The sequence below is a fragment of the Apibacter sp. B3706 genome (assembly GCF_011082725.1).
Taxonomy (GTDB): Bacteria; Bacteroidota; Bacteroidia; order Flavobacteriales; family Weeksellaceae; genus Apibacter.
In genome coordinates, this window is record NZ_CP049715.1 from 1,499,456 (window position 1) to 1,614,798 (window position 115,343).

92 protein-coding genes, 3 tRNA genes and 3 rRNA genes (2 of these 98 running past the window's edge) are annotated in these 115,343 nt (G+C 30.8%); 42 read left to right on the plus strand and 56 right to left on the minus strand.

From position 1 onward, the window contains the following. Positions 1–516 carry the final stretch of a hydroxymethylglutaryl-CoA synthase family protein gene (locus G8C41_RS06680; protein ID WP_166006836.1) on the plus strand. The gene continues 855 nt to the left of window position 1, outside the view, so only the last 516 of its 1,371 coding nucleotides appear in the window; the start codon falls outside the window, past its left edge; it ends in the stop codon at positions 514–516. 73 nt (positions 517–589) lie between these two features. Here the strand turns inward: G8C41_RS06680 and G8C41_RS06685 are convergent, their stop codons facing one another. From G8C41_RS06685 to G8C41_RS06760, 16 genes are all read right to left on the minus strand, one after another. Further along, complete coding sequence (locus G8C41_RS06685) at positions 590–1,720, minus strand: DegT/DnrJ/EryC1/StrS family aminotransferase (protein ID WP_160568307.1); 1,131 nt, start codon at positions 1,718–1,720, stop codon at positions 590–592. Positions 1,721–1,838: 118 nt separating this feature from the next. Then, the gene (locus tag G8C41_RS06690; protein WP_166006838.1) at positions 1,839–2,609 is read right to left on the minus strand and encodes an FKBP-type peptidyl-prolyl cis-trans isomerase; all 771 of its coding nucleotides are present in this window, start codon (positions 2,607–2,609) and stop codon (positions 1,839–1,841) included. Positions 2,610–2,637: 28 nt separating this feature from the next. Further along, positions 2,638–3,375: an FKBP-type peptidyl-prolyl cis-trans isomerase gene (locus G8C41_RS06695; RefSeq protein WP_166006840.1), complete on the minus strand. Its 738-nt coding sequence runs from the start codon at positions 3,373–3,375 to the stop codon at positions 2,638–2,640. Between the two features lie 224 nt (positions 3,376–3,599). Beyond that, on the minus strand, positions 3,600–4,118 hold the full coding sequence (locus G8C41_RS06700) for a hypothetical protein (protein WP_166006842.1): 519 nt from the start codon (positions 4,116–4,118) through the stop codon (positions 3,600–3,602). 104 nt (positions 4,119–4,222) lie between these two features. Then, entirely contained in the window at positions 4,223–5,314 is a 1,092-nt protein-coding gene (gene dnaX / locus G8C41_RS06705; protein ID WP_166006843.1) for a DNA polymerase III subunit gamma/tau, read from the minus strand. A 42-nt stretch (positions 5,315–5,356) separates the two neighbouring features. Beyond that, positions 5,357–5,779, minus strand: a complete 423-nt coding sequence (locus tag G8C41_RS06710) for a Fur family transcriptional regulator (RefSeq protein ID WP_166006845.1) — start codon at positions 5,777–5,779, stop codon at positions 5,357–5,359. A gap of 1 nt (position 5,780) precedes the next feature. Next, complete coding sequence (argS, locus tag G8C41_RS06715; protein ID WP_166006847.1) at positions 5,781–7,544, minus strand: arginine--tRNA ligase; 1,764 nt, start codon at positions 7,542–7,544, stop codon at positions 5,781–5,783. 315 nt (positions 7,545–7,859) lie between these two features. After that, entirely contained in the window at positions 7,860–8,849 is a 990-nt protein-coding gene (locus G8C41_RS06720; protein ID WP_166006849.1) for an alcohol dehydrogenase catalytic domain-containing protein, read from the minus strand. A 98-nt stretch (positions 8,850–8,947) separates the two neighbouring features. Continuing rightward, a complete protein-coding gene (locus G8C41_RS06725; protein WP_160567004.1) occupies positions 8,948–10,144 on the minus strand; it encodes a glycoside hydrolase family 10 protein in 1,197 nt (398 codons plus the stop codon). Positions 10,145–10,217: 73 nt separating this feature from the next. Then, entirely contained in the window at positions 10,218–11,549 is a 1,332-nt protein-coding gene (locus G8C41_RS06730) for a DNA recombination protein RmuC (RefSeq protein ID WP_166006851.1), read from the minus strand. A 59-nt stretch (positions 11,550–11,608) separates the two neighbouring features. Further along, entirely contained in the window at positions 11,609–13,006 is a 1,398-nt protein-coding gene (locus G8C41_RS06735) for a dipeptidase (RefSeq protein ID WP_166006853.1), read from the minus strand. 178 nt (positions 13,007–13,184) lie between these two features. Then, a 5S ribosomal RNA gene (gene rrf, locus G8C41_RS06740) occupies positions 13,185–13,292 on the minus strand. A gap of 77 nt (positions 13,293–13,369) precedes the next feature. Next, positions 13,370–16,192 (minus strand): 23S ribosomal RNA (locus G8C41_RS06745). A 121-nt stretch (positions 16,193–16,313) separates the two neighbouring features. Beyond that, positions 16,314–16,387, minus strand: a tRNA-Ala gene (locus G8C41_RS06750). A 13-nt stretch (positions 16,388–16,400) separates the two neighbouring features. Further along, positions 16,401–16,474, minus strand: a tRNA-Ile gene (locus G8C41_RS06755). A 203-nt stretch (positions 16,475–16,677) separates the two neighbouring features. Continuing rightward, positions 16,678–18,198, minus strand: a 16S ribosomal RNA gene (locus G8C41_RS06760). Together the 16S, 23S and 5S rRNA genes with 2 tRNA genes alongside form the textbook arrangement of a ribosomal RNA operon. 430 nt (positions 18,199–18,628) lie before the next feature. On the opposite strand from G8C41_RS06760, the gene radA reads away from it, so the two are divergent. The 3 genes from radA (at position 18,629) to G8C41_RS06775 (ending at position 21,566) form a co-directional block, all read left to right on the plus strand. Then, positions 18,629–19,984: a DNA repair protein RadA gene (radA, locus tag G8C41_RS06765; protein ID WP_160542591.1), complete on the plus strand. Its 1,356-nt coding sequence runs from the start codon at positions 18,629–18,631 to the stop codon at positions 19,982–19,984. A 269-nt stretch (positions 19,985–20,253) separates the two neighbouring features. Further along, the gene (locus G8C41_RS10200) at positions 20,254–21,120 is read left to right on the plus strand and encodes a M23 family metallopeptidase (RefSeq protein WP_160557313.1); all 867 of its coding nucleotides are present in this window, start codon (positions 20,254–20,256) and stop codon (positions 21,118–21,120) included. Between the two features lie 38 nt (positions 21,121–21,158). Further along, entirely contained in the window at positions 21,159–21,566 is a 408-nt protein-coding gene (locus tag G8C41_RS06775; protein WP_105297194.1) for a polymer-forming cytoskeletal protein, read from the plus strand. Positions 21,567–21,602: 36 nt separating this feature from the next. Here the strand turns inward: G8C41_RS06775 and G8C41_RS06780 are convergent, their stop codons facing one another. Beyond that, positions 21,603–22,871 (minus strand): NAD(P)/FAD-dependent oxidoreductase, encoded by a 1,269-nt coding sequence (locus tag G8C41_RS06780; RefSeq protein WP_166006855.1) that lies wholly within the window; start codon positions 22,869–22,871, stop codon positions 21,603–21,605. A 165-nt stretch (positions 22,872–23,036) separates the two neighbouring features. On the opposite strand from G8C41_RS06780, the gene G8C41_RS06785 reads away from it, so the two are divergent. Then, positions 23,037–23,612 (plus strand): DUF3109 family protein, encoded by a 576-nt coding sequence (locus G8C41_RS06785; RefSeq protein WP_166005605.1) that lies wholly within the window; start codon positions 23,037–23,039, stop codon positions 23,610–23,612. Between the two features lie 7 nt (positions 23,613–23,619). On the opposite strand, the gene G8C41_RS06790 is transcribed toward G8C41_RS06785, so the two are convergent. The 4 genes from G8C41_RS06790 to G8C41_RS06805 are packed head-to-tail and all read right to left on the minus strand — an operon-like array spanning position 23,620 to position 28,994. Beyond that, positions 23,620–24,141: a TlpA family protein disulfide reductase gene (locus tag G8C41_RS06790; protein WP_166006857.1), complete on the minus strand. Its 522-nt coding sequence runs from the start codon at positions 24,139–24,141 to the stop codon at positions 23,620–23,622. 2 nt (positions 24,142–24,143) lie between these two features. Then, positions 24,144–24,872: an LPS export ABC transporter ATP-binding protein gene (gene lptB, locus G8C41_RS06795; protein WP_105297198.1), complete on the minus strand. Its 729-nt coding sequence runs from the start codon at positions 24,870–24,872 to the stop codon at positions 24,144–24,146. Between the two features lie 60 nt (positions 24,873–24,932). After that, positions 24,933–26,081, minus strand: a complete 1,149-nt coding sequence (locus G8C41_RS06800) for a sensor histidine kinase (RefSeq protein ID WP_166006859.1) — start codon at positions 26,079–26,081, stop codon at positions 24,933–24,935. A gap of 57 nt (positions 26,082–26,138) precedes the next feature. Then, entirely contained in the window at positions 26,139–28,994 is a 2,856-nt protein-coding gene (locus G8C41_RS06805; protein ID WP_166006861.1) for a BamA/TamA family outer membrane protein, read from the minus strand. A gap of 3 nt (positions 28,995–28,997) precedes the next feature. On the opposite strand from G8C41_RS06805, the gene G8C41_RS06810 reads away from it, so the two are divergent. From G8C41_RS06810 to G8C41_RS06825, 4 genes are all read left to right on the plus strand, one after another. Then, the gene (locus tag G8C41_RS06810) at positions 28,998–29,747 is read left to right on the plus strand and encodes an RNA methyltransferase (RefSeq protein WP_166006863.1); all 750 of its coding nucleotides are present in this window, start codon (positions 28,998–29,000) and stop codon (positions 29,745–29,747) included. Beyond that, positions 29,744–30,514 (plus strand): Kdo domain containing protein, encoded by a 771-nt coding sequence (locus G8C41_RS06815; RefSeq protein ID WP_166006865.1) that lies wholly within the window; start codon positions 29,744–29,746, stop codon positions 30,512–30,514. Before G8C41_RS06810 ends, G8C41_RS06815 begins: the two co-directional genes overlap by 4 nt. A gap of 104 nt (positions 30,515–30,618) precedes the next feature. Then, positions 30,619–31,185 carry a cob(I)yrinic acid a,c-diamide adenosyltransferase gene (locus G8C41_RS06820; protein WP_166006867.1) on the plus strand — a complete coding sequence of 189 codons (567 nt, stop codon included), beginning with the start codon at positions 30,619–30,621 and terminating at the stop codon, positions 31,183–31,185. Further along, a complete protein-coding gene (locus tag G8C41_RS06825; RefSeq protein WP_255466924.1) occupies positions 31,151–31,789 on the plus strand; it encodes a thiamine diphosphokinase in 639 nt (212 codons plus the stop codon). The genes G8C41_RS06820 and G8C41_RS06825 overlap by 35 nt, the downstream gene beginning before the upstream one ends. A 167-nt stretch (positions 31,790–31,956) precedes the next feature. On the opposite strand, the gene ffh is transcribed toward G8C41_RS06825, so the two are convergent. Continuing rightward, on the minus strand, positions 31,957–33,303 hold the full coding sequence (gene ffh / locus G8C41_RS06830) for a signal recognition particle protein (RefSeq protein ID WP_160557323.1): 1,347 nt from the start codon (positions 33,301–33,303) through the stop codon (positions 31,957–31,959). Positions 33,304–33,511: 208 nt separating this feature from the next. Here ffh and G8C41_RS06835 point away from each other — a divergent pair, with 208 nt between their 5' ends. Then, positions 33,512–34,438, plus strand: a complete 927-nt coding sequence (locus G8C41_RS06835) for a manganese-dependent inorganic pyrophosphatase (protein WP_166006869.1) — start codon at positions 33,512–33,514, stop codon at positions 34,436–34,438. A gap of 112 nt (positions 34,439–34,550) precedes the next feature. On the opposite strand, the gene G8C41_RS06840 is transcribed toward G8C41_RS06835, so the two are convergent. Both G8C41_RS06840 and G8C41_RS06845 read right to left on the minus strand, forming a co-directional pair. Next, entirely contained in the window at positions 34,551–35,006 is a 456-nt protein-coding gene (locus G8C41_RS06840; protein WP_166006871.1) for a DinB family protein, read from the minus strand. Between the two features lie 31 nt (positions 35,007–35,037). Then, positions 35,038–35,703, minus strand: coding sequence for an HAD family hydrolase (locus tag G8C41_RS06845; protein ID WP_160542606.1), 666 nt, complete (start codon positions 35,701–35,703; stop codon positions 35,038–35,040). A 298-nt stretch (positions 35,704–36,001) separates the two neighbouring features. On the opposite strand from G8C41_RS06845, the gene G8C41_RS06850 reads away from it, so the two are divergent. The 10 genes from G8C41_RS06850 (at position 36,002) to G8C41_RS06895 (ending at position 46,024) form a co-directional block, all read left to right on the plus strand. Continuing rightward, positions 36,002–37,252, plus strand: coding sequence for a CinA family nicotinamide mononucleotide deamidase-related protein (locus tag G8C41_RS06850; protein ID WP_166006873.1), 1,251 nt, complete (start codon positions 36,002–36,004; stop codon positions 37,250–37,252). A 62-nt stretch (positions 37,253–37,314) separates the two neighbouring features. Then, positions 37,315–38,268 carry an aldo/keto reductase gene (locus G8C41_RS06855; protein ID WP_166006875.1) on the plus strand — a complete coding sequence of 318 codons (954 nt, stop codon included), beginning with the start codon at positions 37,315–37,317 and terminating at the stop codon, positions 38,266–38,268. Positions 38,269–38,468: 200 nt separating this feature from the next. Next, on the plus strand, positions 38,469–39,731 hold the full coding sequence (locus G8C41_RS06860; RefSeq protein WP_105297211.1) for a cation:proton antiporter: 1,263 nt from the start codon (positions 38,469–38,471) through the stop codon (positions 39,729–39,731). A 328-nt stretch (positions 39,732–40,059) separates the two neighbouring features. Beyond that, positions 40,060–40,320: a GlsB/YeaQ/YmgE family stress response membrane protein gene (locus G8C41_RS06865; protein WP_221411721.1), complete on the plus strand. Its 261-nt coding sequence runs from the start codon at positions 40,060–40,062 to the stop codon at positions 40,318–40,320. A gap of 13 nt (positions 40,321–40,333) precedes the next feature. Continuing rightward, on the plus strand, positions 40,334–40,567 hold the full coding sequence (locus tag G8C41_RS06870) for a hypothetical protein (protein ID WP_105297212.1): 234 nt from the start codon (positions 40,334–40,336) through the stop codon (positions 40,565–40,567). Positions 40,568–40,763: 196 nt separating this feature from the next. After that, on the plus strand, positions 40,764–42,122 hold the full coding sequence (locus G8C41_RS06875; RefSeq protein WP_160567654.1) for an MATE family efflux transporter: 1,359 nt from the start codon (positions 40,764–40,766) through the stop codon (positions 42,120–42,122). Between the two features lie 12 nt (positions 42,123–42,134). Continuing rightward, positions 42,135–42,737: an AAA family ATPase gene (locus G8C41_RS06880; RefSeq protein WP_166006878.1), complete on the plus strand. Its 603-nt coding sequence runs from the start codon at positions 42,135–42,137 to the stop codon at positions 42,735–42,737. 236 nt (positions 42,738–42,973) lie between these two features. Beyond that, positions 42,974–43,720 carry a 3-oxoacyl-[acyl-carrier-protein] reductase gene (fabG, locus tag G8C41_RS06885; RefSeq protein WP_160557330.1) on the plus strand — a complete coding sequence of 249 codons (747 nt, stop codon included), beginning with the start codon at positions 42,974–42,976 and terminating at the stop codon, positions 43,718–43,720. Between the two features lie 74 nt (positions 43,721–43,794). Further along, positions 43,795–45,462 carry a 2-succinyl-5-enolpyruvyl-6-hydroxy-3-cyclohexene-1-carboxylic-acid synthase gene (gene menD / locus G8C41_RS06890; protein ID WP_166006880.1) on the plus strand — a complete coding sequence of 556 codons (1,668 nt, stop codon included), beginning with the start codon at positions 43,795–43,797 and terminating at the stop codon, positions 45,460–45,462. Between the two features lie 4 nt (positions 45,463–45,466). Next, on the plus strand, positions 45,467–46,024 hold the full coding sequence (locus G8C41_RS06895) for a hypothetical protein (RefSeq protein WP_255466925.1): 558 nt from the start codon (positions 45,467–45,469) through the stop codon (positions 46,022–46,024). 7 nt (positions 46,025–46,031) lie between these two features. Here G8C41_RS06895 and G8C41_RS06900 read toward each other — a convergent pair whose 3' ends face one another. The 11 genes from G8C41_RS06900 to G8C41_RS06950 form a co-directional block, all read right to left on the minus strand. Further along, positions 46,032–48,239, minus strand: a complete 2,208-nt coding sequence (locus G8C41_RS06900; RefSeq protein WP_166006883.1) for a peptidase domain-containing ABC transporter — start codon at positions 48,237–48,239, stop codon at positions 46,032–46,034. Between the two features lie 523 nt (positions 48,240–48,762). Beyond that, complete coding sequence (locus tag G8C41_RS06905) at positions 48,763–50,130, minus strand: radical SAM/SPASM domain-containing protein (protein WP_160567569.1); 1,368 nt, start codon at positions 50,128–50,130, stop codon at positions 48,763–48,765. A 77-nt stretch (positions 50,131–50,207) separates the two neighbouring features. Further along, on the minus strand, positions 50,208–50,384 hold the full coding sequence (locus tag G8C41_RS06910) for a hypothetical protein (protein WP_160567571.1): 177 nt from the start codon (positions 50,382–50,384) through the stop codon (positions 50,208–50,210). Between the two features lie 84 nt (positions 50,385–50,468). Further along, entirely contained in the window at positions 50,469–52,856 is a 2,388-nt protein-coding gene (locus tag G8C41_RS06915) for an outer membrane beta-barrel family protein (protein WP_166006885.1), read from the minus strand. A gap of 484 nt (positions 52,857–53,340) precedes the next feature. Continuing rightward, entirely contained in the window at positions 53,341–55,476 is a 2,136-nt protein-coding gene (locus tag G8C41_RS06920; protein ID WP_166006887.1) for an outer membrane beta-barrel family protein, read from the minus strand. Between the two features lie 58 nt (positions 55,477–55,534). Further along, positions 55,535–55,708, minus strand: a complete 174-nt coding sequence (locus tag G8C41_RS06925) for a hypothetical protein (protein ID WP_166006889.1) — start codon at positions 55,706–55,708, stop codon at positions 55,535–55,537. 406 nt (positions 55,709–56,114) lie between these two features. Further along, on the minus strand, positions 56,115–58,505 hold the full coding sequence (locus G8C41_RS06930; protein WP_166006890.1) for an outer membrane beta-barrel family protein: 2,391 nt from the start codon (positions 58,503–58,505) through the stop codon (positions 56,115–56,117). A gap of 410 nt (positions 58,506–58,915) precedes the next feature. Continuing rightward, complete coding sequence (locus tag G8C41_RS06935; RefSeq protein ID WP_166006892.1) at positions 58,916–61,132, minus strand: peptidase domain-containing ABC transporter; 2,217 nt, start codon at positions 61,130–61,132, stop codon at positions 58,916–58,918. Further along, positions 61,119–62,444, minus strand: a complete 1,326-nt coding sequence (locus G8C41_RS06940) for a radical SAM/SPASM domain-containing protein (RefSeq protein ID WP_166006894.1) — start codon at positions 62,442–62,444, stop codon at positions 61,119–61,121. The genes G8C41_RS06935 and G8C41_RS06940 overlap by 14 nt, the downstream gene beginning before the upstream one ends. A 431-nt stretch (positions 62,445–62,875) precedes the next feature. Further along, positions 62,876–63,058 carry a hypothetical protein gene (locus G8C41_RS06945; protein ID WP_160542617.1) on the minus strand — a complete coding sequence of 61 codons (183 nt, stop codon included), beginning with the start codon at positions 63,056–63,058 and terminating at the stop codon, positions 62,876–62,878. Positions 63,059–63,139: 81 nt separating this feature from the next. Continuing rightward, positions 63,140–65,521: a TonB-dependent receptor domain-containing protein gene (locus tag G8C41_RS06950; RefSeq protein ID WP_166006896.1), complete on the minus strand. Its 2,382-nt coding sequence runs from the start codon at positions 65,519–65,521 to the stop codon at positions 63,140–63,142. Positions 65,522–66,000: 479 nt separating this feature from the next. On the opposite strand from G8C41_RS06950, the gene G8C41_RS06955 reads away from it, so the two are divergent. From G8C41_RS06955 to dtd, 3 genes are read left to right on the plus strand one after another with little or no spacing between them, the layout of a single operon-like run. After that, positions 66,001–66,786: an exodeoxyribonuclease III gene (locus G8C41_RS06955; RefSeq protein ID WP_166006898.1), complete on the plus strand. Its 786-nt coding sequence runs from the start codon at positions 66,001–66,003 to the stop codon at positions 66,784–66,786. Between the two features lie 15 nt (positions 66,787–66,801). Further along, on the plus strand, positions 66,802–67,722 hold the full coding sequence (locus tag G8C41_RS06960; protein WP_166006900.1) for a flagellar motor protein MotB: 921 nt from the start codon (positions 66,802–66,804) through the stop codon (positions 67,720–67,722). Between the two features lie 17 nt (positions 67,723–67,739). Further along, positions 67,740–68,192: a D-aminoacyl-tRNA deacylase gene (gene dtd, locus G8C41_RS06965; protein ID WP_105297229.1), complete on the plus strand. Its 453-nt coding sequence runs from the start codon at positions 67,740–67,742 to the stop codon at positions 68,190–68,192. Positions 68,193–68,350: 158 nt separating this feature from the next. On the opposite strand, the gene G8C41_RS06970 is transcribed toward dtd, so the two are convergent. The 6 genes from G8C41_RS06970 to G8C41_RS06995 all read right to left on the minus strand — a co-directional run bounded on the left by G8C41_RS06970 (position 68,351) and on the right by G8C41_RS06995 (position 78,560). Next, positions 68,351–69,601, minus strand: coding sequence for an aminotransferase class I/II-fold pyridoxal phosphate-dependent enzyme (locus G8C41_RS06970; protein WP_105297230.1), 1,251 nt, complete (start codon positions 69,599–69,601; stop codon positions 68,351–68,353). A 23-nt stretch (positions 69,602–69,624) separates the two neighbouring features. Then, positions 69,625–70,653, minus strand: coding sequence for a PLP-dependent cysteine synthase family protein (locus tag G8C41_RS06975; protein WP_166006902.1), 1,029 nt, complete (start codon positions 70,651–70,653; stop codon positions 69,625–69,627). Positions 70,654–70,800: 147 nt separating this feature from the next. Continuing rightward, positions 70,801–71,961 carry a GlmU family protein gene (locus G8C41_RS06980; RefSeq protein WP_166006904.1) on the minus strand — a complete coding sequence of 387 codons (1,161 nt, stop codon included), beginning with the start codon at positions 71,959–71,961 and terminating at the stop codon, positions 70,801–70,803. A gap of 146 nt (positions 71,962–72,107) precedes the next feature. Next, positions 72,108–72,797 (minus strand): SIR2 family NAD-dependent protein deacylase, encoded by a 690-nt coding sequence (locus tag G8C41_RS06985; protein ID WP_160542623.1) that lies wholly within the window; start codon positions 72,795–72,797, stop codon positions 72,108–72,110. A 61-nt stretch (positions 72,798–72,858) separates the two neighbouring features. Next, complete coding sequence (locus tag G8C41_RS06990; protein ID WP_166006906.1) at positions 72,859–74,922, minus strand: protein-disulfide reductase DsbD family protein; 2,064 nt, start codon at positions 74,920–74,922, stop codon at positions 72,859–72,861. A 275-nt stretch (positions 74,923–75,197) separates the two neighbouring features. Then, positions 75,198–78,560 (minus strand): hypothetical protein, encoded by a 3,363-nt coding sequence (locus G8C41_RS06995; RefSeq protein WP_166006908.1) that lies wholly within the window; start codon positions 78,558–78,560, stop codon positions 75,198–75,200. 289 nt (positions 78,561–78,849) lie between these two features. Here G8C41_RS06995 and trxA point away from each other — a divergent pair, with 289 nt between their 5' ends. Further along, positions 78,850–79,146 (plus strand): thioredoxin, encoded by a 297-nt coding sequence (gene trxA, locus G8C41_RS07000; RefSeq protein ID WP_166006910.1) that lies wholly within the window; start codon positions 78,850–78,852, stop codon positions 79,144–79,146. On the opposite strand, the gene G8C41_RS07005 is transcribed toward trxA, so the two are convergent. Continuing rightward, positions 79,143–79,598 carry a regulatory protein RecX gene (locus G8C41_RS07005; RefSeq protein WP_166006912.1) on the minus strand — a complete coding sequence of 152 codons (456 nt, stop codon included), beginning with the start codon at positions 79,596–79,598 and terminating at the stop codon, positions 79,143–79,145. The two genes, trxA and G8C41_RS07005, sit on opposite strands and share 4 nt — an antisense overlap. Positions 79,599–79,702: 104 nt before the next feature. On the opposite strand from G8C41_RS07005, the gene G8C41_RS07010 reads away from it, so the two are divergent. After that, positions 79,703–80,092 carry a hypothetical protein gene (locus G8C41_RS07010; protein WP_166006914.1) on the plus strand — a complete coding sequence of 130 codons (390 nt, stop codon included), beginning with the start codon at positions 79,703–79,705 and terminating at the stop codon, positions 80,090–80,092. A gap of 276 nt (positions 80,093–80,368) precedes the next feature. On the opposite strand, the gene tssD is transcribed toward G8C41_RS07010, so the two are convergent. Further along, positions 80,369–80,761, minus strand: a complete 393-nt coding sequence (gene tssD, locus G8C41_RS07015; RefSeq protein WP_160567693.1) for a type VI secretion system tube protein TssD — start codon at positions 80,759–80,761, stop codon at positions 80,369–80,371. A gap of 1,098 nt (positions 80,762–81,859) precedes the next feature. Between tssD and G8C41_RS07020 the strand changes: the two genes are divergently transcribed. The 3 genes from G8C41_RS07020 to G8C41_RS07030 all read left to right on the plus strand — a co-directional run bounded on the left by G8C41_RS07020 (position 81,860) and on the right by G8C41_RS07030 (position 84,940). After that, a complete protein-coding gene (locus G8C41_RS07020; protein WP_166006916.1) occupies positions 81,860–82,702 on the plus strand; it encodes a hypothetical protein in 843 nt (280 codons plus the stop codon). Positions 82,703–83,388: 686 nt separating this feature from the next. Further along, positions 83,389–83,745 carry a YciI family protein gene (locus tag G8C41_RS07025; RefSeq protein ID WP_166006917.1) on the plus strand — a complete coding sequence of 119 codons (357 nt, stop codon included), beginning with the start codon at positions 83,389–83,391 and terminating at the stop codon, positions 83,743–83,745. Further along, positions 83,735–84,940 carry a sigma-70 family RNA polymerase sigma factor gene (locus tag G8C41_RS07030; RefSeq protein WP_166006919.1) on the plus strand — a complete coding sequence of 402 codons (1,206 nt, stop codon included), beginning with the start codon at positions 83,735–83,737 and terminating at the stop codon, positions 84,938–84,940. The genes G8C41_RS07025 and G8C41_RS07030 overlap by 11 nt, the downstream gene beginning before the upstream one ends. A gap of 321 nt (positions 84,941–85,261) precedes the next feature. Here G8C41_RS07030 and G8C41_RS07035 read toward each other — a convergent pair. Beyond that, a tRNA-Asn gene (locus G8C41_RS07035) sits at positions 85,262–85,335 on the minus strand. 190 nt (positions 85,336–85,525) lie between these two features. Between G8C41_RS07035 and G8C41_RS07040 the strand changes: the two genes are divergently transcribed. Genes G8C41_RS07040 through G8C41_RS07055 form a run of 4 tightly spaced genes read left to right on the plus strand, consistent with a single transcriptional unit; the run spans position 85,526 to position 88,898 of the window. Continuing rightward, positions 85,526–86,035 carry a hypothetical protein gene (locus tag G8C41_RS07040; RefSeq protein WP_166006921.1) on the plus strand — a complete coding sequence of 170 codons (510 nt, stop codon included), beginning with the start codon at positions 85,526–85,528 and terminating at the stop codon, positions 86,033–86,035. Positions 86,036–86,047: 12 nt separating this feature from the next. After that, complete coding sequence (gene radC, locus G8C41_RS07045) at positions 86,048–86,725, plus strand: RadC family protein (RefSeq protein ID WP_160567683.1); 678 nt, start codon at positions 86,048–86,050, stop codon at positions 86,723–86,725. A 15-nt stretch (positions 86,726–86,740) separates the two neighbouring features. Further along, positions 86,741–88,003: a polysaccharide deacetylase family protein gene (locus G8C41_RS07050; protein WP_166006923.1), complete on the plus strand. Its 1,263-nt coding sequence runs from the start codon at positions 86,741–86,743 to the stop codon at positions 88,001–88,003. Next, the gene (locus G8C41_RS07055; protein WP_166006925.1) at positions 87,981–88,898 is read left to right on the plus strand and encodes a hypothetical protein; all 918 of its coding nucleotides are present in this window, start codon (positions 87,981–87,983) and stop codon (positions 88,896–88,898) included. Before G8C41_RS07050 ends, G8C41_RS07055 begins: the two co-directional genes overlap by 23 nt. A 135-nt stretch (positions 88,899–89,033) precedes the next feature. On the opposite strand, the gene G8C41_RS07060 is transcribed toward G8C41_RS07055, so the two are convergent. After that, a complete protein-coding gene (locus G8C41_RS07060) occupies positions 89,034–91,070 on the minus strand; it encodes a M3 family metallopeptidase (RefSeq protein WP_166006927.1) in 2,037 nt (678 codons plus the stop codon). 79 nt (positions 91,071–91,149) lie between these two features. After that, positions 91,150–91,842, minus strand: coding sequence for a metal-dependent hydrolase (locus tag G8C41_RS07065; RefSeq protein WP_166006929.1), 693 nt, complete (start codon positions 91,840–91,842; stop codon positions 91,150–91,152). 84 nt (positions 91,843–91,926) lie between these two features. On the opposite strand from G8C41_RS07065, the gene G8C41_RS07070 reads away from it, so the two are divergent. Next, positions 91,927–92,529 (plus strand): outer membrane beta-barrel protein, encoded by a 603-nt coding sequence (locus G8C41_RS07070; RefSeq protein ID WP_166006930.1) that lies wholly within the window; start codon positions 91,927–91,929, stop codon positions 92,527–92,529. Between the two features lie 52 nt (positions 92,530–92,581). Continuing rightward, entirely contained in the window at positions 92,582–93,988 is a 1,407-nt protein-coding gene (locus G8C41_RS07075) for a hypothetical protein (RefSeq protein WP_166006932.1), read from the plus strand. Positions 93,989–94,112: 124 nt separating this feature from the next. On the opposite strand, the gene G8C41_RS07080 is transcribed toward G8C41_RS07075, so the two are convergent. Both G8C41_RS07080 and tilS read right to left on the minus strand, forming a co-directional pair. Next, a complete protein-coding gene (locus G8C41_RS07080; protein ID WP_166006934.1) occupies positions 94,113–95,429 on the minus strand; it encodes a YihY/virulence factor BrkB family protein in 1,317 nt (438 codons plus the stop codon). A gap of 99 nt (positions 95,430–95,528) precedes the next feature. Further along, the gene (tilS, locus tag G8C41_RS07085) at positions 95,529–96,818 is read right to left on the minus strand and encodes a tRNA lysidine(34) synthetase TilS (protein ID WP_166006936.1); all 1,290 of its coding nucleotides are present in this window, start codon (positions 96,816–96,818) and stop codon (positions 95,529–95,531) included. 215 nt (positions 96,819–97,033) lie between these two features. On the opposite strand from tilS, the gene G8C41_RS07090 reads away from it, so the two are divergent. From G8C41_RS07090 to G8C41_RS07100, 3 genes are read left to right on the plus strand one after another with little or no spacing between them, the layout of a single operon-like run. Next, positions 97,034–97,780 carry a (Fe-S)-binding protein gene (locus G8C41_RS07090; RefSeq protein ID WP_160542657.1) on the plus strand — a complete coding sequence of 249 codons (747 nt, stop codon included), beginning with the start codon at positions 97,034–97,036 and terminating at the stop codon, positions 97,778–97,780. 9 nt (positions 97,781–97,789) lie between these two features. Beyond that, on the plus strand, positions 97,790–99,187 hold the full coding sequence (locus G8C41_RS07095; RefSeq protein WP_166006937.1) for a lactate utilization protein B: 1,398 nt from the start codon (positions 97,790–97,792) through the stop codon (positions 99,185–99,187). Then, complete coding sequence (locus G8C41_RS07100) at positions 99,174–99,761, plus strand: lactate utilization protein C (protein ID WP_255466926.1); 588 nt, start codon at positions 99,174–99,176, stop codon at positions 99,759–99,761. Before G8C41_RS07095 ends, G8C41_RS07100 begins: the two co-directional genes overlap by 14 nt. Before the next feature lie 85 nt (positions 99,762–99,846). Here G8C41_RS07100 and G8C41_RS07105 read toward each other — a convergent pair whose 3' ends face one another. Further along, a complete protein-coding gene (locus G8C41_RS07105; protein WP_166006939.1) occupies positions 99,847–100,974 on the minus strand; it encodes an endonuclease in 1,128 nt (375 codons plus the stop codon). Between the two features lie 98 nt (positions 100,975–101,072). Here G8C41_RS07105 and G8C41_RS07110 point away from each other — a divergent pair, with 98 nt between their 5' ends. Beyond that, entirely contained in the window at positions 101,073–102,083 is a 1,011-nt protein-coding gene (locus G8C41_RS07110; RefSeq protein ID WP_166006940.1) for an o-succinylbenzoate synthase, read from the plus strand. A gap of 85 nt (positions 102,084–102,168) precedes the next feature. Next, positions 102,169–103,164, plus strand: coding sequence for an AMP-binding protein (locus G8C41_RS07115; RefSeq protein WP_166006942.1), 996 nt, complete (start codon positions 102,169–102,171; stop codon positions 103,162–103,164). Between the two features lie 149 nt (positions 103,165–103,313). On the opposite strand, the gene G8C41_RS07120 is transcribed toward G8C41_RS07115, so the two are convergent. From G8C41_RS07120 to G8C41_RS07145, 6 genes are all read right to left on the minus strand, one after another. Beyond that, positions 103,314–104,450 (minus strand): porin, encoded by a 1,137-nt coding sequence (locus tag G8C41_RS07120; protein WP_105297258.1) that lies wholly within the window; start codon positions 104,448–104,450, stop codon positions 103,314–103,316. A gap of 6 nt (positions 104,451–104,456) precedes the next feature. Beyond that, positions 104,457–105,518: a type II asparaginase gene (locus G8C41_RS07125; protein WP_166006944.1), complete on the minus strand. Its 1,062-nt coding sequence runs from the start codon at positions 105,516–105,518 to the stop codon at positions 104,457–104,459. Positions 105,519–105,547: 29 nt separating this feature from the next. Continuing rightward, positions 105,548–107,188, minus strand: a complete 1,641-nt coding sequence (aspD, locus tag G8C41_RS07130; RefSeq protein ID WP_105297259.1) for an aspartate 4-decarboxylase — start codon at positions 107,186–107,188, stop codon at positions 105,548–105,550. Between the two features lie 46 nt (positions 107,189–107,234). Beyond that, positions 107,235–108,938: an aspartate-alanine antiporter gene (gene aspT, locus G8C41_RS07135; RefSeq protein ID WP_160568352.1), complete on the minus strand. Its 1,704-nt coding sequence runs from the start codon at positions 108,936–108,938 to the stop codon at positions 107,235–107,237. A 269-nt stretch (positions 108,939–109,207) separates the two neighbouring features. Next, on the minus strand, positions 109,208–110,608 hold the full coding sequence (gene aspA / locus G8C41_RS07140) for an aspartate ammonia-lyase (protein ID WP_166006945.1): 1,401 nt from the start codon (positions 110,606–110,608) through the stop codon (positions 109,208–109,210). A gap of 42 nt (positions 110,609–110,650) precedes the next feature. Next, positions 110,651–111,958 (minus strand): anaerobic C4-dicarboxylate transporter family protein, encoded by a 1,308-nt coding sequence (locus G8C41_RS07145; RefSeq protein ID WP_160542829.1) that lies wholly within the window; start codon positions 111,956–111,958, stop codon positions 110,651–110,653. Positions 111,959–112,166: 208 nt separating this feature from the next. Between G8C41_RS07145 and G8C41_RS07150 the strand changes: the two genes are divergently transcribed. From G8C41_RS07150 to G8C41_RS07160, 3 genes are all read left to right on the plus strand, one after another. Then, a complete protein-coding gene (locus G8C41_RS07150; protein ID WP_166006947.1) occupies positions 112,167–112,817 on the plus strand; it encodes a Crp/Fnr family transcriptional regulator in 651 nt (216 codons plus the stop codon). Between the two features lie 90 nt (positions 112,818–112,907). Then, positions 112,908–114,572 (plus strand): DEAD/DEAH box helicase, encoded by a 1,665-nt coding sequence (locus G8C41_RS07155; RefSeq protein WP_160566622.1) that lies wholly within the window; start codon positions 112,908–112,910, stop codon positions 114,570–114,572. A 62-nt stretch (positions 114,573–114,634) separates the two neighbouring features. Then, positions 114,635–114,970 (plus strand): heavy-metal-associated domain-containing protein, encoded by a 336-nt coding sequence (locus G8C41_RS07160; RefSeq protein WP_160557389.1) that lies wholly within the window; start codon positions 114,635–114,637, stop codon positions 114,968–114,970. A gap of 205 nt (positions 114,971–115,175) precedes the next feature. Here the strand turns inward: G8C41_RS07160 and G8C41_RS07165 are convergent, their stop codons facing one another. After that, positions 115,176–115,343, minus strand: the 3' portion of a protein-coding gene (locus tag G8C41_RS07165; protein WP_146105565.1) for a hypothetical protein. Its footprint extends 36 nt past the window's final position; 168 of the gene's 204 nt are visible here — the last part of the coding sequence; its start codon lies off the right edge, out of view — the gene reads right to left on this strand; it ends in the stop codon at positions 115,176–115,178.

The window sequence follows — 115,343 nt, forward strand, 5'->3', positions numbered from 1 at the left end:
TTTTCTGAAATATATGCTTTAGATTCCGATTTAAAAGAATCTTTACCCCCTCAAGAAAAGGAATACACCGATAAACTCAAGGAAATAAGTAAAACTCCGGAATATAAATCTTTTGTACAAGAAAAGTTTGCTCCTGCCGAAGTTGCATCTTCCAATATTGGAAATATGTATACCGGATCAATTTTTATGGGATTATTATCTACCTTGTATTATCATGTAAAAAACAATTCCGAAATTATCGGAGAAAAATTTGGCTTTTTAGCTTATGGTAGCGGTTCAAAATCGAAGGCGTTTGAAGGTGTGATTGAAAAGGAATGGAAAACTCAATCTGAAAAGCTTCACTTGTTTGAAACATTAGAACAAACTCAAGCTATTGATATGGATACTTATCATGCTTTATATAAAAAAGAATTAAAAACATCTGTACTTGCTCCTAAAAATGAATATATGTTGGAAAGTATTGAACATGAAAATCCTGTATTACTGGGTGCCAGATATTATAAGTTTAAACAATAAAAAATTATTTAATATAATATAAAAGCCTGAGAATATTCTCAGGCTTTTTTTATTTTTAGGATCTTTACCGTTTTTATTTAAAAAAACTTAAAACCGTTTCTGTAATATATTTTAGCTGATCATCTTGCAATTCCGTATGCATAGGTAAAGAAATTACTTCATTGATTAGCTTGTTGGTTGCCGGAAAATCTTCATCTTTATAATTTCCGTTATCGTAAGCTTTTTGTTTTCTTAAAGGTACAGGATAGTATATCATTGCAGGAACTTCTCTTTCAGAAAGATATTTTTGTAAAGCATCTCTATCTGAATTAATCACTTTTAACGTGTATTGATGAAACACATGGGTGGAATAATTTTCCATTCTTACAGGAATAACTAAATTAGGATGATTGGAAAAAGCTTGATCGTAATAGTCAGCAGCCTTTCTTCTCTTTTCATTATAGGAATCCAATAAAGGTAATTTTGCATTCAAGACTACAGCCTGTAAACTATCCAATCGTGAATTTACCCCAATTTCATCATGGTAATATCTTTTGTACATTCCATGATTAACAATTCCGCGTATTTTATGTGCTAATTCATCATTATCTGTAAAAAGGGCACCTCCGTCGCCGTAACAACCTAAATTTTTAGATGGAAAAAAGGAAGTGGTTCCTATAATCCCCATTGTTCCTGATTTTTTACGAGTTCCGTTTCTAAAAGTATATTCTGAACCTATTGCTTGGGCATTATCTTCAATAACATATAAATTGTGTTCATTTGCAATCTGTATAATTTCTTCCATATTTGCACATTGCCCGAATAAATGCACAGGAATAATAGCTTTTGTTTTAGGTGTAATGGCTTTTCTTATAGCATCCGGACTTATAGTAAAAGTTTCATAATCTACATCTACTAAAACAGAATTCAGCTTTAACAAGCTAATTACTTCCACGGTTGCTGCAAAAGTAAAATCAGCGGTTATGACTTCATCACCGGGTTGTAGATTCAGAGCCATTAGAGCTATTTGTAATGCTTCTGTACCATTACCGCATGGAATAACATGTTTTACATCTAAATATTTTTCTAAATTTTGAGCAAATGAATTGACTTGCGGTCCATTGATAAAAGAAGCGGTGTTTAATACTTCTTCAAATCCTTTATCTACAGTAGGTTTTATATGCTGGTATTGGTTGATTAAATCCACCATTTGAATTTTCTTCATATGTAAAATTTTGAACACAAATTTACTAAATGAATTTGTAATGCCGCTTCTATAAAAAGAAAAACTCTTATTAAAAATAAGAGTTTTTCTGCCTCATCTACTATTTTATAAGAGTAATTTATTTTTGTTTTTGTTGGGTTTGTTCTTGTACTTCATCTAATTGTTGAGGTGTAATCTGCATAGGTGCTTGATTTTTTACATCTTTAGGCATTGGTTTAAAATCTACCAATTCCACTTCAAATATTAGAGCTTGATTAGGACCCGCAGGACCATTTTCCCCATAGGCTAAGTCTGAAGGCACATATAATATGTATTTGGCTCCTTTAGACATCAATTTAACCCCTTCTTTCCATCCGGGTACCACTCTTGCTAAAGGAATATCAGCCGGTTTACCTTCGGTTTGTTTTTTAGAATCTTCAATCACGGAACCATCGGTTGTTTTCAATACATAATTTACGGATACCATATCTTCATCGGTTGGCTTTGCTCCGTTTCCTTCTTTTTCAACTTTATATTGTAGTCCTGAAGCTGTTGTTTTAACGCCTTCTTTCTTTTTATTTTCTTCTAGGAATTTTTTACTTTCTTCTGCATTTCTTTTTGCTATTTTTTCCAAATGTTTAGGAACATAAACAGTCATAAAAGATTGTATGGAATCTTCTGAGAATAATAATTGTTTACCCTCAAATTTGTCTTCCATGGCTTGTTTAATAATATTTACATTTAAATCTTTATCAAACCCTTGAATTTTAAAATTACGAGCAAGATCTAAGCCAATTGCATAGGCTGCTTTTTCATCATCGGTATTTAATTTTGTAACTCTTTGTCCTTCCTTATTACATGCAACAAGGCTGATACCTGCTAATGCCAGTAAAATTGTTTTCTTTATCATTGTGTTAAATAGTTAAATATAATTTTTTTTAATTGGCTGAGTTTTCTGTATTATCTTCCGGTTTTTTGAAATCCACTAATTCAATATCAAAAATCAATACAGAATTAGGTCCTATATCCATTCCCGCTCCATTTTCTCCATAAGCAAGTTCAGAAGGAATGAAAAATCTATATTTTGACCCTTTGGTCATTAAGGCTACCCCTTCAGTCCAACCTTTAATTACTCTGTTTAATTGAAATTCAATTGGGTTACCTGCATTATTTTTATCTGTCGAATCAAATATTTTTCCATCGAGAAGTTTACCGGTATACTTAACTTTTACCATATCATCTTCGTTTGGCTTTTCATTAGATTTACTTTTTTCTAAAACCTCATATTGTAACCCAGATGCAGTTGTAATTACTCCTTTTTTCTTTTTATTTTTTTCTAAAAAAGCTAATCCTTGAGTTTTATTTAGCTCTCCTTGTTCTTTTCTTTTCTTTTCAAATTCCAGTCTTTTTTTTGAAAAATATTTCTGCATAAAGGAATTTACAGAATCCATAGGGAAAATCGATGGTTTACCGGCTAATTCATCCCTAAATGTCTGATTAAATATATTAATATCTATATCTTGTAACATATCTTGTTGTTTTAAACTTTGAACAATATTATATGCTAAAGAATACGACAATTTTTGTTTATCTGTTTTTAATTCAATTTTATCTTGTGCAGAAAGTGATAATGAGCAAATTATACCTAATAATGTAACGATTTTATTTTTTTTCATTCGTTTAAAATTTATTATTTTTTATTCTTGACCTTCTAATTTTTATACTAAAAAAATAACATTTAAATTATTTTTTCAATAGTATAAGTACCCTGCAAATATCCGATAATTTATTGAAACACGAATATAAATTTTAGTTAATATTCTATAAAAAAGAATTTATTCTTTTTTAATCAGTAAAAATCTTATAAATAAATATTGGTCATTATATTTTTTTAGTAATTTTAAAAATCTAATCGAAAATCATTTCTTAACTTCTCTAATAATGGATTTTCCTTTACCATTTTTTCGTATTTATCTTTATCTGTTAGAAGGATCGTTCTTTGAGTTTCCTTAATTTGATATTTAAAATTAATGGAATAATTATTTACCTCTTTTTTCAGTTTTTGAAAAATATCTTCACGTAAGTGTTCAAATTCATCATAAGCTGAATTGGAAGGAAATTCAAAAAAAATAGTATGATTCGGCTTAACACTGCATTGGGTCGTGTTTAAAACACTATATAAAACCGGTTGGTTTTTTAAAGTTTCCAAATAGGTATTCCAAAAACTCTTAACTTGATCTTCAGTAAAATCGTCTTTATCTCTTTCGGAAAAATCTAAATTAGCTACCTTTTCTTCTTTTTGAGAAGCCGTGTGAAGTGATCCCTTTATTGAAAGAAATGATCCTTTCTTAGTTTGATTTCCCAGAGGTATTCCACTTTTTACAATTGGTTTTGAAAGTAAATTATTTTCATCTTTCACCTGAGAATTACCAACTTTTTCTATCTGTTTCTCTTCCTCGGATTTTATGGTTTGGGGTGTTAATTTATTTTCCTGCTTTGCAGGAAGATGATTAGGCGGTGGTATTATCCTAAACTTTTTTTTTTAGTTGTAGGAGATTCACCAACTGTTAAAGATGCCAATTGCATTAAGGCTATTTCAATGGATAGTTTAGGACTTTTACTATTCCTAAAGTTTATATCAGCCTGATGACAAATTTCAATAGCGTCTATCAAAAATCTGGATGAGCAATTTTGAGCTTGTCGCAAATATTTTTGCTTGGTATTGTCTCCTACTTCCAACAGGGAAATTGTTTGAGGATTCTGTGCTACCATTAAATCTCTAAAATGACTTCCTAATCCTGAAATAAATAATTGTGGATCAAATCCTTTTTTTATAATATCATTAAAAGCTAAAAGTAATCCGGGAATATCATTTTTTAAAGCTAAATCCGTTATTTTAAAATAATATTCATAATCAAGAATGCTTAGGTTTTCTGTAACGGATGCAACTGTTAAGTTTTTTTGAGTAAAAGTAACGAGTCGGTCAAACATAGAAAGAGCATCGCGTAATCCCCCGTCTGCTTTTTGGGCGATAATATACAAAGCATCTTCTTCATATTGAATGCCTTCTTCTTGAGCTATTTTTTTTAAATGATTGTTTATATCGTTTACTTCAATTCTCTTGAAGTCGTAAATCTGACATCTTGAAAGAATGGTAGGAATAATCTTTTGCTTTTCTGTTGTTGCCAAAATAAAAATAGCATGTGCAGGTGGCTCTTCCAATGTTTTCAAAAAAGCATTAAAAGCAGCATTAGACAGCATGTGCACCTCATCAATGATATATACTTTATATTTTCCTACCTGAGGAGCGTAACGCACTTGTTCAATCAGATTCCGTATATCGTCTACAGAATTATTGGAAGCTGCATCTAATTCAAATATATTGAATGCAAAATCATTCTCATCAGTCTCTCCGTATTTTTCATTAATTTTCCTAGCTAAAATACGGGCACATGTAGTTTTACCTACTCCTCTAGGTCCACAGAAAAGCAATGCCTGAGCTAATTGATTATTATCAATGGCATGTTCCAAAGTATTGGTTATGTGACTTTGCCCTACAACAGCATCAAATTCTAAAGGTCTATATTTTCGGGCTGAAACTACAAAGTTTTCCATGAGTGTACAAAGTTACTAATTTTCTGCTTTTTCTGTTAATTTTTAGATAGGTTTCTCTGCACAATCATTACATAATCCATGAATAACAATATCTAATTTTTCAGCGATAAATCCTTCTGGAATGTTTATATTCGGCGTTCTTACAGTCCACATACAGTATATTTTTTTACAATTTTTGCAACAAAAATGCATATGGCTGTCAGCATGTTGCTCCTCAGAACAATTATCCATACATAAGGCATAAACAGTTATATGTCCATCATTTATAGTATGCAATAATCCTTTTTTTTCAAAAGTCTTTAAAGTCCTGAATAGAGTAGTTCGGTCAGAATAATCAAAACCAGACTCCAAATCCGATAAGGATAAAGCGGTATTTTGTTTTAGAAAATAATCTAAAACCAATAAACGCATGGCTGTGGGATTTATATCTTTTTGTTTTAATATGTTTTCTAAATCATACAACATACTACATTCTTTCCGGTGCCCCGATACCCAATAAACTTAACCCGTGTCTAATCACATTTCCGGTCCATTGAGTTATTGCCAAACGCAGTTGTTGCTCTGATTCATTTTCGGCATCCAAGATACGATTACTTTGATAGAAAGAGTTATATTCTTTAGAGACTTCGTATATATAATTGGCTATTAATGCGGGATTTAAATCTGCAGCAGATTTTTCAATTAGTTCCTCATAAGAGGATAAAAGTATGATTAATTTTTGTTCTGCCTTATTTAATTCTTTATCTTTAATTTCTAAGGTTTGCTTTGCGGCTTTTCTAAGCACGGAACAAGTCCGGGCATATGTATATTGGATAAACGGACCGGTATTTCCATTGAATTCGATACTTTCATTAGGGTCGAATAAAATTCGTTTCTTAGGATCAACTTTCAAAATAAAATACTTTAATGCGCCTAAGCCAATAAGTTCATTCACTTGTTCTTTTTCATTTTCGGTGTAGCCTTCTAATTTTCCTAATTCGGAAGTTTTTTTAACTGCTTCTTGATGCATTTCTTCCATTAATTCATCTGCATCAACCACCGTACCTTCTCTTGATTTCATCTTTCCACTTGGTAAATCTACCATTCCGTAGGAAAGATGATATAATTTATCTGCCCATTGATACCCTAATTTTTTTAAAATTAGAAACAATACCTGAAAATGATAGTCTTGTTCATTTCCTACTGTATAGATTAATTCATTAAGATGATAACGGGTAAATCTTTCAACGGCTGTTCCTAAGTCTTGTGTGATATAGACAGAGGTTCCGTCTCCTCTCAACAATAATTTTTGATCTAATCCCTCTTCTGTTAAGTCTGCCCAAACAGATCCATCTTCTTTTTTAAATAAAATTCCTTTTTTAAGTCCTTCTTCAATAACATCTTTTCCCAGCAAATAGGTGTCACTTTCATATTGGACTAAATCAAAAGACACTCCTAGTCTTTGATATGTTTTCTCGAAACCTGAATACACCCAACTGTTCATCTCTTTCCACAAAGCTTTTATTTCCGCATCGCCGTCTTCCCACTTTTTCAACATTTCTTGAGCTTCTAAAAGAATGGGTGCTTTTTTCTTAGCTTCATCTGCATCCATTCCCGATGAAATTAAAGATTGTATTTCATCTTTGTATTTTTGATCGAAAATAACATAATATTTTCCTACCAAATGATCTCCTTTGATTCCTGTTGTTTGTGGAGTTTCACCATTTCCATATTTTTTCCATGCCAACATGGACTTGCAAATATGAATGCCCCTATCATTAATTATTTGTCCTCTCAACACCTCATTTCCTGCTGCTTTTAAGATGTTACTAATTGAAAATCCTAATAAATTATTTCTTATATGTCCTAAATGAATTGGTTTATTGGTATTCGGAGAGGAATACTCAACCATTATTTTTTCAGTATGCTTTTTCGTAAGCTTAAAATCTTTAACTGAATATTTTTCTTTTAATAGTTTAGTAAAAACGGTCGGATTTAAAGAGAGGTTAAGAAAGCCTTTAACTACATTAAAAGCAACAAATTCCTCTTTAGCTGTAAGATATGATCCTATTTTATTGGCTATTTCCTCCGGCTTCTGTTTCACTAGCTTAACAAAGGGAAAAACCACTAAAGTATAATCTCCTTCAAATTCATCTTTAGTTATTTGTATTTCAACATCTTCAACTTTCTGTTGAAATAAATTTTCAATTGCTTGTATACTTTGTTCTTTTATATAAGACTTTAGGTTCATTGTTTTTAATTACTAGTGAATGTACAAATTTAGGCATTTCCCTTAAATATGTAACTTTATATCCTACTTCAATTAACACAAATATGATGACGTATTCTTTTTACGATGTATTATTTATAGTTTATAGACAAATTATAGCAATAATTCATAGTAGACTTATTTAAATTTACATGCTTATTATTTATAAAATCTTCAAATTATATAAAATAAATATTTCTTGAAGACATAATTTATTAATAATCACCAATAGTTTATCATATATTCTTATCAATAGGTTTGCTTCCTTTATTACACCATTTTATTATAAAAAATTATCTATACTTCAATAAGATATTTATAACTGGAATTAGTATGTTTCATTTCGGCCAGATGAGTAGGTAAACGGTCAAAACTGCTGATTTTTTGATCTCTCAACTTTAATTTACCTGTACTGATTTGTTGTAAAAGTTTCTCCCCATCAGTCATTAATTGAACCGTTTGTTTTTCCGATGCAAATCGGTGAAATGCTCCCAAAGCGATTTCATGTAAGGAAACACAAGTTGAAAATGGAGGTAAAGGATTAGTATCTACTCTTCCTTGTATGGCAACTATATGTCCATAATAGGCTGCTAGATCTAAAAGTTGAGAAGCATGATTTCCACTAACCGTGTCAAAAATAACATCAAAGTTACTTCCGGGTAGAGCCTCTTTTATTTCATTTTTCCAATCATCATTTTTATAGTCGACTGCTTTACTAACTCCCATCTTATAAAATTCGTTATGATGTTGGAGATCGGCAGTTATATAAACCTTAGCTCCTGCATTCAGAATTAATTGGGTAAGAAAATATCCTACCGATCCTCCTGCTCCGCTTATTAGTACATTTTTATTATGTATATCCGGAATCTTCTGCATAGCCTGCCAGGCGGTTAAGGATGGACAAGGAAATGCTGCAGCTGCATAATCACTAAGTTTTTCAGGAATATGCATAATGCGGTTCCCTTTAAGAATAGTATAATTGGAAAAACTGCCTGCTTGGGTAAGATCAGAATGATAACATACTCTTGCTCCGATTTGTATACGCTTCATTTTCTTTCCTGTTTTAATAACAATACCGGCTCCATCTACTCCGGGAATCTGATCTTTTACCCATGAAGGATTGCCGGATGATATCAGTTTCCAATCAACCGGATTAAGTCCTATGACAGTATTTTTAATGAGTACTTCATCATCTTCAACTTCTCTGATTTTATATTCTTTACAAATTAAATCTTCCGGTTCTCCTCTATGCTGCCAACACCAAGCTTTTGAATATATCTCGTTCATAATTATTTGTCAATTTATATAGATTTATAAATGATATGTAAACTGCTCAACTTAAATTAGGATTTTATCGAAACCTATACTTTTATACTTTAAAGAATTTATTCTGCAAAAGGTCCGGATATTAGATTGGTAAGAACTCCTTTAGGATCATTTACTAGTGATTTATAACTGAAAAATATACTTCCTTTAACTTCTGGAAATTCACGATTATAATATACTTGCTCAACAAGTTCATTCGGATTTTTCCATTGATTGACTCTATAGGCCGCCATTCCTATATACAGTTTGGTGTCTGTTTCTTTAGCCATACTGCTCCACCATTCCACTAAAGTGGCATAATCGGCAAGATTATGTCCTCGATGCCAATATAACTGAGGAGCTACATAGTTTAACCACCCTTTTCTCATCCAAAGTAAAACATCAGCGTACAAATCGTCATAATTTTGTAATGCTTTGGTTTTCGATCCTAAAGGATCATTATTTTGATTTCTCCAAACACCAAATGGGCTAATGCCAAATTCTATATCTTTATTTTTGGATTTAATGCTCTTATATAATTTTTGTACAAAAGTATTAATGTTGTCTCTTCTCCAATCTGCTTTACTGGCAAAAGTTACCCCATATTTAGTGTAAGCCGTAAAATCAGGATAATCGAGTTTACCTACTTTATAGGGATAAAAATAGTCATCCAAATGAATACCATCTACTTCATAGTTATTAACTACTTCCATAATGGACTGTATTACATAATCACGTACTTCCGGAAGACCCGGATTTAGATATAATTGATTGGCATATCTAACCACCCAATTGGGATGCTTGAATGCAATATTATCAGTAGCCAATGAGCTCCAATTGGCATTGGCTGCAGAAAGTCTAAAAGGATTAAACCAAGCGTGTATTTCTATATCTCTTTTATGTGCTTCTTTAACCATAAATTCAAGGGGATCGTATCCCGGATCAACACCCTGCGTTCCTGACAAATAACCCGACCAGGGACTTAATTTAGATGGATATAATGCATCAGATGCGGGTTTTACCTGAACAATAATGGCATTCATTTTCCATTTTTTGACATTCTCCAATAAGGTTATAAATTCTTCTTTTTGTTGTTCAGCAGGTAAACCGGGTTTTGAAGGCCAATCTATATTTAAAAATGTTGCCACCCATACGGCCCTGAATTCTTTCGTATTTTTTTCTTCATTCTCTTCTTCTACAGGCTCATTGGTACCGGCAAAAATTAATGTTAATGATAAAAAATGTGCTACAATCAAAAATAATTTTTTGCTTTTCATTTATTTTATTATTTATTACTTAGAGAATTCATTCAATTTATTAATAAAATTTTATTACACAGTGTTTTTAAAATTAAGATTCACTTTCAAAAATTTCAGCTTTTGATATAAGATCTTCAGGCAAGGTTTTCTTAGCTTTTGCACCCATTTTTTTTAAATTATGTATTTGAGAGACAAGATTACCTCGCCCTTCTACCAGCTTGTTCATAGCGTTTCCATATTCATTTTTAGCCTCATCCATTTTTTTCCCTATACGCAACAAATCTTGTAGAAATCCTTCAAATTTATCGTATAAATTACCGGCAGTTTTAGCTATTTCATATGCATTTCTTTGTTGCTTTTGGTTATTCCACATACTATCAATAGTTTTCAAGGTTGCTAAAAGAGTAGATGGAGTAACTATAACAATATTTTCTTCGAAGGCTATGTTATATAAAGATGATTCATAATTTAAAGCTAAAGAAAAAGCCGTTTCAATGGGGATGAAAAGTAATATAAAATCTAATGAATTTTCTGCATGTAACCCCTGGTAATTTTTCGATGAAAGTTGATTAACATGTTTTTTAATAGAATTTATATGATCTTTTAAATGAAGTTTTTTTTCTTCTTCATTATCATTGTTTATGTAACGTTCATAGGCTATTAAAGAAACTTTGGAATCTATAATCATCTTTTTATTATCAGGAAGATATATGACTACATCGGGAATATACCGTTTTCCATCTTCAGAACATAAGCGTTCTTGTATAAAATATTCTCTTCCTTTTTCTAATCCCGATTTTTCTAAAACTCTTTCTAAAACTAATTCTCCCCAATTTCCTTGAATTTTTGTATCTCCTTTAAGAGCTTTAGTGAGATTTTCAGCCTCCTTAGAGATTCTTAAATTTTGGTTTTGTAAATAATGTAATTGTTCTTTTAAAGATGCATAGATCCCTATATTTTCTTTTTGGCTTTCTTCCACTCTCTTTTCAAAAACGGAAATTTTCTCTTGTAAGGGATCTAAAAGTGTTTTTATATTATGCCTGTTTTGTTCTGTAAATTTTTCAGTTTTTTGTTCCAGTATTTTACTTGCTATTATCTCAAATTCTTTCCTAAAATTATCTTGAATTTCTTCAATCTCCAATTTTTGCTCTTTATTTTTATGCATTAGGTTTTCAAAATCGGCATCTTTACGAGCTAATTCAAGCAATAATTGTTCTCTTTCCTTTTTTATTTTTTCCTTTTCAAACAACTCTTTTTCTTTTAGTTCTTCACTTTTACTTAAACCGGCATGTAAAACTTTTATCTTTTCATTTAAAAGAATTTTTTCGGAATTAATGGATGAATCTTTAATTTTTTTTCCGATATATATTCCTATTAATAAAAAAATGATACTAAATAGTAAAACCAAAAATATTTCAATCATAAATATAAGAGTACAAAAATGGATGTTTGAAAAATCAAGTTCTACTTACGTTTTAAATATTATTTTTTACTTCGTAAGTTTTCTGTATAAAATTTGAGAAAATAGGGAATGGTTTCAATTCCTTTATAAAAGTTAAATAAACCATAGTGTTCATTAGGAGAATGAATAGCATCACTATCCAATCCAAATCCCATTAAAACGGATTTTGCTCCCAGTAATTCTTCAAATAGAGAAACAATAGGAATACTGCCCCCGGTTCTGTAGGGTAAAACTTCTTTATTAAAGGTTTTTTCCATAGCCAGTTTAGCTGCTTTATATCCGGGATCTGAAGAGGGTAAAACATACGCATTACCTCCGTGATAAGGGGTGACTTTTACTTTAACACTTTCCGGAGCAATGGATAAAAAATGTTTTGTAAACAATTCAGTTATTTCCTCAGGATTTTGGTCAGGAACTAACCTCATGGATATTTTAGCATGAGCTTTTGATGGAATAACAGTTTTAGCTCCTTCTCCTGTATAACCTCCCCAAATACCATTTACATCTAAGGTAGGTCGTATAGATGTTCTCTCTAACGAATTATATCCTTTTTCCCCTTGCGTCCCTTTTAAACCAATTGATTTTTTAAACTCTTCTTCATCAAAAGGAATTTTATTTAATTCTGCCCGATCTTCAGGAGATAATTCTATTACCTTATCATAGAAGCCTTTAACAGTAATTTTGCCGTCTTTATCAATTAACGAAGCGATCATATCAGAAAGCACGTTAATAGGATTAGGAACTGCACCACCATATAAACCTGAATGTAAATCTCGATTAGGCCCTTCTACTTCAACTTCTACATAACTTAGACCTCTTAAACCGGTTGTAACTGTGGGAACTTGATTTGAAAAAATATGTGTGTCTGATATCAATATAACATCACATGAAAGTTTGCTTAAATTTTCTTTTAAAAAATTCCCCAAATTGACAGAACCTATTTCTTCTTCTCCTTCAATAATTAATTTAACATTACATGGTAAAGAATTTGTTTTAATAAGAGACTCAATAGCCTTTACATGCATAAAGAATTGACCTTTATCATCAGCAGACCCTCGAGCATAAATTGCACCTTCCGGATGTATGTTTGATTTTCTTATTACAGGATCAAAAGGATCGGTTTCCCAAAGATTCAAGGGATCTGCAGGTTGTACATCGTAATGACCATAAATTAAAACTGTTGGTAAATCGGAGCTAATAATTTTATCGGCATAAACTACCGGATTACCTTGTGTTTTACATATTTCAACATTCTCAAATCCGGATTCTTTTAAATTATTAGAAATACTATTGGCACATTTTATTATGTCATTAGCATATGCAGAATCCGCGCTAATAGATGGGATTCGTAATAAATCAAATAATTCGTCTAAATATCTTTGTTTATTTTCTATTTGGTATTGAAAAGCTTTATCCATTTATTTATTATTATAGTAACAAATATATAAATAAAAAAACCGCTTCCAGGATAGTTTTTGAAATTAATAAATAAGAAGAAGTAATAAACAGGTAAAAAGAAGGTAACCAAAAAAACCACTCCACTCCAAAACAAAAAAAGCCTTGTATATTACCTATACAAAGCTTTCTTTTTTAAAAAACCGGCGGCTACCTACTCTCCCGCGTTTGCAGTACCATCAGCGCAAGTAGGCTTAACTTCTGTGTTCGAAATGGGAACAGGTGAGCCCTACCGCTATAACCACCCTAAATATCTTAATGGGATTTTATATAAATTTGTAAACTCTTACGGCCAATTCTATTAACTTTTATTTTTTTTATTTTTTTGGACGAAATCTCCGGGTAATTAGTACTACTCGGCTATGACATCACTGCCTTTACACCTGTAGCCTATCAACGTGGTATTCTCCCACGACCCTATATCGAATTCTTATCTTGTGGCGAGTTTCGCACTTATATGCTTTCAGTGCTTATCTCTTCCAAACTTAGCTACTCAGCGGTGAACCTGGCGGCACAACTGATACACCAGAGGTTTGTTCAACTCGGTCCTCTCGTACTAGAGTCAACTCCACGCAAAATTCTACGCCCGCAATAGATAGAGACCGAACTGTCTCACGACGTTCTGAACCCAGCTCGCGTGCCACTTTAATGGGCGAACAGCCCAACCCTTGGGACCTTCTCCAGCCCCAGGATGTGACGAGCCGACATCGAGGTGCCGAACCTCCCCGTCGATGTGAGCTCTTGGGGGAGACTAGCCTGTTATCCCCGGAGTACCTTTTATCCTATGAGCGATGGCCCTTCCATGCGGAACCACCGGATCACTATGTCCTGCTTTCGCACCTGCTCGACTTGTCGGTCTTGCAGTCAAGCACCCTTATGCCATTACACTCTGCGCACGGTTGCCAAGCGTGCTGAGGGTACCTTTGAAAGCCTCCGTTACTCTTTTGGAGGCGACCACCCCAGTCAAACTACCCACCACGCAATGTCCTTCTGTTCAGAAGTTAGGCTCCAGATAAATAAAGGGTGGTATTTCAACGTCAACTCCTCGACTCCTGGCGAAGCCGATTCTTAGTTTCCCACCTATCCTACACATCATTTACCCGAAGTCAATACGAAGCTATAGTAAAGGTTCACAGGGTCTTTTCGTCCCATTGCGGGTAATCGGCATCTTCACCGATACTACAATTTCACCGAGCTCATGGTTGAGACAGTGCCCAGATCGTTACACCATTCGTGCAGGTCGGAACTTACCCGACAAGGAATTTCGCTACCTTAGGACCGTTATAGTTACGGCCGCCGTTTACTGGGGCTTCAGTCAAAGGCTTCGCTTACGCTAACCTCCTTCCTTAACCTTCCAGCACCGGGCAGGTGTCAGACCCTATACGTCATCTTGCGATTTTGCAGAGTCCTGTGTTTTTGATAAACAGTCGCCTGGGCCTTTTCACTGCGGCTCCCTTTTTATGGGGAGCGACCTTTCTCCCGAAGTTACAGGTCTATTTTGCCTAGTTCCTTAACCATGATTCACTCGAGCGCCTTAGGATACTCTCCTCATCCACCTGTGTCGGTTTTGGTACGGGCGCTGTAAACTTGCCTTAGAAGTTTTTCTTGAGAGCTCTTACCTACACTATCCATTCCACCGTAGCTTCCTGGTACTTTCACTTTCGGCATCGGCAACGCATTTTACTATTGCTGATTTACCTACATGCTTTAACGTACTATTCCGTCAGTACGCGGTAGTGTCATTACTCTGTCACTCCATCGAATTTACAGCCGGTATCGGAATATTAACCGATTTCCCATCGATTGCTCCTCTCGGATTCACCTTAGGTCCCGACTTACCCTCAGCTGATTAGCATAGCTGAGGAAACCTTGGATTTTCGGCGTGAAGGTTTCTCACCTTCATTATCGTTACTTATGCCTACATTTTCTTTTCTATACGCTCCACAATAAGTCACCTTACTGATTCTGCGCATATAGAATGCTCCCCTACCGAAATTTTCATTTCGCATAGCTTCGGTAGTATACTTATGCCCGAGTATTATCCATGCCAAACCGCTCGACTAGTGAGCTGTTACGCACTCTTTAAATGAATGGCTGCTTCCAAGCCAACATCCTAGCTGTCTGGGCAGTCTGACCTCGTTTGTTCAACTTAGTATACATTTCGGGACCTTAGCTGTTGCTCTGGGTTCTTTCCCTCTCGGACATGGACCTTAGCACCCATGCCCTCACTGCTAAGAAACATATAATAGCATTCGGAGTTTGTCAGGATTTGGTAGGCGGTGAAACCCCCGCATCCAATCAGTAGCTCTACCTCTAGTATACTCTTTCTTAACGCTGCACCTAAATGCATTTCGGGGAGTACGAGCTATCTCCCAGTTTGATTAGCCTTTCACCCCTATCCACAGGTCATCCGAAGACTTTTCAACGTCAACCGGTTCGGTCCTCCACTTTGTGTTACCAAAGCTTCAACCTGCCCATGGATAGATCACAAGGTTTCGCGTCTAATCCCACTAACTCAACGCCCTATTCAGACTCGCTTTCGCTGCGGCTCCGTAGCTGAACTACTTAACCTCGCTAGTGAAATTAACTCGTAGGCTCATTATGCAAAAGGCACGCCGTCACATCTTACGATGCTCCGACCGCTTGTAGGCGTATGGTTTCAGGGTCTCTTTCATCTTTCTTTTCGAAATACTTTTCACCTTTCCCTCACGGTACTTGTTCGCTATCGGTCTTCAAGGAGTATTTAGCCTTGGAGGATGGTCCCCCCATGTTCAGACAGGATTTCACGTGTCCCGCCCTACTCTTTTTCATAAATAACCAGATTTCACTTACAGGACTTTCACCTTCTTCGGTTGTTCTTTCCAAAACATTCTGCTATCTAATTACATACTTTTGGGCTCTTCCGATTTCGCTCGCCACTACTCTCGGAATCTCGGTTGATTTCTTTTCCTCTTCCTACTTAGATGTTTCAGTTCGGAAGGTTTGCCTTCCCTTGCGGGAATACTATACTCTTGTATAGTGGGTTGCCCCATTCAGATATCTGCGGATCTATTCGTGTGTGCCAATCCCCGCAGCTTTTCGCAGCTTACCACGTCTTTCTTCGCCTCTTGAAGCCTAGGCATCCGCCATACGCCCTTAACGATTTCTTTTCCTTAGCCAATTATATTGGCCGCTCGGTTTATTTTTTTATATAAAATCCCAATAATGTCAATGATCCGTATATAACACTGGTTCTTTTTACTACTTCTTTCTTTCGTTTTTCGAACCTTGTGGAGAATAAGGGAGTCGAACCCTTGACCTCCTGCGTGCAAGGCAGGCGCTCTAGCCAGCTGAGCTAATTCCCCTTGTTTCCCTTTGTAGTCTCAGGCAGACTCGAACTGCCGACCTCTACATTATCAGTGTAGCGCTCTAACCGGCTGAGCTATGAGACTGATTGATTTTTATTTTCCTCGTTGCTCCTTTTACTCTTCTTCTATTGTCTTACCTTTTCCTTACAGGGGCTTTTCAGGGGTGTTATATATCTTGTGTTTTTTTAACTTTTTACTTACTCTTTTATTTGTTTAAGTAGGAAACACCTGGAAGTTGTCAGCTTCTTTTGGGGGTTGTTATTCCTTGTTTTGACTTTTTGCTCTAAAAAAGAGATGTTCCAGCCGCACCTTCCGGTACGGCTACCTTGTTACGACTTAGCCCCAGTCACTAGTTTTACCCTAGGCAGCTCCTTTTACGGTCACCGACTTCAGGTACCCCCAGCTTCCATGGCTTGACGGGCGGTGTGTACAAGGCCCGGGAACGTATTCACCGCAGCATGGCTGATCTGCGATTACTAGCGATTCCAGCTTCATAGAGTCGAGTTGCAGACTCCAATCCGAACTGAGACCGGCTTTTGAGATTCGCATCTGGTTGCCCAGTAGCTGCCCTCTGTACCGGCCATTGTAGCACGTGTGTGGCCCAGGGCGTAAGGGCCGTGATGATTTGACGTCATCCCCACCTTCCTCGCGGTTTGCACCGGCAGTCTCATTAGAGTTCCCGACTTTAATCGCTGGCAACTAATGATAAGGGTTGCGCTCGTTATAGGACTTAACCTGACACCTCACGGCACGAGCTGACGACAACCATGCAGCACCTTGAAAATTGTCCGTAGAAATACTTATTTCTAAGTACGTCAATTCCCATTTAAGCCCTGGTAAGGTTCCTCGCGTATCATCGAATTAAACCACATGCTCCACCGCTTGTGCGGGCCCCCGTCAATTCCTTTGAGTTTCAACCTTGCGGTCGTACTCCCCAGGTGGGATACTTATTACTTTCGCTTAGTCACTGAGGGCTAACCCCCAACAACGAGTATCCATCGTTTACGGCGTGGACTACCAGGGTATCTAATCCTGTTCGCTCCCCACGCTTTCGTCCATCAGCGTCAATCGGTATTTAGTAACCTGCCTTCGCAATCGGGGTTCTGTGTAATATCTATGCATTTCACCGCTACACTACACATTCCAGCTACTTCAATACTATTCAAGATTAACAGTATCAACGGCAGTTCTACAGTTAAGCTGCAGGTTTTCACCGCTGACTTATCAACCCGCCTACGGACCCTTTAAACCCAATAAATCCGGATAACGCTCGCATCCTCCGTATTACCGCGGCTGCTGGCACGGAGTTAGCCGATGCTTATTCGTATGGTACCTTCAGAACATTACACGTAATGTGGTTTATTCCCATACAAAAGAAGTTTAAAACCCATAGGGCTGTCGTCCTTCACGCGGGATGGCTGGATCAGGCTCTCACCCATTGTCCAATATTCCTCACTGCTGCCTCCCGTAGGAGTCTGGTCCGTGTCTCAGTTCCAGTGTGGGGGTTCACCCTCTCAGGCCCCCTAAGGATCATCGTCTTGGTAAGCCGTTACCTTACCAACTAACTAATCCTACGCATGCCTATCTATATCCGATAAATCTTTTAATATCTGCCAATGCTGGCTGATATGTTATCCGGTATTAATCCGGGTTTCCCCGGGCTATCCCAGTGATACAGGTAAGTTGCATACGCGTTACGCACCCGTACGCCGGTCTCTCTTGAAGCAAGCTCCAAAATACCCCTCGGCTTGCATGTGTTAGGCCTCCCGCTAGCGTTCATCCTGAGCCAGGATCAAACTCTCCATTGTAATTTCTTTGTTATTATCAATTTCAAGGTTTTTCCCTAACTCAAAAGAATCTCTCTTCTTCCAGGTTGTGTTTTGCTACTTTTTATCTTTCGTAAGCTTTGTTTAAAAAAACTTTTTATTTCAACGATCTTTTGCGCTTCTCAGGTCTCTCTTCTTCTGTTTTTCTCTTTCGTTGTTCCTGACTTGCGGGTGCAAAGATAGCTACTTTTTCTTTCCCTGCAAGTTTTTTTGTAATCTTTTTTTAATCTTTTTTGCCAAATAATCATTAGTGTCCTGAATACCACCTATTTAACCTCAAAAAAATTTTTAATTTTTTTTAATTCTTTTTTTAACGCTCCAGATACTTGTTATTATATAGTCATTAACAAAGATTATTATAGACTATCTTTGTACTAACTAATAAATGTAAATAACTATATATATATTAAATATGGCTAAGGCTAAAACTACTTTTTTTTGTCAAAATTGCGGAACTCAATATTCTCAATGGCTGGGCCAATGCAAAGTATGCGGAGAATGGAACACTATTGTTGAAGAAGTTATTGAAAAAAGTTCTGCAAATTCTATTTCTTCCCTTAATTCCTCTTCTTCTAGAAATAAAATATATAAGATTCACGAAATTGAAACTACGGATGAATATCGTATTCTTTCTAATGACTCTGAACTGGATCATTTATTAGGTGGCGGTATCGTTCCCGGTAGTGTTATTTTGATTGGAGGGGAACCCGGCATCGGTAAATCTACTTTGTTATTGCAAATTTCTTTACAAATACCCAGAAAAGTATTATATGTTTCGGGAGAGGAAAGCAGTAATCAAATTAAAATGAGATCTGACCGTTTGGATATTTCTAATTCTGAATGCTATATTTTAACGGAAACTTCAACTCAAAAGATTTTAAAGAAAGCTCATGAGCTTCAACCGGAGTTGTTAGTGATTGATTCCATTCAAACTCTACATTCATCTTATATAGAATCTTCTCCGGGAAGTATATCTCAAATTAGAGAATGCGCTTCCGAATTAATTAAATATGCTAAGGAAACTTCTACTCCTGTATTTTTAATTGGACATATTACTAAGGAGGGTTCTATAGCCGGTCCTAAAATTTTGGAGCATATGGTAGATGTCGTTCTTCAGTTTGAAGGGGACAGAAATTATGTCTACCGACTTTTACGTGCAAATAAAAATAGGTATGGTTCTACTTCCGAACTTGGAATTTATGAAATGTTCTCTTCCGGGTTGAAACAGGTAAAAAATCCGTCTGAAATTTTAGTATCTAAAAAAGATGAAAGTTTATCGGGAAATGCTATTGCGGTTACTTTGGAAGGATTACGCCCTATGTTGGTTGAAATTCAAGCATTGGTATCAACGGCTGTTTATGGAACGCCTCAACGGGTGACAACGGGTTTTGACGTCAAACGATTAAATATGTTATTAGCTGTTTTGGAAAAGCGTGCGGGTTTTCATTTGGGAACTAAGGATGTGTTTTTAAATGTTACCGGAGGTATTCGTGTTGATGATCCTGCTATTGACTTAGCTGTTATTTGTGCTATTTTGTCTTCTAATGAGGATATTTCTTTACCGGATAATTGTTTATTCGCCGGTGAAATTGGTTTAAGTGGTGAAATCAGGCCTGTAAATCGTATTGAACAGCGAATTATTGAGGCTGAAAAATTAGGTTATGATGTCATTTTCATTTCTAAGTATAATAAAATTGATCGCAAGAAATATAATATTAGGGTTGAAATGGTTTCTAAGGTTGAGGATGTCTATAAGTTATTATTCTAATTAAATGTATGTAAATTTCACTTTCTTCGTAAGGTGTAATTTTTTGCGGTGAATATATTTTTATTATACTAAACTAATAAGTGATATTTGGCATTTCAATCTATTACAAATTGTATTTTTATTTTTTAAATTAACGAAAATTGTGGACAGTTTTGTGCTTACAAATAATGTCTAAATTTTTGCTAATTTATTGTTAAACGTAATGTTTACATTATACTTTTAGTTTTAATTTTTTTATATTTGTTCCACTACCTTCAGAATATTATACTATGAAAAATAACAAATCTAAATATTCCACTATAATTATTACTGATAAAAATTCACTGGAAACAAAAATTTTTTCTGTTAAAAATAAGCATATAAGAAATATTTTTCTGTACAAAAAGATTTTACTTTTATCAATTTTTACTATTTTTTGTTTAGTTGCGGGATTGGTTAGTTACATAAGTTATGTGTATTACCAAAAACAAGATTTACATGTTAAGATTGCCGACCTTGAAAGTAAGTTGGATACTAAAAAATTAAATGATATGATTATCAATCTTAATGAAGCTGAAAAATCTTTATTAAAGATTGAGAGATACCTTAAAGATCGTCAAGTTAAAACACTCCCTACTAACGCCACTAATTATAATGTTGATAATGTGGGGGGAGAGTATTATCCTGTTAATGATTCTAACTTAAATTTAATTGAAAATAAAAAAAAGAGAATTTCCGATATATACAAAAAGATTCAATTCATTCCTATCGGCTTACCTCATGTTGGAAGGATAACTTCTAATTTTGGTGTGAGAGGAAATCCGATGAAAAAAGGTAAAGGATCCGAGTTTCATCCGGGTTTGGATATAGCGGGAACTATTGGTGATCCTATTCATGCTACTGCGAATGGGGTTGTTACCTTTGCCAGTGTTAGAGGAGGATATGGAAATTGTGTAATGATAAAGCACCATTTCGGTTATGAAACATTATACGGTCACATGTCTAAAATATTGGTTAAAGAAGGACAGGTTGTCAATGCCGGAGATGTTATTGGTGAATTAGGAAGTACCGGCCGTTCTACCGGACCTCATGTTCATTATGAAATTATTTTAAATAAAGAAAAAGAAAATCCAAATAATTATTTGCATGTAAACTAAATATGAAATAAATTTAACTACTATAAAATAAACTAACTATGTTCAACAAAAAAAAAGGAGCTGCTCTTAATTTATCTACAGAAAACATTACTACTATTATTGCGGAAGATTGTAAAATTGAAGGAAATATAGAATGTAAGGAATTTATTAGAATTGATGGTCAAACATTAGGAAATGTCAACAGCACTTGTGGGCTTGTTGTTGGTCAGAAAGGAAGTGTTAAAGGAGATATTAGAACTAAAGAACTTATTGTATATGGCCAAATTGACGGTGATATTTTTGTTGATAATCTTAGTTTGAAAAACTCGGGGTCTATTATAGGAAATATGCAGGTAAAAAGTTTTCAAGTTGAAAATGGTGCCTTATATAAAGGCACCGTTAGTATGGATCAAAATAATTCTACTCCTATTAATAAAAAAGAAAATAATTCTCAGATTGTAGTATAAATTTTATTTCTGAAATTTATACAATATTTTAGGTGTTCAGGGTCTTGGATCTCCAATTTTATAGGCACTTCCTAAGGAAGAATTTTTAGATATGTATATGGTTAACCAACGATATAAAGTATTTAATCTATTACCTATGGAAACTAATGAAATTAAGTGGATGGACGACCAGATAATCCATGCCGGTAATCCTTTTAAAAATAAGGTAGGATGAATCAGATCGGCTACGGCTTTATTTCTTCCGATAACTGCCATAGACCCTCTATCTTTATAACTGAATGCTACAGGTTGATATGTGTCTTGGGTAAGTTGTTTTTTTAAATTATTAGCCAAATTTTTTCCTTGTTGTATTGCTACTTGAGCTAATTGCGGATGTCCTGAAGGAAAATTAGGATCAGTAGTCATGATGCAGGTATCCCCTATTGCATATATATTTGAAAATCCTTGAACTTTATTATACGCGTCAACTTGCATACGTCTACCTCTTCCATACACTTCTTTAGGTATTCCTTCAAAAATTCTTGAAGTAACTCCCGCTGTCCAGATTATAGTTTTTGTTTCAATTTTATCTCCGTTAGAAAAATATATGGTGTTTTCATCACAATCTTTTACTTGTGTATTTACCAGTATTTTAACTCCTAATTTATCTAAGGCATGATAAGCTTCTTTGTGAGATTTTTCGCTCATAGGTCCCAATAATACGGGGCTTCCTTCTACCAAATAGACTTGAATTTGGTCTTTTAAATCTTTATAGTCTACATTTTCAATATAATTGATAATTTCGCGAATAACTCCTGCTATTTCAACTCCGGCAGGTCCTCCTCCGGTGATGACGATGGATAATAATCTTTTCTTTTCTACTAAATCAGTTTCTCTACTGGCGGCTTCTAACCTTTCTAAAAGTATATTTCTAAGTAACAAAGCATCATTTAAGGTTTTCATTGGAAAGGCATATTTCTCTAAATTTTCCATTCCGAAATAGTTACTTTGCGTTCCCGTTGCTAAAATCAAAATATCATAATCTAATTCTCCATTAGATAAGACTACTTTGTTTTCATCGGATTTGATTTCAATTAATTCTCCTAATCTGAATTTAACATTTTTTTTATGTCTTATAAATCTACGGAAAGGATAGCTGATAGCTGCGGGATCTAAAATACTTGAACTTACTTGATATATTAATGGTGGAAAAAAATTATAGTTGTTTTTGTCGACTAAGGTAATTTCAAAATTAGAATCATTGGACAATCTGGTGATAATATTAATCCCAGCAAAACCTCCACCTATTAATACGATTTTTTTCATAATTTGCACTAAAAAATTAATTTAACATATTGATGCAAACACATTTATTTCTTAAGAACACAAAAATGTATAGCATACATTTTATCAAAGTTACTGTTTTTTTGTAAAGTTATATAAACTTTTAATAAAAATTTAATGCTATCTTTGAATTTATTTTCAAAAATCATGATTCAAATAGAAGATACAATAATTTCTTTAGATGTATTACAGAAACAATTTGTTTGTAATCTTAATAAATGCAAAGGGATATGTTGTGTGGAAGGAGATTCGGGAGCTCCACTCGATGAAGAAGAATTACCGATTCTTGAAGACATATATGAGCAAGTATCGCCTTATCTTAGAGAGGAAGGTAGAAGGGCTATTGAATTGGAAGGTAAATATACAACCGACCTTGATGATGATTATGTTACTCCGTTAATAGAGGGTAGAGAATGTGCTTATGTAATCTATGATGAAAATCAAGCTGCGAAATGCGCCATTGAAAAGGCTTACGAAGACGGTAAAATTGATTTTAAAAAACCTATTTCCTGTCATCTGTATCCGGTTCGTCTTCAAAAATTACGAAAATATGTTGCGGTAAATTATGATGAATGGTATATATGCAAGGATGCGTGTACTTTAGGTAAAGAACTTAATGTTAAAGTTTTCGAATTTTTAAAAGAACCTTTAATTAGAAAATTCGGAGAAAATTGGTACAACCAGTTGATAGAAGCTGAGAAACTTTTAGAAATAAGTAAATAATTTAGCTTTATTTTTCCTGCAACGTATCTATGGTTTTTTGTATTTGTGTGTCATTTGCCGTAATTGCATAATAGTAAGCAATTTTTCCTTGTTGATCTATTACCATATAGCGTGGAATCCAATTTAATTCTATATATTCTGTAAAAGGATTTTTCCAACCAGTTGAAAACCAATAATTATCACCCGTATTTAATTCATACTTAGTGATACCGTTTTTCCAAGAATCGTAATTTTTGTCTAATGACAGATAGATAAAATCTACATTATTATTTTTTTGCTTAAGAGCCCGTGAATCGGGCATTCCCACTATGCAATCTTTACACCAAGATGCCCAAAATTTCAGGATGGTAACTTTACCTTTGTGTTTATTTAGTATGGATTGCATCGTTGTTTCTTTATGATCCATATCAACTACAAGTTGCTTTAAGGCTTCTTCAGAAAATTCAGTTTTGGAAATTAATGGAACTTGTTGACTATAACTTAATGTTGCTATTAAAGTAATATATAGTCCTGTTAAAATTTTTTTCATTATTATATTTTTTCAAATCTGAAATTTTCTCCTAAATATACTTGACGAACTATCGGATCATTTGCTAATTCTTCGGGATATCCTTCCTTTAATATATTTCCTTCGAACATAACATAAGTTCTATGAGTGATAGCCAGAGTTTGCTGAACGTTATGGTCTGTTATTAAAATTCCTATATTTTTATTTACCAAAGAACGCACGACTTTTTGAATATCTTCAACGGCAATAGGGTCAACTCCTGCAAAGGGTTCATCAAGTAAAATAAATTTAGGATCGGTAGCTAGACATCGAGCAATTTCGCAACGACGTCTTTCTCCTCCCGACAATAAATCTCCTCGGTTCTTACGAACGTGTTCTAAACCAAATTCTTCTATTAAAGAATCTGCTTTTATTTTTCTTTCTTTCTTTGAAAGTTTGGTCATCTCCAACACTCCCACAATATTATCCTCAACTGATAATTTCCTGAATATAGAAGCTTCTTGAGCCAAATACCCGATTCCTTTTTGGGCCCTTTTATACATGGCATCTTTGGTTATGTTAATCTTATCCAAAAATACATTTCCTTGAGTAGGCTTGATTAAGCCTACAATCATATAAAAAGAAGTGGTTTTTCCGGCTCCATTAGGCCCTAACAATCCTACTATTTCTCCTTGTTTTACATTTAATGAAACATCTTTAACTACTCGTTTGTTTCCGTATGTTTTTATTAAATGTTCTCCTCGTAATATCATAATATCAAAAGTAATTAAATTACTACGTTTTTTTCTATTACTCAATAAAATTTTTACAAATTATTTTTTTAAAATTATTCTAAAAGTAGTCCCTTTATTAATTTCGGTATTTTGAACGAAAATTTTACCGTAGTGATAATCTTCAATAATTCGCCTGGCCAGAGACAAGCCTAGTCCCCACCCTCTTTTTTTAGTTGTAAATCCGGGTTTGAATATTTTTTTCACATTTTTTGATTCAATGCCTGATCCTTCATCGGAAATATCTATAAAAATATTTTTTTTGTTATCGTGGATTTGCAATTTTATTTTTCCTTCTCCTTTCATGGCATCTGCTGAATTTTTAATGAGATTTTCGATAACCCAACTATATAAGATGTTATTTAAAGAAACATATACAGGATACTCCGGTGCTTGAAATTCAAACCCGATTTGTTTGGACATTCTTCTTTTCAAATACATAAATGCTTGTTCCGATATTTCCACAATATCTTCTTTTTTTAGTGAAGGAGTTGATCCTATTTTAGAAAATCTGTCGGTAATATTTTGCAGTCTGTGTACATCTTTTTCAATATTTATTATCGGTTTCTGATCAATTTCTTCTGTTTTTAATATTTCCAGCCATCCCATGATGGATGAAAGCGGCGTACCGATTTGATGTGCGGTTTCCTTAGCCATTCCAGCCCATAGTAAACTTTGCTCTGTTTTTTTTACGGTTTTAAAATACCAATAGGTAAACCAGACAAACAATGTTACTAGTATAATTAGCACAAAGGGATAATAACCTAATTGTGTCAGTAGAACCGAGTTTTTATAATATACGTATTGATTTCCAAAAGGAAGTTTAATAAGAATGGGATAGTAGGATTCTGCCATTTCGTGCAATTCTTCCTTTAATTTTAAAGAATCTGAAATAATTTTTTTACTTACATTTTTAGAATCAATGTAATTTCCTTTTTCATCTACTAAAATTACGGGTATGGTAGTGTTTTGCTCGATAAGCTGCACTAAAAAAAATTGAGTTTTAGGAGGAATGTCTGTTTCCGTGTTTAATAATTCCAACGTTTTGGCATAATTTGAAATTTTTACGGATTCTTCTTCTTTTAATTCTTCAACTTTGCTGTTAGAAAAGATTATAATAAAAAGAGCTACTATAAGCGCCAATATATACCCAAACCAATTCCGTAATCTAATATTTTTAAAAAAGCTCATTTTCCGAATTTTATGAATTCATATATCAACGTATTTATGCAAACAAAAATTATTTGATTAAAACGGATAGTCGATAGCAAAATTAACTTGAGGTTTCAACAGATTGATATATTTAAAATACCATCGGTCATTTTCATCTCTTCTTGGATCATGAAATCGATAAGCAAAATCAAAGCGAATGATAAAGTTACTTATATCCCAACGGATCCCCCATCCTCCTCCAATTCCCAGTTCTTTATAGAAGGAATTAAATTCAAATTTATTCAGTGAATTATTATTAATTCCCCAAACATTTCCTGCATCTACAAATAAAGCTCCTTCGAACCCTTTACTTGGTAAAGGAAACCTGTATTCTACCTGAGTCAACAATTTAAAATTATCGATCGCTATTAGTTCATAGCCGTCTTTTCCTCCTAATTTTGATGATCCCGGACCAAAACCAAAGGATTTCCAGGCTCGAACATCACTCGGTCCACCCACAGAGTAGCTTCGGTCAAAAGGCATACTAAAGGAATTTCCATAAGGTATTCCTATTCCGGTAAAAAGTCTCGCATTAAACGATTTTTTTCCGGAAAAAATCCAAAATTTCCTTAGATCTAAATCGAATTTCACATATTGTGAATAGGGAACTCCAAATATTTGTTTTATAGTTTTATTATTGGAAGTTGTAAAATCTTTGAGTGTTTTGTTAAATAAAGATTCCAGATTACCGGCTAATTCCACTTGTGCTTTTAAATAAAAAGGATGTTTACCCGGAAAATATCCTAATCGTTGATCGTAGGTAAAATCATATTTAAAAGAGGAGATTAATACATTCTGTGTGAAACGATAACGACGAAATTCCATTAAGTCGTAATCGTTGGCTAAACTTAAATGCGTAGTTCTTAAATAATCTTGAAAGTCTATATTATTTTGAATTTGAAACAGCAAATCATTATCGTTATGGTTTTTGTCGTATTCCTCTTTGGCGGAAGGATATTGTTGAAAATATAAATCGTAAACACTATTTCTTACTTTACTGTCTTGTGTATATATGTTGAAATAATTATTAGGATTTAAAAACTGTGTATATTGTAGATTCCATAATGTAATTTGGTGAACGGTAGTTCGGGTGGGATTGAAATTATAAAGTAATCCGGCATTATAACTTCTTTTATCCAAACCTATGTTATATTGTGCATTATATCCTAAAGAAATTGCCGATGAAGGCCCCCAGGCTTTAGGAATAATTCTTTTTGCGTTGAAAGGCAAAATAAGCTTAGGAAAGGATAAACTGGCCTGCGCTGATAGTTCCGATGCATTAAAAATTTTACTGTTATTTTTTTTGGTTTTAATATTTCCTAAGGATCCTCCAAAACTGACACTTAAATTTTCTGCTCCCCCAAAAAGATTTTTTACCGTAAAGGTAAGATTGGGAGTTATACCGAAATTAACAACACCTGAATTAAACGCTTCAAATCCTAATTCATAAGAATATTTATCCATGGGAGAAAGAATGATATTGGATATTAAGGTAGAATCTGAGTCTTTTTCAGGAACTGTATTAAACCCGAGGATGTTAAAATTATTTACTTTATATATATTTCGTCGAGTACGAGTCTCAGAGCTTAAATTATATGAATGCCCTTTTTCAATGGCTAGCATATCTGCCAATACTCTGTTTTTATATTTATTTCCTAAATGGTTAACAATGAAAGCAATGGTATCGTTAACCATGATTTTTGTTTTCTTTCCGTCAACCCGTCTTACTATTTTTTTGGTAGTTACATAGAAACTTGAGTCTATAGTATTTTTACTTGTATCTCTATTTTCGTTATCTAAAAGTGAAATGTTTATTTTATTGTATTTAAATCTTTTGAATTTATGCACTAAAGTATCTTTCTTAAGAGTATCCGATCTAGTGGAATCGGTAACAGTTGCGGTAGTGGTAGAACTTCCTATTTGGCTTTTCTTGATTGATAATCTGACCGAAACATCATATACATTATTAGCCGTATCTACATAGTAAATAACTTCATCTTTAAGATCATTGAAACGATAATATCCCATATTTTTAAAACGGTTTTCCAAACGGGATATCTCATTCTCAATTACATAAGCATCTAATCGATCTCCTTTTTTAACATAGGAACCTCTACTGAATAGGTTGTATATAAATTCGTCTTTTGAAAGTTCATAAGTTTGAGACTTTTTTTTCTTCGCCTGTCTTGTTCGCTTTAAATAATGAGCATATAAATCATCTTTTATTTCATCGGCAATATCATACGTAATTGTATCCATAATCATAGGACGTCCTAATTTTATGGAATATTGCACATGAGCTTTTTTACCGGAAGTAATTACACTGTCTCTTACAATGGACTTACGCCAACCTCTATTTTTAAAATATTGTTGTATGTTTTTTGAAGAAGTTTTAGATAGTAAGGTATCAACTAATACAGGGGCTTCTCCATTATTATAAAAAAAGCGATCAAACCATCTGGATTTGCCAACATAATTTTTTAAGTTATATTTTACATATAGAGAATCCAGTAATTTTTGATTTCTTTGTTTTTGACTAACGGAATAGTATTCTGCGTAGACGGAATCGAATGTAGGATTTGAGAAATCATACAGCCACAAGCCTAATGGAATTATGAATAGTATTTTTTTATTAGATTTTTGCTTTACATAACTGTCCAGTTCATCCTCAAATGGTTTCTTGTATTCGTTGATAATTTCTTTGCCTTTTTTATTCAAAAAGGGATTACCGTATGCATCCAAATAGGGTTTTCCTTTTTTATCTACATATTTATATTTATTATCAATAAATAAATGTCCATTTTTAGGTACTTTATTTGTTCTACATGAAAAAATGAGAAACAGTTGAACAAAAATCAATATTTTTACTATAATATTGTATCCTAATTTCATTTTATGTTGTCTGCAAGTAAAATTAAACTTATTCAGTCGCTTTCAAAAAAAAAGTATAGACAAAAATATAACTTATTTGTTGTTGAGGGTATAAAAAGCATTAAAGAATTCTGCTTTTCGCAGTTTTCTGTAAAAAACATTTACAGTACGGTTCCCATTTCTTTTTTAGATGAAAATCAATATCAGATGATCAGTTTCGAAGAATTAAAGAAGATTAGTTTTCTAACTACTCCTCACGATGCATTAGCAATATTGGAAATACCTCAAAACTCAAATAATTCATATAGCGGAATACAGTTAGTATTGGATGAAATACAAGATCCGGGAAATCTGGGAACGATTATACGTCTTGCAGACTGGTATGGGATTAAACAGATTTTGTGCAGTAAAGGAACTACTGATGCCTATAATCCCAAAGCAGTTCAATCTGCAATGGGATCGTTAAGCAGAGTAAACGTTGTATATACAGACATCGCTGAAATATTGACAAATTCCAATATACCGGTTATGGGTACAGATATGAAAGGTGAAAATTTATATACAACGGATTTACCCGAAAATTTTTATGTGGTTATGGGTAATGAAGGAAATGGCGTTTCAGATGAAATAAAATCTCTGTGTACTCATACTCTAACAATCCCCAGATTCGGCTTAGAACAAAAAACAGAAAGTTTAAATGTCGCCATGTCTACCGGAATAATTTTAAGTGAATTTTACTCGAGAGCTGCAAAATTAAAAGGGAATATAAAATGAAATGGAATTCGTATATATCTAAAAAATATCGTAACGATACGGACATATTAAATGAAATAATCGAAAATTTTGATTCTTTAGGTGAGATTATATTTCAAGAACGGAACACTTTACGTAAAATACCTCATCCTGTACTGGGAAACTTAGCGGTAAAATCTTTTAAAAAGCCTCATCTTCTCAATCAACTTGTTTATGCTAATTTTAGAAAATCTAAAGCCCATCGTTCTTATTTTCATGCTGAAATTTTAACTTCTAAGGGTATAAACACACCGGAACCGATTGGTTTTTTTGAAGAGATTCATACTTTTAAAATTAAAAGATCTTTTTATTTTTCAAAGTATTCTGAGTACGATTTTACTTTTAGGGAACTCATTGAAAAAAGAAATAGTTTTGATGATTGGGAATTAATACTGAAAGAATTTGTTTCATTTGTTTTTTCTATTCATGAAAATCATATCTTATTTAAAGACCTTTCACCGGGAAATGTACTCATAAAAAATGATCACGAAAAAAACGTATATTGTTTTTCATTAATCGATTTAAATCGGATGAGTTTTCAATCTTTATCTTTAGATCAAAGGCTTCAAAATTTTATTAGATTATCCTTAACGGATGAAATGATCCCTATCATTGCAAAAGAATATGCCAAATACAGCCATGAAAATGTTAATTTTATCAGGGAACAATTGCTTAAAAAAAATAATAAATTCATTGAAAAGAAGGAAAGAAAGAAAAAGATAAAGAAACTGTTGGGTAAAAATGTTTAGCATCTTTTAGTCCCGTTTTTATTTAAATTAACTTTACTATTAAAAATTTCAAAGATTCAATTTTTAAACTTTTTCATATTTACAAGTAACAAAAAGATATTTTAATGAAAATATATACGAAAAGAGGTGACGACGGAACTACGGGTTTGTATGGCGGAAAACGTGTATCTAAGAATTCCATTCGCGTTCAATCCTATGGCGAAATAGATGAATTAAATTCTTATATCGGTTTGCTAAGAAGCTATGGTTCTCTTAAAAATATTGATGAACAATTAAAAATTATACAAAATTTACTATTTACTATCGGTGCTGAATTAGCTACTCCTTCAGATAAAATGTATTCTCCAAATGGAAAATCAAAAATATCTTGCTTACTTTCTGAAGAAAAAATAATTTTATTGGAGCAATGGATTGACGAAATAAGCAAAACCCTCCCTCCTTTAAAGCAATTTATTCTTCCGGCAGGAAATGTATCTTCTTCTACTGCACATGTTGCAAGAACCGTATGCAGAAGATCAGAAAGAACTATAGTCACCTTAGGTGAAATTGAAGATATAAGACCCATAATTCAAAAATTTATAAATCGTTTGTCTGATTATTTGTTTGTTCTTGCGCGATATTTTGCACATTTAGCAAATGAAATTGAAGAACCTTGGAATCCCAATGAATAAAGCATTACTTTTTTTAAACGGAAAAAAACCTACAATTTTACCTGAAAATTTAGATTCATATTCCATTATTACGTGTACAGACGGGGCGTACAGCAGATATGTAAAAAATTTACCTTTTACAATTAATTATATTTCAGGAGATCTGGATAGTGTACAAGTATCGACTATTCCGACGTCTATTCCAATTATTGAAACTCCGGATCAAAACAAAACTGATTTTCATAAGGCTTTAGAATTATTGCTGGATAAAGGTATACATGACGTGGATGTTTACGGTGGAAGTGGAAGAGAAAGCGATCATTTCATTGGAAACTTATCTACAGCACTATTTTTTAAAAATAAACTCCGCATTACATTTTACGATGATTATTCAAAATTCTTTTTCTCGGGTAAATCAACTAAAATTAATGACGCAAAAGGTAAAACCATTTCCTTAATCCCTTTTTTTGAGGCAAAAAATATTTGTACGAAAGGTTTACAATATCCCTTATCCAATGAAACTCTTATATTTCCGCAACGATTGGGTACGCGCAATGTGGCTGTAGAAAATGAAGTTGTTGTCACCTACGGTGAGGGCGAACTGTTGATCTATATCAGCCGATAAACTTTTTTGCTAAAAAAATTAGTTAAGTCTTGAGGTTTTAACGATATAGATGCTTGAAATAACATCTAATGGTTAAATAATTTATGATTAACTAGTTAACCGTTATAATCATTATTAATGATTCTTTAAAAAGTTTATCTTTTATTTAAACAATATGGATATCTTATTTAAAAAGGTTTTCCTCCCGACATTTGTTTTGCCATTGCTTGCATCATCATCCTTCCTTGCGGAGTTTGCATCATCTTCATCATTTTGCTCATCTGTTCAAATTGTTTTAACAGCTGATTGATATCCTGTATGGATCTACCGCTTCCTTTAGCTATTCTATTTTTTCGAGATGTAGTTATAATAGCCGGATTTCTTCTTTCTTCAGGAGTCATGGAATAAATTAAAGCTTCAATATGCTTGAAAGCATCGTCATCAATATTAATATCTTTTAATGCTTTACCTGCACCCGGTATCATTCCTAGCAAATCTTTCATATTTCCCATTCTCTTAATCTGCTTAATTTGATTAAGGAAATCGTCAAATCCGAATTGATTTTTCGCTATCTTTTTCTGTAATTTACGTGCTTCTTCTTCGTCAAATTGTTCTTGGGCTCTTTCTACTAATGATACCACATCTCCCATCCCTAAGATACGATCAGCCATACGCGAAGGATAGAAAATATCCAGCGCTTCCATTTTTTCTCCGGTGGAAATAAATTTAATTGGTTTTTCAACCACAGTACGTATAGTTAAAGCAGCACCTCCTCGAGTATCACCGTCTAATTTGGTTAATACTACTCCATCATAATTCAATACATCATTAAAAGCTTTGGCTGTATTTACCGCATCTTGTCCGGTCATGGAATCCACTACAAACAAAGTTTCATTTGGACTGACTTTTTGATGAACATTTCTGATTTCATTCATCATACTTTCATCAATCGCCAAACGTCCTGCAGTATCAATTATAACAACATTAAATTTATTTTGTTTAGCATATTCTATGGCATGACCGGAAATATCAACCGGATTTTTACTTTCCGGTTCTGTGTATACTTCTACTCCAATTTGATCTCCTAAAACTTTTAATTGATCAATTGCAGCCGGACGATATACGTCACAGGCAACTAACAGAACTTTTTTTTGTTTTTTAGTTTTAAGATAATTAGCTAATTTTCCCGAAAAGGTAGTTTTACCGGAACCTTGTAAACCCGCAATTAAGATAACGGTAGGATTCCCCGACAAATTTACTCCAACATTTTCTCCTCCCATTAGATCGGCCAACTCATCATGTACAATCTTCACCATTAGCTGACCCGGCGTAACGGAAGTAAGCACATTTTGACCTAAGGCTTTCTCCTGAATCCTTTTAGTCAAATCTTTGGCTACTTTATAACTAACGTCTGCATCCACTAAAGCTCTTCTTATTTCTTTAACGGTTTCAGCAACATTAATCTCCGTGATCTTTCCTCTCCCGCTGATGTTATGTAATGCCTTATCTAATTTATCTTGTAAATTCTGAAACATATTCGGTACTTATATACTATTATACTATTTATACTAACTGCAAAAATAGTAAAGTTTTACTTAATTTAAAAATATGTATTTCAGTAATTAGAAAGCGCCTTTCTTTGCTAAAAAAGTTTAAAAATGTATATTTGCTTTTATATTAAATTAAATAAAAAAGACATCGTGTTTATATACATGATTAAAAAATTTTCAAATTTTAGCTAACATGAATAAAATTTTAATTACTGGGCATCAAAATCCTGATACGGATACCATTACCTCTGCTATTTCATTTTCTTACCTACAAAATGCCTTAGGTAAAAATACAGAGGCAGTCGCTTTAGGTACTCCTAATGAAGAAACCCAATTTGCCCTGAATTATTTTAAGATACAAGCGCCTAGAGTTATTTCTAGAGCTTCCGATGAAACGAAAGAAATTATTTTGGTAGATCACAATGAATTCCAACAATCGGTTGCAGATATTGAAGAATTGACCATTTTAGCTGTTATAGATCACCATCGTATCGCTAATTTTCATACTTCTGTTCCTCTCTATTATCGCGCTGAACCTGTGGGATGTACTCAAACTATTATTTCAAAAATTTATAAAGAAAATTCCATTGAAATCCCCGCTGCTATCGCAGGTCTTATGGTATCAGGGATTATTTCCGATACTTTATTATTTAAATCTCCTACTTGCACACAAGAAGATATTGATGCGGCTCATGAATTAGCAAAAATTGCCGGTATTGAGGTTGAAAAATATGGGCTTGATCTTCTTAAAGCAGGAACCAATCTTTCCAACAAATCTGCCGAAGAATTACTATCTCTGGATGCCAAATCTTTCGAAGTAAACGGAAAAAAGGTACGGGTTGCTCAAGTTAACACAATTGATTATGATGATGTATTTTCTAATAAATCCAATATAGAGGCTGCTATAACCGACCAAATTAATAAAGAAGGTTATGATCTTTTTTTACTTGTAGTGACTAATGTGTTGGATAGTGATTCAAAAATTTTAGCTATGGGTAATGCTGCTCAAGCTTCAGAAAAGGCTTTTGGAATACGACTTGAAAACGGCGAAGCTTTCCTTAAAGGGGTGGTTTCCCGTAAAAAACAGATTATTCCCCAAATAACTGAAGCATTATCCTAGATTCATCCATATTCTTAATTTTTTAGAAGCCAAGCACTTTATTTAAAAGTGCTTGGTTTTTTCATTTTACAGTTAACACTAAAGGTTGCTAACTTATTTCAAAAAAAATATTTTACACTAATTTTTTCATACTTGACACTATTCCGTAGTGTAATGCTTCATGGGTATTGTTAAAATTTATCGCATCTTCAACAGAAGAAATCACAATGCCCATTTTTGTTTCAAATTCAGTATAAGATTCAAATCTTTTTTCATTAAAATCTTCTTCCAGTTGTTCAGCGGTGATAATTAGCTTACTTTTTAAGTAGTCAATTTCATCTTCTGTAATTACAAATCTGGGAAAAGTACCATTTTGATAGTTTTCAATCCAGTCATTGGTTATCAGCGGATTTAAACCTGACATTTTATAATGAAGAATTTGTTGAGAAACCAAGGTATGGGCAACATTCCAAAAAATATTATTTTTAAATCCTTCAGGAATTTTCTGTAATTGCTCTAAACTTAAATCGTCAATCTCTTGTACTAAGGATTTACGGTATATTTTAAAAATTTCAAATTGTTTTTTCACCTCAAAAAGAATTTTAACAAAAGTATTAAAGTTATTTAACTAAACCAATGGCCCTAATCGTATCGGAATCTAAATTAGAAAAATCATTTATTATTTGATCCGCAGTAGACAAATCTTGATCACCGGAGGCTTCACTTTTATAACCTATACAAAATATACCGGCCCTATTGGCGGCAATAACGCCATTAGTCGAATCTTCAATGACAATACAGTTTTCTTTTGGTTGTCCTGATAATTTTACAGCTTCTAAAAATATAGCAGGATCGGGTTTTGATTTTGGAAAATCTTCTCCACTCACAATATGTTTAAAATAAGGAAACAATCCAAAACGATCAAAAATTTTAGTTAAGGTTACACGAGCCGAAGAAGTAGCCAAAAGTAATTGAAAATTATCTTTATATAAACTTTCGATAAGATTTCTTACACCCGGCAATAAATCTAGATCTTCATCTTCTTGAAAAATTTTATTAAAAATATTTCTTTTTTGTTGAACCAATTCCTCAACCTCTTGTTTCAAACCATATTTTTGTTTCAAATTTTGATATAAATTACGGGTAGATAATCCTCTGAACGTATCATATTCTTCCTGAGATATATCCAATCCTATAGAATGAAAATGTTTTTTAAATGACAATTCATGAATAGGCTCAGTATCTACTATTACCCCATCCATATCAAAGATAACTGTGTTTATCATAAGTTTATTTTATCTACGATTGCAGTGTAGGTTTTAATTCTGATATTTTTTAATTATTCTCAATAAAATTTGATTTATTTAAAAAATTGTGAATTTAAAGGCTCAAATTTAAGAAATATTGTGTCTACTATGCAGCCGTTACTAATATTCTAAATTTGGAATGAACCTCTACTTTATATAAATTAATTGTAAAATTTTACACTATTTCTGAAATTTCATTTTTTTAAAATTTTTAACTCATGAAATTAACACAAATATCCTGTATAATTATCTAAATTTGATATTTAAATTTATATATATGAAAGCGTGTATTATCGTTATTGGAGATGAAATTCTTTCCGGAAGAACTCTGGATACCAATTCTAATTTCATTGCTAAAAAACTAGATCTTACAGGGGTTTCGGTCACAGAAATTTTGACAATTTCCGACAACCCCGATTCTATAGTTACTAAATTAAAAGAAGCCTTCGCATCTGATACTAATTTTATAATAACAACCGGGGGACTGGGACCTACTAAAGATGATAAAACCAAACAAACTTTAGCAGAATTTTTATCTGATCGATTAGTTATCAATCAACCTGCTTTGGATTACATCACTCAGTTGTACTGTACAAATGGTCGAACGATGAATGATTTAACCCGCAAACAAGCTCTTGTACCATCACATTCGGAAGTTATAATTAATAGATATGGTACAGCTCCTATCTTGTGGACAAAAAAATCAAATAAGATTTTAATCAATCTTCCGGATGTTCCCTATGAGACCCAAGCTATGTTTGAAGAATTTATTATTCCAAAAATAAAAAAAGAATTTAAGCTTCCCTTTATTGTAAGGCGTTCTGTTATTGTTGTAGATTATCTTGAAAGCGAGTTAGCCATAACGTTAACGGATTGGGAAAACAATTTACCTGACTTTGTGTCTTTGTCTTACTTGCCTTCGGGGGCTAGGATTGAACTTAGATTGAGTGCAAAGGGAACTGATAAAAAACTTCTTGAAGAAACAATTACTAAAGAAATAAAAAAACTATCTCAAATTTTACATGAGAAATTACTCTCAACTACTACTACCAATATAATTGAAATTATTGCCGATTTTTTTTCAAAAAATAATCTTACTTTATCCGTCGCTGAAAGCATTACCGGTGGAAACATATCTCATAAAATCACTTCCTTAGCGGGAAGTTCTGTTTATTATAAAGGAGGAATTACGGCTTACAGCTCTTTAATTAAGGAGAGCGTTTTAAAAATACCCGAACCTTTTATTCATACTCATAAAGTGGTTAGTGAAGAAGTAGCTAAAGAAATGGCAATCCGGTGTGCAAAGTTATTTAATTCAGATGTTGCAATATCTACTACAGGCGTTGCCGGTCCAAGTTCTGATGAATTTAACGATCCGGTAGGTTTAGCTTATATAGGTTTATATGTTCATGGTAACACCTTTGTAAAAAAATATTATTATCCTCATGTTACCAGAGATGAAATGATTACTCGAATAACTAACAAAGCATTGGAATTTATTTATTTTGAAATGATTGAAAACAAATAAAAGTTGACCTACGCATTTGGTATAATTTTAGATTTTAGGTAGAGATAACAAATCATCAAATTATGAAAAAAAGAAAATTAGGTCCGACTGATCTTGAGGTTTATCCATTTGCTTTTGGGGGCAATGTATTTGGTTGGACTGCCAATGAAAACACTTCTTTTGAATTATTAGATCAATATACCGAATTAGGATTTAACTTTATTGATACTGCAGATGTATATTCTGCATGGGTTCCCGGCAATAAAGGCGGAGAATCAGAAACCATCATTGGAAAATGGATGCATCAAAAAGGGACTAGAGATAAACTTGTTATTGCAACTAAAGTAGGGGCAGAAATTGACAGTACACATAAAGGGTTGAAAAAATCATATATTCTCTCAGAAGTTGAGGAATCACTAAAACGTCTTCAAACCGATTATATAGATTTATATTTCACTCATTTTGATGATCCCGACACTCCCATAGAAGAAGTATTGGACGCCTATCAGCAATTAATAAAAGAGGGTAAAATACGTTACATAGGGGTTTCCAATATGTCTCCTGAGAGAATTGTAAAATCATTGGAAATAAGTAAATCTAATAATCTACCTTCTTATTCCGTTTTACAGCCTGAATATAATCTGTATGATCGACAACCGTATGAAAGGGACTATGAACCAATTGCCGAAAAATACCAATTAGGTGTCATGACTTACTATTCTTTGGCAAGTGGTTTTTTAACCGGAAAATATCATTCGGAAGCGGATTTAAATAAAAGTAAAAGAGGCGACAGCTTAAAGAAATATTTAAACGACAGAGGCTTACGAATTATAAAAACTTTAGAGGATGTTGCCGCACGAAATACAGCTACCCCGGCTCAGGTTGCTATCGCATGGATCATTCAAAGACCGAGTATTACTACTCCTATAGCCAGTGCTTCTAAATTGGGACAATTGGATATATTAAAAGCGGTAGACCTAAATTTATCTCAAGATGATATTAATGATTTAGACATTGCCAGTAAGGTAACTTCATAACGACAAGCGCTCAAATAATATAAAAAAAGTATTCATCCCCTTGAATACTTTTTTTCCTTTTATAAGATAATTTAATTAATATAATCTGTTTTTATAATATAAATATAAAATTTTTCTGTCTTTTAAGCAGGTGATGAAATTTGATTTTATTTTTTCTCTGATATTATTTATTATCTTTGCAAAAAATTTTATTCAATTTCATGGAATTATACTACTCATTTTCAATCCTTATTATTTTAGCTGCTATTTTTTCATACATTAATGTAAGGTTTTTAAAATTCCCTTCTACCATCGGAATAATGATCATTGCGTTAATTATGTCAATTATTTTAGTTCTTTTAGGTAGTTTAACCTCTAAACCTTTAAATGATATTGCCTCATTAATTAAAGAATTTGATTTTACCGAAATTTTGATGGGGTGTATGTTGAATTTCCTGCTATTTGCCGGAGCTATACATATCAATATGTCGGATCTAAAGGAACAAAGGCTTCCCGTAATAATATTTTCTACTTTAGGAGTTATAATATCTGCCATCGTCGTGGGCGTAGGCCTTTATTATACATCCAATTATCTTCTTCCTCTTATAAATGTACATACTGAAATACCTTTAATATATTGTTTACTTTTTGGTGCTTTAATTTCTCCGACAGATCCGATTGCGGTATTGAGTATATTAAAACAAGCCAATGTTTCTAAGTCTTTAGAAACAAAAATTGCCGGTGAATCTCTTCTTAATGACGGGGTAGCTGTGGTATTGTTTGCCGTATTAGCTAATCTTGCTTATAATCCCGTTGTAGTTGCCACCGGACGAATGGATTTATCGTTTGCCCATATTTTTGATTTATTTCTTAGAGAAGCGGTAGGCGGACTGCTATTAGGGGCTGCTCTTGGATATCTTGCCGCTTATGCAATACGAACTTCACATGATTATAAAGTTTCGGTTTTAATTACCCTAGCGGTAGTTATGGGAGGATATCTTATTGCAAGTTCTTTGCATACGTCTGCTCCTCTTGCTATGGTGGGTGCGGGATTGATAATAGGAGAATCCAGACGAAGATTGGGTACTAGTAAAAAAAGCAGTGTGGGTACTTTCTGGGAATTAATCGATGAGGTTATGAATGCAATTTTATTCCTTTTTATGGGATTCCAACTTTTACTTATCGATGATCTAATTCATTACTGGCTACTAGGTATTATATGCATTATAATTGTTTTATTCGCCAGATTTATTTCTATTAAAATTCCAACAATGATTATTCCTTTTAAGGAAAAATTCAGCAAAGGAACTATTGCCGTTTTAGTATGGGGTGGCTTACGCGGCGGGGTCTCCATCGCATTGGCTCTTTCAGTTCCTGAAAGTGACTATAAAGAAACTATTATAGCCGTTACTTATGTGGTGGTGGTTTTCTCAATCTTAGTTCAAGGATTGACTGTTGGAAAAGTCGCAAAAGACATTCAGTAAATTACTGCATCGTAACTATTTTTAATAGTAATAAAAATAATGATAGTATCTGCAATAAATAATACTTGCAGATACTATTTTCGTTTAAACGCCGATTTAATTTCAATTGGTACTTCAATTTTGTTCAATTTATAAATTGCTGCAACTTCACTTTTTATACTTATTTTTAACATACGCCAATTTAAATGGAGTATATTAAAATACAACTTTGGTTTACTTATTAAATGATATGGTAATGGCATATTTATTGTTTAAATCATAAAGAACTACAAGATTATTACACTTCCTTCAGAATTGAAATAATAGTAAACTCTAAAAAATTTTATAAATGGAAGGATTGGGTATTTTATGGTCTATAATTATTGGAATTATAGCCGGTTTTATTGCAGGTAGAATTATGCGAGGCAGTGGATTTGGAATGTTAGTTAATTTGCTTGTTGGATTAGTAGGAAGTATATTGGGAGGATGGATCTATAGTTTATTGGGCTTTTCCAGTGGAGGTAAATTAGGAATGTTACTAATGTCTGTAATTGGTTCTGTGGTCCTTCTATGGATAATATCATTATTTAGAACAAAAAAACCTTATTAAATTATAATATGTTATGAAAAAAGTATTATTGGGTACAATCTTGGGTGCTGCTCTAGGTTATGTTGCCAGAAAAATGCAAGAAGATGGATTTCTAGATCAAGTTTCTGATGAGATAAGTAAATTTACATCCAAAACCAAAAAAAATTTTAGCAATATAGTCGATGTTGGTAAAAATGAGGCTGAGTATTTAAAAGATCGAGCGAAAAAATACGGAGAAAAAGGAGAAAGCTTTATACACGAAGAGTAATAAGAGTAAGCATTAATAAGTAAGTAATAAATTGAATACATGTAAATAGCAGCTAATTAGCTGCTATTTTGTTTACCTGTCGAAATATTCTATATTTACATTTTAAATAGTATACTAGTAATTTTACTACCTTTATATTGTATGCTTTTTTACTTCATTTTAGATTTAAAATATTCATAATTAAGATAAATAAAATATGAAAGTAACAGGTACACCTATTGAATTAGGTACTGAAAATATTGGAAAACTTTTAAAACAATATGCTATTCCTGCTATTATAGCCATGATTGCTTCCTCTCTCTATAATATTACGGACAGCATTTTTATAGGACATGGTGTAGGACCTTTAGCAATTTCCGGATTAGCCATTACTTTTCCGCTTATGAATCTTGCAGCAGCTTTTGGCTCGTTAGTTGGTGCAGGTGCTGCTACCTTACTTTCCGTTCGTTTGGGACAAAAAGATTATACCACAGCCAACAGCATTTTAGGTAATGTGTTCATCATGAACTTATTTATTGGTATTTCGTTTACCATTATTTCCTTATTGTTTTTAGATCCGATATTATATTTTTTCGGTGCGAGTGAAAAGACCCTTCCCTATGCTCATGATTTTATGGTTATTATACTTTCAGGAAATGTAATCACTCACATGTATCTTGGATTAAACTCCATGTTACGTTCTTCCGGAAAACCCAGACAGTCCATGTATGCGACCATATTTACCGTACTTATAAATTTAGTTTTAAATCCTTTATTCATTTTCGTTTTTAATTGGGGAATTCGTGGGAGCGCCATTGCTACGGTAATTTCTCAAACTTCAGTATTAATTTGGCAGATTTATCTGTTTTGCGACAAAAATAATTTTATCCATATACAGAAAGGAATTTTTAAATTAAATAAATATATCGTTAAAGATTCTCTATCTATTGGTATGTCGCCGTTTTTAATGAACGCAGCTGCCTCGGTTATTGTTATAATTATTAACCAGGGACTTTTAAAATATGGTGGAGATCTTGCCGTTGGTGCTTACGGAATTGTAAATAGGATTGCGTTTTTATTTGTAACCATAGTATTGGGATTAAATCAAGGTATGCAACCTATAGCCGGTTATAATTTTGGAGCAAAACTTTATCCCAGAGTAACACAGGTTTTGAAAAAAACAATTTTAGGAGCTACTTTGGTCATGTGTACCGGCTTCCTTATAGTTGAATCTGTGCCTCATGCGGTTGCTTCTATTTTTACAACCGATAAAGAGTTAATTGATATTGCCTCCTTAGGATTACGCATGGTATTTATTTGTTATCCGATTGTAGGTTTTCAAATTGTTACTTCTACCTTTTTCCAAAGTATCGGAATGGCTCAAAAAGCTATAATTTTATCTCTCACTCGTCAAATACTATTTTTAATTCCTTTTTTATTAATTCTACCTAAATTTTTCGGCATTGCAGGAATATGGTTGAGTATGCCCTTAGCTGATTTTTTTGCTACTATTTTGGCTGCCATTATGCTTTATAAACAATACAAAGAATTTAATAGATATAATCCTGAAAACTAATTTAAGTACGTTATGAAAGATAAATATTTTATTACCATTGGTCGACAGTTAGGAAGCGGTGGAAGACAAATCGGGAGAAAATTGGCTGATTTATTGGACATTTCATATTATGACAAAGAGATTATTAATCTAGCTTCTATTGAGAGCGGTTTAAATGCTGATATTTTTGAGCAAGCGGATGAAAAAAATTGTTATAGTTTTTTTGATAATTTTTTAGGCATGCAATTATCTAAAAACTATTTAGGAAACGAAAATTTATTTGAAATACAAAGTAAAATAATTAAAGAAGAAGCCCTTAAAGGTTCTGCTCTTTTTGTTGGCCGTTGCTCCGATTATATTTTGCGTGAATATGAGAGACGGATAGATATATTTATTACTGCTAATAAAGAAGATCGAATTCGGAGAACATCTCAAAGAAAAAATATTTCTTTAAAAGAAGCGGAAGAATTAAACGTAAAAATAGATAAAAAGAGAAAAGAGTATTATAACTTTTTTAATAAGAAAAGTTGGGGGCATGCCAGTTCTTATCATCTTTGCATAAATTCATCCGTTTTAGGGATTGATAAAAGTGTACTTCTTATTAAAAGTTTTGTCGAGCAAAAATTTGCATTTTAGTTGTTATTTATAAAGAATATACAAGCTAAAAATCTTACTTATTTTTTAAAATAATAAGGAACAATTATTGTTATAGTTCTTGTGAATCTTCTTTACTTTTTAAACTTTACTGCCCGAGAATTTATGAAAAAAATATCGTGGTTGTATTCTGTATTATCAAACGATATAATTGAATAATTTAAAATTATCTTGATAATGACAAAAGTATTATATTTGAAAAAAAATAATATTACAATATGAAATTGCTTGAAGGAAAAACCGCGATTATTACCGGAGCAACCCGAGGTATTGGAAAAGGAATTGCTGAAGTATTTGCTCAAAATGGAGCAAATATAGCTTTTACTTATGCATCTTCAGTAGCTAAAGCAGAAGAGCTGGAAAAAGAATTAGGTTCTTTAACCAAAATAAAAGGATTTCAATCTGACGCTTCAGATTTTGATTCTGCTCAGAAACTTGCCGATGATGTTATAAAAGAATTCGGGCAAATTGACATTGTGGTTAATAATGCAGGTATCACTAAAGATAACCTTATATTAAGAATGAGTAAAGAGGATTGGGATGAAGTAATTCGCATCAATTTGGATTCGGTATTCAATCTTACCAAAGCAATCATAAAACCGATGATGAAGCAAAAAAAGGGTTCAATTATCAATATGAGTTCTGTAGTTGGAGTAAAAGGTAATGCTGGTCAAGCAAATTATGCTGCTTCTAAAGCAGGAATTATTGGATTTTCTAAATCCATAGCATTGGAATTAGGATCAAGAAATATTCGATGCAATGTAGTTGCTCCCGGATTTATTGAAACTGAAATGACTGAAGCTTTGGATGAAAAAACCATTCAAGAATGGAGAAATAATATTCCTTTGAAAAGAGGAGGAACTCCTGAAGATATTGCTAATGCATGTTTATATCTTGCCAGTGATTTATCAAGCTATGTAACCGGACATGTACTCAATGTCAACGGTGGAATGCTTACTTATTAAAAAATATGGATTAAAGCACGATAAACAAGAGATTAAATTTTTTTAATCTCTTTCTTTTTTTAACTTAAAAAACTATGTATAGTAATAAATTATCAGTTCAACTAATTGGAGAAGTTTTATATCGATACGGAATTACGAATATCATATTATCTCCGGGATCAAGAAATGCGCCTTTAACCATACATTTTACTAATCATCAAGAATATACTTGTTACAGCATAGTAGATGAGCGATCTGCTGCATTCTTTGCGTTAGGAATGGCACAATCAAAGAAAAAACCGGTGGCTATTTGTTGCACCAGCGGCACAGCATCCGCTAATTATTATCCGGCAATTATAGAAGCTTTTTACCAAAATATACCTATAGTCGTGCTTACTGCTGATCGACCGGAAAATTATGTAGATATTTTTGACGGTCAGACTATAAGACAAAAAAATATGTATAGCAATCATATTTATGGATCTTATCAATTGTCTGAATCAGAAAGTGAAGAATCAATTACACAAAATTTTCTAGATTTAAAAAAAGCATTGAATACTTGTGTTTTAAGATCAGGTCCGATTCATATCAATATTCCCTTTTCAGAACCTTTATATGAGCAGACAGATCAAATTGAAATTTCATTTGAAAAACTAACTCTTCCTGAAAAAAATTATAATTCAGATAAATACAAACCCTTGTTTTCTACTTGGAACAACTTTTCTAAAAAGATGATTCTTGTTGGAATGCAACAACCCAGTTCGAAATTAAATCAATTACTCGAAAAATTAGCTGAGAGGGAAGATACGATTATTCTTACTGAAGTTACTTCAAATCTAAATTCTTCAAAATTTTATCCCAATGTTGACCGCTATATGTTTCCTTTTGGTGAAGAAACGCTAGATGATTATAAACCGGAATTACTTCTTACCATTGGTCAAAACATTGTTTCAAAAAAAATTAAAGATTTTTTACGAAAATCTAAGTTGAAGGCCCATTGGCATTTAGATGAATATTGGCATCCTGATACTTATTTTTCTTTAACTGAAAAAATAGAAGAAAATCCGGTCATTTTTTTAAAAGAATTAGTGAAAGTTCCTCCCGTTGCTTCTTCGTATTCTTTACTATGGAAACAACTTAAAGAAGAGCGACAACTAAGGCATAATGATTTTATTAAAAACTTACCATTTTCCGATTTACGAGTTATAAATACTTTGGATGAAAAAATACCTGATTCATATAATCTGCAAATTTCTAACAGTTCTATGATCAGATATGCTCAGTTATTCAATTTTAACTCTAAAAATAAGATATTTTGTAATCGCGGTGCCAGCGGAATTGACGGGGCAACTTCAACGGCCGTTGGTTTCGCTGTTGCAGATACTCACCCTACTCTTTTGATTACCGGTGATATTGGTTTTTTTTATGATTCTAATGCTTTATGGAATAAATATATCCCTAATACATTTAGGATTATACTTGTAAATAATGGTGGTGGCGATATTTTTAAAATTATTCCCGGGCCCGATTCTTCCAATTCTTTAGAGGAATATTTTGTTACCCGACATAATCGCACTGCTCGATTAATGGCTCAAGAATATAATTTTGAATATATTCAAGCTCATAATCAAGAAGAACTGTTAAAAGAATTAGATTCTTTTTTTCTTTGCTCGGAAAAACCTAAATTATTGGAAATTAACACCATTAATCAACCCAATTCAAGAATTTTACGCGAATATTTCAATTATTTAAATCAGGATTAAAAACATGAGAATTAATTTATTCACCCCTATGAGGGAAGAAAATCAAAAAATTTTAGATGCTTTAAAGGTTTTTTCTAAATTAAAACATTCTTATGAAGTTATTATAACCGGAATAGGTCGTGAAAAAATTGCTAAATCCATGATTACAAAACCAAAGTCTGATTTAGATGTTTTAGTAGGATTTACAGCTATAACCGGAATTGAGAAAACGATGCCTAAAGAACTACAAAAAGGAAGTTTAGTTGAAGTGGTGGCTTCTTCGTTATACGGATATTCAGGAGAAATATTTGAAAACGGAAAAATAATACTTTCTTCGTCTCATACGCATTTTCCTAAACTAAGTTCCCTTACCTCCGATAAGTTTGTTACTAATTCCAATATTCCGATCGGAACATTGATTAATATGGAAGATTATACTTTTATGTATTTGAAAAGGCCACAGGATTTTATCCTGCGTATTATCTCTGATTTTTTACCTCATCAGGAAGAAATTGATTTTTTTAAAATTATTGAAGAAATTAGTTTTTCATCGGTAATTGAGTTTTTGGAAGGATTGAATTAATTTAATATTATGTACCCAATTCCAATTGATTTTTAACCAAATTATAATATTCAGATTTAGCTTTTACTAATTGATTATGATTTCCTACTTCAGCAATTTGCCCGTTTTTTAACACTATGATCTGATCAGCATTTTTAACTGTTGATAATCGATGGGCTATAATAATTACTGTTTTTCCTCTAAAAAATTCTTGTAAATTATTATGGATTATCCTTTCATTTTCTGAATCTAAAGCAGAAGTAGCTTCATCAAAAAATAAGTATTCAGGATTTTTATAAACAGCCCTCGCTATAAGAATTCTTTGTTTTTGCCCACCTGAAAGTTCAACACCTGCAGCACCAATTTTTGTATTATATTTTAATGGAAAACTGCTTATAAAACTATCGATATTAGCTATTCTTATCGCTTGTTCGAATTTATTTATGTCAGTTATTTCGTCTTTCGTAATTATATTTCTTTCAATGGTATCTGAAAAAATAAAACCTTCTTGCATTACTACTCCACATTTTTCTCTCAAACTTCCCGGGGATAATTGCGCTAAATCTTGTTCGTTTAAAAATATTTTTCCACTAGTAGGATTATAAAACTTTAAAAGAATTTTCATCAATGTTGTTTTGCCACTTCCGCTAGCTCCTACTATTGCAGTTATTTTTCCTTCCGGAATAAGTACACTCATATTTTGTAAAATGTATGGTGAGTGAGGACCTTCATATTGAAAAGACAAAGATTTTAATTCAAATCCTCTTTTTAATACATTTATATTAGCATTTGTAGTCGAAGATTTACTATACTCTTCTTGCTCCTCTTCAGGATGATTTTGTACTTCATTTAACCGTTCCAAGCTTAAACGGGCGTCTTGTAGAGAACGAAAAAAATTAACTAATTGATTAACGGGAGCATTCATCTGTCCTATAATATAAGAAATACTTAACATGGCCCCTAAACTGATATTCCCTTTAATCACTAAAATTGCTGCCAAGAAAGTAACTATAATGTTCTTAAGCTGATTGATAAACTCAAAACCGGAAAGTTGTATCTGATCTACTTTTAGAATTCTTATATTCAATTTAAATAACTTTTGTTGAATATTTTCCCATTTTTTTCTTTTATATTCATCAAATTGATTGAGTTTCATCTCGGTTACTCCATTTAGAATTTCATAAATAGATTCTTGACTGTTACTCCGTTCCTGAAACCTATAATAATCCAAAATTTTGCGTTTTTTGAACCAAAAAAACGACCAGCCAACAGAAAAAACAGTCATGAGTAAATAAACCCAAAGAATAGTGAAATTGTAATACCATAATACCCCAAAAAAAACGGAAAAAGTAATTATTGAAAAAAAAGTTAATAAACTTTGTGAGGTTAAGAAATGCTCAATTCGTTCATTATCCTGTATTCGTTGAGTAAAGTCTCCCATCATTTTAGTATCAAAAAATTTAATAGGAAGTTTTAACATTTTTTTCAAAAAATCCGAAATAATGGTTATACTTATTTGAGTACCAACATAGAGCATAAGCCAATTACGAATGATTTCAGTAGTAATGGAACCAAAAAATAAGGCCAGTTGTGCTAAAAGTATGATGGAAACCATATTTAAATTTCGAACATTAACCCCTTTATCTATTAGGTTTTGGGTTAAAAACGGAAATATAAGGGTTATACAGCTGCCTAATAATAACATAAAAAACAGAAAAACGAGCTGTTTCTTATAGGGAATAAGATATTTAAACAAATATTTTACTGTTAATCGGGACTGTTCAGGAGGAATTAGTTCATAAAATTTTTCCGTAGGTTGAAGAAATAAGGCTACTCCCCCCATATCATCTCCTGATAACCATGATTTTTTGACTTGATCTTCATTTAAATCTATAACACCATGCGCAGGATCTGCTATTTTATATTGAATTTTATTACTTATAAAATTCTTTTTTATTTTAATTAAGACAACAAAATGATTTTGATTCCAATAGAGAATAGCAGGCAATGAATTTTTATTTTCTTTTAATTTTTCTAAAGTAAGCTTAGCAGGAAAAGTTTCAAATCCAATTTTTTTAGCGGCTTCTGTTATTCCCAACAAGGAAACGCCTTCTTTGGTTAAATATGAAATATCTCTTAAATATTCTATTGAATAATTCTTACCATAAAAAATACATATCATTCCTAAACAGGAAGAACCACAATCCATCTGATCTTTTTGGGGAATGAATTTCATTTCAAAAATTAAATTATTAATTTAATATCCAGTTTTATATTAAATGATTGATTAATCTTTGTTCCAACTAATTTTTTCATTTATCATTAATTAATCAAATTATCCTTTATTAATTAATTTTATAATTTATAATAAATTTTAAACTTTCATTTAAATAATACAATACTTTCCTGCAAAATAACTCATGGATAAAATGGAATTTTTAAAATAATTATTTTACAAAACTGTATGCTTAAACGATTCAGATATTTTATGAATCATTCAATTAAAATCTTTCTCTTTTATTGAAGTAATAATTTTAAAAAAATTATTGGTAATGTATAATATTCCAATTATTTATATTTATAATTTTATTTTGGATTCTTTTAAGAAAGACATTAATTCTACTAATTATATTAATTACTTTTAATTTGTGCAATCTTTAAATTTATTTTTTTTTTATTTCTAAAATTTCATAAAAAATATGAAAACGATTAAAATTTTTCTTTTTAACGTATAAATTAATAGATAATGTAATTCTTTATTAATTTGATAAATCAAATTCTCTATTTAAAATTTCTTTATTATTTATATATTCAAATACCATTAAATCTTTTATATTATATTTGAACGAAGGACAAGAGGAAAATCCTTTATACCAATTTACAGGACAATCCCCGCCACATACTGGTAAAAATTTGCAATTTTTGCATGTCGTATTATAATCTTCCTGTTTTATATTTTCATACCAATTTCCTAGAGGTAATTTTTTCCTATCTTTATATTCAATATTGTTAATATTACCATGAAACATATCACTATTTTCATAATCAAATTCTGGAGTATATGGTACTTCCCAACAATAGGACAATCTACCTTTTGCATCAATAAGTTCCGAATCTAAATTTGTCACCATACAAGTTCCATTTTTTTTATCTGGTAGCAGATCTTTTATAAATCTAAAACCATATTCTTTCAATCTAAGCATCCAATCTATTTCTAATTCCCCAAAATATTCTGGTGTTAGACCTATATTTTCTTCAGCATAATTTTTACCCCAATCATGTACCGGAGCAAAATTAATTGATACTTTATTCGAAATTCCTAAATTATAAAGGTGATCAATTAAATTATTAATATATTTATAATTATTTTTATGTACATTACATCTTATAACTATATTACATTTTTCTTCATCATATAAAGGATTAGAAACAACCATTACTATATTCGATACTATTGTATCAAATGTTTTTCCTTTCTTTTTTGTATATCTACTATTATCATGAGAAACTTTATCGCCATCTAATGTTATTTGATATTTTAAAATTTTATACTGTACTAACTCGGCAAATATATTTTCTTTCAAACCTAATCCGTTAGTGATCATCATCGCTGAATATTCGATGTTTATTTTATTGCATAAGATTATTAATTTTTTACTTAAAATTTTTATCGAATTCAGGCCTAAAAGTGGTTCTGCTCCATACCAAGTAATAATTAATGATTCATAGATACCATTCTCTAATTTATTTTTTATATATTTGTATGTATTTTCAACCAAAGATTCTGACATATTCAGTTTTTCATGTGTTTGTCCACAATATTGACAACCTAGCTGGCAATTAGCAGTAGGCTGTATGGTTAAACTTAATACTCTACTTTTTTTATTGGAAGATAAAATTAGATTATTTATGATAGTATCCGTTTCATTTTCATCTTCTGGAATTAAAATTTTTAAATTAAGTAATTTAAGCAGAGTTATATCATTTAATTTGTTAAATTTTTTTTCAATTATAAAATGATATAATTCATTACTAATATTTATTAATTCACCAGTTCGGGTTGAGAAAATCAAACGTTCTTCATTTTGTAAATCTACATCTACCAAGTATTTAGATATTTTATACATGATCAATTTTTAAAAAATTAATAATTTTTTAAAATTGAGGTATTATTAAAAATACCTCAACTCACTCTTAATTTGATCTATGTGTTTTTACCACAAAGGTTGATTAAACACCACGCATCAGCCGATTCCAATCCATCATTTCCTGCTTTTCCACCCTTGATAATCTTAATTTCATCTGTAGATAATTTTTCAATAGAATCATTTTTTTTAGCATTCATGCTTTTCAAAACAGATTTTAATTTTGAATTTTTCATTTTAGTTATATTTTTTATTAAAGAATAAATTATTCGGTATTTCCCCGTGCCGATACGGTTACTTGCAAGTATATTATAGCTAAATCATTTAGCTCTATTTTTCTCTTCTTCGTTACTAGATTTAATGGCTTTGGATTTAAGTTTACTATTTCCTAAGTTATATCTTATAGTAAATCTTATAAATTGAGGATATTGATACAATATTTCTTTTGACTTATTTATTTTATTATAATCTGTCCTTAAATTAGCCTCAAGAGTTTTAAAAATATCATTTGCGTATAAAGAAAACATTAATTTTTTATCCAAGAATAAAGCTTTTAATCCAAATCCTAAATTAAAATATGACTTCACTTTTTTTGTGGATATATACTGCGGTAATGCGTATTGAGATATTATAGTTATATTAAATGTTTTTCCTTTATTTAGAGATAAATTATTATTTATATTAAAATTTGCGCTGATAAAGTTATTGGAACTTAATCCTTTTATCTGGGACTTATTTTCTTTATAGTATACATCAACATTAAAATAACTTTCTAACCATTCTGTTGAAGTAAAATTATAATTTTGGCTTAAGCCTATAGAATTCTCTGTAACAGAATTCTCTGCTTTTTTAAATATATATTCCTCTTCCTCTTCTAAATAATAAGCATAATCAATAGCGTCTTTTGCTTTATAAAAATATATTCCCGTATTCCAATTATTTTTCCATGAATAATTCAATTCCAAGTTATCGGTGTAAGAGGGCTTTAAAAAAGGATTACCTGACATAACATCACCTTTACTTAAACGACTCTTAAATGGATTTAGATTTCTGTAAGTTGGTCTATTTACACGTCTAGTATAATTAACATTTAGTGTACGATCGTCACCTAAATTATAGGTTAAGTACATACTAGGAAACAATTTAGTAGAATTATATTTATGTTTTTCTTGAGTAAGTACAGAAAAAATTCTTCTTTGAAAATTTTCTAATCTTAAACCCATTTTGATCTCCCACTTATCAACTATTTTACCTCTCCCGGATATATATGTTGCTTGCAAATTTTCTTTATATTCATAAGAATCATTTGCCTCACCTTGATGATATGAATCATTTGAAATAAGAGTAATATACCCTGCATCATTTGTCGTTTTTGTATGAGAAGTTTTTACACCATATTCCAATCCGATTTTCCTAAAATGCTGTTCTACATCCAAATTCCCTGAATAATTGTAAATTTTCAAATTATTAAGATCGCGAGAACTAAAGTCATGACTAGGAATGTACGTTACAAAGTCCTCATAATCTTTAGAATTGAAAGTAACATCTTCTTTACGAGTATTTCCAAAATAATCTAAATTTAATTTAATTTTACTTCCTAATGTATCCAAACTATATTGAGAATGAAAATTTACATAAATATTGTTTGTACTACCAGGCCCCTTTGAATAAGTTTTTGTCAGTATAGGAGATATTGGTTTATAAAAATATTCATTAAGACTTATTCTATGTTGTACATCGTATGTTTCAAATATTGATTGAAATCCTAAAGAAAATTGATTTGTCCATTGATAATCCATACCTAAACTCCCATTAAAACGTTTTTTCAATTTTGATTTAGACAAGGATTGAGAACATATATCTTCATCTAAATATGTAATATAATTTTTATCTCTTTGCGCATTATTTACACCATAAAAGAAGTTTATATCCGAATTAAGAGTTATTTTCTTATGATTTAAATTAAATCCTAAATTTGTATTATAATAATCATATTTTGATTGTTTATAAGTCCCACCGATATAACTTTTCCAGTTGTTCTTTTTACTTGTTTTTAACACAATATTTATTAATCCCGAATTACCTTCTGCATCGTATTTTGCCGGTGGTGCGGTAATTACTTCAATACTCTTTATATTATCGGATGAAATAGATTTCAAATAATTAATTAATTCATCACCAGACAGTGGAATACTTCTTTCATTTACCATTACTTTTAAACTACTTTTTCCTATTATGGATATTTGTTCATTTTTAATTTGTATTCCGGGACTTAATTTTAATACATCCAATGCGTCTCCACCTGATGTAGCGGCTGAATTTTCAACGTTAAATATGGTTCGATCTATTTTTCGCTCTATTAATTTTTTATTTCCTGTTACAACCACTTGCTGAATTTCCTTACCTGAAGATAATTTTATGATTCCTAAATCCTTATTTTCTTTAAGCATAAATGAATTGGAATATAATTCTTCACTATCTTTTTCAATTTTTAATTCGTATAACCCTTCATATAATCCCTCAAAAATAAAACTGTTGTGATCAACTATATGAGTAGTTATTATGATTGAATCTTTATTGATTAAAGAAATTTTCAGATGAACTCCGGATTTATTTTCGTCCCAATCCAACCTTCCTTTAACAATGATTTCTTGAGAATAGGAATAAATACATATTAATGCAGTAATTAATAAATAGTAAATTTTCATAGTTTCGTTCTAATAAAGCCACTGCAAGTTTATAGCAAAAAAACAATATTTAAAAATTTATTATATTGTTTAAACAAATTGTTAAATAATTTTCAATTTATTGAAAACATATTAGGATAAAATTTAAACAAAAATTTATTTTATTTTTTATTTAATTAAAAAAATTAAAATATTTTATCTCTATTGTGTATATTTAAATATTTTTATGATTTTTATCATATAACGTGTGTTTATTATTTTGGATTAATATTTAATTTTTAAACTAAATGTTAAAAATAAATAATATAATACCCGTTTTTTAATCCCTAGATTTTATGGTATTGTAAAAAAATTGATTTTATAGAAAGAAAGGAATGAGCTAATTACGTATTTAATACGTATATTATTAGTGTTAATTTTTAACTAAATGGAAATAAAGTTACGAGTTAAATTACGTCTCTGCTTTGCCTAAAGTGTCAAATAAATATTGGCCTATTTCAAAAATTTAATTTATTCGTTCTTTCTCTTCTTCATTACCTAATTTTCTTTTTCCTAAATTAAGTTTATTATTACCTAATTTATATACTATCGATATTTGAAAAAAATGATTAGTATCCCCATACCAGCTATACGTCTGCTTTATGCTGTTTGTAAAATCAGTGTATTTAGGCTTATTGGTTTGAAAAATATCTTCTCCCGAGATTGTTATTTGCAATTTTTTTTGTAAAAAAAACATTCTGAAAGCTAAATCAATACTTTGATATGAATTTATTTTACTTATCTCATCTACTCCTTTACCACTATAGATCCATTTTATATTAAATATAAAATTTTTATTCTTGTGTAAGTAAAAGGAATTATCTGTTGAAAAATAAAATAACCAACCCATATTGCGGATTTTTCCTATTTGTGGATTATCTGACTTATATTCGGAATACTGTAAGTTCATTTCATTATTACTTTCCCACCAAGGAATTTCTGAAAATAAATAGAATATATCTAAATTTGAAGTAGATGAATTTACAGCATTCAATTGAGTAGAAACTTGTGTTTTATCAATAGTATTTAATAATGTCACATCTGTGTATTCATTTTTCACCCTTGAATAAGACAAAGAAACTGATAAATCTTTATACTCATAATTTAATTCGAAATTATGTGTATAATAAGGTTTTAGATCAGGATTCCCTGTTATATAGGAATTAGGGGTTAAATACTGTTTAAATGGGTTTAAAACGGAAAACTTTGGTCGATGTATTCGCCTTCCATAATTTAAGGATATTACATTTTCTTCATCCATAGTATAAGAAAGATAGGCCGTTGGAAAGAATTTTATATAACTATTTTTGTTTATTTGTTGCAAAGTTTTAGATATGCCTTTTACTTGAGAAACTTCCATTCTTAATCCTAGCTGAGCCTTCCATTTAGCGTTAATTTCTTTAGATGTGTTCACATATAAACTTTCAATATTTTCTTGATATGTAAAATGATTACTATTGATTGTATCCGGAATTGGAACATTCTCTATATTCAAAATATAATAAGAGTATTTATTATCAACATGGTTAAAAGAAATCTTGCCGCCATAATTAAATTTAATATTTGAAAATGGATGCTCCATATCTAGTGAGGTAGAATAATTTTCTAATTTTTGATCTAAATAATTTTTCGCTACATCCGTTTCATCAACAATTTGATCATGCAAAATATAATTTGAATGAAACATACTACGAGGTTCGTTATTAAAACTAATATAATTAATATCCAAATTTAGCAACCGCCCTATACTGTCTATTTTATATTGAGTATGAAAATTAGCAATATGTATTTGTGAATTTTCTTTTATTAAAGTTGGAGTGTGAATAATGTTATAAGATTTATTACCTTCAATATCTACCAACGAATTTCTTTTCCCTATGAAATTAGATTGAGAATATGAATAATTTCCGCCTAAAGTAATATGATTATTTAATTTATAATCAAAATTTGTTCGAAATGATGGTTTTCTACTTTTATCTGTACCATTAAATTTATTATACCACAATCCATCAGGGTAATAATAATTAATTTTATTTGTGAAATCACTAAATGTAAAATTATTAAATATATTAGCCGATACTGAGATTTTATTTTTATTAAAATTAAAATCAGCACCTTGACCGGAAGAAGTATGATGCGATTGTTTTAGATTTTCTTGCAAAGAAAGATTCCATGAATCTTTTTTTGCTTTTTTTAAAAGAATATTGATCAATCCACTATTACCTTCCGCTTCATATTTTGATGGCGGGTTCGTAATAATTTCTATACTTTTAATTGCTTCTGATGAAATACTTTGTAAATAATTAATGAGCGATTCACCAGATAATTCAACTATCCTATTATCAATCATAATTTTGACAGAGTTTTTACCTATAATTTTAATATTACTTCCATCAAACTTTAATTTAGGGGTCTTCTTCAATACATCAAGAGCAGTACCTGAAGAGGAGGCAAATGATTTTTCAACGTTGAACACCATTCTGTCTATTTTTCGCTCAATTAATTTTTTATTTCCTGTTACTAGTACTTGCTCTAGCTCTTTAGTTGGATATATTTTTATTTCACCTAAATCGATGTCTTCATTTACATCCAAATTTTTCATATAAATATTTTTACCCAACTGTCTTATATTTAGGGAATAAACACCTTGTGATATATCATTAAAGATAAAAAAAACCGTCTTCTCCCATAATAGCATTTTTAATTATGGTATCGCGTTTATATAATAATATTTCTGCTGAATTTTCAATACTTAATTTTCCTCTAATTTTAAAAGACTGAGAAAAGGATATGTAAAAAGAAAATAATAGAATTATAAGATATTTAATTTTCATAATAGCATTCTCATTCGATGGCGCAAAACTATAATAATTAAACAATAAACCAAACAATTTTATTCGTTTTAAGACATAATAACAATTTACTAAATCAGAATATAAATAAAATAAGATAAATTTATTTTTTTACACTTGAATTTACTTTATCCTTATTTTTATCTTGGAAAAAGTGAAATATATTTATTTATCTTACAATTATTTAAAAAAATGATTTTTTTTCATAATTGAAATATGAATTTTTTTATTTAAAAATTAATTTAGGATTATGCCCCTAATTCCAATTGATTTTTAACCAAATTATAGTAATTTGACCTTAATTTTACTAATTGGCTATGATTTCCTGTTTTTTTTAAATTTATACTCTTTTTAAAGATAAAAATTGATTGTCTTATATATCAAATAGCTATTTAGCTCTGTATTGTTCTTCCTCATTACCTGTTTTGATAGACTTAGATTTTATTGAATTATTCCCAAAATTATATTTTATCGAAAACCGTAGATTTTGTGAAAATTCATAATCAGTAATTTTATTCTTATTTTGATTGTATACACTATATACTTTATATTTAAATGTTTTAAAAATATCATTGGCATATAAGGAAAGCACTAATTTTTTATCAAGAAACAGACATTTCAATCCTGCACCAAAATTTGAAAAGGATTTCAATTTATCCGTCCCATCATACTGAGGAAAATTATATTGATATACTATGGTAAAATATGCAGTTTTATTTCTATTTAGAAATAAATTATTATTTATCTCTAAGCTTGAACTTATAGTATTATTTGAATTAAAACCTTCAATTTTAGATTTATTTTCTTTATAAAATAAATTTAATGTAAGAGTACTTTCCCAAAATTTAAATGTATTGAATACATAATTTTGATTTAGACCTACGGAATACTCGTTGACACTGTTTTCAAATTTATAATGCAAAAAATTAGTGTCGTCCTCTTTTAAGTAATTTACCATATTTATCACATCTTCCGCTTTATAAAAATAGATCCCACTTGTCCACTTATTTTTCCAGGTATAATTTAATTCTAAATTATCTGAATTTGAAGAATGTAGATATGGATTACCTGCTTGTGTTGTATTTTTATTTATATGAAGAACAAAGGGATTTAATGCCCTATACCACGGCCTATTTATACGTCTAGTATAGGTAAATGTAAAAGTATTTTTTTCATTTAACACATACGATAAATAAAAGCTCGGAAACAATTCAATTGAATTAGATTTATATTCTTCTTTAGATACTACGGAATTAATTTTGCTTTGAAAGCTTTCCAATCGTAAACCGATTTGTATTTCCCATCTATCCAAAATTTTTCTTCTCCCTGAAAAATAAATCGCTTGAATGTTTTCTTTATATTCCAAAAGATCTTTGTATTTTTCTTGAAAATCATTTTTTCCTTCTTTATTTTCACAATAGCCTATATTATTAGTTATTTTACTATGCGATATTTTAATACCATAATCTATTCCCAAATTTTTTAATTTTTGCTCTACATCTAAATTTCCGGAATAATTTGAAATTTTTTGATTATTTGTATCCAGAGAGGCAAAATCGTTTGTAGGTAAATACGAATCAAAATCTATATAATCTTTTGAATTTAAAATTGCATTTTCTTTTCTCGTATTTTTAAAATAATTCAAATTTAATTTAATCTTACTTCCCAGACTATCCAATTTATAGTGTGTGTAAAAATTCGAATAAAAGTTTTCTCTTTCTTCGATTTCTTTTGATACACTATTCGTCAAAATATTTGGATTTAATAAATTATATTGATATTGTTTATTATATAGATTTAAAGAACCTTCAGTTTTCTTATACAATAAGTGAACACCTAAATTTAATTTCTCTATTATTTGATAATCCAAATCAAGGTTTCCATTAAAGTATTTTTTTAGCTTAAAATTACTATTAATATAATTATTGATATTTTTATCAGTAAATTCACTATATTTATTGATCAGTTGTGAAAAATTTTTACCATTATAAAAATCTATAGCAGTATTGAATGTTATTTTTTTATAATTAAATGTAAATCCTAAATTTTCATTAAATAATGCATATTTAGCCTGTTTATAAGTCCCACCTATATAACTGTTCCAATTATTCTTTTTACTTGTTTTTAAAACAATATTTATTAATCCCGAATTTCCTTCAGCATCGTATTTCGCGGGAGGTGCGGTGATCACTTCAATTTTCTTAATATTATCAGATGAAATGGATTTTAAATAATTAATTAAATCATCATCAGATAGTGGAATGATCTTATCATTAACTAATATTTTCAAGCTACTTTTACCGAACATGGATATTTGATCATTTTTAACTTGTATTCCCGGGGTTAATTTCAATACATCCAAACCATCTCCTCCTGAGGTTGCAGCTGAATTTTCAACATTAAATATAGTTCGATCTATTTTTCGATCAATTAGTTTTTTATTTCCTGTAACTACTATCTGCTGTAATTTTACACCGGTAGACAGATTAATTATTCCTAAGTCTGTATTTTCTTTTATTATTAACGTTTTGGAATATAATTCTTCATTATCTTCTTTAATTTTTAACTCGTATAATCCTTCGTATAAATTTCTAAAATTAAAGTTTTTATGATCATCTATCTCTGAAGTAATGATAATAGAATCTTGCTTGATCAAATATATTTTGTATTTATTTTCAAATATATTTTCATTTAATTCAAGCCTCCCTTTAAGAGTAATTTCTTGAGAATATGAATAATTACATACTAATATGATAACAAATAAATAGAAAATTTTCATAGTTTTTGTTATAAAAATTATGGCAAATTTATATCAATAAATATTATTTATAACGAGATGTTATATATTTTAAACATATTATTAAATGTTATAATATATTTTTAAAAAATTTGAAATAAAATTTAAAGATAATTTATTATAATTTTAATCAAAACCAATATAAAACAGATATTTTATCCCTTTTATTTATTTTGTATTTTTATGATTTTTATCATATAAAATATGTTGTTTTTTTATAATTTTAATTTATTACAAACTTAATGTTTATTTTTTTAGTCGTTTGATATAATTTTTTGAATTATCTATGATATTTATATAGTACTAAAGAACTAGACCTCTTTATAAAATTATTGAAGAAATTAGTTTTTCATCGGTAATTGAGAATTTGGAAGGATTGAATTAATTTAGGATTATGTGCCCAATTCCAATTGATTTTTAACCAAATTATAGTAATTTGACCTTAATTTTACTAATTGGCTATGATTTCCTGTTTCTACTATTTGACCGTTTTTTAAAACTACTATTTGATCTGCATTTTTAACCGTTGACAACCGATGAGCTATAATTATCACGGTTTTACCTTTAAAAAATTCTTGTAAATTGGCATGAATAATCCTTTCATTTTCAGAATCTAAAGCAGAAGTAGCTTCATCAAAAAATAAGTATTCAGGATTTTTATAAACAGCCCTCGCTATAAGAATTCTTTGTTTTTGCCCACCCGATAATTCTATCCCGGCATTCCCTACACGAGTGAAATAATGCATCGGTAAGTTTTCTATAAAATCTTGTATTCCCGCTATTTTTGCTGCTTTTCTAAGTTTGTCTACATCATAGCTTTTTCCGGACATGGAAATATTACTTGCAATGGTATCACTAAAGATGGTTCCATTTTGAAGCACTGTTCCACATCGCTCTCTCCATTCTTCGGCATTTATATCATTCATGGAACAGGTATCTAAATATATTCCTCCTTTTTTTATAGGATAGTACGATAATAATAATTTCAACAGAGTTGTTTTACCACTTCCACTAGCTCCGACAATGGCCGTTATGGAGTTTTTAGGTATTACCATATGTATATCCTTTAGTATAAAGGGATTATGGGTTCCCGGATATTTAAAGGACATATGATCAATATAAATATTTTGAATAACGCAATTTTTTATATGCTTTTTATTTTGAGAATCTTCATCAGGTATTTCATAGATTAGTTCAATTCTTTTATTGGCAATAATGGTATCTTGTGTATCACGAAGAAACATAATTAAATTTTGTAATGGTGTTGAAAGTTGTCCGATGACATAGGATATTCCCATTAAAGTTCCCAAAGACATTTGGTCCTCTATGATAAATGTTGCACAAAATGCTATGGCAATAATTTCTTTTAATTTGGAAAGTGTATCTACTCCAAAAAGCTGATAGGTATTTAAAAGTAACGATTTAATTTCCAATCGGTTTAATTTATCTTGAGTAGAAATAATTCGATCAATAATTTTTTCCTGAGCATTATTAATTTTTATCTCAGGCATATTCATTATGAATTCGTATATATTATTGCTGTTTTCTGATCTTTTTAAAAATGATGCATATTCAATTATATTTCGTTTATTAAAAAAAATAGAAAACCACAATACTGAAATTATAGACAATACCAGATATACACAAAATATGGTTATGCTAAAATATGCCAATACACAGCTAAAAACAACCACATTTAAAAAACTCAATAGTAAAGTAACCCCTTTCCAGGTAAAAAACCGTTGAATGGTTTGCTGATCTTCCAACCGTTGTAGAATTTCCGTGTTAATTTGAGTGTCAAAGAAAACTATGGGTAAACGTAATATTTTTAAAAGTAATGTTTTTCGTAATTCAATACTTAATATGAAATTTAGCTTAGTAAGCACAATTTGACTAAAAAAGTCCGAGGCAAAATTAGAGATGAACAAAATAAATTGCGCTAATAAAAGATAATAAACTACTCGTAATGATTTTGAAGAAATTCCTAAATCAATAATGTTCTGAAAAGTAAAAGGAATGAACCAATTCGTCACTAATCCTATGAAAACTAAAAATATAGCAAGGAAATAGTTACGTTTATTATTTTTTAAAAACCTATACGTATATTTTATTATACTGGATTGAAACAAACTTTTATTTTTTACATTATCAATTTTTATAGTGAAAAAATTTTCAGAAGGTTCCAAAAATAAAACGATCCCCTTAGTGTTGTTTTCTTTCCACTCAGTTATAAAAGATTCTCTATCTAGTACGACCTTGCCATAACCGGGATCTGCTAAATGAAAATAAACTTGATTTTTCTTTTTAACTATTTTTTCTAAAACTACAAAATGACTTTGTTTCCAATATAAAATATAAGGCGTGGGAATTTCATCTAATTCTTCAACAGTTAATTTTAACGCATGGGCTGTTAATCCTAATTTTTCGGAGACATCCACGAGATCTTGTACAGATACTCCAATACGAGTAAATTCAAAAAAAGATTTAATATAATTAAGTGAAGTTTTTTTGCCAAAATAACTCATGATCATGGCTAGACAGGCTGCTCCGCAATCGCTGCTTTCGAGTTGATTATAAAATTGTAAACGATGCCTTTTATTTATTCGCATTCTCTAAAATTTCACTTATTTTATTTCTTATAACCTTTTCTTTTTCTGTTTCATCCCATGAATACACACAATACTCTCTATTAGCGGCCAGACTTTCCAAGGCAGTTTGAGAACACCCTCCATTACATAAAGGTAAAATTTTACATTCTAAGCATGGACGATTCTTGAACTTTGAATTCATTCGTTTATTTAATGAGTCATTTTCCCAAAATAATTCTCCGTTTTCCGTTAAATATCCTTCCCTATTTTTAGTTGAGAAATCACGGGCAGTACATTTAAATATATCTCCGTTATAATTGATAACAACACTATTTTTTTTATCTGCATAGCATGAATTTCGAAGGGTATCCGGGCTATATTCATGGCACGAGGTTTTTCCCCCTTTGCTATTTATTTGATTCATTTCTTCATCAGCAATATCTTGTGTCTGATCTATTTTTTTATTTTGCCATACTCTATGAAAATCGAATTTTAAAAATTGAGTTTTAATATCTTCTTCGATATCTTCAAAATCGTCATAAATTTTGTTTGCATTAAAAATATTTGAATCAGTGAAATTTATTCTAACATTCACATAGAATTTATTCTTTATCAAGTTTTTTATATTTGAAACAATTTTATCATAAGAACCCTTATTTTGACTTATATAGCGCACTTTATTATGTTCTTCTTTATGACCATCTAAAGTGATTTGTAAATTGCATCGGACGTTTTTATCCAAGAAAAAATTTATAAATTCTTGATTTGCTAAATATCCATTAGTAGTGAAAGATGTATAAGCATTTATATTTTTCTCTGTACATCTTTCTAAATAATAATTAATTATAGGAATTACATTTTTATTAAAATATAATAAAGGTTCTCCGCCAAAAAATGAAATATTCATATTTTTTAAATCCTTATTATTGGTAATGGTATCTATCAACCTTTTGATTTTAGAAAGTCCATTTTCATCTAACCTTGAACTTTTTACCAGATTTTCATAACAATACCAACATTTAAAATTGCAATTCATAGTTGGATTGATAGTTAATAAAAACAATGAATTATCTTCATCAATGCTTTTACTTATTTTTTTTATTTCATCCAGCTCATCTATTTCATCATTAATAATAAATTTTTCTTCTACCATATAATTGAAAAATTCCGGATGGATCTCTTTTAGCTCTGATGTTTTATACATTTCCATTAATTCTTTAAGTTCAGATTGTATAAAAAGTAATCGTTGCTCAAGGGTATTATATAAAACATATTGCTCTCCATAAGGTAAGCATACATTATAATGACTATATTTCATAGAATGTATTTCCATTATATTTATTTAATTTATTAAGTTCTCTTCTATTACTAATTTTGAAAAATAAAATCCATTTATTTGCTTTATACTTATTTTATACATATATTATATTGTATTTACATTTAGATGATCGTTATAGTAAATCTTATTAATCGTTATATATTTTAAAAAATGATTGCTAGATTAATATTTTAATAATACATAAGAAGTCATGATAATTCATTTGATTATAAACCGAGTGCTCATAGGCAAAACTTAGTTTTGTTTAACTTTGACCTTTATATTTTAACACAGCTATGCTAGTATTTAAAATACATCTGTTACTCATTTTTTACATATTTATAAAGCTTTATAAAAATCCAGCTGACATTTTTTTAAACTTATATATAATAGTCCATAACAGAGTATTGCTGCTAACAATACTCTGTTAGATTAAAGTAAGATTGTTAACATTTCCATCTAACCGGACCCGTACATTTATTTATACAAATTCCTACATTCATACATCCACCCATTACATCCTTAGCATCAACTGCTGTTAATGATTTTGAAAAACCTCCTTTTAAAACTTCTCCTGACGTTTGTAATGTTTCAAATTTTTTAACGTCAACTTTTTTTGTTGTTTTCATATTTGATTAATTATTGAAAATTTTAGAGTAACCTTTTTGTGTCTTGACTCATTTATGGACAACGATTGCAATCAGTATTTTTTATTTAATTCTATTCTGATCTTCTGTATTACTTCCCTCAATATTTTTTTCTTTTACTGTTGAACTTCCTAATTTATAGCTTAGTGATATTCGTATTGAAGGAGATTCATAATACCCCCTATATTTAGCACTTATGCCGTTATTGGTGCTTTTATTTCTAAATTGATCTGCATTAAATAGATTAGTAACCTGTAAGGATAATTGCATTTTTTTATCCAACAGTAGAGCTTTAAAAAACATATCCATTTGCGTTAATGAATAATTGGTACTTAAAGCTCCTTGACTGCGCGGGTAATAAGAAATTATCAAGTCTGCTGACAATGTCTTACTTTTATTAAGGATAAATGTATTATTAGCTTGTATTCTACCCATAAATCCTTCTTGAGATTTATCCGTGATCGGATAAATTTTAGATTTTAAATATAGATATCCCCCGACTAACATTAGATTACTTTGCAACCAATTCAATTTAGTATAGGTAAAAGATTGAATTATCCCTACTCCGTAATTATCAAAATAATTCTCCACTTTTGTTGCTTGTATATAACTATCTTTATCCAAATAGGTAACATCGTTAAAGTTATCTTTTTGAATCATAAATTGTAAAATGGTTTGTATAATGTCTTTATAATAATAAGATAATTCAATACTGTTATTAATGACAGGTTTTAAAAAAGGGTTTCCTTCAGAATATTGATAGGGATTAGAATAATTCCTGAAAGGATTAACGGAATTGTAATCCGGCCGGTCAATTCTTCTGGAATAGGTAAAAGAATAAGAATTATTCTCGTTTGCTTTATAAAGTATATATAAGGTTGGAAAAAATTTCAAATAATTATTTTTATTATGTTCATTAAGTGAAATGGAATTTCCACGAGTTTGCGTATTTTCCATTCTAATCCCTAGTTGAATATCCCATTTTTTCATTTCTTTATTGACTGAAACATAAATAGCTTGCGAATTTTCTTTATATATAAAGTCATCTTGATGCGTTTTTTCAATTACACTCTCACCTTTTATCAGGTAATTCCTTAAACTGCTTTTCGTTTTCGTAAAAGATATTTTAGCCCCGTATTGTAAGTTTATAAAAGAAAGGGGGTAATCAATATCAACCCGGCCGCTATAATTATCTATATCTAGCGATCCCTTATTTTCAACTGGGAAATAACGCGTAATTAGATCGTTGTGAGTCCCATAAGAACGGGTTAAATAATTGTATTTTTTCTCAGTATTGTAGTTAAAATAATCAAAATTCAATTTTATTTTTTTACCTGAACTATCAATGGTAAAATGTGAATACCAATTAAGTGAATTCAATCTTTTTGTAGAATTTTCATAGCTTATAGTCCTGAGTAATGAATCCAATTTATTTTCATATGTATGGAAATTTGTTATATCCTTATATCGAGAATGCGGTTCTGAATAATTGAGCAAATATTGTATTCCTGAATTCCATTTAGAAGTTAATTGATAATCTAACAAAAATTTTGAACTGAGTGTATTTTGATAATTTTTACCTGTTTCCTTTTCATCCCATAATTGCTCGGGATAATACACCTTACTTTTTTTTAAATTTTTGTAATTGCCGTTCGAGTAATTAGATGATAGGCCTAAGTTTATTTTATTTTTACTGTAAGTAAAGTTTGCCCCAAAATTACCTGATGCGTAATACCCTTGTTTATATGAAGACGTAAGGTTAGATGCCCAAAAATCTTTTTTGATTTTTTTTAAATTTATATTTATAAGACCTGAGTTACCTTCTGCATCATATTGTGAGGGAGGCGTAGTTATAACTTCAATATTCTTTACCTGGTCAGAAGGAATACTTTTTAAATAATTAAATAAATCATCACCATTCAAAGAAACGATCTTATCATCAATCAGCACTTTTACCGAACTTTTACCTGTAAGAAATAATTGATTATTTCGTACCTCTATTCCCGGCATAAGGTGTAAAATATCTAAAACATCTGTTCCGGCGGATCCTATTGAATTTTCAATATTATAAATCGTTCTGTCAACTTTCTTTTCAATTAACCTTTTTTTTCCGGTAACTAATATCTCCTGTAATTCGTTAGGCGTTCTTATGGATAGTATACCTAAATCAGTATTTTCTTTAAGTTCCAAGCTTTGAGCATATAAAACTTCCTCCGATTCTTTAATGATCAAATTATAATTTCCTAGAGACAAATGATCAAAACAAAATTTACCTTCTTCTTTGACTATAACTTTTCCTACTATCGAATCTCGATTTGCCAGAATTACTTCAGCTAAATGACCGGAATTAACTTTTTCAAATTTTATTTCTCCTTTAATATGAACTTTTTGAGAAAAACTTAGGAAGAACTGAAAGAATAAAACTAATAAAATATTAATCTTCATACAAGCACATTTATATCATTATCCTTAGTTTTACAAATACATTTCATAAATGATTACTAATTAAATTACTCTCATTGATAGAAATTTTTAAATTTAGATTTCCTGATCAGATACAACCTATAAAAACAGAGAACTTATAAAATTTAATACAGATAAATATAAAGAATTCATAGTAATTTTATTTTATATAAAATGCAAATTTATATTATAATACTATTTAAATAAAACTGAATTATATCATATTTTATTATTACTCAATGAGTACTTAGTCTTAAATACATCATTTTAAAATAAAATATCAAATTTTAAAATATTTTTCTCTCTCTACTTATTAGCCAATTGTAAACTTCTAACTTGTTATGTAGTTACTTTATACTATAAACTAGTGATTTAAATAACATTTCTTTTTTAATTTATTATTAACAAGTAAAACGCTTTTTTATAAAAATCTGAAATATAAAAAACAGTACTTTTGTAAAATGAAACTATTGAGTTACAACGTTAACGGAATAAGAGCCGCATTAAATAAAGGCTTACTTGATTGGTTGAAATCTGCCAATCCTGATATACTTTGCTTGCAAGAAATAAAAGCACACACTGATCAATTCGACTCAACAGTATTTGAAAGTTTGGGTTATCATTCCTACTGGTTTCCGGCAGAAAAAAAGGGATATAGCGGAGTAGCAATTTTATCTAAAGAAAAACCGGTTTCAGTGAAATATGGTTGTGATGAGCAAGAATACGATCAAGAAGGAAGAGTATTACAAGCAAATTTTGAAAACTTTTCAGTTTTAAGTGTTTATGTTCCCTCTGCAACCAATATTTCTCGTTTAGGTTTTAAAATGAAATTTTGCGAATATTTATTAAATTATATTAAAAAATTAGAAAAAGAGTTTAAAAACCTTATTATAAATGGCGATATAAATATTTGTCATAAAGCCATAGACATCAATGATCCGGTTCGAAATGCTAAAGTTTCCGGTTTTCTTCCTGAAGAAAGAGAATGGATGGATCGTTTCTTTGATCAATGTAATTTGGTAGATACTTTACGGGTTTTTAATCATGAACCCAATCAATATTCGTGGTGGACATACCGTGTAAAAACAGCCAGAAGCAATAATAAAGGATGGCGCATCGATTACACTTTGGTTACCAAGTCTTTGGTAAAACATTTGCAAAGAGCTTATATTTTAACTCAAGCAGTACACTCCGACCACGCTCCGGTAGGTATTGATTTCGACCTAAATAAAACACAAAATCTTTAATTAAATTATCTAATTATGAAAAAAGCAACTTGTATTATTTCTCTTGTAATTCTCGCCGCATCGTGTGTACCTCAATCAAGATACGATGAATTGGAAAAAAAATATTATGCTTCATTGCAAGGAGAAAGAAAAAGTCAAAAAGCAATTCAAGAAAAAGAAAACGAATTAAAATCTTTATCCGACCAATATTCTTCATTACAAGAACAACAAGACGCCCTGGCAAAAAAGAAAGCGCAACTTGATGCTGAATATTCAGATCTTCAAATAGAATATGCTACACGACTTAAAGATATGGAAGATCTTAAAGCCAAAAACGCACAAATAGTTGATCAAGTTCAAACTACGGAACAATCCAGAAAAAAAATATTAAATGAATTAGAGCAAACTCAAGGTCAGCTTCAAGAAAAAATTAAAAGAATTAATGAGTTGGAAAACTTAATTTCTCAACAAAAAGAATCAGTTTCCAAATTAAAAAACAAACTTCAAATCGCTTTAAAAAACTATTCAGGAAAAGGAATAACTGTTGAAGAAAAAGATGGAAATATTTACGTTTCCATGGAGAATAAACTTCTGTTTCCATCAGCAAGTTGGACGGTAGAAACGGAAGGTATAAAAGCCCTTCATGACCTTTCCGAAGTTTTATCTAAAGATAAAAATTTGAATATAATTATTCAAGGACATACGGATTCCGATAAATATGCCGGTAGCGGAATCATTAAAGACAATTGGGATTTATCTGTAATGCGTGCAACCGCCATAACTAAAATTCTTCAATCCGAAGGAGTTTCGCCTAAGCAAATGACCGCTTCCGGTAAAAGTGAATATGCCCCACTAGCCAGTAATTCCACAGCTACCGGAAAAGCAGCTAATAGAAGGGTTGACATTATTATAGCTCCTAATTTGAGTGAAATTACTAAAATTTTAAATGATTTATAATTTTAAGATTTAATTTTATGCGAGTGGTTATCCAAAGAGTTTTAGAATCTTCCGTGAAAGTTGATAATAAAATAGTTGGCCAAATTGATCATGGTTTGTTGATACTTTTAGGTATTGAGGAAGCAGACAACCGGGAAGATATAGATTGGTTGTCTAATAAAATTTGTAACCTTCGAATATTTAATGATGAAAATGAAATAATGAATAAATCAATTTTAGATATTGGAGGGGACATTTTATTAGTAAGCCAATTTACCCTTCATGCTTCAACAAAAAAAGGTAATAGACCTAGTTATATAAAAGCTGCAAAACAAGAATTTGCTAATACTATGTATGAAAAATTTAAAGATCAATTGTCCAACATATTATCAAAGCCTGTCCAATCCGGGATATTCGGTGCAGATATGAAAGTTTCTTTACTCAATGATGGTCCGGTAACCATTCTTATAGATTCTAAAAATAAAGAATAATAAAAATGGATAGTTATTCAAATTAAAAGAGTTTTTTTTAAACTTTCACCTTTTGATTAATAATTTGAATACTTAAAAATAAATTGAAAACTTATCGCATAAAAAAACCTGATTATTTAAAATAATCAGGTTATTATTTTTTTATTTAATCAGAAAGATTAAATATTTAAATTTAAATCTGTCATTTGTTGTTTATATACGCCTCCAACCAGTTTGTCTCTAACAGCTTCGAAAGCATCCAAGGTTTTATCAATTTCTTCATCTGTATGTGAAGCCGTTGGTATTAAACGTAAAAGTATCATTCCTTTAGGAATAACCGGATAGACTACAACACTGGTAAAAATTTTATAATTTTCACGAATATCTTTAATTAATAAAGTAGCCTCTATAGGATCTCCCTGCATATATACAGGAGTTACACAAGTGTTTGTTTTACCGATATCAAATCCCCTGGCTTTCAGCCCTTCTTGAAGTTTCTTTACGTTATGCCATAGTTTATCCTTAAGTTCGGGTTTGCTTCGTAGCAATTCCAATCTTTTTAACGCACCAATTACCATAGGCATCGGCAAAGATTTAGCGAAAATTTGAGATCTTAAATTGTATTTTAAATATCTGATTATTTCTTTATTAGAAGCTACAAATGCACCTATTCCGGCCATAGATTTTGCAAATGTTGAAAAATAAACATCTATACCGTCCTGGCAGCCCTGCTCTTCTCCTGCTCCTGCTCCTGTTTTACCAAGTGTACCGAATCCGTGAGCGTCATCAACTAATAATCTAAAATTGTATTTCTTTTTCAGTTCTACAATTTCTTTTAATTTACCTTGCTCTCCTCTCATTCCGAAAACTCCCTCGGTGATAACTAAAACACCACCTCCTGATTCTGCTGCATTTTTTTCCGCTCTTTTCAGATTTTTTTCCAAGCTTTCTATATCGTTGTGCTGATAGGTAAATCTTTTTCCAAAATGAAGTCTTACTCCATCAACTATACAAGCATGGCTATCTACATCGTAAACGATTACATCATTTTTGGAAACCAATGTATCTATAATCGATAACATTCCCTGGTATCCAAAATTTAATAAATAAGCTGATTCTTTGTTTGCAAAATTAGCCAATTGTTTTTCCAATTCTTCATGGTAATGAGTCTGACCCGACATGGCTCTCGCTCCCATTGGATAAGCCATACCATATTGAGCTGCTGCATCTGCATCTGCTTTTCGCACTTCAGGATGATTAGCCAATCCTAAATAATCATTAATGCTCCAGATGATCATGTCATTACCCTTAAATTTCATTCTTGGGCTGATTTCTCCTTCTAGAACAGGAAATATATATTCTCCTTCCCCATAGTCCGCATATTTAGCTAGTGGACCGGGATTATTTTTTATTCTTTCAAAAATATCCATTGTTACAATTTAACCAAAGTTAGTTATATTTTTTCTACAGTAGCGTGAGATTCTAACCCATTCAATTTGCTGTTAACAAAACCTTGAGATGACATCCATTCATCACTGAAAACTTTAGTCATATATCTGGAACCGTGATCCGGAAAAATTAAAACAGCCAATGAGTTATCACTAAAAGTATCTGCTATTGTACGTGCTGCTGTTAAGCTTGCTCCACTGGTATATCCTACCATCATTCCTTCTTTTAGAGCTAATTCTCTGGTAGCATAGGCACTGGGCTCATCTGATACTTTAACGTATTGATCGATAACAGAAAAATCTAAAGCACCCGGGATTAAATTTTTACCTAAGCCTTCAATTTGATAAGGTTTGATCTCGTTACGGTCTAATTCTCCTGTTTCAAAATATTTTTTTAATACTGAACCTACTGCATCCACTCCTATCACTTTAATATCAGGATTTTTTTCTTTGAGAAACTGTGCAGCTCCCGTAAGTGTTCCTCCGGTTCCTGTACATCCAATAAGATGGGTAATTTCCCCTTGCGTTTGCTCCCAAATTTCAGGTCCTGTACTTAAATAATGAGATTTTGTGTTTTCTTTATTAAAATATTGATTAATATATAAGGAATTAGGGGTATCTGCTGCTATTCTTTTGGCAACTTCATAATAGGATCTGGGATCATCTGCCGGAACATTAGCCGGACATAAATAAACTTTAGCTCCCATTGCTCTAAGAAAAGAGATTTTTTCAGGTTTTGTTTTATCGCTAACTGCTACTATACATTTATAGCCTTTTACGATACTTACCATAGCTATGGAAAAACCTGTATTTCCTGAAGTTGTTTCAACTATAGTTGCTCCTGGCTTTAATAAACCTTGTTTTTCAGCATTTTCAATAATATGAAGCGCAATTCTGTCTTTAGTTGAGTGTCCGGGATTATAGCATTCTAATTTTGCAAAAAAAGAACCTTTCATTCCTTCTGTTACTCTGTTTAAGCGAACTAACGGCGTATTGTTAATTAACTCAAGAACATTATTATAAGTTCCAGCCATCCTATCTTATTATTAATTTATATAATTAATTCAAGGGGCAAATTTATAATTTTTTTTTCTTACAAAAAATTTAACTGAATGAAATTTAACATATACAAATTGATTAAAAATTTATATTATACTTTATTAGAAAATCCGTATAAATTATTAGTAATTGTTATAGATATATTCTATAATTTTCTTATCCTGTTCTGATAATTCAATTCCCCTTCTTTTCATAGTCCTTTCTGCAACTTCAAATACCTGTTCCAATTTAAAGTTAGGACTCTCTGACTTACCACCCCATGAGAAAGATTTTATTATATTAGGTGGAAAACCGGAAGTAAATATATTGGCCGAAACTCCTACTACCGTGCCGGTATTAAATTGTGTGTTTATAGCTGATTTAGAATGATCCCCCATGATCATCCCTGCAAATTGTAATCCTGACTTAATAAACTTTTGTTTTGTATAATTCCAAAGCTTAACTTCTGCATAATTATTTTTCAAGTTAGAAGAATTGGTATCTGCTCCCAAATTACACCATTCACCTATTACCGAATTTCCTACAAAACCGTCATGACCTTTATTTGAATATCCTGAGATTATAATATTATTAACTTCTCCTCCTACTTTGGAATACGGTCCGATTGTTGTTCCGCCATAAACTTTGGCTCCCATATTTATTTTAGAACCCGTACCTAAGGCAAAGGAACCTCGAATCATCGCTCCTTCCATAATTTCAGAATTTTTTCCTAAATAAATAGGTCCTTCTTTGGTATTGAGTATTGCACATTCGGCTACGGCACCTTCTTCAACAAATAGTTGTGAAGGATCTCCTATGATTCTAACGGTATTTGATAAGGTACATGATTTTCTGCCTTGTGTAATTAATTGGAAATCATAAGTAATGGCATCCGAATTATAAGTAAACAAATCCCAAGGATATTGTATATGAAAGCTTTCAAATATTATATCCAATTTTTTTACAAAATTATTTAATTGGAAATTTTCAAGAGTAGTTTTTGCTGCTACCAACTCTTCCTGATAATAAAAAGCTTCTCCGAATTTTAAATTTTTTAATTGGTAAATAAAATCTTGATTTGGAAAATAGGCGGGATTTATAAATACGTTTTCTTCTTCAATTTGAAGAGTATATTTTTCTGAAAGATATTCTTGAGTTAGATAAGAGATTTTTTCCGTTTGAAAAATATGTTTCCATCTTTCTGCAAATGTTAATATTCCCATCCTTAATTCTGCCACCGGTCGCGTAAACGTTAAGGGTAAAAGATCGGAATACTCTTTACCATCAAAAAGAATAATATTCATAGTATATACTTTATTATTTTTTCAAATATAAAAAATTATATCATAGTTTTTATTCTTTTATTTCCGTTAAAAACTTTAATTATTTTATATATAAAATTGTTAAAATACTGACTCTCTATTTTTTAATAATGCCTTATTATTTATATTTATAAAGCGTTCGCATAATGCTCTTTAAAATATTCCAATCCTTCGGATGCTCCTTTTTGTATGAATATGATATCATTGCGTAATGAGGTTCGGAACGGTTTAGGATCTATGACAAATATTTTTGAAGTTACCGGAACAAAATCAAGTAAAGATGCAGCCGGATATACTTGAAGAGAGCTTCCAATGACTAAAAAAATATCGGCATTTTGAGTTATTTCAATAGCATTTTCCATTTCAGGAACCATTTCACCAAACCATACTATATGGGGACGTAATTGTCCACCATCTTCTGCTAAGTCTCCCATATGAACATCTTGTAGCGTATCATAAATAAGTGATTCATTAGTTTCGCTTCTTACTTTTGTCAGTTCTCCGTGTAAATGAAGTATATGTGTTGATTGAGCTCTTTCGTGAAAGTTGTCAACATTTTGAGTTATAATTGAAATATCAAAAATGGATTCCAATTCTTTCAGCAAATGATGCCCCCGATTCGGGTCATGTTTTTGCAACTCTGCTCTGCGCATATTATAAAAATTCTGCACTAATTCCGGGTTTTTATACCATCCTTCTATGGAGGCTACTTCTTGCACTTTATAATTTTCCCATAATCCACCTGAATCTCTGAATGTGCTTAAACCGCTTTCAGCACTCATTCCTGCTCCTGTTAATACAACTAATTTTTTTTTCATATTTTATGCACTCAATTAGTTAACTAATTATTTTTAAATTAAGTTCTCTCCTTTTAAAATCTTATTTTAACTCATCATAAGTAGTATATCCACATAGCAGAAAATTTTTAAATTCTTCTTTATCCATATAACCTGCAACCGGAAAATTCAAAATTCTATTATCCGGTGTTACTAATACGTAGAATGGTTGAGAATTGGAATTAAAGTTCTCCCTTTGAAAAGTAGACCATTTATTTCCTATTGTTTTAATTTTTCTTTTTCTTCCATCTTTTAAATGAAGGGTTTGTTGCTCATTATTAGGCAATTCTTCTGAATCATCAACATATAAAGATGAAATTATGAATTTATCGTGTAAGATATTCCAAATATCCGGTTCACTCCACACATATTCTTCCATTTTTCGGCAATTTTCACATCCATAACCAGTAAAGTCAATGAGAATGGGTTTATTTTCCTTTTTTGCCATTTCCCTTGCTTTTTCATAGTCATGAAAAAGGGTCAATCCTAAAACCCCATTTTTTTGGTTGTTTGGATATATGCTAATTTGCATAGGTGGAGTAAGTCCACTAAGCAATTTTAAATTAGGCTTTTCTGAAGGAAACAATCCGGGGATCATATAAATTCCAATCAGTCCAAAGAGACAAGCCCCAATTATTCTTCCTACATTGATTTTTACTTTTTTATTATCGTGAGGAAATTTAATTACACCTAATAAGTATAATACAATTGAAATACAAATAAGGATCCAAATCGCAATAAAAATTTCTCTTTTCAACAAGAAAGTTTTAGCTACTAAATCTGCTTTTGATAAAAATTTGAACGCTAAAGCTAATTCTAAAAAACCTAAAACAACTTTAACGGTATTCATCCATCCTCCTGATTTTGGCATCGTATGTAAAAATTGAGGAAACAATGCAAATATTCCAAACACTAGTGCCCAAGCTAATCCACATCCTCCAAATGCCACGGTCAATTGATTCGGGTTTTGAATTGCATTCGCCAGTATGCTTCCTAAAACAGGACCGGTGCATGAGAATGAAACGATTACCAGGGTTAAAGCCATGAAAAAAAGACCTATTATACCTCCCGATTCGGAAGCCTTGTCAGATTTATTAGCCATCCATCCGGGTAACGTTATATCGTAATATCCAAAAAAACTAAAAGCAAACAGTATAAAAATCACAAAAAAGATTAGATTCAACCATACATTGGTGGCAATCTGATTAAAAATATCCGGATTTATACCACTTATAAGATGAAAGGGCAGTGTAAATAGTACGAAAATTAAGACTATGAAAAAAGCGTAAATTAAGGCATCTTTCTTGCCTTCTTTTTTACTTTTAGCATGTTTGGTAAAATAGGATATGGTTAATGGAATCATAGGATATACACATGGGGTTAGCAAAGCTACTAATCCTCCTAAAAAACCAAATGTAAAAATCCATATATAACCTTCTTTTTTAATTATCCTATCTCCGCAATCTTTATTTATGGGTTCAGCTATATTAAAGCCGGGTATAATGATCTGATTTTTATTGCTTTCTGCAATTGTTTTTATTGGTTGAACGGAATCTTTTATTGGAGTTGAAAGAACGGAATCTATTTTTGGATTCGGTTGAGTCAATTGCTTAACCGTGTCTTTAAATAAGACCGTTGACTTATCTTGATTTATTGACTTAGGAATCAATTTGAAAGAAAAGGTTTCTTCATCCGGTGCTAAACATACTTTATCATTGCATATCTGATATTCAACATCTGCTTCAAATACAACCGGTTTAGAACCTAAAACCTCAACTCGTTGTCTATATTCAACTTTATTGGAATAATAAATCAAAGTTCCTTCAAATACATCGGAATATTCTTCAATTTTTTTACCAATTTCTTTAGTTGGACCAATTAATTTTATTGAGGAATTTTCGGGGTATGAAAATGAAGTTGGAATTGCATTTTCAACCTTTATATCTTTGGAATATACATGCCACCCCGATTCTAAAATTGCAGTGAATACGGCTTCATAGATATTATCTTTTTCATGTTTTATTTCCGATTTCCACTGGATAGGATTCTTAACTTGAGCATTGGCTACTAGGGCAAGAACAAAAAAAATCCAAATCAGTTTTTTCATGATAAGCTTTATGTTAGAATTATTTAGTTTATGAACCAAATGTAATAAATTTCACAAATATAATCGACCGATTTTATCTTAATTTTACTTTGGAAAATCCATCTTTTTTTTCCAAAAATGACAGTAAAATTTGAAATTTTTCTTATTTATTAAATGGTTATTATCTGATTTATAAACACTTCATGATTGAAACAATACATGATTGATTACCAAATTACAATCATTTATTCAAAATTTTTTTGGTATATCTTATCTTTAAGTGTTGAATTTAATGATTAAAACGAAGCTTTTATCTGAACACTTCCCGTATGTATGGTTTTTGAATCTTCACTTTTGCGACCATCATATATAATATTCAATGTAAAAACAGAGCTAAGTTCTCGTTGAAGGTATGCTTTCCATATCATATTTTTTCCACTTAGTAGCCCTTCCATCATCTGACTGGATACCAAGGAAAAATTATTTCCTTTTAATTCATTTTTTATATATGAAAAAGTGCCGGTAAGAGAGGTTCTTTTCTCATCATTCCAATGGCATTCAAATCCGGCTTGTTTCCATTCTAACCGTTCATTTCCTAATTTGTTTTTTTTATGTTGATACTTTAGTAAGGCTTTCAGGCTGATATTTTTTTGAATTTCATAGGTTAATGAAGGATGAAAAGCTGTGGTTTCAATGGTAAATCGTTTGGTAACAAAAAGTTGAGATCTACTTTTATCTGTGATAAAATTATTTTGAAGAGAAAAAATCCATAAATCCCAAGGTTTATAATTTACTAAAGTTTGAAAATTGACACTATTTCTTTTGTCTTTTCCGGTAAAAATAAATTGTGTAGAGTTATTTTCCATGAATTGAAACGCTCCCGTCCATTTGTGTACACTGATTCGATTAAATGATAGATTTGTAGTTATATTCTGTGTCTGAGACAAGAGATCTTTATTGGAAAAGGGATTAAGTTCAACGGTTTTATTTTTTTTCTTGTAAGATGAAATCGATTGAAAAGCAGATTGTAAGGTTATTCTTTTCCACCAGTCGGAATTAAGAAACCGAGAGGGATGTACATGTATGGTAAACAGTAATTTATTATTATTTGATTTTAAATAGTTTACATTGTCTGTATAAACTCGTATATATTGTGCTTGATCGCTGAATTCTGCCACTTCAAACTCATCAATTTCCTCTATTCCGTTCCCATTATAATCCGTCCATTTATATATGCCTTTTCCATCCGTCACTTTTACATATTTAAATTCTCTTTGAGCTTCCTGACCACTCGACAACTCATATTCAGAATTTAAGACTAACCCGCTTTTAAGTAACATTTTATTCCAATGAATAGATCCTAATAAGTAATTTTCATCTTTTTGATTTGTATATATAGCTTTACTGTAATGCACTTTACGATAATGGAAATCAATATTTAAATTATGATTTTGAGATTGTATCAATTGATTGTTTATGATCGTTCCATAGGAAGTGGTAAAATTTTTCAGTTTACCAATACGTACGGAATCATCTGTTCTGGCATAAATTTTTAATTCGGTAAAAAATTTTGCGCTATCTGTGAGTAAGGTTGCATATATTTCATTCCAGTTAAAACTGGATGAGGTATATTTTGAAAGTAAATTGTTTTCAACTTTATTGGTTTCTCCTTTTAAACCGATTCCTACTTTCACCTTTCCTATTTGTTGATTAACTTCCGAAATATGCTTTATAAAATTTGAGTGGATACTGTCTTGTTGTTTGGAATATAAATAACTAACATTTGTAGATATGGCTGTATTATTAGTAGCATATCCCAGGTGTATATCATTTTTGTATCCTTTATAAAAATTTTCTTCTTCTAAATAATTCAAGGTGTAATTTAACTTCCATTTTTCATATAGTATGTTTTGCCAACCCAGACTTAATTGGTTCTGATTTATGCCGTTGAATTCTTGTGAAATATTAAAATCCCTATCGAATTCAACTTGGTTAATTCTTTCTAAGATGTGAAAGTTTTTTTGAATAAAAATATGGGATAAATTAAAATTACTATTCCAATATTCTTTATCTATATTCTTATTTAAATATAATTTGCTTGCAAAACCTTTATTTTTGCCATTTCCAATAGACGAAAACGTATTTTCATCATGATCGCTTAGTGCCAAATTAACACCCAAATTACCTTTATTAAACCTATATTCTGCATGAGTTGAAACTATTTGTGTTTTTTGAGGTGGAATCAATTGAGTTACGGGTTCATATTCCCCTTGTAATATGCCGTCAATTGGAGGAATATACTCATATACACGACCATTTACAGGAAGTGATACAATTTTATAATTTCCTTTATTAGCCCCCATATAGGTAAATGAAAGTGTATATAATTCTTCTGAGCTATCGGTTGAATATTGATAAATTAATTCTTGACCCGTATTAATTTTTTTATATAAAATTTTGTTTGGATCATATTCGGTTAATACCGCATTCGGTGCATACATTCGGTCTATTTCGTTTCCTGCTTCACGTAAAACTTCTTTTTGTTTATCTGTCAGTTCCTGATTACTAGCTTTGGTATCATTTTCAGAAAATATATTGGCACTAAAAGTAAATCTTTCTGATTGATATTTTCCACCCGTATATAGTAAAAAACGTGTATAAGTGGTGGTATTATAAATATATTCTACTACTATACGACTATTGGACGAAATATAAGTTTTAGAGGTAAAAGTAAGTTCTCCCGTATTATAATTGATCGTATAATCTTGATCTTCGCCCCTTTTTAATAATGCACCGTTCATATAAACTTTTTCTGAGCCAGATAATACAATTATAAAAAGTTCTCCCTGTTTTCCTTTTAATTTATAAGGCCCTTGATTTCCTTCTATTCCGGTAAATTTCATTCGATTAAATTCTCCTCTGGAAAGTGAACCTAAAGCATATAAATCGGTAAATGAATTTGTACGTTTTATTCGTGTTCCAATTTGCATACCCGTAATCTTTCTCGAGAAATTGGCTAAGTAATCTTGGTCTTGAATCAAATCTAAATGTCCCGCTCTTAAGTAAGATTTTTTATTAGACAGCTCAATATAGATTTTATCAAATTCATCCAATCGTTGGGTATATCCGTCGGCTTGTATAGGTATATTATGATCCGATATAGCTGCTTTTATCATAACATCTTTACTTAAATGACCGGAGAGCTCTAAATCCAATGAAGACTGAACGGAAGCACTTTGATTGGTTCCAAAAGTGATTCCTCTAATTAAGGTCCCTGAACTTGTCAAATTTTGAAAAAATTCATTATTTTTCTTTACTTTTTCAGTTATTTCATATAGTTTTACAGGCTTATTAATTCTCACTATTAGTGACGTATCTTTAGAATAAATTATTTTTTCTTTTTTTTCAGGAAATAGGTAATAACAAATTTTTAATTCCTGACCAATCAATAAAGGATCAATTTTTATCGCATTTATTGGCGAATGGTATGAGTATAATTTAGGGTTTATTTCTTCATTATTTTTATTCTTTATGGAAATCGGCTCAGGTATAATCGTTAGAGAATCAAGTACTACTAAGGTGTCCTTTATTACAATTTTTTTACACTTGAAATTTGGATTTTTCCAATCAATATCCTGAGCCTGGATAAATAATCCCAAGCATATAGTAATTAGTATGAATATTGATCTACTTAGCAATTTTATAAATTAACGAATTTATACTTTTTTTTGATATACCCATTAATTGATAAAACTTTATTTTATTCAATAAATTTTACTCACTACAATTTAGTTTACTACTTTTTATAACATTATCTTAATCTTCAACTAAAAAAATCAAAATGACTTTTCAATAATTAAATTGTATTAAATAAATAACGATAAAAAATCTTAATAATCTTCCAACGGTTTAATTTTTGTAATACTATAAATAATAAATGAAATATTTATGTCAAAATTTACCGAAATAATTCAAGGAGATAAAACCGTGTTAATTGATTTTTCCGCAGAGTGGTGTCAACCCTGTAAAATGTTAGCACCAATATTGAAAGAGGTTAAAGAAAAAATTGGTGATAAAGCAACAATTATTAAAATTGATATAGATAAAAATCAAAAATTGGCAAGTGCATATCATATTCAGTCAGTACCCACCCTAATTATTTTTAAAAAAGGAGAAATAAAATGGAGAGAAAGCGGCGTAAGAGCTGCACAAGAAATTATAGATTTATTAAATCAATATTCTTAATAATTCTTAAGTATTTCGTTGATTAAATTGTATTCATACCCTTTTTGTAATAGATAATTATATATTTTTTTCTTTTTTAAATATACTTCAGATTCCCTAATAATATTCCATTTTTTTTCAGTCAACTCCATGAGAGTTGATTTGTAATCTTCCTCGTTAATTTCTTCAATCCCTTTATCTATTAAATTAGTTGGAATTCTCTTTTGCTTTAATCCTTGCTTAATTTTATTCTTCCCCCATTTTTTTTGATAAAATTTCCCTCTAGCATATGATTTAGAAAATCTTTCCTCATTCAAAAAGTTATTTTGTATCAACCATATGAGTATTTCACCCCTCTCATCCTCATTCAAAGTTCTCAATTCTTTCAATTTTTGTTCAACCTCATAATGACTGCGATCCTGATAGACGCAATAATCTGCTAATTTTTTTTTTATTTGGGACAAATCAAGCACGACATCTTATTTAAGTACTAAAATATAAAAAAGTTTCAAAATTTTTTGTATTAAGTTTATTAACCTGATTTTTTAAGTATTTTTATAACAATAATTTTTAAAGCATGAAATCATTTAAGAGCTATTTACATATATTTTTAGTTGTAACTACTTTTTCAATTTCCTATGCGCAAAATAATAATTCTTTTAAGCCTGAAGAAATTACTGAAAAGCAAATCACAACGTTAGATAAAGACCTTATTCTTGACGATTTTCAAAAATTAGAGCTTAAAGAATTCATATTAGAAAAAACTACATATCTAAAAATTGCAATGGATGCAGGCATTGATAATCAAGAGATACGTTTTTTGATAGAAAACAACAACAGGGAAATTGATTTTAAATTAAAAGAAGTGTTATCATCTGAACAGTTTGATAAATATTTAAAACTAAAACGGGAAAATGCGATTAATTCGGATCAGAAAAAAAAGAAAAAAAGAGAAACATCTAAATAAATCTTGCTATCTAATACTATTTTGAGTAAAGTTTAGCATTGATTTCTGTAGGATATTATTTTATATTTTAAAACAAAAAAAGGCGATAAAATCGCCTTTTTTTAACCTTAATTTAATTACATAAAATTTTAAATTTTTGTAATTAAGATTTTATATAGATATACTTAATTATCCAATTTTACACACAGTTTCATAAGCCACATTGCTTATGGAAAGTGATTTTGCTACTATAGGAACTAATGAAATCCAAATTCATTTTATAGGAGGTTATTAACGTTAAGTATTAGGCCATTCATTAACATGTTTACCTGTACCCATTTTAATAGTCCTTGCTGAAATAGTAAACGTTTCAGTTAGAGAATTGGCGCCGAAAGCATCAAAATTTTCTCTGTACTTAACCACATAACCATCTGTAAATGACAATTCTTTCAAAGTATCATCAGAATCTCTTTTTACAAAGATAACTTTACCATCTTTTCTCTCAAAACTATTAGTCATCCATTCGAAGATATCAGATTCTCCTGTTGATTCTACTGTTACTTCAATTCTTCCACCTCTGGTCTGAGAAGATGGACGTCCGGTTGGATCAGTTTCTTGAGCTAAGGAATAATTAACACTCAAAATGTTGTACTTTTTTCCCCCTACTTCTAATTTAGATTTAAAAGACATAATAAAAAAACTAATAATTAATAAAATATATTTATATCACAAATATAATTATATTATATAATCTTATCTCAATTCAACACGTTAATTTATTGTTAAAATACCTATTTGTTATTATTCAATTACCTATAGACTTTTAAATCTCTTGTAATAATTTGTATACGTCTGCAATAAGTTTCCACCTTTGCAAGTAAGGTGTCGATTTCTGCCTTGCTTTTCCATAAGTTTTTTTGGTCTTTTTGGGTTCGATAAGTTCTCGGCAATCAATAAAAAACTTTTATACGACAACTCTCTCCATATGCTATCTCCTCGGAAGATTTTGTTCCATTTTTATAACCATATCAATAGCTTTCTGTTGATAATAATACATATCATGGTTGGACATATCATTAGAATCAATATATTTCTTTTAATTTCCATTTGATTTACAGACTTTTGCTGATATCTAAATTCATTAATAATCGATGTATTTTCTTTTCTAAGTTCTCAATTTTCTCTGAGACAATTGACAATTAAAGAATATTGGTATATCAATAATTATTACTGTTAAAGTATATGAAGATATAAAAAGTATGAAAGAAATCCATCTATCTTTTTTAAATTAATACTTCCATATTATAAATTTTTAATTGTTTTATTTTCCTTCCTTTCCTTAAAGAATATTCCAGTATCTTTCTTTTTTCGATGTAATTGAGTTTATATAATGTGGCAAACAATTGATCTAACGTTCGCATAAAATTTTTACCTTTTTAATAGTTTATCAACTTGCAAATGATTATATCCGGCACTAACCAGATCTGTGAACAGAACTTCAAAATCGTCTTGCGAAATGGATAATCAGGCTTAATAAATTTTGGTGAGCTTAAATATTTTGATTTTAAATAAAAATTTAATATTTATAATGATCTTAATTCAATACCAATTAATTTACCTAAACTTTAAAATACTTATAAACAATCCAGATATAATATTTACAATAAAACATATTATATCATATTTATTATACAAACCAATCAATTTTCTCATATATTTAAAAATTTTAAATGCTATCTTTAAAATTAACTTTATTATATTTTATTTATAATTATAAAATACAAAAAAATGAAAAAGAAATTTCTACTATTTAGAATTTTATTTATTACTATTAATGGATTAGTATTAATTAATAGTTGTAATAACGACAATGATATCAACCCGATATCGAATAAGAAAGAAAGTATTACAACTTTCGAAAAAAAATATATAAGGTATCTTTATCCGGAATCAAATAATGATTCAATTAAATTAATTGGATTCAAAACGGTCTATTTCAACAAAGATGAAGCACAAGAAATTAAGAATGCACAAGAATTATACAAAAAAGAATTAATTGAAATTAACAAATCAATTTATTATGCTGAAGATTATTCTTTTATTCGAGTATATTTCCCCATGAGTGATGCTATAGTAAACTATAATGGAAAAACGTATGAAGCAAGTAATCGAGGAAGCTTTATTACAGATGCGTTTGTAAATTTAAAAACTACTTCTCGGATACAAGTGATTGGAAGAAAAGCATCCGAACACATTACGGGAACAGATTTTAATAATATTGAAGGAAATCAAATATTACTTGCTGAAAAATTAGAAAAAGCAATGAAAGATCATACTACTGAAAATACCTTTGTATTTAATTTAGGAGAAAGAAGCTTTAATCATCACTCCTTAGAAAATAAAACTATAACTGAACGTTCCATTTCCTGTTATCAAAATCATGGAAATTTAAATTGTAGCACGGCTTTCGGTTATAATGGAAAATGTGATAGAGAATTTACAAATTGCATGGATTATAATGGATGGCCTGCAAGATGCTTTGATAAAAGCAAAATTGGCTTTGTTGGTAGTGATTGCCAAAGAGCAATGGCTGCCGGAAAATGTTGGAATGAGATTATGAATCGTAATTAAAAACTTCTATCTATTATAAATCTATTAGTTTACTAAATGATTTTGTTTAGTTAATTTATCAAATTATCAAAAATATTACAGTATAGATAATTTTAGATAAATTATGTGATTATTATTTGTTAAATTAAGTTTTTTAAAAAAATGAATCCGATCATTTATTATTTTCTTTGTCACTTAAATTATCATAGTTAATATTTTCTAACATATTATTTCCAGATTTTATTTTTTTCATTTTTTTATATATTTTCATTCATATATTTAATTCAATAAAAAATCCTTTTAATTATTTGAGTTTTTAATTTCTATAATTCGTTAATTTAGCTAGATTTTTGATATGTCTTAATGAATTTTCTTAAAAACACTATCTTTAGACGCAATAATAATCCTCCCAATTATCAAAATTCCTTATTATCAAACAAAAATTTAGTACATAATAAATAACATTAAGAATCTATTATAACTTTCATATAAAATCATATAATACGTAAATTCATCTAAAACAGCCTTAAGGGTGGTTTAATTTATATAGCTAATTAAAACCAAATCCCCTTTATTAAACATCCTATTTTATTTTATCTTTGTATAGTATTTCTAATGTAAGTTTTTTAATAATTTAAAATTTTTATTTCAAAAAATGTCCAAAAATAGCATAATAAAATGTCTTCAAATAAATTAAAACTTTTAAAATGAAACAATTCCTTTTATTATTACATGAAAACAATGAAAAACTAAGAGAATTATCAGAACAAGAAATGCAGGCATTAGCTGATGCTCATATGAAATGGGCTTCAAAATTAGCAAAAACAGGAAATTTAATTTCAGGGGATGGATTACATGAAAAAGGTGTACTTATTACGGGTAAAGACTGTGTTATTAAAGACGGGCCATACTTGGAATCCAAAGAAATAATTGGAGGCTATTATTTATTACAAAGCGAAAATCTAGAAACTATTATCGAGTTAGCTAAAGAGTGCCCGACACATTATTATGGGGGAACGACAGAAATCCGTCCGATCTTGAATATGGAAGATTATGATTCCTAATTTACCTTTTGAAGATAAAATAAATTACAGAACGTTATACGGAAAGCTTTTTTCTGTATTAGTGATTCGATTTGGTGCTACCCATGTTTCTGAAATTGAAGATGCTATTCAAAATTCTTTTTTGAAGTATCTGAAAATCCGGGAACAAAATAATATACCAAAAAATATAGAAAATTGGCTATTCATGGTAGCTCGTAATGATTTACTAAATATAATAAAACGCAAACAAAAAGAAGATTATAATTTTTCAATAGAACTTACAGAAGATGAAAAAGTAGAACCATATGAAACCGATCTTCGTTTACAAACGATATTATTTATCTCTTCGTTAAACAGCTTATCCACACAATCTAAAATTATTTTTATACTCAAAAATATATTTGGGTTAAGCATGCTTGAAATTCGCGAATCCACTTTAATTAATCAAGAAGCTATTTATAAAAGCATTAACCGAACTAAAAAGAAACTTAATATTGATTTAAATTGCCAAAAAATCGAAATAAATTCAGTTACTGCCAATCAAAATACAATTTCAATTGTTGAAGAAATTCTTTATGCCGTTTTCAATATTGGCTTTGATTCTTTTAATGAAAAGTCTGAAAATATTGTGAATAAAGATTTATGCTTAGAATCATTTGTCTTGACAAGATTATTATATAATAAATTTAATTATACTTCAACCAGTAATTTACTCGCCGTTATATATTTTCACATATCAAGAATTCCTGCAAAAATTGATAACGGGAAATTAATTTCCTTTTTTAATCAAAATCGAGACAAATGGAATAAAGAACTACTTACTATGGCTTTCCATCATATTAAAAAACCCCAAAATAGTAATAAATACTATATTGAAGCAATTATCATCAGCAAGTATATGGCTAAAAAAGATTTTAACTTAAAAGATTGGACTGAAATATCATATTTATATGAAATGATGCTTGAAATCTCGCAATCACCAATACTAAGACTTAATTACTCATTTTGCTTAAGCAAAATTGGAAAAACAGATAAAGCCATGAACATTCTTTCAGAAGTTCAAAATCAACTACCAGATCATCATCTATACTTTTCTTTAGTAAAAGCTATAATAATGAAAGAGTCCAACCCTAAAAAGTCACATGATATAATTCTTACACTTAGTAATAAAATGAACCAAAAAATAAGAAAAGAATATTTAAAAAGTTTTATTTAAAAAAGCAAAATAAATAATTATTACATTGTTTTATATTTATTTTTTTAGAACAAATAAGTTTAAGTATATACTAAAAAATCAAAATTTATATTTTTTTATACTAATTATTTCAATTTATATAGTTTTAGTATTTTATGCTATGTATATTGGAATATTACTCTCCGCCATGTAGATTAAATCTTACAAATGTATTAGAACTAAATAGATAAAAACTAATTAACAACTAAAGTTTATAAGCAAAAAATTACTATCAATTAATTTTCTTAGTTTTAAGTATACAAAACAAAAAAGAGTTACAAATTATGTAACTCTTTTTTTTAGCTCCTCCTGCTGGGCTCGAACCAGCGACCCTCTGATTAACAGTCAGATGCTCTAACCGACTGAGCTAAGGAGGAATTTTGTGAGTGCAAATGTAGAAGAATTTTATATATGCTCCAAATATTTTTTAATCTTTTTTTCATCTTAAATTCTAAGTACATAAGTATCAATGAAAAAAAATTTTATTTTTTTAATATATAGCTCATATAAGATACTTTTTCTAATATAAAATAGTATTTTTGTCTCTGTCTAACTTATATAATTATTATGGACATATCTATATTGCTTGTATTCTTATTGATTTTAGTGCTCTTTATGGGAGGTTTTCTGTTTATGTTAACCCGTTTTTTTCAATCAGAAAGAGAAAGAAGAAGTTTTGAGTTGCGTCTAAAATATTCTGAAAATATTTTACCGAATAAATTACAAGCTTATGAACGTATGACTCTTTTTTTAGAAAGAATACGCCCTTCTTCTTTAATAAGACGAGTAACTCCTACGGATGATAGTAAATCTTATGAATTCACTTTAATAGAAACTATTCAAACAGAATTCGAACACAATTTAGCACAACAACTCTATATAAATCCGAATTCGTGGAAGATTATTTTATCGGCAAAGAATGCAACCCAATTGCTTATAAAAAATACTATTGAAGCTATGAAAGATTCTTCAATACAAGAAATTCAAGAGGAAATCATTAAACAATCGATGGAAGACGCTTCTCCTTCGTCTACGGCAATTTTGTATTTACAAAAAGATATTCAAGACGGAATCTAAAAAATTTTCACTATGAACATCAAATCATTGGCTGAAGAAGAAAGACCCAGAGAAAAATTATTACTGAGAGGAAAACAATCCTTATCAGACGCAGAACTTCTTGCTATAATTTTAGGTAGTGGTTCGAAATCTGAAAGCAGCATTACTCTTGCTCAACGAATTTTATCATCCGTAAATCATAATTGGAATGAATTGGCAAAGCTAACCATACGAGATTTATGCAAATTTAACGGAGTAGGTAAAGTTAAAGCAATTGAAATTATCACTTCTCTTGAAATTGGAAGACGAAAATCCTTACAGCAAGCCTTAAAAAAAGAAAAAATTTCTTCTTCGAAAGATGCCTATAATATTCTTCAACCTATTATTGGTGATTTGATGATAGAGGAATTTTGGGTAATTTATTTAAGCAGATCCAATAAAATATTAAGTAAAGAAAAAATTTCTCAAGGAGGAATAACCGGTACAATGGTTGATAATCGACTAATATTTAAACATGCTATAGAACTTAATGCAGTTTCATTAATCATATCACATAATCATCCTTCAGGAAATATTCAGCCCAGCAATTCTGATATACAAATTACCCATGAAATAAAAAAAGCAGGGAACTTATTAAATATAACTTTGATGGATCATTTAATTGTTACGCAAACCTCTTTTTTCAGTTTTGCCGATGAAAATTTACTGTGAAAGACCACTTTACCTATGATTCTTATATATGTTCCTGAAATCAATGAAAGAATTAAGTATATTTTTACTTTTATTTTCGAACAAATTTTGGGAATTTCTTTCCGGCTTACAGATTGCGCTATTCTCTTCAATAAAGAAACTTTGCCTAAATTTTCTTATTCATTTTCAATAGTAAAAAACGAAATTCATTATTTGGCTTGTAATTTATTATTTGAAACGGATATTAAAACACAAAACCTAGGGGAAGTTTTAAAAGACCCTTTTGCAACTGCATTTTTTTTACTTTCAAGATATGAAGAATATTTGCCATATCAAGAAGATATTCATCATAGATTCTCATACAAAGCATCATCAATTAAAGATAAGATTGATCCGTTAGTTCCATGGATAGATACCTTTGCTTATAAACTATTTGATCAGCTAAAAAAAAACTTTCCTTCACTCAATTATAAAGCTCGGAAGTTTACCTATATAAATACCATAGATATAGATCATGCATGGTTATATAAAAATAAATTTTGGTTAAAAAAATGTAAAGCATTAGGAAAGAATATTTTAACTTTTCGTTGTAAAGATTTTTATCAACAAATTTTAGTTTTATCAGGATTAAAATCTGACCCTTATTACATTTATCCTTATATACAAAAATTAGAAATACCTACCATTTATTTTATTTCTTTTGGATTAGGAAGTCAATGGGATACTAATCATAACCCTAAAAATTCAGCTTACCAAAAATTGATACTACAATTATATAATGAAGATTATACTATTATAGGTCTTCATCCCAGCTATTTTTCCAATAAGGATTTCACAATCTTGAAAAAGGAAAAATTAGCATTGGAAAAACTTGTAAAACAAAAAATTGCTATTTCCAGACAACATTTTATAAAACTTCATTTACCCGAAACTTATGACAACCTGATCCGATTAAATATTATAGCAGATTTTTCCATGGGTTTTCAAGACCATATCGGTTTCAGAGCAGGGACTTGTACCCCTTTTTATTGGTTTGATTTGAAAAATAATCAAGTTACCGAATTAAAAGTTTATCCATTCTGCGTGATGGATGTTACGCTTAAAAATTACATGCAACTATCTATTGAGGAAGCTGAAAATAAGCTACTAAATTTATTGCATGCCGTAAAAAAAGTAAATGGAACTTTTATATCTATTTTCCATAATGACAGCTTATCTAATCATGGAGAATGGAGGCTGTGGAAAAACGTATATGAAAAATTGATTAGTAAAGCCAATGATTTTAAAGTACAATCATAAAACCATCGATAAAACAAAATATTCTGCTTGTTTGGACCAATGCCTCAATTACAGAATTTATGCAGAACTGTGGTATTTAAATATTGTTTCTCCCGATGGTTATGATATTTTGGTTTTAAACGATTATGAAGCAGTGATGCCAATTCCTTATCAGAAAAAATGGGGATTTAAATTAGTTATTCAACCTATTTTTTGCCAACAATTAGGCATATTTTATAAAAAAATCATATCCGCTGAAACCTTTCATCTTTTTATATCTTTCTTAAAAAAATATAAAGTCAGAAGCTATTGCTTTAACGAAGAAAACACCCCATATTTACCTTCCCACTATATAAAGAGAGATAATCAAGTATTGAATTTAGATCGTGAATATTCAACTCTTGTAACTAATTATAATGCAAACAAAAAAAGGGTCCTTAAAAATTGTTTATTATCCAATAGCAAAATTGAAGAAAAATATACAGGTTCAATTGTGTCAGAAAAACCAAGTGATCTGCTCAATCGAATTTTATCAGCTTCACAACTTAATATTTTAAACACTCTTTTAGAAGAGTTAAATCGACAAAAAGTGTTAAAACAATATACCCTTTATAATAAAGATAATGTTCCTACAGTCTATCTATGGCTCATTTTTTCCAAAGGAAGGATTATAAATTTACTGTCAGTAAGAGACAAAAAGTTAGAAATTAAAAATTCGTATGCTTATCTGATAGACTTATTGATTAAAAATTATTCCGATCAAAAATTAATTTTAGATTTTGAAGGTTCTATGATACCGGGAATAGCCCATTTCAATAAAAGTTTCGGAGCAGCGACTAATCATTATTTGTTATACAAAAATTTAAAATGGATGTATAATTTGAGCAGCTTAACTATTTTTAAAACTTCTCGTTAACTTTCCTTTTATTAGTGTATTCATTAACCTATTTTTGATAGAGTTGATTTCTCTGAACTCTAAAATATCACCATAAAAAAATGGTTTGAAATTTCAAACCATTTATTATATTATACTATCTAAAAACTCTTTTATTTAATTGGTATTGGCTAGTAAACCGGCACGTTTAAGTAAGGCCTCCGATTGAGGTCTTCTACCCCGAAAACTTATATATAATTCCATAGGATCTTCAGTCCCGCCTTTACTTAATAAACTTTCAAATTTAGAAGCTGTTTCTTTATCAAAAATTCCTCTTTCTTTAAAGTAATCAAAAGCATCAGCGTCTAAAACTTCAGCCCATTTATAGGAATAATAACCAGCAGCATATCCCCCTTGAAATATATGTGAAAAAGATGTACTTATACATGTATTTTTGATATGAGGATACAATTGGGTTTCTTTAATCTTTTCTACTTCAAAATCTTCAATCCCTTGATCTGATGTCAACTCATCGGTATGATAGGCCATATCCAAAAGACCTAAACCAATTTGTCGAAGAGTTTGATATCCTTGCATAAAGTTGGCAGATGCAACTATTTTATCAATTTTCTCCTCATCCAGCATATCCCCTTTTTGGTAATGAAGGGCAAAAGTTTTTAAAAATTCCTTTTCAAAAACATAGTTTTCCATAAATTGAGACGGTAGTTCAACAAAATCCCAATAAACATTCGTACCAGATAATGATTCAAAGGTTGTATTAGCTAAAATACCGTGTAATGCATGGCCAAATTCATGAAATAACGTGGTAACTTCACTAAATGTCAATAAAGAAGGTATTTCTCCGTTAGGACGTGAAAAATTACAAACTATCGAAATATGCGGCCTGATATTATCACTTAAAGTTTTAAATTGCCCCTTATAAGAAGTCATCCATGCTCCTGCCCTTTTCCCTTCTCTGGGAAAAAAGTCGGTATATAACAATGCCTGATGTTTTCCTTTATCATTGATCACTTCATACACTTTAACTTCCGAATGATATTTTTGTATATCTTCTCTTTCAATAAAAGTCAACCCGTATAATTTTTTAGCTACATCAAATGCGGCATTCAAAACCTGATGCAACGGAAAATAAGGTTTTAGTTCTTCTTCTGAAAATGAAAATTTTTCTTGTCTTAATTTTTCAGCATAATAGGCATGATCATAAGTCATCATTTCTGTTATGCCGTCTCGTGAAGCTATATTTTTTAAGTCTTGAATTTCTTTTTTAGCAAATGGCTTAGCTTTATGTAACAAATCATATAAAAAATCATATACAAGTTTAGGTGCAGAAGCCATTCTTTCTTGTAAAATCAAATCGGCATAAGTTTTAAAACCTAATAATTTAGCTTTCTTGCTCCGTAATTCAACAATTTTATGAATAATATCTTCATTATTATACTCATTATCTTTACATGCTCGTTGCATATAAGCAGTATAAATTTCCTTTCGTAACTCTCGATTTGCAGAATACGTTATAAAAGGCACATAGCTGGGATAATGCAAAGTGAAAACCCAACCTTTCAAATTTCTAGTTTTCGCCTCTTGTTTTGCCATTTCTTTTATAGATTCCGGAATTCCTTCCATATCCATACTTTCGGATATATGAAGAAAATAATCATTGGTTTCCTTTAAAACGTTTTGGCCAAACTTTACGGATAAAATTGCTAATTCATTAGATATTTGTCGGAGATTATTTTTATCCTCAGAGGATAACAAGGCTCCATTTTTTGAGAAATCCTTATACGTTTTATCTAAAAGTCGTACTTCTTCTTGGCTTAATTTTGATTTTAAGGTTGTATCGTAAACGATTTTTATTTTTTCAAATAATTGTTCATTCAGTATGATGTCATTTGCATATTCAGTTAGCATAGGAGATATTTCCTCTGCTAAACTTTGCAAATAATCATTAGTTTCCGCTGAATTTAAATTAAAAAAAGTAGAGGAAATTATGGTAAGTTTTTTTCCAACATTTTCTAAAGCTACTATGGTATTTACAAAATTAGGTGGATCTGTATTTTGAACTATTTCGTTAATTTCGTTCTTAGCATCTTCAATTGCCTGTTCAATCGCTGGTTTAAAATCTTCATGTTTAATGTTTTCGAAAGGAATGCTTTCGTAAGGCGTATTAAATTTTTCCACTAAATTATTACTCATAATTTTTTTGTAAGTATATTCTATCGAATAAAGTTTCCCCTATATACAGTCTATATATTTAATTTATATGTGATTAAAATTATTCAAATTTACTAATATCCATTGATTCTCCAATGGACAAAAAAGTTAACCGTTTTTCTTCGGCTAAGAATAAATGTTTAATCTTATCCTTATTAACTTTTATGGCAGGAAAAGTATCATAATGAGAAGCTATAGCATTTTTTGTTTTAACAAATTTTGCTGCAATAACAGCATCATATCCACCCATCGTATAAGTATTACCAATAGGTAATATAGCCACGTTAATATATCCATAGATAAATGGAAGTAATTTCATGTCTGTAGTAAGAGCAGTATCACCGGCTACATAAATTACTTTTCCATCCATTTTCATCAAGAAACCACAAGCTAAACCGCCATAGGATCCATCGGGAAAAGAGGAACTGTGGGACGCCGATACCATTTTAATTTTACCAAAATCAAATTTCTTAACTCCTCCTATATTCATGGGTATAACATTTAAACCTAATTTTTCATAGTGAGCAGTAATTTCCGGATTAGCCAATATTTGGGAATTATTGTTTTTAGCGATAGTTTCAACATCTAAAATATGATCATAATGGGCGTGAGTCAAAAAAATATAATCTGCTTTAATTCCATTTATATCTATATCTTTTGCTAATTCATTCCCCGAAATAAATGGATCAATTAAGACTGTTGATGATGAGGTTTTAAAACCAAAACATGCATGTCCGTAATATATAATTTCCATGACTTTATCCTTTAATATTTAATGTTCTTCAAATGTAATAAATAATAATTATCTTTGAAAAAAATTAAGCAAAAATCATTATATATGAAAAGACTCTTTCCGATATTATTTTTACTTTTTATTTCAATCGTTACTTATGCACAACAAGTTGAATTTGGAGCCAAAGCCGGAATGGCTTTCGGTTATAAAGGAACTTTAAAGCAAACTGTAACCAATATTAAAGAAAGTAAAGCCACAGATAATATCGGATGGCATGCGGGTTTTTTTAGTCGAATAAAATTTTTGGAATGGTTTATCCAACCCGAGATTTATTTTTCTTCCATGAAAACTAATTTCGATTATAGGAACGATGGTGAATTTACAGCACATTCCAACCGATTGGATATCCCTATTTTGTTTGGATCTAAATTTTTAGAAGTTACCCGATTGTATGCCGGCCCTGTTTTTTCCACTTCTTTAAATGAAGATATTTCCTTAAAAGGAATAAGAAAAACAAAAACAGATGATTTTTCACTTGCCGGTCAAGTAGGAGGAGGTTTTGACTTAGCTAAGCTCACTTTTGATGTGCGTTATGAATTCGGATTTAATAAAAGTCAAACAAATTTTATAAAGAAACGTACCGGTGAAGAATTTAAATTGGAGAAAAGACAAAATTCTCTGGTATTAAGTGTCGGATATAAATTTTAAGGCAAAACGAATTTATTATTTTAGTGCCCATTCTTAGTATGATTAAACTGATATGAAAAAATTATCACTTTTATTATTTTTATCTTTTTTAGCTCTTTCAATTTTTTCATGCAGAGATGATTATAATTATGATTCTGCTTCTAAACCGCTTCGTTTTTCTAAAGATACGGTTATGCTGGATACTGTATTTTCATCGGTTCGTTCAGAAACCTATGTACTTAAAGTTTATAACCAACAAAACGATGATGTTGTAATTCCGAGGATTTATCTTGAAAAAGGCTCGTCTTCTCAATTTAAAATTAATGTAGACGGAACTCCCGGCAATGCAACCAATCAAAATAGCTTTCAAAACATACCTATAAGGTCTAAAGATAGTTTATTCATTTTTATTGAAGTTGCTCCTCAAGCCATTAATGCATCCGAAGCGTTAGCAGATGAAGACTTATTGTTTAGCACCATCGGATCTACACAAAAAGTTAAGTTACTTTCTTTAATTGAAGATGCAGAATTTTACTATTCTAAATCAGGGACTAAAGAAATAGCAAAAGATCTGGCTTGGAACAATACTAAATCCAAAGTTATTTATGGAAATTTAAAAATTACAAATGGTGCCAAATTATCCGTTTTGGAAGGAACCAAAATATACCTTCATAAGAATGCAAATATAATTATTGATTCGGGCAGCGAACTTACTATAGACGGTTCTTTGGAACATGAAGTATTAATTCGGGGAGATCGACACGAAACCAAATACGATTCACTTCCGGGTAATTGGAATCAAATTCATCTTGCTGCCAACGCCTCCGCAACAATTAACCATTTAGTTATAAAAGGGGGTAATAATGCATTTTATTTAGAGGAAAATGCTCATTTGAACATCTTCAATTCCAAAATTTATAATTTTTTATATGGAGGAATCTACTCTGTCGGAGGCAATGTGGAAGGTAAGAATCTTGCCATAAATAATTGTGGTACTTCAGATCTTATAGCAGAATATGGAGGAAACTATGATTTCACTCATTGTACTTTTGCCAATTATTGGAATTTAAATGCTGGTGCAGGATATTCTGCCTACTTATCTAATGCTTATCAGAAATCAGGACAAACAACATACAATTCGCTTACTGCTTCTTTTAAAAATTGTATCTTCTGGGTTAAAAATTATAACAGCTTATATTTAGATAAAAATGAGCATGCCCCTTTTAATTATATTTTTGATACTAATCTGATTAAAAATACTTCCAATAATTTATCTACAGAAACGGACGAACATTTTGTAAATATTATTCTTAATAAAGATCCTCAATTTTATAAAACAGGATATTCGGATTGTTTACTTCTTCTTAACATAGGATCTCCAGCTTTAGGTAAAGGTAAGTTAAGTTATGCAAAAGAGGTTCCTGAAGACATGAACGGTATATCGAGAATTAACGATCCTGCTTTAGGAGCATATCAATGATTTAAAATTATATTTAAATTAGAATTTATAAAATTAATGGAATGGCCGGATTATTTTTCAAAATAATTTTACATGGAAACCTTCTGGAAAATTTAAAAGGCTTAATAAAACTATCGATTAGCTTTTAGATATCTTTAAGTAAAACTCCGCTTTCATGCTTATAAATCATATTTCGTATTTCTAAAGTCTTATCCCAAATATTTTTAATATCTCCTTCCATATCGATCTTGAAGTTTTCAGATCCATATTGATCCAATTTATTGAAAAAATAATTTATCGTAATGTGATTGATATCGATTCCGGGAATATATGCAACCACCATGTCATTTTCTGTTAGTGTTTCTACAATAAGTCCTACTTGTAATAAATAGTATAAAGAATCACTAGTTAATCGGGTGGGTATTTTATAAGTTTCAGATAATTCATCTGCCGTGTAGGGCTTTTCGCCAGCTTCAAATCGTTTTATGATGAGTGTAGTGATCATTAAAAGTATAAAATCCTTATATCTTCTGCTTATGTTGCTAATATCTTTTTCAAAACTAAACTTATTTACATTTTGATAGGAAAAAGATAATTGAACCCCGAACAAGCAAATAAACCAGCTCAATTGCAGCCACAGCATTAACAAAGGCAATGCGGCAAAACTCCCATAAATAGCATTATATTTTGCTATCCAAAATTGTCCGGATATATACAGCATTTGAAAGATTTGAAAACAACTCCCGCTCACTATACCTGCTAAAAAGGCAGCACTAAATTTGACTTTTGTATTAGGAATGTAAATATATATAAATGTAAAAAGTAAGATGATTATAACGTAGGGAATAAACTTTATGATCGGACTAATGACCATACCAATGATATTGATATTGGTGGTTGAGTTCAAAAAAATTGACAATCCGGCATTGCAAATTAAAAATAAAGGAGCTATAAGAATTAAGGCTAAATAATCCGTAAATTGTCGAGAAAACTTCCTTCCTTTTTTAATTCTCCAAATAGTGTTAAAATTATCTTCAATACTTACCAATAAAGTTATAACCGTGTAAAAGAGAATGATTATTCCTAAACCTAAAAATACGCCTCCTTGTGCATAATCAATTGAACCGTCTATAAATTGCATAGCCTTGGAAAGAGCAACTTTCTGTCCCGTAAAATATTGAAACAGTTGTGTTTCCACTAAATTTTGAAAACCAAATCCACGGGCTATAGCAAATAATACTGCCAATAAAGGCACTATAGACAAAAGAGAATTATATGTTAAGGCGGCTGCACGAGTATTGATCTGTGAGCCGTTACTATTTCTAAAAGTTAATAAAAAAGCTTTGGTAATATTGATGAAAAAAGTTTTTATATGAGGACCATCGCTTCCGTTTACCCGCCATATATCATAGGTTAAAAAATGTATAATATTTTTGATTTTTTCCTTTATCTTAGAATACATAAGATATTTTTCAAATTATTATTAAAAGATACAAACATGATACCTACTAGCTTTAAATAAGAAAAAATTTACTTTATAAAAGTTTATTATCCTTAACTCTTATGCTTTATAATTTAAATGAAGAAATTTTTGAGTGGAAGGTGATATTTTGAAACGATCATCTAAACGAAACCCTACCAACCAAATAATTTCTCCTGAATTATTACATAAAACCAATACTTTCTCTTTTTGAAAATTAGATACCTTATGATCCTTTAAAAATTTACTTACCTTCTTTTTACCTAATCCATTAATAGGGTAAAAATAATCCCCTTCCTTCCAATTTCTTAAAACTAAAGGAAATTCAACTTTTTGAAAATCAATACTTTCTCCTTCCTTAAATATAGCTTTATCAACTACACAACAAGTAAATTCAAACGGTTGCTTAAGTATCCACGGAACCGATGGAATTAAAAAATTAACAGTTGAAAATTCCGTTTTACTTCTATTAGCTAACAACAACGTTCCCCTATCCACCCAAGCTTTATACTCTTGTGATTCAAATAAACTTCCTGTATGAGCATTTAAGATATTTTCACAATCTTTTTTATTAGTAAAACCATATTTGGAAAGTAAATGGTAAGACAAAAGAAAATCAGCTTGTAGGAGTTTATCTAATGAGTAAGCCTTCACCCCTGTCTCAACAAAAACTTCTGCTTTTATTTGTAATTCTTGCACCTGTGATTCTAAAAAAGATTGAGTTTCATGTAAAATACTCATACTTTTTTCTACTTGATGTAAAAAAACGGGTGATATATCTTGAAATTCAGGAATAATCTGATGACGAATTTTATTTCTCAAATAATCCAACGTTTGATTCGAAGCATCTTCTCTCCAAGTGATTGAATGATTCCGAGCAAAATTAACGATTTCATTTCGGGTAAAAGGCAATAAAGGTCTTACAATATAATTTGCAATCATTTGCATTCCTGATAGTCCCTTAATGCCTGAACCTCTCAATAGATTTATAAAAAAAGTTTCTACATTATCATTAAGATGGTGTGCGGTAACAAGATAATCAAAAGAGTGCTTTTTTATTAATTCTTGAAAATAATCATACCTTAAGTTCCTGGCAACCATTTCAATAGATTCTCTATTTTTCTTAATTTTTAAGGTATCAAAGGTTTTAACGAAAAGCTCAATATCATGATCATCACAAAAGTCCTTCACCAATTTTTCGTCTAAATCTGAATTCTCCCCTCTTAGCCGAAAATTACAATGAACTACACTAAAACGGTAAGGAGAATTATAAAATAAATGCAACAATACCATACTATCGACTCCTCCACTAACTGCTAATAAATATTTTTTTTCAACAGGTAAGTTACTCAATGAATCCGTTAACCTCATACGTTTTATTTATCCGAAAAAATTGGTAAATATCAGAATTTTAATTTTTAACAAAGATAACTGAAAAAATTTTTGAGTAAAACCTTTCATTAAGCACAATCTTTGCTATCACTATAAATTGTACAATAAAATGCTAAAATAATATAAATACCTAGATTTATTTACTTTAGAATGATTATAAATAACAAAATTATCTATAAAATTAAAAATCTATTATGAAAATTGGTTTATTTATTCCATGTTATATTGATGCTATTTACCCGGAAGTAGGAATAGCAACTTTGGAATTATTAGAAAAATTGGGTTTGGATGTAGAATATCCAATGGAGCAAACATGTTGCGGCCAACCCATGTCCAATGAGGGCGATTACAAAAGTGCAGAAACTGCACAAAAATTATTTATTCAAAATTTTAAGGATTATGAGTACATCGTTGGTCCTGCCGGAAGTTGTGTAAAGCAAGTCCGTTTACATTTTGATAATTTAGAGCAAACCGATGAGGTAAAGCAAGTCAGAAAAAACACCTATGAATTGGTTGAATTTTTACACGACATCCTACAAGTAAAAAGTTTTCCGGGTGTTGAATTCAAACACAAAGTTGCTCTACACAATAGCTGCAGCTCCATCCGAGGATTGGGTATTGCCAAACCTTCGGAAATCATAGGAACTCCCTATAATAAATCTGCTGATTTATTAAAAATGATTGATGGACTGGAAATAGCAGAGATGAGCAGACCGGACGAATGTTGCGGTTTTGGAGGCACTTTTTGTGTAACTGATGAAGTAGTGAGCGGAAAAATGGGTAAAGACAAAATTTCAGATTACGTAACCAGTGGAGCAGAATATGTAGTTTCTCCCGATATGTCTTGCTTAATGCACCAAAAGGGAGTTGCTTTAAAAAATGGCATTACCCATTTACCTTTTCTTCATATTGCCCAAGTTCTTAACGGAGGTCCATTTTAAACTTTGAAAATGAAAAAGAAGATTGTCAACATTGAAAAAAATTCTGCTGATTTTATAAATCAAGATAACATACACGAAAAGGAACACGATAAAAACCTTTGGAATGCCCGAGTAAAAAGAGATCGAATAGCCCAATCCATACCGGAATGGGAAGAACTTAAAGAATTAGCATCTAAAATAAAGGAACACACTTTGTCTCACTTGGACGAATATGTATCTACTTTTGCAGAAAATGCCTCTAAAAGAGGAGCAGTGGTTCACTGGGCTAGAGATGCCCAGGAACATAATGAAATCGTTTACAATATCTTACAAGAAAGAAAAGTAACTGAAATTATAAAAAGCAAATCCATGCTACAAGAAGAGTGTGAAATGACAAGCTTTTTAGAATCCAAGGGAATTGAAGTTACTGAGTCTGATTTGGGCGAAAGAATACAGCAGCTTTCGCATCAACCACCGGCTCATATTGTTATGCCCGCCATTGAAAAAACCACGGAAGATATCGCCCAACTCTTTGCGAAAACCATAGGTACTGATCCTAATGATACGGATCCGCATTCTTTAAATGAAGCGATGAGGAATAATGCCAGACCTAAATTTTTACGAGCAGGGGCAGGAATGACCGGTGCCAATTTCGCGATAGCTGAAACAGGAACTTTTGTTGTCTGCACTAATGAAGGTAATGCGGATATTGGAGCAGCCGTACCTCCTCTTCATATTGCTAGTATAGGTATTGAAAAAATAATTCCAAAGGTGGAAGATTTAGGAATTTTTATACGCCTCTTATCCAGAAGTGCACTGGGAACTCCGGCAACCCAATATACTTCGCATTTCACCGGACCTCGAAAAAATGGAGAACTTCATATTATTATAACTGATAATGGAAGATCTACCCGTTTAGGCATGGAAGATTTTTGGACTTCTCTAAAATGTATCCGTTGCGGTGCATGTATGAATACTTGTCCGGTTTACAGAAGAAGTGGTGGTTTATCTTATGAATCAACCTATTCCGGTCCGATAGGAATTATATTAAGCCCGACTTTCGATCTTGAAAAATATAAAGAGCTTCCGTATCATTCCACTTTATGCGGCTCTTGTTCTGATGTTTGTCCGGTAAAAATTGACATATCCAATCAAATCTACAAATGGAGGAAATTGGTTGTCGACAAAGGATACATGCCTTCAAATCGAAAATATGCGCTGAAAGCAGCCGGTGCTGTTTTAGGTCATCCGCATCTATTTAGAACAACGGAAGCTTTTGCAGAAAAAGCACTGCCCATAGTGCCCGATTTTCTTATATACAGCAGTTTAAATCCATGGACTCAAGAACGTAAAATGTTTTCCATGGCAAAAAATACATTTAGAGATTGGTATATTAAAAACAGAAAAGAAAAAAATGATAAGTACTAAAGAACATATATTAGAAGCTATTCGTAAAAATAAGCCTCAAGGGACCCAATATCCCTATCCTGTAATTCCTTCATTTCCCAAAAGCTCAAAAGATATTGTGGAAGAATTTAAGGAAAATTTAATCTTAAATGCCGGTACTTGCTTCACCATAAATTCCATTGAGGAAGGCGAAAACAAAATTAAAGAATTGCATCCGCAAGCTAAAGTAATTTGTTCTTCTGCCATCGAATTTCCGGGAAATAAAGATTTATCCAAAGTAACTGATCCTCATCAATTGGATGATGTGGATGTTGGAATTATTCGAGCGGAATTTGGTGTTTCAGAAAACGGTATGGTCTGGTTGACAGAAAAAGGTATGATGGTTACTTCGTTAGGTTTTCTTTCTCAACATTTAATTATTTTGTTAAAGCCTCAAGATATAGTTAGAGACATGTATGAAGCGTATTCGAGAATTAATCTTAATGATAACAATTACGGTTGTTTTATGTTAGGTCCTTCTGCTACGGCTGATATAGGAGCTGTTATGGTTCGAGGAGCACAAGGAGCCAGAAGCTTATCGGTATTTTTTATGTAGTTTTATACGTTACCGAAATATAAACAAATGAAAAGTAAAAAAGAGGAGAAAATTAATTTCTCCTCTTTTAAATTCTATCCTATTTTTATTGGATTATAACTTTTCTGTTTACTTCAAAATCATTTCCCATTACTTTTATTATGTAACTTCCTGATTTTTGAATAGTAATCGTCAATAAATCGCTGTTATAGGAATTGACAATGGTTTGTAATAAAATTCCGTTTAAAGAAAAAACCATCACTTTTTTTATTGCGGATTTATAATCGTTGGATTTTATATAAACAGTTCCCGAAGAAAGAGTAGGATAAATTTCTAAAAAATCTCTGGGTTGATATTCAAAACTTTCCACTTTTAAATTATTTCCCCATACCATTTCCACCCACTCGGGATGGTCTATATAGGGATTACGATTTTTTTGTTTACTATAAATAGCTTCATTCATAGCTATTTCTCGATCGCTGACAGGATCCATCACATGCCAAGTCAGCAATATATTTCTAAAGGTATCGGTAAACACTTGATTTTTTGTTCTATTAAACATATCAAAACTCCAAGAACTGATTTCATCTTCATATCGGGTTGCAAAATAAAAGAATGCTCGAGCTATATCGCCCTTAAATTCATCAATGGGTTCAAAAACGACTCCTTTATATCCTTTAGAATACCCTGAATTAGCATTGCTACCCAATTGAGACCCGTTTTTGGATACCCATTTGCTGTTACCTACTCTGCCAAAAGGATAATCGCTTCTCATCGCATTCACTTTTCCGTCCGTTGGCCAAATATGAAAGGCATCAGACAGCATGGGATTTTTTTTATAAAATACAGATTGAGGTATCAGGTGCTCTCTATTATAACAATCTCCTTCTTTAGTATAATTTCCGCACTGATCTACTCCAAACCGATAATTGTAGGGATCCGCACCGTTTGGTATCTCAGAATAAATATCCAAAACAGTTCCGTCGTTTTCATACCATTGATCACCAAAAGCACTCATGGACTTATATAAATTCCACAAACCTTTATATCCAATGGGTACATGTCCCTGTTTGATAATTTCTTTCAAACGTGTTTTTAAGTCATATCCCGTACCGTATGCATCCGCATAATAGTTGAGAGGTATTGACTTATTTTCTATAAACGGTATCTCAGCTTGCTGAGAATAAAAAAAACAAGTGGATAGTACAATCCAAAATAATAAAATTTTCTTCATATTATTTGTAATTTTAGCGTTGGTAATAACTTTGATAAAGTTTTTAACTTTTGTTCAAGTTAAGATAAATATCTCACTAATTATAATTATTTTTTTATATGATACAGGCAAATTTCACCTCATACGAATTACAATTTAAGCGTCCGGCAGGAACTTCTCGCGGAACATTAAATTCTAAGCTAACTTATCTTTTAAAAGTTCAAAATTCAGATACGGAATATGTTGGCGAATGTAGTTTTTTTAGGGGTTTAAGTGCTGATTCCGAAATGGAATATGAGCCTAAACTGCAATGGGTATGTGATCATATCAATGAAGGAAAAGAATTTTTGCTTACGAATTGTCAAGAATTTCCTTCCATACAATTCGGTATTGAACAGATTTTTGCTCAAATTGAAAACAGGAAAGACGGGATGTTTTTTCCTTCTGAATTTACCGAAGGAAAACAAGGAATTAAAATCAACGGATTAATTTGGATGGGAAATTTGGACTTTATGCGTGAGCAAATCCAACAAAAACTTGAACAAAATTATAGTTGTATAAAACTTAAAATTGGTGTTAACTGGCAAGAAGAATATAAAATATTACAAAACTTACGGAATGAATTTTCTGCTTCTCAATTGGAATTGAGAGTGGATGCTAATGGCGGATTTTCTTTTGAGGAAGCAAAAAAGGTATTAGATAAACTGGCTCAACTTGAAATTCATTCCATTGAACAACCTATTAAAGCCGGAAATGAAAATCAAATGGCTGAATTATGCAAATATACTCCCACTCCTATTGCTTTGGACGAAGAATTGATCGGTAAGTTTTATAAAGATCTAAAGGAAAAAACGTTAGAAATTATAAAACCTCAATATATAATTTTAAAACCTTCTTTAATTGGCGGATGGAAAGGATCGGAAGAATGGATTGAAATAGCCGAATCTAAAAATATAGATTGGTGGATCACTTCAGCCTTAGAATCCAATATTGGATTAAATGCTATAGCGCAATGGACTGCTTTATTTCATAAAGATATGCCGCAAGGTTTGGGTACAGGAAGTTTATATACTAATAATTTCCCTTCTAAACTTTCCGTAAGGGGTGAATATCTATTTTATAATCCATAAATTGAAAAAAGTATCCGTTAAATACTTCTGAAATATATAGTTTCATTGATAGTAATCATTATCGTATAAAGATAAAAAATTTCTTATGATTCATCTGAATTTTTCAAAACCTATAGACGTAAATGCAATACCTTGTCAAGAAAAATGGCAAATAGACCTTGTTGATTTTTTAAAAGATTGGTATTCTGCTTCACCCACTATAATCACAAAGACATCCGGTTCCACCGGAACTCCAAAAAATATTGAACTGACTAAAAAAGCTATGGCTGAAAGCGCAAAGATGACGGGTACTTTTTTAAATCTTAAAGCTAATGACAGCGCTCTCCTTTGTATGCCTTCTTCCTATATAGCAGGTAAGATGATGTTAGTAAGAGCTATCGTTTGGAAATTAGATCTTTATTGCATTAAGCCCGTATCTCATCCCCTTGAGAATCTTAACAGAGAATTTACCTTTTCTGCAATGACGCCTATGCAAGTTGAAAATTCATTGGATAAGATTTACCTTATAAAAAAATTGATTGTAGGAGGCGCTCAGCCTTCCGCTCAATTGGTATCCGAATTAAAAAACCAAACTACCGATATTTATGAATCTTTTGGAATGACGGAAACGATATCTCATATTGCACTAAAAAAAATATCGGGTCATGCGGCAAATTCGGCTTTTAAAGTTATGCCCTATACTAAAATTCGTGTGGATGAAAGAGGTTGTTTGTGTATTCTTCCTCCATTTTTGGATGAAGAAATTGTAACTAATGATCTGGTTTCGCTCATTTCTGACAATGAATTTGAATGGAAAGGAAGAATGGACCATGTAATTAATTCCGGAGGAATTAAAATTTTTCCTGAACAAGTCGAAAAACAACTCAAATCTATTATTCAATCTGATTTTATCATTTCATCCGTACAAGATCCTTTACTAGGTAGTAAAGTAGTGATTATTATAGCCGGAAAAAAAGATCTCAATTTGGAAAAACAAATTCTAGATTTCAATTACGAAAATAAATATGAAAAACCTAAAGAGTTTATTTATGTTGAAAGCTTTGCTAAAACTCCTACCGGAAAAATCATCCGAAAAATATAAGCTCTATTTTTATTTCGATTGTTTTTAAAATGATTTTTTATTTCTATTAAGTTTAAATTTTACATTTAAAAAATTAAGGTATAAAAAAAGCCTTATAAATAAATTATAAGGCTTTTTTGTCAAAATATTTGAGTATAATCGTACAATTTCTATTTGATTTTCAAGAACCAACGCATACCTGCAATAATTTGATTTCCATTAATTCCATCTAAACCATTATATATTCCGTTAAAATTGGTTCTGTTATATGCATACATAAGGTGGAATCTAAGGTCTTTAATAGCCGGATCTGTAAATGGATAATATTCAACTGCTGCTTGAACACCTCCATTAATATAGGATGAAGAATTTATTTGATCTCTTCTTTTATTCCATACTCCTTTAATTAAAGGTTTTATCTTTCCTAAATCGTATTTAAAATTAACTGAAACAGAATTGTCTCTAACATGTCTTAATCCTAAATCTTCATTTTGAACGACATCCCCGTAATCCATATCACGATCTCCCATATACCAATCTAATTCAGCTGTAAATTTTTTAAGATTGATTTGGTTACCAATGGTTATCCAGTTATAATATTTGCTCGCATCATGTTGAAAAGCCCCGTATCCATATCGAGTTCTAAATACATTGTTGAAAAGGCTACCTTCCCATAAGAATAAACCTGCTAACGATTTATTTTTATATTTATCGGTAGCAAATTGAGGAGCATCCGAATTTACCACTTCAAAATTTAAGGTTTGTCCTGCTACTCTATAAGCTACATTAACCCCCGTTTTATACGCATCCAGGTCATTATAGGTCATAGTATATAAGTAAACATCAGCAGCATTATAGTCAAATTCAAAAGTACCGAATTGTACTGCTTGTTTACCTACACGGAATGTTAAATTTTTTCCTGCATCAATTTCGAAATATGCTTGATCGGTTGCTGATGAATAGTTATCTCTGTACAATGCGTTTTGAGGGGTATTTAGTCTATGACGTACCCTGTAACGAAACCCGGGAATTATTTCACCTTCAAACCATACTTTTACAGTATTTCCTCTGAAACTGCTTTGATCCGTTTTACTTCCTTTAAAAGTAGCTTGATAATCTACACGAGTATCAAACATAATATTTAACATTTTGTCATCTTTCAATAACTTATCCAGAACGGATTTGAAAGATGGTTCATTGACAGTGTTTTCTCCTGTACTTGGATTGGTTTGCTGTCCGAACATGGACAAACAAAATAAACAATTAGCCGCTATGAGAATTTTTTTCGTAATACTTAATTTCTTCATAAATTTTTAATATTCTGTAAACATTCTTTGTATTTCCTTATAATTATTTGTTTTGGTTAAAGCAAGCATCAACAATACTCTGGATTTATACGGATTTAAGTACCAAGATGCTGTAAATCCATATTTATCGTCATCTACTTCATCATATTGAGCAGTTGGCCCCATTGAAATTCGGGAGGAGCGAACTACTGCAATTCCTTTTTTTACTGCATTTGCAAGTGCATTTTGTAGATCGGTGGTAATGTTTCCGTTACCTACTCCTGCAGTTACTATTCCTCTTACTCCGGCATTAACTGCAGCATCTACAAATAATGACTTAGCGTTGGAATAACTTAAAATTACTTCAACTCTAGGCAGTTTAGTTATGTTAGTTATGTCAAATTCTGAATTTATTGTATGTCTTTTAACAGATTCCCTGGTATAGATGGGTTTACCGTTATACACGATTCCCAAATTCCCATAATTTGGATCTTCAAAAGTTCCTACAGAAAGAGTATGTGTTTTGGTAATATCATCAGCCCCTATAATTTTATCATCCATTACTACCATTACTCCTTTACCTAAAGATTCCGGCGATCCAGCACATGCAACTGCATTGTAAATATTTCTAGGACCGTCTGCACTAATGGCAGTAGATGGACGCATGGAACCTACTAATACTACAGGCTTGTTGCTTTTTACGGTTAAGTTAAGAAAATATGCTGTTTCTTCTTGAGTATCGGTACCGTGGGTAATTACAATTCCGTCTACATCTTTTTGTTTAAGCAATTCATTAACTCTTTTCGATAATTTTAGCCAAACATCGTCATTCATGTCCTGACTTCCGATATTTGCTACTTGCTCTGCTTTAATGTTAGCAATGTCTTTAATGGAAGGAACTGCTTTTAAAAGTTCATCTACTGTAATAGAACCGGCTGTATATGCCTGAGTTACAGAGGATGACCCTTGTCCTGCGATGGTTCCTCCTGTTGCTAAAATGTAAATAGTTGGTTTATACTGTGCGTTAACCGCCATAAAAATAAACAATACAAACAAACTGAACAAATTTTTTAAACTTTTTGTTTTCATAGTTAAATAATTATAATTAATATTTGAATTTATTTTTTTGAATTTTTCCATGCTTCTACGTATTCGTACATTGTTTCGGAAAGCTTTTTTCCTATTGTTTTATAATCATCGTCATCTAAATTAGCTAACGATACTCTTACGGACCATTCCGGACCGGCAAATCCTCCTCCATTTAATAATACTATGGAAGATTTTTCGGCTAATCTGAAAAGTATATCTACGGGTTCAAAATTCTTTTCCAAGAAAGTAACAAAATCTTTATCGTAATTTTTAGATGCCCATTCATGAATATCTATTTCACAATAATAAGATGCTCTTTCCGGATCGGGTTTGATAGGTATATTCATTCCTTCCCAAAGTAGATTAAATCTATGTTTTACTAAATCTGTACATACTTTTTTATAGTGATTTTGCTTATCCAATAATGCAAACGATGCAAACAACATCATTTGTATTTGTTGAGGTAAGGATAATCCTGCAGTATGATTCAATGCAACTTGACGACTGTCTGCTACTAATCGGTCAATAAATTTCAGTTTTTCAGGATATAAAGTCAAACTGGAATATAATTTTGCTGTTTTGGCTTTTTCTTTTTCAGGTATTGCTTTTAGCATTTTATCATAAATATTATCTTCATATAAAGCAATAGCCCCTAAACGCCATCCTGTGGCTCCGAAATATTTTGAGAATGAATAAACACAAAGTGTATTTTGTGGTAATTCGTTCATTAATGAGCTAAATTTGGGAACAAAAGTACCATAAACATCATCCGTCAATATCATTAAATTTGGATTGAGGTTTTTAACTATTTTTATGAGATATTTTCTACTCTTATCGCAAATTTCTACTGAGGTGGGATTACTTGGGTTAACAATGAAAAAGGCTTTGATGGTTTTGTCTCCTAACTTATCTAATTCTTCATCCGGATATTGATAGTTGGAAGTTCCGTCGCTATTTTTTCCTGTACCATGAACGTAAGTTACCTTAAAGTCATACCTTTTTAATTCAGGTATTTCTAAGTAAGGAGTAAAAACGGGAACTCCTAAAGCAATATGATCTCCTTTTCTTAATAAATAGTTTTCCATCAAAGAATCAAAAATATAACACATGGCAGCCGTACCTCCTTCTACGGCAAAAATATCATATTTACCACTTCTTTGCGGATTATTCCCGCACATTTCTTGAATGAGATAATCGTGAACTATGGGTTCTATGTGTTTTAACATCCTTACCGGACTTGGATATTGATCTCCGATAATTCCTTCCGCTAATTCATGCGCCCAACTGTCGCGATCGTATTTATGTTTTTCTATACCATATTTATAGGTATTTTTTAAATGTTCGATACCGGGTTGGTCTTTATTTTTTTCCAAAAATGCTTCAAATCTTTTACCTATTCCTTTTTTTTCGGGTATACCCGCCAATCCTTCGGGTTTATTTAAGGTTCTTTTACATTCTTCTATTCCGAACCTTCCTAAGGTAAAAAATGCTTCTCGAGGAACTGTTGCTATCCAATTGGGATTTCCACGACCTGCATTTAACATGGTTCTGGTTGGTTTAGTTTGTTGATCTGAGGCCAATTTAATCAAATCATTCTTTAACTCAAAAGGGCTTAGTTGTTCTAATTGCTGCTCTTTACGACGAGAGGTTTTTAGTTTAGAAATATCCATTGTTATTTACTTTTTTCTTGTTTTACTGATTTTTAGTGTTCAATGGCTAGCTCATTAACAAAACAATTACTACACCCCATATAATAAGTAGTGTATTACCAACGGCATAAGTAGTGGTATAAGACAGGGCCGGAACTTTACTTTGTAATGTATCTTCCAAGGCTCCCAAAGCAGCAGTTGTAGTTCGGGCTCCTGCACAAGCACCTAAGGTAATGGCAGGATTGAATTTAAATACATATCTTCCCAATAATATACCAATGAACATGGGTACGATACTTACAAATATTCCTGCGATAAATAAGCTTACTCCGGCCGTTTTCAATCCAGAAATAAAATCGGGTCCTGCATTTATTCCCACTACAGCAATAAACATATTTAAACCCAAATTATTCATCAGCCAAACTGAGGGCGAAGGAATGTATCCAAAAGTAGGTCGCAAGGATCGTAACCATCCGAATATAATTCCCATAATTAAAACTCCTCCACTGGCACTTAAACTTAAGGGAATATTTCCGGTACGGATTGATAATGACCCTAATAATCCTCCTAAAAAAATACCCAGTCCTATATAAAGAATATCAGTAACATTAGTGGGTCTTTCCGGATAACCTAAATAGGAAGCAAATTTATCTACGTCTGTTTTCCTGCCTTCTATTTCTACAATATCTCCTCGTTGGATGGTTACATTTTTTAATAATGGAATTGTTGTTTTTCCTCTATGTATTTTTAATATGATTACTCCGTGTCTGTTTTTATTGTATTTTAAGGTATGCAAACATTTTCCAATTATTTCTTTATTGGCAACCATTACCTTCAAACTTTCTACCTTAAAATCCAATAATTCCAAATCTGCTACTTCTTTACCAACCAGATTTTCATCGGATAAAATGGTATCTAACGGGCCATTTAAAACCATTCGATCTCCCCTATTGATAGTAGTATCAGGATTGGGATCTGAAATAATTTCATTGTTGGAAGCTGAACGAATTTGTTCAACATAGACGGGCCATCCTTTGTTTACTAGTAAATTTTCAACCTCTTGAACGGAGCGTTTTTGATTAAAAAATGAACTTCCTGCTTCAATTACTCTAAAAGTTGCTCCATCGTAAGCATATTCTAAACTTGAATCATCATCTTGTATTTCTCCTCCTAGTGATTCTTCATATTTTTTGGTTTGCCCTATAACATCTTTTCCTAAAAGTTTAGGTCCAATGGATGATAAAAACCATGCTGTCCCTGCTGTTCCAAATATATAAGTTACTGCATACGCAACGGGAATGTGATTTATTAATTGTTGTTTTTGAGAAGAGTCTATACTTAACTGATTTATCGTATCGGATGCTACTCCAATTACTGCTGATATGGTATTAGCTCCGGCTAATAATCCTGCTGCATTTCCTACATCAAAACCTGCAATAATTGCGGCAACCCATCCCACTAATAAACAAGATACACATACTAAGGCTGCAAATGCAATTTGCGGCAATCCTTCTTTTTTTAATCCGTGCACAAATTGAGGACCCACACTATATCCAACGGCAAATAAAAATATGAGAAAAAATGCTGATTTTACAGTAGGCGAAATGGAAATACCCAGCTGTCCGATTAATACTCCCATTAAAAGAACGCCCGTAACGGCGCCTAAACTAAATCCTTTAATTTTTATTTGTCCGATTGCAAAACCTAATGCTAAGGTGAGAAAAATAGCTAATTCAGGAGAACCTTGAATAGTTTTTAAAATCCATTCCATATATCTTGTTTTTTAATAAATATTTTTTAGGTTAATTAGAGATAAAAAAAGAAAATAATATTTTTTATCCCATAAAATAACTCTATATAAAATACAATTAATATGCCAACAAAATGAACTTATATTTTTTCACTATTCTTATTTAATGTCTAAAAAATTCTTCCTTAAAAGTATTTATATTAGGTTCAATATTTCAATGAATTTCTTGATAGTATATATAACTAAAAAAGAAAAAGCAATTGATTTCTCAATTGCTTTTCAAGGTTATATTAGTCTTTATACTTATGAGGCCCCAGCATATTTTGCGGGTTCAATATTTCATCTAATTTTTCTTTTGATAAAAGCTTATTTTCGAGCACTAAGTCATAAACACTTAAATTTTTCTCTAAGGCTTCTTTAGCTATCTTGGTGCTGTTTTTGTATCCTATATAGGGATTTAATGCTGTAACAATTCCTATACTGTTTAATACCATATCTTTGCAATGTTGTTCATTAGCTGTTATACCGTCGATACAATTTATACGTAAACAGTCCATTGCGTTCATTAAGATATGAACTGATTCTAACAAGCTGTATGCAATTACAGGTTCCATTACATTTAATTGGAGTTGCCCGGATTCTGCCGCCATAGTTACTGTTAAATCATTTCCAATAACTTTAAAGCAAGTTTGATTCATTGCTTCCGGAATAACGGGATTAACTTTTCCCGGCATAATGGAAGATCCCGGTTGCATAGCCGGTAGATTGATTTCGTTCAGTCCACAACGAGGTCCGGATGATAATAGACGTAAATCGTTACAAATTTTTGAAAGCTTGATGGCTACTCTTTTCAAAGCTGACGAGTAAATAACATATGATCCGGTATCCGGGGTTGCTTCAACTAAATTTTTCGCAGATATAAACGGTAATTTTGTTATTTCCGCTAATTTTTTAGCACATAATTCAGCATATCCGGGGATTGCGTTTAATCCGGTTCCGATGGCTGTAGCACCCATATTGATTTCTAAAAATAAATTAGAATTTTGAGTCAACCGGTCCACATCTTCACTTAATGTTTCTGCAAAAGCTTCAAATTCTTGACCTAAAGTCATTGGTACTGCATCTTGCAATTGGGTTCTTCCCATTTTTAAAACATGCATAAATTCTTTTCCTTTGTTGCGGAAAGATTCAATTAATTGTTTTAAATGATCAATTAAGATCATGTTCGAATTAATTGCTGCTAATTTTATAGAAGTTGGATAGGCATCATTAGTAGATTGGGAAAGGTTTACGTGATCGTGAGGAGAACAGTATTGGTATTCTCCTTTTTTATGTCCCATTATTTCTAATGCAATATTGGCTACCACTTCATTTATGTTCATGTTGGTTGAAGTTCCTGCTCCTCCTTGAATTACATCACTTGGAAATTCTTTGTCGTATTTACCGGTTATAATTTCCTGACATGCTTTTACAATTGCATTTTTGATATTTTCATCTAACACTCCTAATTCACAATTAGTTTCTGCTGCCGCCCATTTTACATAAGCTAATGCTTTAATTAATTCCGGATAATTAGATAATTTTATACCTGTTATATGAAAATTGTTTACAGCCCTTTGAGTTTGAATTCCATAATATGCATTTTCAGGAACTTCTAAATCTCCTATCAAATCGTTTTCGACTCTGTACATAATTTTTTATTTATTAATTTTTTTACGGTTGTTTTTTTATTTTTAAAATAGTAAATAAGCTAAACCAAAACCTACACTTACAGCTACAATGGTTGCGATAAATCCCGGTAATTGGAAAGAGTGATTGACTACGTATTTTCCTATACGAGTAGTACCGGTACGATCAAAGTTTATTGCAGCTATTATGGTTGGATAATTTGGAATAAAGAAATATCCATTTACTGCCGGAAACATAGCTATCAAACTAGGGATAGGTATGCCCAGGGAAACCCCTAACGGCATAAGTGCTCGTACGGTTGCTGCTTGACTAAACAGCATGATGGACATAATAAATAAGGCTATTGCAAAGGTCCACGGATATTCTGTAACCATAGTGGTTAACAATCCTTTGAAGAAATCTAAATTTCCACCAAAAAAAGTATCACCCATCCAGGCTATACCAAAAATAGCTATTACTGCTTGCATTCCTGCAGAGAAAATGGAACCGGTTGCTATTTTTTCTACATTGGTTTTAGTGAATAGTAAGATACATCCTGCTGCTGCCAACATAAGTATTTCTATGATATGAGGCATAGCCATTGGTACTCCATTAAAAGTGGGCTTCATTCCGTCTATGGAGCCAAATACCACTATCCCTACAACACTAACCAAAAAGATGATCACAGATAGTTTTGCTCCAAAACTTACTTTATTTTTGCTGCTTTTTTCTTTTATTTCTAATAAGCCTTCGTTTATTCTTTTTTGATATTCAGGATCTTTTTCTAAATCTACTCCTATAAACATTTGTACAATTGCAGCAACTATGACTCCAATTAGAGTGGATGGGACTGATATCATTAAAATATCCGTAAGTCTTAATTCCGGGTTTTTTACCATAATTACGCTAAGTAAAGCTGCCGTAGCTGCTGAAATGGGACTTGCGGTTATGGCTTGTTGTGACGCGATGACCGAAATGCTTAACGGTCTTTCAGGCCTCACCTTTGCATCGGTGGCTACTTCTGATATTATAGGCAACAGTGCATAGGCTATGTGTCCGGTACCTGCAATCATCGTAAAAATATAAGAAACAATAGGGGCTACTATGGTAATGGCAGGAGGATAAGCTCTTAAAAGCTTTTCAGCGATATTTACCATATAGTCTATACCCCCGGATGCTTGTAATGTACTTGCTGCCGTAATTACGGCAACTATCATTAACATGACATCTATGGGTGGATTTTGCGGCTTCAGCTTAAAAACAAAAACTAAAACAGCCAATCCCAGACCTCCGAAAATACCTAATCCTAAACCTCCTTTTCTCGCCCCGATAAATATGGCTGCCATTACAACCATAAATTCCAGCAAAATCATTAAAGTGTTACTCATCTAAAAATTAATTTTATTTAATTTAAACCTAATAATATGTATAATATTTATAACAAATCTTAGTTTTAATTATTTAATATTTGCAAATGTAAACAGATAATTAAGATTTTCATTATTTTTTGTAAGTGATGTTATTTGTATTTTAAAAACAATATAACTACCTTTGTAAGTGAAAAATCTTACTTTTTTGAACATGGAGAAGCTGATTACTACCATCCCTTTTTATGCTATATTAACTGAGGAGGAGAAAATGTTTCTCTCTCAAAATTGTAGTATTGTTGACTTTGATTCCAGAGAAGCTCTTTTTAAACAGGGTAGTTTTGCGGTTAATATATATTTTGTTTTGGAAGGGTATTGTAAAATGACGTACCAATCCGGCAATAAAAGAAAAATTGTTTATATAGCTCGAAAGGGTGAAATTATAGGTAAGGATTATATATTATTGGAACATTATCCTTACAGTACTCACTCGCTTACCGCTTCTAAATTAATGGTTTTTCCTAAAAACTTGTTTCAAAAAATATGTGAATTAAATAAATCATTTTATCTTAAAATCAGCAATAAATTAGAATTTAAACTACGGGAAACCATGGAATGGTTGATTAATCTTAGTTTTAAAAATGTAGAAGGAGCTATGGCAATGTTTATTTTAAAATTTTGTAATAAAAATTTTAAGGACATAAGTTTAACTCGAGCTGAAATTGCTGAAATTATAGGATATTCCAGAGAAAGCATTATTCATACCCTTACAAAATTTGAACAAGAAAAACTGATCAAAACGAAGGGCAAAGACATTATTATAAAAGATATCGAAAAACTGGAAGAAATAATAAAATACGGATAAATTCAGTAATTATTAAAAAACATAAATCAATTCTTGAATTGTTAATTAACAAACAAATCATATCTTTGTATTGATTTTTAAAAATTATTGATGAATTTATTCAAAGAGTATGGCCTATCAGAAGATTTGTTAAAGGCCATAACAGAGTTGGGTTACACTCAACCCACTGAAATCCAAAAGCAAACCATTCCCTATTTATTATCCAAGGAAGAAGACTTAATAGCTTTAGCACAAACCGGTACCGGTAAAACTGCTGCATTTTCATTACCTATATTGGAAATGATAGATCCCTATCAAAAACATGTTCAAGCCTTAATTCTTTGTCCAACTCGTGAACTGTGTTTACAAATTTCTAAAGATATTGCCAGTTATTCAAAATATTTATCCAAAATACGCTCATTGGCAGTATATGGCGGATCCAATATTTCTGAGCAAATCAGAGGTTTGAAAAATAATCCTCAAATTGTAATAGGTACACCGGGAAGGGTTAATGATATGCTTAAAAGGGGGGTTCTAAAAATTAATCAAATTCAATGGTTGATTTTAGACGAAGCAGATGAGATGTTATCTATGGGCTTTAAAGCCGAATTGGAAACAATTCTTAAAGAAACGCCTAAAGACAGACAAACTTTATTATTTTCAGCAACAATGTCTAAACAAGTAGAGGCTATTGCTAAAAATTATATGAAGGGTGCACAAAAAATATCAGCAGGAGGAATTAATGAAGTAAAGAAAAATATTACTCATAAATTCGTAATGGTGCGTGACCGTCAAAAAAATAACGGTTTACGAAGAGTATTGGATGCAAATCCCAATATATATTCAATTATTTTCTGCAGAACGAGAGTGGAAACTCAACATGTTGCAGATTTCTTAATGCACCAAGGATATGCAGCTGATGCTTTGCATGGAGATTTATCACAATCTCAACGAGATATGGTAATGAAAAAATTCCGATTAAAAAATTTACGAATCCTTGTTGCTACGGATGTTGCAGCCAGAGGATTGGATGTAAATGACCTTACTCATGTGATTCATTATTCATTACCTGATGATCCGGAAGTTTTCATTCATAGAAGCGGTAGAACCGGTAGAGCAGGAAAAGACGGAGAATCTATAGCTATTATCCGTCCTAGCGAAATGGTTAAATTTAATCGTATTAAAAAGGAAACTTCTATTAAGGTAGAAGAAATGAAAATTCCTACTAAAGAGGATATTTTAAAAGCGAAAGAACTTTATTTATCGGATAAGCTGCTTAATTCCGATTTTGATTCCGAAGAATTTGAACTTTCCACTATTCCTGATCTATCCAACATTTCTAAAGAAGAACTTTATAAAAGGGTAATGTTCCTTGAATTAAAATCAACTTGGGAATTCTATAAAAACGAGAAAGATATTGCTCCTATTGATAAGAACGAAAGAGCAGCCGAAAGAGGTAAAAAATCTTCCACAAGCCGAAACAGAAAGGATAGAAAAGACTCAAAAGACGGAAATAAAAGAAACAGAAAAAGTAAAAAAGGGAATTTCACTCGTTTTTTCTTTAATTTAGGCAAAAGAGATAATCTTAACAAAGTAACGGTTATTGACTTAATTAATAAAAACACGAAAGGTGCGAGAGCGGATATTGGCGAAATTGATATTAGAGATAAATTTACCTTTTTCGAAGTTGACGCCAATTATACTGATCAATTATTAAAGAAAATTAATCAGTTAAGTTTTAATGGTAAAAATATGTCATTGGAAATAGCTCAGTAGAGAGTTTAGTTGAAATTTCTAAATTGTTTAAATTATTTTAAGCTACCTAAAATATACCATAAATGATGAAACTTATAAAAAAAATTTTTGTCATCCTATTGATATTCATTTCATTTACTGAAATAAATGCACAAATAAATAATCAAAAAGTTGAAAAAATAAAAGTTTACGGTAATTGCAATATGTGCAAGGAAACTATTGAAAAAGCCGGTTATGAAGCAAATATTTCTGCTGTACTATGGGATCCGGGCACTAAAATTGCAACTATAACTTATGATGATACGCAAACATCTTTGAATGCTATTTTGAAGAAAATAGCAAAATCGGGGTATAGCAATGAAAAATATAAGGCTAAAGATTCCGATTATAAAAAATTACCGATATGTTGTCAATATTAAAAAGATAGTAAAAATAGTTTTAAGCGTTCTTTTAGAGAATTTTTTAATTCTCATAATTTAATACATTAATTTATCAATTTAGAGAACTCAATTTTATTGAGCTCTCTTTTTTGTTTTTAATTCTAAATTTACTCTGCAAAAAAAAGGAACTGACTTGAAAAAGCCAATTCCTTATATTAAAAAATTAATTTATTAGTTCAAAAATTTATGAGGCGGTTGCTCTTGGATACCATACCGTACACATAATACCTTCACTTGCTACCTTAGGATGGGCGCAATTTGATTTCTGAAATTTAGAACATTTCAAACAATCATCTTCTCTATGAGGAATCACTTTAAATTCGTATGAATTACAAACTTGATTTTGGCTTAC

What these genes read in the sequence shown, in the direction of transcription:
- G8C41_RS06875 (WP_160567654.1), top strand. Translation starts at nt 40,764, where the DNA reads ATGAAAGTAACAGGTACACCTATTGAATTAGGTACTGAAAATATTGGA.
- G8C41_RS06710 (WP_166006845.1), bottom strand. Translation starts at nt 5,779, where the DNA reads ATGTTGTATGATTTAGAAAACATATTAAAACAAAAAGATATAAATCCC.
- radC (WP_160567683.1), top strand. Translation starts at nt 86,048, where the DNA reads ATGAACATCAAATCATTGGCTGAAGAAGAAAGACCCAGAGAAAAATTA.
- G8C41_RS07125 (WP_166006944.1), bottom strand. Translation starts at nt 105,518, where the DNA reads ATGAAAACAAAAAGTTTAAAAAATTTGTTCAGTTTGTTTGTATTGTTT.
- G8C41_RS07030 (WP_166006919.1), top strand. Translation starts at nt 83,735, where the DNA reads ATGATTCCTAATTTACCTTTTGAAGATAAAATAAATTACAGAACGTTA.
- dnaX (WP_166006843.1), bottom strand. Translation starts at nt 5,314, where the DNA reads ATGGAAAACTTTGTAGTTTCAGCCCGAAAATATAGACCTTTAGAATTT.
- G8C41_RS07160 (WP_160557389.1), top strand. Translation starts at nt 114,635, where the DNA reads ATGATGAAACTTATAAAAAAAATTTTTGTCATCCTATTGATATTCATT.
- G8C41_RS07155 (WP_160566622.1), top strand. Translation starts at nt 112,908, where the DNA reads ATGAATTTATTCAAAGAGTATGGCCTATCAGAAGATTTGTTAAAGGCC.
- G8C41_RS06835 (WP_166006869.1), top strand. Translation starts at nt 33,512, where the DNA reads ATGAATAAAATTTTAATTACTGGGCATCAAAATCCTGATACGGATACC.
- lptB (WP_105297198.1), bottom strand. Translation starts at nt 24,872, where the DNA reads ATGATATTACGAGGAGAACATTTAATAAAAACATACGGAAACAAACGA.
- G8C41_RS06950 (WP_166006896.1), bottom strand. Translation starts at nt 65,521, where the DNA reads ATGAAGATTAATATTTTATTAGTTTTATTCTTTCAGTTCTTCCTAAGT.
- G8C41_RS06895 (WP_255466925.1), top strand. Translation starts at nt 45,467, where the DNA reads ATGAGAATTAATTTATTCACCCCTATGAGGGAAGAAAATCAAAAAATT.
- fabG (WP_160557330.1), top strand. Translation starts at nt 42,974, where the DNA reads ATGAAATTGCTTGAAGGAAAAACCGCGATTATTACCGGAGCAACCCGA.
- G8C41_RS06900 (WP_166006883.1), bottom strand. Translation starts at nt 48,239, where the DNA reads ATGAAATTCATTCCCCAAAAAGATCAGATGGATTGTGGTTCTTCCTGT.
- trxA (WP_166006910.1), top strand. Translation starts at nt 78,850, where the DNA reads ATGTCAAAATTTACCGAAATAATTCAAGGAGATAAAACCGTGTTAATT.
- G8C41_RS07110 (WP_166006940.1), top strand. Translation starts at nt 101,073, where the DNA reads ATGATACAGGCAAATTTCACCTCATACGAATTACAATTTAAGCGTCCG.
- G8C41_RS07095 (WP_166006937.1), top strand. Translation starts at nt 97,790, where the DNA reads ATGAAAAAGAAGATTGTCAACATTGAAAAAAATTCTGCTGATTTTATA.
- aspD (WP_105297259.1), bottom strand. Translation starts at nt 107,188, where the DNA reads ATGGATATTTCTAAACTAAAAACCTCTCGTCGTAAAGAGCAGCAATTA.
- G8C41_RS07040 (WP_166006921.1), top strand. Translation starts at nt 85,526, where the DNA reads ATGGACATATCTATATTGCTTGTATTCTTATTGATTTTAGTGCTCTTT.
- G8C41_RS06785 (WP_166005605.1), top strand. Translation starts at nt 23,037, where the DNA reads ATGATTCAAATAGAAGATACAATAATTTCTTTAGATGTATTACAGAAA.
- G8C41_RS06865 (WP_221411721.1), top strand. Translation starts at nt 40,060, where the DNA reads ATGGAAGGATTGGGTATTTTATGGTCTATAATTATTGGAATTATAGCC.
- G8C41_RS06905 (WP_160567569.1), bottom strand. Translation starts at nt 50,130, where the DNA reads ATGTATAAAATATCTAAATACTTGGTAGATGTAGATTTACAAAATGAA.
- G8C41_RS06850 (WP_166006873.1), top strand. Translation starts at nt 36,002, where the DNA reads ATGAAAGCGTGTATTATCGTTATTGGAGATGAAATTCTTTCCGGAAGA.
- G8C41_RS06775 (WP_105297194.1), top strand. Translation starts at nt 21,159, where the DNA reads ATGTTCAACAAAAAAAAAGGAGCTGCTCTTAATTTATCTACAGAAAAC.
- G8C41_RS07145 (WP_160542829.1), bottom strand. Translation starts at nt 111,958, where the DNA reads ATGATTTTGCTGGAATTTATGGTTGTAATGGCAGCCATATTTATCGGG.
- tssD (WP_160567693.1), bottom strand. Translation starts at nt 80,761, where the DNA reads ATGTCTTTTAAATCTAAATTAGAAGTAGGGGGAAAAAAGTACAACATT.
- G8C41_RS06870 (WP_105297212.1), top strand. Translation starts at nt 40,334, where the DNA reads ATGAAAAAAGTATTATTGGGTACAATCTTGGGTGCTGCTCTAGGTTAT.
- G8C41_RS06810 (WP_166006863.1), top strand. Translation starts at nt 28,998, where the DNA reads ATGTTGTCTGCAAGTAAAATTAAACTTATTCAGTCGCTTTCAAAAAAA.
- G8C41_RS10200 (WP_160557313.1), top strand. Translation starts at nt 20,254, where the DNA reads ATGAAAAATAACAAATCTAAATATTCCACTATAATTATTACTGATAAA.
- G8C41_RS06920 (WP_166006887.1), bottom strand. Translation starts at nt 55,476, where the DNA reads ATGAAAAATTTGGATGTAAATGAAGACATCGATTTAGGTGAAATAAAA.
- G8C41_RS07115 (WP_166006942.1), top strand. Translation starts at nt 102,169, where the DNA reads ATGATTCATCTGAATTTTTCAAAACCTATAGACGTAAATGCAATACCT.
- G8C41_RS07055 (WP_166006925.1), top strand. Translation starts at nt 87,981, where the DNA reads ATGATTTTAAAGTACAATCATAAAACCATCGATAAAACAAAATATTCT.
- G8C41_RS06985 (WP_160542623.1), bottom strand. Translation starts at nt 72,797, where the DNA reads ATGAAAAAAAAATTAGTTGTATTAACAGGAGCAGGAATGAGTGCTGAA.
- G8C41_RS06725 (WP_160567004.1), bottom strand. Translation starts at nt 10,144, where the DNA reads ATGAAAAGCAAAAAATTATTTTTGATTGTAGCACATTTTTTATCATTA.
- G8C41_RS06685 (WP_160568307.1), bottom strand. Translation starts at nt 1,720, where the DNA reads ATGAAGAAAATTCAAATGGTGGATTTAATCAACCAATACCAGCATATA.
- G8C41_RS06800 (WP_166006859.1), bottom strand. Translation starts at nt 26,081, where the DNA reads ATGAGCTTTTTTAAAAATATTAGATTACGGAATTGGTTTGGGTATATA.
- G8C41_RS06825 (WP_255466924.1), top strand. Translation starts at nt 31,151, where the DNA reads ATGAAATTGAAGAACCTTGGAATCCCAATGAATAAAGCATTACTTTTT.
- G8C41_RS06880 (WP_166006878.1), top strand. Translation starts at nt 42,135, where the DNA reads ATGAAAGATAAATATTTTATTACCATTGGTCGACAGTTAGGAAGCGGT.
- G8C41_RS07105 (WP_166006939.1), bottom strand. Translation starts at nt 100,974, where the DNA reads ATGAAGAAAATTTTATTATTTTGGATTGTACTATCCACTTGTTTTTTT.
- G8C41_RS06695 (WP_166006840.1), bottom strand. Translation starts at nt 3,375, where the DNA reads ATGAAAAAAAATAAAATCGTTACATTATTAGGTATAATTTGCTCATTA.
- ffh (WP_160557323.1), bottom strand. Translation starts at nt 33,303, where the DNA reads ATGTTTCAGAATTTACAAGATAAATTAGATAAGGCATTACATAACATC.
- G8C41_RS07020 (WP_166006916.1), top strand. Translation starts at nt 81,860, where the DNA reads ATGAAAAAGAAATTTCTACTATTTAGAATTTTATTTATTACTATTAAT.
- argS (WP_166006847.1), bottom strand. Translation starts at nt 7,544, where the DNA reads ATGAACCTAAAGTCTTATATAAAAGAACAAAGTATACAAGCAATTGAA.
- G8C41_RS07050 (WP_166006923.1), top strand. Translation starts at nt 86,741, where the DNA reads ATGATTCTTATATATGTTCCTGAAATCAATGAAAGAATTAAGTATATT.
- G8C41_RS07090 (WP_160542657.1), top strand. Translation starts at nt 97,034, where the DNA reads ATGAAAATTGGTTTATTTATTCCATGTTATATTGATGCTATTTACCCG.
- tilS (WP_166006936.1), bottom strand. Translation starts at nt 96,818, where the DNA reads ATGAGGTTAACGGATTCATTGAGTAACTTACCTGTTGAAAAAAAATAT.
- G8C41_RS06980 (WP_166006904.1), bottom strand. Translation starts at nt 71,961, where the DNA reads ATGAATATTATTCTTTTTGATGGTAAAGAGTATTCCGATCTTTTACCC.
- G8C41_RS07065 (WP_166006929.1), bottom strand. Translation starts at nt 91,842, where the DNA reads ATGGAAATTATATATTACGGACATGCATGTTTTGGTTTTAAAACCTCA.
- radA (WP_160542591.1), top strand. Translation starts at nt 18,629, where the DNA reads ATGGCTAAGGCTAAAACTACTTTTTTTTGTCAAAATTGCGGAACTCAA.
- G8C41_RS07100 (WP_255466926.1), top strand. Translation starts at nt 99,174, where the DNA reads ATGATAAGTACTAAAGAACATATATTAGAAGCTATTCGTAAAAATAAG.
- G8C41_RS06860 (WP_105297211.1), top strand. Translation starts at nt 38,469, where the DNA reads ATGGAATTATACTACTCATTTTCAATCCTTATTATTTTAGCTGCTATT.
- menD (WP_166006880.1), top strand. Translation starts at nt 43,795, where the DNA reads ATGTATAGTAATAAATTATCAGTTCAACTAATTGGAGAAGTTTTATAT.
- G8C41_RS06730 (WP_166006851.1), bottom strand. Translation starts at nt 11,549, where the DNA reads ATGATTGAAATATTTTTGGTTTTACTATTTAGTATCATTTTTTTATTA.
- G8C41_RS07080 (WP_166006934.1), bottom strand. Translation starts at nt 95,429, where the DNA reads ATGTATTCTAAGATAAAGGAAAAAATCAAAAATATTATACATTTTTTA.
- G8C41_RS06930 (WP_166006890.1), bottom strand. Translation starts at nt 58,505, where the DNA reads ATGAAAATTTTCTATTTATTTGTTATCATATTAGTATGTAATTATTCA.
- G8C41_RS06820 (WP_166006867.1), top strand. Translation starts at nt 30,619, where the DNA reads ATGAAAATATATACGAAAAGAGGTGACGACGGAACTACGGGTTTGTAT.
- G8C41_RS06955 (WP_166006898.1), top strand. Translation starts at nt 66,001, where the DNA reads ATGAAACTATTGAGTTACAACGTTAACGGAATAAGAGCCGCATTAAAT.
- G8C41_RS07070 (WP_166006930.1), top strand. Translation starts at nt 91,927, where the DNA reads ATGAAAAGACTCTTTCCGATATTATTTTTACTTTTTATTTCAATCGTT.
- G8C41_RS06735 (WP_166006853.1), bottom strand. Translation starts at nt 13,006, where the DNA reads ATGGATAAAGCTTTTCAATACCAAATAGAAAATAAACAAAGATATTTA.
- G8C41_RS07060 (WP_166006927.1), bottom strand. Translation starts at nt 91,070, where the DNA reads ATGAGTAATAATTTAGTGGAAAAATTTAATACGCCTTACGAAAGCATT.
- G8C41_RS06915 (WP_166006885.1), bottom strand. Translation starts at nt 52,856, where the DNA reads ATGAAAATTTACTATTTATTAATTACTGCATTAATATGTATTTATTCC.
- G8C41_RS06940 (WP_166006894.1), bottom strand. Translation starts at nt 62,444, where the DNA reads ATGGAAATACATTCTATGAAATATAGTCATTATAATGTATGCTTACCT.
- G8C41_RS07025 (WP_166006917.1), top strand. Translation starts at nt 83,389, where the DNA reads ATGAAACAATTCCTTTTATTATTACATGAAAACAATGAAAAACTAAGA.
- aspA (WP_166006945.1), bottom strand. Translation starts at nt 110,608, where the DNA reads ATGTACAGAGTCGAAAACGATTTGATAGGAGATTTAGAAGTTCCTGAA.
- G8C41_RS06970 (WP_105297230.1), bottom strand. Translation starts at nt 69,601, where the DNA reads ATGGATATTTTTGAAAGAATAAAAAATAATCCCGGTCCACTAGCTAAA.
- G8C41_RS07150 (WP_166006947.1), top strand. Translation starts at nt 112,167, where the DNA reads ATGGAGAAGCTGATTACTACCATCCCTTTTTATGCTATATTAACTGAG.
- G8C41_RS07010 (WP_166006914.1), top strand. Translation starts at nt 79,703, where the DNA reads ATGAAATCATTTAAGAGCTATTTACATATATTTTTAGTTGTAACTACT.
- G8C41_RS06945 (WP_160542617.1), bottom strand. Translation starts at nt 63,058, where the DNA reads ATGAAAACAACAAAAAAAGTTGACGTTAAAAAATTTGAAACATTACAA.
- aspT (WP_160568352.1), bottom strand. Translation starts at nt 108,938, where the DNA reads ATGGAATGGATTTTAAAAACTATTCAAGGTTCTCCTGAATTAGCTATT.
- G8C41_RS06925 (WP_166006889.1), bottom strand. Translation starts at nt 55,708, where the DNA reads ATGAAAATTAAATATCTTATAATTCTATTATTTTCTTTTTACATATCC.
- G8C41_RS06910 (WP_160567571.1), bottom strand. Translation starts at nt 50,384, where the DNA reads ATGAAAAATTCAAAATTAAAATCTGTTTTGAAAAGCATGAATGCTAAA.
- G8C41_RS06935 (WP_166006892.1), bottom strand. Translation starts at nt 61,132, where the DNA reads ATGCGAATAAATAAAAGGCATCGTTTACAATTTTATAATCAACTCGAA.
- G8C41_RS06720 (WP_166006849.1), bottom strand. Translation starts at nt 8,849, where the DNA reads ATGAACGAGATATATTCAAAAGCTTGGTGTTGGCAGCATAGAGGAGAA.
- G8C41_RS07075 (WP_166006932.1), top strand. Translation starts at nt 92,582, where the DNA reads ATGAAAAAATTATCACTTTTATTATTTTTATCTTTTTTAGCTCTTTCA.
- G8C41_RS06780 (WP_166006855.1), bottom strand. Translation starts at nt 22,871, where the DNA reads ATGAAAAAAATCGTATTAATAGGTGGAGGTTTTGCTGGGATTAATATT.
- dtd (WP_105297229.1), top strand. Translation starts at nt 67,740, where the DNA reads ATGCGAGTGGTTATCCAAAGAGTTTTAGAATCTTCCGTGAAAGTTGAT.
- G8C41_RS06975 (WP_166006902.1), bottom strand. Translation starts at nt 70,653, where the DNA reads ATGGCTGGAACTTATAATAATGTTCTTGAGTTAATTAACAATACGCCG.
- G8C41_RS06990 (WP_166006906.1), bottom strand. Translation starts at nt 74,922, where the DNA reads ATGAAAAAACTGATTTGGATTTTTTTTGTTCTTGCCCTAGTAGCCAAT.
- G8C41_RS06690 (WP_166006838.1), bottom strand. Translation starts at nt 2,609, where the DNA reads ATGATAAAGAAAACAATTTTACTGGCATTAGCAGGTATCAGCCTTGTT.
- G8C41_RS06805 (WP_166006861.1), bottom strand. Translation starts at nt 28,994, where the DNA reads ATGAAATTAGGATACAATATTATAGTAAAAATATTGATTTTTGTTCAA.
- G8C41_RS06790 (WP_166006857.1), bottom strand. Translation starts at nt 24,141, where the DNA reads ATGAAAAAAATTTTAACAGGACTATATATTACTTTAATAGCAACATTA.
- G8C41_RS06960 (WP_166006900.1), top strand. Translation starts at nt 66,802, where the DNA reads ATGAAAAAAGCAACTTGTATTATTTCTCTTGTAATTCTCGCCGCATCG.
- G8C41_RS06845 (WP_160542606.1), bottom strand. Translation starts at nt 35,703, where the DNA reads ATGATAAACACAGTTATCTTTGATATGGATGGGGTAATAGTAGATACT.
- G8C41_RS07120 (WP_105297258.1), bottom strand. Translation starts at nt 104,450, where the DNA reads ATGAAGAAATTAAGTATTACGAAAAAAATTCTCATAGCGGCTAATTGT.
- G8C41_RS06855 (WP_166006875.1), top strand. Translation starts at nt 37,315, where the DNA reads ATGAAAAAAAGAAAATTAGGTCCGACTGATCTTGAGGTTTATCCATTT.
- G8C41_RS06815 (WP_166006865.1), top strand. Translation starts at nt 29,744, where the DNA reads ATGAAATGGAATTCGTATATATCTAAAAAATATCGTAACGATACGGAC.